Genomic DNA, 110555 nt, shown 5'->3' on the forward strand with positions numbered 1-110555 from the left:
GAGCCCGGTCCAATACCGAGCCCATGCCCTCGCGGCATAACCTGAATTCACAGTCCAACAAACAGGGACCAGTTCACTGGCACCGGGCCTCCCGTCCGTCGTGTGGTCGCGCCTACAGGCTCGCGAGCGCCGCGTTCAGCGTCGCCGACGGACGCATGACCGCACTGGTCTTGGCGTCGTCGGGCCGGTAGTACCCGCCGATGTCCGCCGGCTGGCCCTGCACCGCGACGAGCTCGTCGACGATCGTCTCTTCCTGGTCGGCGAGGGTCGTCGCGAGCCCCTGGAACGCCGCGGCGAGCTCGGTGTCCTCCGTCTGCGCGGCGAGCTCCTCGGCCCAGTACTTCGCCAGGTAGAAGTGGCTGCCACGGTTGTCGATCGAGCCGAGCTTGCGGCCGGGCGACTTGTCCTCGTCGAGGAAGGTCCCGGTGGCGCGGTCGAGCGTGTCCGCCAGCACCTTCGCGCGGGCGTTGCCGGTCACACCGGCCAGGTGCTCGAGGCTGACCGCGAGGGCCAGGAACTCGCCCAGGCTGTCCCAGCGCAGGTAGTTCTGCTGCACGAGCTGCTGCACGTGCTTCGGCGCGGAACCGCCGGCACCGGTCTCGAACAGACCACCGCCGCCGAGGAGCGGGACGACGGAGAGCATCTTCGCCGAGGTGCCGAGCTCCATGATCGGGAACAGGTCGGTCAGGTAGTCGCGCAGGACGTTGCCGGTGACCGAGATGGTGTCCTCACCACGCCGGATGCGGTCGAGCGAGAAGCGCATGGCTTCTTCCGGCGACAGGATCTCGATCTGCAGCCCGTCGGTGTCGTGCTCCTGCAGGTAGGTGCGGACCAGGCCGATCAGGACGGCGTCGTGCGACCGGGTCTCGTCCAGCCAGAAGACCGCGGGCGTCGCGCTGGCACGGGCGCGGGTGACGGCGAGCTTCACCCAGTCGCGGATCGCGATGTCCTTCGTCTGGCAGGCGCGCCAGATGTCGCCCTGCTCGACGTCGTGCTCGAGGACCGTGTCCCCGGCGGCGTTCGTGACGCGGACGACGCCGTCGCCCGGCAGCTCGAAGGTCTTGTCGTGGGAGCCGTACTCCTCGGCCTTCAGCGCCATGAGCCCGACGTTCGGCACCGAACCCATGGTCGCCGGGTCGAAGGCGCCGTGGGCGCGGCAGTCCTCGATGACGGCCTGGTAGATGCCGGCGTAGCTGGAGTCCGGGATGACCGCGACGGTGTCGTGTTCGTCACCGTCTGGGCCCCACATGTGCCCGGAGGTGCGGATCATCGCGGGCATCGAGGCGTCCACGATGACGTCGCTCGGGACGTGCAGGTTCGTGATGCCCTTGTCCGAGTCGACCATGGCCAGGTCCGGGCCGGCGTCGATGCCGTCCTGGAACGCCTGCTTGATCTCGGCACCGTTCGGCAGCGCGTCGAGCCCGGCGAGGACCGAGCCGAGGCCGTCGTTCGGCGTGAGCCCGGCGGCGGCGAGGTCGGCTCCGTAGCGCGCGAACACGTCGGGGAAGAACGCCCGGATGACGTGCCCGAAGATGATCGGGTCGGAGACCTTCATCATCGTGGCCTTGAGGTGGACGGAGAACAGGATGCCCTCGTCCGCCGCGCGCTGGATCTGCTTGCGGAGGAACTGCTCGAGCGCGGCGACGTGCAGCACGGTGCCGTCCACGACCTCACCGGCGACGACGGGGATCGACTGCTTGAGCACCTGCTCGCTGCCGTCCTGCCCGACGAAGGTGATCGTCAGGATGTCGTCGGCCGGGGCGACCCAGGTCTTCTCGTTGGAGCGGAAGTCGTCGACGCCCATGGTCACGACGTTCGTCTTGGAGTCCGAGCTCCACTTGCCCATGCGGTGCGGGTGCTTGCGGGCGTAGTTCTTCACGGACAGCGGCGCGCGGCGGTCCGAGTTGCCTTCGCGCAGGACCGGGTTGACGGCGCTGCCCTTGACGCGGTCGTAGCGGGCCCGGACGTCGCGCTCGTCGTCCGTGCTCGGCTCGTCGGGGTAGTCCGGCAGGTCGTAGCCCTGCGACTGCAGCTCGGCGATGGCGACCTTGAGCTGTGGGATCGAGGCCGAGATGTTCGGCAGCTTGATGATGTTCGCCTCGGGCGTCCCGGCGAGCTCGCCGAGCTCCGCCAGGGCGTCGTCCAGGCGCTGCTCAGCACTGAGCCGCTCCGGGAACAGGGCGATGATCCGGCCCGAGAGCGAGATGTCTCGGGTCTCCACGTCGACGCCCGCGGTCTTCGCGAAGGACGCGATGACGGGCAGGAAGGAGTGGGTGGCGAGGAACGGGGCCTCGTCGGTGAGCGTGTAGATGATCTTGGCCATGCTGGCGGGTACTCCCTTGTTCGCGCGGTCCGTGCCCCCCACGCTACTCGCGGCGTGAGATGTCTCGACATCAAGATACCCGTCCTGTGGACGGGCACCACTGCCGGCCGCACCTGTGGAGGAAGGGCACAGCACCGCAGGGCTCCGGGGCTCAGACCGTCAGGCGGAACACCCGGAGGCCGGCGGCCCGCAGCCCTGCCGTCCCGAGCCGTGTGCGCAGGTTCCGGAAGGGTCGGCGGAACCCCGACTCCGCCGTGGCCACACCGAGCTGGTGCAGGACCTCTGCCGTCAGGGCGTGTTCGAGCTTCGGCGCGAGCCTGGTGACCCGCGAGACGGTGATGACGATGCGGACCGCGCCCGGGCGGAGCAGGGGCTCGAGCATCTCGGCGGCTTCCTGCGCACGGTGGAACGCGGGGTCCTCGCCGGGCCGGCGGATCGCGATGACGGCGAGTTCGGCGCTGCCGCTCCCGTCCACCTCGGGCACGTCGTCGACACCGACGACGTGCATCCGTGTCGCGTCGACCCCGGCACGGACGGCAGCCGCCCGCAGGACGGGGAGCAGGTCCTGGGTACCGGCGAGCACGACCTCCGCCGACCGCAGGTCGATGGGTTCGTGCCGCTCCCGCGGCGATCGGGCCATGAGGGGTCCTCTCCGTCGCTTGCCTCGACCCTACTGATCCACAGCCGGGAGGCCCGGATCCGGTCGCTCTCCGCACTCCCCACCGCAGATGGCCGCGGAACGAGGGGCTGTACAACCGGACAGCTTCGTGCAGAATGGGCTCCGGCCATGACTCCCCCAGATGCAGACCACCCCAGCAGCACGCCCGTCGTGCACCTGACGCGTCGCGCTGCCCTGGCGGCGGAGCGGGCCGAGCAGGCCGCCGCGACGAAGCCGCGCCTGCGAGCTGCGCGACCGGCAGCCGTCCCGGACGTCGCGACCCGGGACGTCACCACCCCGGTCGTCGCGACCCCGGACGTCACCGCCCCGGTCGTCGCGGCCCCGGTCGTCACGCAAGCCGACACCCGCATCCGCCGGGTCCCGCGGCGGGCTGTCGCGATCGCCAGCACGACGACGGTCGGCACCGGCACCGCGAGCACCACGACTCCCGTCAGCCGCCGACGCGGAGCCCGGGCCAGCCAGCTCACCCTCACGAGCGCCGCCGCCGCCCTCGCCATGTTCGGTGCCACCGCGATGCCCGCTCACGCCGGCACCGGGGGGTCCTCGGCGATCGCGACCCTCGCCCCCGCGGTGAGCACCCAGGACTTCGCCGTCACCCAGGTGGCGCTCCCGAGCACCTCGCGCGACGGCTTCACGGTCGGCGGCGGTGTCGCGTCGACGGACGCCGGCGCCGTGGTGGCCGGTGAGACGGTGACCTACGGCGGCGCGATCCGCTCCCCGTTCCCGGGCCCGGTCCGGATGAGTTCGGGCTTCGGGTACCGCTCCGCTCCTTGCGGCGCGTGCTCGTCCCTGCACCAGGGGCTCGACTTCAACCCGGGCATGGGCGCTCCGATCGGCGCCGTCGCCGCGGGCACCGTCCGGGTGTCGGGGATCTACTTCTCGTACGGCGAGACCGTCATCATCGACCACCAGGTGGACGGCCGGAAGGTCTCGACCCTGTACGGCCACATGATCCCCGGGTCGTCGCCCCTGCAGGTCGGCGACCGCGTGGAGCCCGGACAGTTCATCGGCAGCGTCGGGTCCTCCGGTGTCTCGACCGGAGCCCACCTGCACCTCGAGGTCCTGATGGACGGCACCCTGCCGGTCGACCCGGCCGCCTGGCTCGCCGCCCACACCGGCCGCGCACTCTAACGAGCCGGTCTCCGAACCGGTACCGGGCCTCCCGTCCGGTGCCGGAGGGACGCACACGTAGCCTTGGCGCATGGGTATCGACGTCCGCAACGAGATCCGCGACTTCCTGTCCAGCCGTCGAGCCCGGCTCACCCCGGACCAGGCCGGCATGCCGGCCTTCGGCGGAGGCACCCGGCGCGTCCCGGGACTCCGACGACACGAGGTCGCGATGCTCGCCGGCGTCAGCGTCGACTACTACACACGGCTCGAACGAGGCACCCTGAAAGGCGTCTCCGAGGGCGTGCTCGACGGCCTCGCCACGGCGCTCCAGCTGGACGAGGCAGAGCGGGCGCACCTGGCGGACCTCGCCCACCTGGCGAACGCCGGTGTGAAGACCACCCACCGTCCGGTGCCGACGTCGGTGCGCCCGGCGGTGCAGCGACTACTCGACGCGATCACCGGCGCCCCCGCGTGGGTGCGCAACGAGCGGCTCGACATCGTCGCCGCGAACACCCTCGGCCACGCGCTCTACGCCCCCGTCTTCGCCGGCGCCGGACGTCCGGTGAACACGGCGCGCTTCGCGTTCCTCGACCCCGCGGCCCGCGACTTCTTCCCCCGCTGGGAGCAGACCGCCCGCGACGCCGTGGCCGTCCTCCGCACCACGGCGGCATCGAACCCGTGCGAGCCCGGGCTGATGACACTGGTCAGCGAGCTCTCGGCGAAGAGCGAGGAGTTCCGCACCTGGTGGGCCGAGCACGACGTCCACGTGCACCGCTCGGGCCGGAAGCACCTACACCACCCGATCGTCGGTGACCTCGAGCTGACGTTCGAGGCGCTCGACCTGGTGGCCGACCCCGGGCTGACGGTGTTCACGTACGGCGCCGACGCCGGGTCGGAGTCCGAACGGTCCCTGTCGCTCCTCGGCACCTGGGCCGCCACCGAGCTGGCCGAGCAGCGCGCGGCGGCCCGGACCTCGGAGCCGGTCGACCAGGTCGACTGAGACCGGCTTCGACAGACCGGGACCGGGTGCCGACGACGTCACCGCCGTAGGCTGACGGCGTGACGAGGACTGCGGACGGACCCGCCGGCGAGGCCGAGCACGGCAGGGCCGACCGCACCGCCGACAGCGCGTCCCGTCACCGCCGGCCGGAGCCGGTCTTCGAACGGGCGATCCGGGTGGCGCTCGGGCAGGCCCGCACGGTCCTCCACGTCCGAGCCGGTGCGGATGCGGGCGCTGGTGCCGGCGCGTACGAGCCGCGCGACCGGGACCTGACCGCCGTCGAGCCTCCCGACGAGGCCCTGCCCTTCGCCGACGACTCGTTCGACGCCGCCTCGTCGGCCTTCGCACTGCCCGTGTGGCCCGACCTGGAACGGGGTCTCGCCGAGGTCCGTCGGGTCACCCGTGGGCCGGTCGTCCTGCTCACCCGCGACCCGGCCCGCATCGAGGACCACTGGCTCGGCGACTACGCCCCGGACGTCCTGGCGAACGAGGCCCGGCGCTGGCCGACACTCGACCGGATCGGCGACGCCCTCGGCGGGGTGGTCACGACGACGCCCGTGCCGATCCCCTTCACGTGCGTCGACGGGTTCTCCGAGGCGTACTACGCCCGGCCGGAACGACTGCTCGACGCCAGCGCGCGCCGGGCCGACCCGGCGTGGGCCTCGGTCGACGAGATGACCGCAGCCCGCTCGGTCGCCGCCCTCCGCACCGCGATCGAGGACGGCTCGTGGGACGCCCGGTACGGCCGGCTCCGCGTGCAGCCGTCGTACGAGGGCTCGCTGGTGCTCGTCGTCGCCCAGCCGTAAGGTGAGGCCGTGAGCAACCGTTCCGAGGAGGTCGTCGGCGCCTGCGCCGACATCAGGGCCTGACGCCCCTGCCGTGTCATCGACACGGCTTCGTCGTCGACCCCTCCAGAACGAACGCACCTGAGACGCACACTGCTGCGCCGGTGCCAGAACGACAGGTTCACCATGCTCCCGATCACCATCGAGGCCCTCCGCGCCTCCTTCGTCAACGCCTCCCGCCGCGAGGTCACCGACATGACCCTCCCCGACCTCGACGCCGTCGACTGGGAGGACCTGACCTTCCTCGGGTGGCGTGACCCGAAGACCTCGCGTCGGGCCTACGCGGTCATCCCGACCCTCGACGGCGCCCTGATCGGCATCGTGTTCCGGCAGGCCGAAGCGTCGCCACGCTCCCGTGCCCAGTGCTCGTGGTGTCAGGACGTGAAGCTGCCGAACGACGTGGTCTTCTACTCGGCCAAGCGCTCCGGTCCGGCGGGTCGGAAGGGCGACACCGTCGGCACCCTGGTCTGCCAGGACTTCCAGTGTTCGCGGAACGTCCGGAAGACCCCGCCGCCGGCGTACGAGGGCTACGACGTCGAGGCCGCACGGCTCCGGCGCATCGAGGACCTGCAGCTCCGCGTCGCGGGCTTCGCCGCCGAGGTCTGACCCGGGACCTGGACCGCTCAGGGACGGACGGGAGGCGCGGTGCCGGCCCGCACCGCGCCTCCCGTCCGGTCAGTGCGGCAGCGGTGGGTTGTCGAACGCGATGCGGAGCGTTGCGATCCGCCACACCTCGTCGGCCACGCTGAGCGTGAAGGTGGCCGTGCCCGTCGCGACGATGACCGGCGTGGTGCCGTCGACGGCGATCAGCGTCAGGAGGGCGGTCGCCCGGCTGGTCCCGTCCGCGGCACCCGTGATGACGGTGTTCGTGAGCAGGTGCCGCTGCTGGACGGGCGGCCCGTCCGGTGGTGCGGAAGCGAAACCGATGATGGCGTCCCGCCCGCGGATCGGGCCCATGACGACCTGGTCCCTGACGGCGAAGGACCATTCGGCGTCGTCCCGGTGCACGGCGGCGAGGGCGTCGAGGTCGTGCGTATCGAGCGCCGAGCCGTACTGCGCGATGACCTGCTGGATCTCGTGGGTGGCGGCGCTCATGCGACGGTGAGCACGATCTTGCCTTCGAGGTGGCCTGCGGCGGCCCGCTCGTGCGCGAGCTGCGCGTCGGCCAGGGTGAAGGTGCTGTCGATCGCGACGCGCACGACCCCCGTCTCGAGGAGTTCGGCGAGCTGGGCGAGCTGGGCACCGCTCGCGCGCACCTGGGTGCTCGAGACCGACACCTCCGCGGCCGCGGCCTGCTCGGGGTCGACGGGACCGGAGAAGACCGGGAAGAGCGCACCACCGCGCGTGACGTTCGCGAGGAACCGACCGGTGGCCGGCCCGCCGACACTGTCGAGGACGAGGTCGAACTCCGCACCGGATTCCTCGGGGGGCGTCACCGTGTAGTCGAGGAACTCGTCCGCTCCGAGTTCCTCGAGGAACTGTCGGTGCGCTCCCGAAGCGACCGCGACGACGTACGCGCCCTTCCACTTCGCGAGCTGGACGGCGATGTGGCCCACACCGCCGGCGGCTCCGTTGACCAGGACCCGGGTTCCCTCGTGCAGCGGCACCGGGCGGTGCAGCTCCGCTTGGAACGGCGGCACGGTGTCGTGCCCGAGCTCGATGAGGAACTGCCAGGCCGTCAGCCCCGCCATCGGCGCCGCGGCCGCGTGGACGTGGTCGATGCTCGCCGGCTTGTGCGCCAGGTCGGTCGCCGGTGCCGCGACGTACTCCGCGTACGCGTTCGCCGGGGCGTCCGGGAAGCGGATCAGGCCGAAGACCTCGTCGCCGGGCACGAAGTCCGTGACGTCGGGGGCGACCGCTTCGACCACGCCGGAGATGTCCGAGCCGAGGATCAGGGGGTAGGCGAGGACGGGTCGCCACTCCGGCGGCAGGATCGTCATCCCGTCCCGCATGTACCAGTCCGGTGGGTTGAGCCCGATGGCGTGGACCCGGACGAGCACCTCGCCCGCCTGCGGCTCCGGCCGGGTCACCTGCTCGTACCGCAGGACCTCCGGTCCGCCCGGGGTGTGGACCTGGACTGCGTGCATCATCAACTCGGTCATCGTGTCTGCCTGTCGGTCATCTAGACTGGACCGAAGTGGACCAGTGATCCGAATATATGGACCACTGATCCAGATAGCAAACGAGGTGCCCGGATGCGAGCAGACGCACGCAAGAACCACGATGCCCTGGTGGACGCGGCTGCCGCCGTCTTCGCTGAGGACGGGGCCGACGCGTCCCTCCGCGTCATCGCCCGTCGTGCCGACGTCGGCCTGGCGACGCTCCTCCGGAACTTCCCGACCCGGGACGCCCTGCTCGAGGTGCTGCTCCGCACCGGCTTCACGGAACTGGCTGAGCACGGACGAGCCCTGATGACGGCGGACGACCCCCGCGCTGCGCTGCTCACCTGGGTCCGGGAGTTCGTCAGGAGCGCCGACGTCTACCGTGGTGTCATCGACGTCATGGCCTCGGCGATCCACGACCCGGACTCCGCCCTGCATGCCGCGTGCGTCGAGATGCGGACGTCGGGCGCGGAGCTGCTCGCACGCGCGCAGCAGGCCGGGGTCGCTCGGTCCGACCTGGACGGCGACGACCTGTTCATCCTCGCCGCCGGCTTCGCGTGGACGCGCAGCCAGGCTTCCGCACCCGCTCGCCGCGAGCACGTCCTCGACGTGCAGCTCGCGTCGCTCGGGACCTGATCGCGGCCCCCCGGGCCGATGACGAGTGGCCGTCCGCGCGACGCCCCACGCGGAGACGGACGGGAGGCCCGGTGCCAGCTGGCACCGGGCCTCCCGTCCGACCGGTGGTCGCGTCAGCGACCGATGCTGGACATGTCCGGGTAGCGGTCGCCGGTCGGCAGCGGCAGCGACGTCAGGCGCTCGACCTGCTCGGCCGTGAGGGTGAGGTCGGCGCCGCCGACGTTCTCCTCGAGGCGCGTGACGCGCTTCGTGCCGGGGATCGGGACGATGTCGTCGCCCTGGGCGAGCAGCCAGGCGAGCGCGACCTGCGCCGGGGTGCCGCCGACCTCGTCCGCGATGCCCTTCACGACGTCGACGATCTTCATGTTCGCCGCGAATGCCTCCTGCTGGAAGCGCGGGTTCGCGGAGCGGAAGTCGTCGTCACCCAGGTCGGACGGCTTCGTGATGGCTCCGGTGAGGAACCCACGGCCGAGCGGCGAGTACGGCACCAGACCGATGCCGAGCTCACGGAGGGTGTCGAGCACGTCACCCTCGGGGTCCCGCGTCCAGAGCGAGTACTCGCTCTGGAGGGCCGTGATCGGGTGGACGGCGTGGGCCTTCCGGATCGTGGCGGCACTGGCCTCGGAGAGACCGATGTGGCGGATCTTGCCCTCCTGCACGAAGCCGGCGAGCTGTCCGATGACGTCCTCGATCGGCACGGCCGGGTCGACGCGGTGCTGGTAGTAGAGGTCGATGTGGTCGGTGCCGAGCCGGCGGAGCGAGCCCTCGAGGGCGACGCGGACGGACTCCGGCGCACTGGAGATCGCGCGGGTCTGGGTCGGCGTCTGCTCGTCGGCCTCGTGGTGGTACAGGCCGAACTTGGTGGCGATGACGACCTCGTCGCGGCGGCCGTGCAGGGCCTCGGCGAGGAGCTCCTCGTTCGTGTACGGGCCGTACGCCTCGGCGGTGTCGAAGAGCGTGACGCCGAGGTCGATGGCGCGGTGGATGGTGCGGATGGACTCGGCGTCGTCCGAGCCGGCACCCGAGTAGAAGGCACTCATGCCCATGGTGCCGAGGCCGATCGCACCGACCTGGAGGTCGGCGAGTGTGCGTGTCTGCATGCGTGGTCCTTTCGTTCGCAGTCCCCGGTGTACTCGCCTCCGCCGGAGCCGAGGGAGGCACTGACCGTGCCCGCCTGACGGGAATGCACGGCAGCGGCGTCTGCGCACGAGACCACGAACGCCGACGGACCCGGTCCGCGCGATGTGCGCGGTACCGGGTCCGTCGGGTGGTGCGAGCTGGTCGTCAGTGCTTGCGGAAGTACGCGTTCGACGCCGGCAGGAACATCAGTACGGTGGCGACGATGACCAGGATCAACGTGATCGTCCCGAAGACCGAGAAGGCGGCGAAGATGCCGAGCAGCTGCAGGATCGCCAGGACGAGCAGCACGATGCGGGCCCAGTTCCGGCCGTCACGCATCTTGAAGACGATGAAGAGCTCGACGAGTGCGATGACGATCGCGATGACCGCGCCGACCGTCAGCCCCGCGCGCATGGTCGTGTCGTCCGTCTGCGATCCGACACCGATGACGTTGATGATGCCGCCGATGATGCCGACGACGACGACGATCAGCCAGAGGATGAACGAGACGGTGACCGTGGTCGGACGACCGGTCGCGGAGGTGGTGCTCATGCTGAGGATCCCTTCGTGGCTCGGCGAGCCTGTTGAAGCTGAACGTAGTCTTCGAAACAGCTGATGTCCGTTCTCCGCGTGGTCGGATCGGGGCGTGAACCTGACCTTCCGGCTCCTGTTGCTGACGCTGCGCGTGCGCCTCTCCCCGCGTCGCCGGCTGTCGCTGTGGGACGAGTCGCGGACCCCGTTCCGCGTGACGCTCACGGACCTGGACCCGCTCCGGCACGTGAACAACGGCAAGTACCTGTCGCTGCTCGACCTCGGCCGCTTCGAGCTGATGCTCCGGTCGGGTGCCTGGCGCACCTTCGGTGAGCACGGGTGGTACCCGGTCGTCGCCGCGCAGACGATCACCTACAAGCGGTCGCTGACGCTCGGGCAGCGCTTCGAGTTGCGGTCGCGGGTGCTCGGTGTGGACGAGCGCGCCGTGTACATGGAGCAGACCTTCGTCCGCCACGAGGACGTCATAGCCCGGGCCGTCGTGCAGGCCCGGTTCCTCCGTCGGACGGGAGGCACGGTGCAGCCCGACGAGCTGCTCCCGGCCGTCGGTGGGTCACCCCGCGACCTGACCCTGCCGGGCTGGGTGACGGCCTGGGCCGACGCCGTGCGGGTCAGCGGCGCCGGGAGGGCCTGAGTCCTACCATCGGGCCATGGAGATCGAGCCGTTCGTCGTCGCCGACGCCGCTGCCTGGCGCGCCTGGTTGGACGGCCACGAGGACCTGTCCGACGGGGTGTGGCTGGTGCTCGCGAAGAAGGGCACCACGAGTCCGACGAGCCTGACGTACGCGCAGGCCCTCGACGAGGCGCTCTGCTCGGGGTGGATCGACGGGTCCAAGCGCGGGCTCGACGCGGCCACGTTCCTCCAGCGGTTCACCCCGCGGCGGAAGGCGTCGCTGTGGTCGCAGCGGAACGTCGGGTTGGTCGCGGGGCTGATCGCGGCCGGACGGATGCGGTCCCGTGGGCAGGCGGAGATCGACCGGGCGCAGGCCGACGGCCGGTGGGACCGGGCGTACGCGGGTGCGGCGACCGCCGAGGTGCCCACCGACCTCCGTGTGGCGCTCGACGTGGTGCCGACGGCGGCTGCGCTGTTCGCGGACCTCGACGCGACGAACCGGTACGCCGTCGTGCACCGGGTGGTGACTGCTCCGAGTCCGACGGCGCGAGCGAACCGGGTGGCGAAGCTGGTCGGGATGCTCGAGCGCGGTGAGACGCCGTACCCCCGTGCCCGGGCGGACCCTCAGGAACGTGGTGCCGGGCAGGCGTAGACCGGGTGGATGACCACTGGCACTGACACCACGAACCGTCCGGCCGCATCTTCCGGCACCTTCCGCATCGGCGGGGACCTCGAGGTCAACCGCCTCGGCTACGGCACCATGCAGCTCACGGGCCCCGGCGTGTGGGGACCGCCGAAGGACCACGACGAGGCGATCCGCGTCCTCAAGCGCGCCGTCGAACTCGGGGTGAACTTCTTCGACACCGCGGACTCCTACGGCCCCTACGTCGCCGAGGAGCTCCTCAAGGAGGCCCTCCACCCCTACGGCGACGACGTCGTCATCGCGACCAAGGCCGGCCTGACCCGCACCGGCCCGAACGAGTGGCCGCCGGTCGGCCGCCCGGAGTACCTGCGCCAGGAGGCCGAGATGAGCCTCCGCCGCCTGGGTCTCGAGCGCATCGACCTGTTCCAGCTGCACCGCATCGACCCGAAGGTCCCGCTCGAGGACCAGATCGGTGAACTCAAGAAGCTGCAGGACGAAGGCAAGATCCGCCACATCGGGCTGTCCGAGGTCTCCGTCGACGACGTGAAGGCCGCGCAGGAGATCGCCACGATCGTCTCCGTGCAGAACCTCTACAACCTCACCGACCGGTCGGCCGAGGAGCTCCTCGACTGGTCCGAGCAGCAGGGCATCGGGTTCATCCCGTGGTTCCCGCTCGCGACCGGTGGGCTGACCGGCGATGACTCGCCGCTGACCGAGCTGGCGAAGCAGAAGGACGCCACCCCGGCGCAGGTCGCACTGGCCTGGCTGCTCAAGCGTTCGCCCGTCATGCTGCCGATCCCGGGCACGTCGAGCGTCGACCACCTCGAGGACAACCTGCAGGGCGCGACGATCGAGCTCTCCGACGACGAGTTCCAGGAGCTGTCGAAGCTGCACAGCTGACGCACCGAACCGCATGACAGGAGGCTCCCCACCGGTCCGGTGGGGAGCCTCCTGTCCGTCGTCCGGATGATCTCCGTCCCGACCGCTTGCCGAACCATACCGGGTATGTGCATACTCGGTATGCCCGAGGGGAAGTGCTCCGACGGTCGAGGGGGAACGATGAGCGTTCGCATGGGCGTACTCGCACTGCTGGTGGCCGAGCCGGGCTACGGCTACCAGCTCCGGGGGGAGTTCGAGCACCGCACGGGGGGCAGCTGGCCGCTGAACATCGGCCAGGTCTACACGACGCTCGACCGGTTGGAACGCGACGGTCTCGTGGCCCGCGGCGACGCCGACGACGACGGACACGTCGTCTACACGGCGACCGACGCCGGGCGTGAGGCCGTCGACCGCTGGTTCAACGAGCCGGTCCCCACCAAGCGCGGTCGCGACGAGCTGGCGATCAAGTTCGCGATCGCGGTCACCGTGCCCGACGTGGACGTCCGACACCTGGTGCAGGTGCAGCGGACTGCGGCGCTCCGGGCGCTGCAGGACCTGACCCGACTGAAGCGCACGACGGACCCGGCGACGGAACTGGCGTGGTCACTCGTGCTCGAGTCGATGGTGTTCCAGGCGGAGTCCGAGGTCCGGTGGCTCGACCACGTCGAGTCGAGCGTCGCGCGGTACCAGCCGGCGCCCCGAGCCACGATCGACACCCCCGACGACGAGGACGCCTACGGCAGCGAGCCAACCGGCCGCCGTGGCACGGGAGCCGTCCGATGAGCACCGCACCGCTGCTGGAACTCGACGCCGTCGCCGTGCAGTACGGCAGCGGCGCGCAGGCTGTGACCGCCCTGGCCGGTGTCGACCTGACGATCCGACCGGGCGAGATGGTCGCCGTGATGGGCACCTCAGGCTCGGGCAAGTCGACACTGCTGTCCGTCGCCGGCACCCTGATGCCCCCGACGAGCGGCGAGGTCCGCATCGACGGCGAATGGGTGTCCGACCGGCCCGCCCGTGAACTCGCAGCGCTGCGGCGACGGGTGCTCGGGTTCGTGTTCCAGGACTTCAACCTCATCCCCTCCCTGACCGCGGTCGAGAACGTGGCGCTGCCGCTGGAGCTCGACGGCTGGCGGACCGGGCGTGCACGGAAGGCCGCGGAGCTCGCGCTCGAGAGCGTCGAACTCGGACACCGTCTGGACGCCTGGCCGGACGACCTCTCCGGTGGTCAGCGACAGCGCGTCGCCATCGCCCGCGGGGTCGTCGGGGACCGCAAGCTCGTCCTCGCCGACGAGCCGACCGGTGCCCTCGACTCGCAGACCGGCGAGGTCGTCCTCCGCATGCTCCGTCGGCACGTCGACTCCGGCGCCGGGGCACTGCTCGTCACGCACGACGCCCGGCACGCCGCGTGGGCGGACCGCATCGTGTTCCTCCGCGACGGCCGGATCGTCGACGAGTCGTCGTACGCCGGCGTCGAGCTGGCCCTGACCGACGTGCAGGAGCGACCGTGAGCGAGCGGCCCCGGCGGGACACACACCGTCCGACGATCCGCAGCCGCTCCCCGTTCGCCGTCCGCCCGGCACTGCTGCTGGCCCGACGTCTGGCGTTCGCCCGGCCCGGGCGTGCGGTGCTCGTCGCGGCGCTCATCGGCTTGCCCATCGCCGGCCTGGCCGCGGGCGGGGTGCTCATCGCGTCGAGCACGCAGAGCACCGAGGACCGGTTGACCGTCGAGCTCGGGCAGTCCGCGGCGATGCTCGAGGCGAACGGCCCGGACCTCGCCGGCATGCGGCAGGACCCGGTGGACCGGTACACGTCGACCATCGCGAAGAAGAGCCCGCTGCAGCGATACTACGACCGTCCGGACACCTCCGACGCCGACGCCAGCGCCTTCCCGACGCCCGACCTGCTGGGCTCGGTACCCGACGGCGCGGCGTCGATCCCGGTCCGGCAGGGCACCGCGGTCGTCAGCGGCCCCCGCGTCCCGGTCACGGTCAACGCCGTCGAGGGCCAGACCTGGGCCGGCGCACTCCAGGGGCACTGGGAGCGCATCGACGGCGGTGTCCCGCGGTCCGGGGACGAGGTCCTCGTCACCCCGGCGACCCTCGATCGTCTGGACATCGCCGTCGGCCAGACGCTCCAGCTCAACGACCCCGTCCAACGGCAGGTCACCGTCGTCGGGACGCTCCGCGACCTGGGTGTGCCGAGTTCGACCCTCGCGGTCTTCGGCGAGTGGGGGTCGCTCGGGCTCGAGGACGACGGCACCGCACAGGTGTTCCTGCCCGACCGCAGCGTCACCTGGCCCGAGATCCAGCGGTACAACGACCACGGCATCGTCGTCGAGTCGCGTGCCGTCGTGCTCCACCCGCCGTTCCCGAGCACGAGCACGCGCGGCGCGGGGTCCCTCATCAGCTACGGGTACGTCGGCCTGGCCGGGGTGTTCGCCCTCTTCGAGGTCGGGCTGCTCGCGGCGGCCGCGTTCCTGGTCAGCTCGCGAGCCGACACCCGGACCCACGCGGTGCTCGCCAGCGTCGGCGGGGACCGGCGCTTCCTGTTCACCGTGGTGTCCTCGTCCGGGCTCGTGCTCGGTGCCGTGGGGGCCATCGTCGGCAGCGCGCTCGGCATCGTCGGCGGTGTCGTCGCGTTCCACCTGCTCGACTCCGGCGACCGCGCGCAGTACCCCGGCGTCCACCTGCCCTGGCTGGTGCTGCTCGTCGTCCTGGTCCTCGGGCTCCTGGCCGGCTGGGCGGCGTCGCTCGTCGCCGCCCGGAGCGCCAGCCGGGTCGACGTGGACAGCGCCCTCCGTGGTGCGACCCGCCCCGCCCCGGTGTCGCGTCGACGACGGGCCGCGGCGGCCGGACCGGTGCTCGCCGTCGTCGGCATCGTGATGACCCTGGCCTGCGGCATCGGGGTCCTCGCCCTGAACGCCCGCCCCGTCCAGGAGGACCACCTGGCCCTCGTCGTCGGCGCCGGGGTCGCGCTCGGGCCGTGCCTGGCGCAGCTCGGCATCGTCATGGCCGCCCGTCGACTGCTCGGCGCGGTCGCCCGCGTCGGCGAACGGTTCGGCCTGCCCGCCCGGATCGCCGTGCGGGACGCCGTCCGCAACCCGGTCCGGACCGTCCCGGTGCTCGCGAGCGTGATGAGCGTCGTGTTCGTCGCGACCGTCGTCCTGACGTTCACCGCGTCGCAGTCGACCCAGAGCAACGAGCAGTACGAGTTCAGGACCGCGACGGGCGTCGGGACGACCGCGGTCACCGACGTCGACGGGGTGCCGGACGCCGACCTCACCGCGCGGGCGGTCCGCGTCGTGCGACAGGTCGTCCCGGAAGCCCACCTCCGCGTGCTCGGCGCGGGCATCGAGAACCGCTCGGACGACGCCCCGGTGACGTTGCCGGTCGACGTGCACCGCCCCGACTGCACGAGCGCCGGCAGCGGACCCTGCGCCGGGTGGTTGGTGGGGCCGGACAGCACCAGCCCGCACGTCCTGACCGGCAGCGCCGACGACCTCGGCGTGCTGATCGGACACCGGCCCTCCCGGGCCGCCCGGGCAGCGCTCGAGCGCGGTGACGCCGTCGCCGTCCGCCCCGAGTTCGTCCAGGACGGTGTCGTCCGGTTCGACACCCGCAAGGCATCGCAGTTCGCGATGTACGGGGAACGACCGACCGGTCGCCCGCTGCACACCATGACCGTCCCGGCCGTGGTCGAGCACACCGAGGAGCCGCTGCAGATCGCCGTCTTCCTCACTCCGCAGGGTGCCGCACGACACGGCCTGGAGACCGAGCCGAACTACCTGGTCGGGAGCTTCCCCGACGGCATGTCGACGGAACGCTCCGACGCCCTCGCCGCCACCTGGCAGGCCTCCGCCGGACAACAGGCGGACTCCTGGTACCCGTCGTTCAACGTCGAGGCCGGACCGCAGGACCCGTTCCGTCCGATCGCCCTGGTCGTCGTCCTGCTCGCCGGCATCGTCACCCTCGGGGCCACGACCGTCGCGATCGGACTGGCCCGCGCCGACGGCCGCCGCGACGACGAGGTCCTCGACGCTATCGGCGCCTCCCCCGGGGTCCGTCGTCGGGTCTCCACCTGGCAGGCCGCGGTGCTGACCCTGGTCGGTTCGCTGGTGGGCGTCGCGCTGGGGGTCCTGCCGCTCCGGGCACTCACGCTGCGGTTCGCCCCCACCCCGCTCGGCGTCTCGCACCTGCCGTTCGCGCCGGACCCGACCTCGCTCGTCGTGCTCGCGCTCGGCCTGCCGCTGCTGGTCACCGCCGGGGTGTGGGCCGTCGCGGGGCGTCGGCGGAAGGTGGCGGTGCGCCGGACGGCCTGACGGCGGACGGCCTGCACGCCGGACGGGAGGCGCGGTGCCAGCTGAAACCGGGCCTCCCGTCCGGTGTGCGGTCGCCGCCGCTACTCGGTGAGCTTGATGAGCAGGGGCAGGAAGAGCCCGGCGAGCCAGGAGAGCACGAGCACGGAGGCGCCGATCGCAAGGAGCCGACGGCGACGACGCTGCCTGGGGCTCTCGGCGACGCCCCAGACGCCGGCACGGACCAGCAGGCGGTTCGCCTCGCCGACCAGGCGGCGGACCTCCGGGTCCTCCATGTCGAGGTGCCCGTTCTCGGCGTGCTCCGCGATCGCGGTGGCCTCGTCGACCGTCAGCGCGGTGTCACCCGTCGCGCGGTCCCTGCGTCGCATGCGCCCACGGTAGCCCGCGGGTGCCCGGAGGGCCACCGGTGGCGCCGGGCGGCACCCGCGGCGCGCTCCCGCGGCGCGCTCCCGCGGCGGGCTCCCGCGGCGCACAACAGGAACCGGCTCGAACCGCGGACTCCCGTGGCTCGAGCCGGTTCCTGTTGTGCGGCGGCAGTGCGCCTCGGTGGCGGGGCGCGCCAGTGGCGGGCTGCCACCGGCGGCGCCGAGGTGGGCGGCGACGGACGGGAGGCGCGGCGCGGTCCGGCACCGCGCCTCCCGTCGACGGTCACTCGGGCAGCGGCTCGGCGTAGGTGCGGAACTCGCCGCGCTCCGTGTGGATCGCCCACAGTCGCTCGGCGATCGACTCACCCGAGTGGTCGTCCTGGCCGTCGTCGATGCCGAACGGGATGATGAGCTGGCCGACGTGCACGTCCTCGTCGCGGACGGCGTCGTGGAGCAGCTGCGCGTAGGCGCTCTCGCCGGCGAACGCGACCGAGGTACCGGTCACGCGCGCTCCCGGGCGGACGGCACTGCCGCCGTTGACGAACAGGATCGTGCCGTGCCCGAGCGACCGCATGCCCGGCAGGACCTGGCGGACGGCGTTCACCGAGCCGTAGACGGAGAACTCGATCGGGCCGACGAGGTCTTCCGCGGTCGTCTCGAGGACCGGCCGCATGTACTCCTTCGCCGGCAGCGGGCTGTACTGCAGGACCTCGATCGGGCCGAGCTGCTCGGTGGCCTGCTCGAGCGCGTGCCGGAGCGAGTCGCCGTCCCGGACGTTCGCGGCGAACCCGGCGGCCTGGTGGCCCTGCTCACGGAGCGACGCGGCGAGTTCGTCGAGCCGCGCCTGGTTGCGGGAGATCAGGGCGACGGCGAAGCCCTCGCGGGCGAAGCGTTCCGCGACGGCGAGCCCGAGGCCCTTGCCGGCGCCGACGATGGCGATGGTGGTCATGTGTCCTCCAAGGACAGTGAGGTGGTCCTCCCACTGAACCAGGCCACCTGGTCCGGTCACTCGGGCAGGTCGAGGCCCGCGGGCGCGCCGGTGGCAGCCGGATGGTCACGGCAGCGGCCGGGAGATCGGGTCGAGTCGGCATCCCTCCCCCTCGACCGCGAGGCGGCACCTCGGCGGCAGCGCCGAGATGAACTCGATCTCGAAGACCCCGGCACCCTCGATGGTCGCGGTCTCGATGTCCAGGAGGAACTCGACCTCGGCCCAGCCCGGGTTCCCCGGACCCGCCGGTGCTGGCAGCACACGCGCCGAGAAACCCGCGACCCAGGCCCGGTGCAGGACGCCCGGGAGGCTCCGCGATCGGACACGACGCGGCAGGACGACACGCATCCACATCCGGAGCACCTCCACCTGCACGGTCCGCCGCGAGCCACGACGTCCCTGGATCGAACCTCGGTCGTCCTCCGGGCGTCGATCAGCGTCGCGCATCCCGGATGGGGACCGTGAACTCCACCGGCGAGCGCGGCTCCTGCGTGCACGCCGAGGTCTCCACCCGCAGCGTGGCAGGCATGTCCCGTCCCACCTCTCCCCACCGGATCACCCGGGAGAGCGCTCGTGCGGCGCTCTGGTTCTGGCCGTCCGTCTGGGCAGGCGTCGCCGTGGTCGTGACCCTGCTGCTGCTCGTGGTGCGTCCGGGCCCGTCCGGGTGGCGCTGGCCGGGCGGGCAGGAATCCGCCGGTGTCCTGCTCCAGGTGGTCGCATCGAGCGTGATGGCCGCGACGACGGTCACGTTCTCGCTGACGGTCGTCGCGCTGCAGTTGTCGTCACAGCAGTTCTCCCCGCGGCTGCTCCGCGAGTTCGCTCGTGACCGGGTCACGCAGGCCGTGCTCGGGATCCTGCTCGCCACCTTCGTGTCCGCCCTCACCTGCGTGCTCGGGATCGGCGGCACCCGGCTCCCGGTGTTCGCCCTCGCGCTGGTCTTCGTCCTGGGGATCGCGTCCGCCGGCGCGCTCATCGCGTTCGTCGGGCACATCGTCCGGTCGCTCCGGATCGACTCGCTCATGCGGGCGGTCCACGGTGAGACGGCGGCGATGATCTCGGCGACGTACCCGCCGAGGACCGACGGGAGGCCCGGGGCCGGCTCCGACGGACTCCCGGACGACCGGCGGGACCCGAGCCGATCCCTGCCGGACCGCGTGCCGGAACTCGACCTGAGGGCGCGTCGCACCGGGTTCGTCCGACGCATCGACACGGAAGCGCTGACACGCGCCGCCCGGCGGGACGACGTCGTGGTGCAACTCCGGGTCATGCCCGGGGACCACGTCACCCTCGGCGCACCGATCGCACGGATGTGGTTCCGGAGCCGCCCAGCCGACCCGTGGGACGTCGTCGAGCGGGCCCTCGAGATCGGGTACGAGCGGACGATGGAGCAGGACATCGCGTACGGGTTCCGCCAGCTCACGGACATCGGGGTGAAGGCGGTGTCCCCGGCGATCAACGACCCGGTCACCGCCGTGCACGCGATCGGCTACTGCGCCGACCTGCTCGTGCGGCTGGAAGGTGTCGTCATCCGCGACCGCCGGGTGCAGGACGGAACCGGTGTGCTGCGGCTCGTCGTCCCGGACCGGGACCGGCGGTACTGGCTCGACCTGGTCTGCGGTCCGCTCCGCCGCTACGGTTCTGACGAGCCGATCGTCCTGGGTGCACTGCTGCGGATGCTCCGGGACTGTGCGGCCTCCACCCAGGACCCGCTCGACGGCGAGGAGTTGCTCCGGCAGGCCGACCTGGTGCTCGAACAGGCGTCGACCACGCTCGCGGCGGTCGACCTCGAGGAGCTCGCCGATCGGCACCGGCGGGTCGGTGCTGCGGTCCGGGGCGACCTCGACGCAGCGTACGACGACCGGGCCGGCGAGACCAGGTCGGTCTGATCCCGTGGCTGCTCGGAGCCGTCAGCACCCAGCGGTTCCGCACCTCCGCGAGGTGCAATCGAGGGACATCGCCCGGGAGGCTCACCATGGGAAGAACCCGTCGCACCGTCTCGGCCGCGAGCGTCGCGCTCGTCGCCCTGGCGCTGACCGCCTGCACGAGCGAGGACGGGACCGACCCCTCGGACGCACCCCGGGCCTCCGCCCCGGCCGACCTGGCCGCCGGGCAGGTCGCACCGGACGGTGCCACGACCGACGTGGCGGCCGGACTGGAGGCCCCTTGGTCCGTCGTGCGCACCGGTGACGGTGCCGACGCCCTCGTCAGCCTGCGGGACTCGGCGGAGGTCCTCGAACTGTCGGAGGACGGCGAGCGACGCACCGTCGGGACCGTCCCCGGCGTCCGACACGGCGGGGAGGGCGGCCTGCTCGGACTCGCACTGCAGGATGACGGGCTGTTCGTGTACTCGACCGGGGAGGACGGCAACCGCATCGAGCGCTACGACCTGCAGGGGTCGACGGGTTCGTACGAGCTCGGTGACGCCACGACGGTCATCGACGGGTTGCCCGCCAACACGTTCCACGACGGAGGGCGGATAGCGTTCGGCCCGGACGGCATGCTCTACGCCAGCGTCGGCGACGCGGGGGCGAGCGACGACGCCCAGGACCGGGACTCCCTCGCCGGCAAGATCCTCCGGCTCACCCCGGACGGCGACGTGCCCGCTGACCACCCGTTCCCGGACTCCCCCGTGTGGAGCCTCGGACACCGGAACGTGCAGGGTCTGGGGTGGAGCGCGGACGGGACGATGTTCGCCTCCGAGTTCGGGCAGGACGCCCGCGACGAGCTCAACGTCATCGAACCCGGCAGCGACTACGGCTGGCCCGAGGTCGAGGGCACCGGCGGCGAGGACCAGGGGTTCGTCGACCCCGTGCAGCAGTGGGCCACCGACGACGCGAGCCCGAGCGGCCTGACCGTCGTCGGCGACACCGTCTTCATCGCCAACCTGCAGGGCCGGATGCTCCGCGGGGTACCCGTCGACGACCCGAGCAGTGCGCAGGAGTACTTCGTCGGTGAGTACGGCCGCATCCGGACGGTCCTGGCAGGGCCCGACGACACGTTGTGGTTCGTCACGAACAACACCGACGGACGCGGCGACCCCGGCGAGGACGACGACCGGATCGTGCAGGTCCCGCTGACCACGGGCTCGTGAGCCCCACCGGGGTGCGCTCCGTCAGGGGACGAGCCGCTCCGCGCGGTAGCGGTCGAACAGCCGGGTGAACGAGTCGAGCGTCCGGTGGTGCTCGGTGAAGCCGGCGAGTCGGCTCTTCGACATGTCGGTCATCACCTCGATGTCCCGCCCGAGGTCGGCGTCGGTGTGCCACCAGGACGCCAGCCGCTCCAGGTCCGGCTCGACCAGGCCGTGCTCGGCGACGATCTCGGCCCAGACCGGGGCGGCGTCGACCATCTGCTCTTCGAAGGGGCGGGGCGCGGTGTCGAAGCCCTCGGCCTCGACGCCGAGGTGCGCGGCGATCCGCGGCCACATCCAGCGCCAGCGGAAGACGTCGCCGTTCGCGGTGTTGAACGCCTCGTCCGACCCGGCCGGGTCCGTCGCCGCCCACACCATCTGCGCGGCGAGCAGGTCGGCGTCGGTGACGTCGGTCAGGCCGTTCCACTGCGTCTCGCTGCCGGGGAAGACCATCGGTCGGCCGGTGTGGCGGCTGATCGCAGCGGCGACGGCGATGGTGAGCCCCATGTTCATCGCGTTCCCGACCGCGTACCCGAGCACGGTGTGCGAGCGGTGCACCGACCAGGTGAAGCCCTGGCGCGCGGCGGCGGCGAAGAGCTCGTCCTCCTGCGCGTAGTAGAAGTTGTCGACCTCCAGGCGTGGCTCGTCCTCGTGGAACGGGGTGTCCGGCATCGCGCCCTGCCCGTACGCCTCGAACGGACCGAGGTAGTGCTTCAGGCCGGTCATCAGCGCCACGTGCTGCACTGGTGCGTCGGCGAGCGCCGCGAGCAGGTCGCGGACCATGCCCCCGTTGACGGCGATGTTCTCGACTTCGGTCGCCTGCCGTGACCACGCCGTGAAGAACACGTGGGTGGCCGGGACGTCCGCCAGGGTCGAGTTCAGCGACTCCGCGGAACGCAGGTCGGCGGAGCGCCAGGTGACGCCCGGCCGTTCGGCTCCCGGGCGGCGGGACAGTGCCGTGACGGTCCAGCCGTCGGCGACGAGGTGGCCGACGATCGCCGATCCGGCGATGCCGGTGGCACCGACGACGAGGGCGTGCGGGGTCGCGGTCATGCGGGTCCTTCCGGTGGAGGGCGGTGAACCGGAGACAACACCTGTCGGCTGTGTGCATTCCGTCCCGCGGGTGGTCCTCGGACGGGAGGCGCGGCGGACAGGGGTACGGACGTCACCTCCCTCGTGTGGTCGCCTCCGCGCTCGGGTCACCGTGGGTCGATCGGCCCGAACCGCAGGACGGTCGCCGCCCAGTCCTCGACTGCCGGCGCATGGGTCGCCACGATCACCGCGGCCCCGGCTGATGCGAAGTCGGCGAGCACCTCCAGCACCATCCGCGCGTTGTCGTCGTCGAGTGCGCTCGTCGGTTCGTCGGCCAGGATGACGTCGGGCTGCTTCACGAGGAGTCGAGCGAGGGCGACGCGCTGCTGCTCGCCGCCGCTGAGGTCGTGTGCCCGGTCGCTCCCACGCCCCGCGAGTCCCACCCGCTCCAGCGCCTCGGCTACGGACGTCCGGAGTCCGGTCCGTGCACGACCCGGACGGCCGATCCGGATGTTGGCGTCGACCGTCATGTCGGGGACGAGGCCGAAGTCCTGGAAGAGGTAGCCGAGGTGGTCGCGCCGGAGTCGTCTGGCTCGACCGGGGCTCCTGCCCGCGTTGGTCCCGTCGATGCGGACCGTTCCGGAGTCCAGCGAGTCGATGAGCCCGATGCAGTCGAGGAGGGTCGACTTGCCGGAGCCGCTCGGCCCGGTGAGCGCGAGCACCTCCCCGCACGCCACACCGAACGACAGGTCCCGCCAGAGCAGCCGTCCGCCACGGTGCTTCGCGGCGCGGTGGACCTCGAGCATCACGAACCACTCCCCCGGGACCGGACGACCGCCCTCGTCGAGACGGCGACCACGGCGACGGCGACCGCCGTGAGCACGACGAGCGCTGCGACTGCGGAGACTCCGCTCACGCCAGCGGCACGCGCAGCGGGATCGAGCGCCGAGACGGCTCCTGACCCGTCAGGTCGCGTCTGCCACCAGCGATGCACGACGGCGATCCCGCCGGCTGACAGCAGGAGACCCTCGACCAGCAGGAGGTCGCCGTTCACGCGAGCCGGTGGTCGACCGGCGGCGATGCCGGCGAAGAGCCGACGGCCGTGACGTCGGTGATGTGCCGCGGTACTGATCACGGCGAGGACGACGGCGACGGTGAGACCGCTGATCACCGCGAGGACCCCGATGCCGACGGCGGTCGCGGCCTGCCGTTGGCGTTCAGCCACCGCCTGCCCCACGGAGACGACCGCGCTGAACTCGTCGCCGAGACCAGCGGCCTCGATCGCATGGTCGGCGACGGCCTCGGAGGTGAAGACGACGTCGCCGGTGGACAACCAGGCACCGAGTTGGTCCGGCGTGAAGACACCGGAGGCATCGGGGACGACGACCACCACGGCGTCGGTCGACCAGGAGGCCGCCGAGGAGTCACCTGCGTACGTGTACGCCCCGGTCGATCGGAGGGCCCCGCCGCCGATGTGCCGTCGTTGCTCGTCGGGCGCCCCGCGGAGTTCCCAACCCACCAGCGCACGGATCACCGCCCTTCGGTCGAGGTCCGACCCCGGCGGGGTCCAGACGGTGATGCGGTCGTCCGTCACGGTGATGCGGTCACCGTTCTCGGCGCGGAGGTCCTGATGACGCAGGTACTCGGCGTCGACGAACAGTCCCGGCACCGAACCCGGACCGGTTCCCGTGCCCACCTCGACCGCAGCGGTGAGCAGGGCATCGTGCCGGTCCAGGGCGCCGCCGACGAAGTCGCCGATCCGGTCCCAGTAGCCCTGCGTCTCGGATCCGGGCCGCGGGTCCGGGGTCACCCAGAGCTGGACGGCGTCCCCGGCTGCCTGCAGCTCGCGGTCGCCGGAGTCCGACCTGGCCGCGGCGACGGCAGCCGTCACGTCGAACACCGCGGCGACCAGCAGCAAGACCGCTGGCAGTCGAGCGGCATGTGCCACCAGGACGAGCGCGCCCGGAAGCCGAGCTCCCCGCAGGGTGGCCGCGATGGGCCGGCGAACGGCGATGAGCGTGCCGACGACGTGGGCTGCCACGACCGGGACGAGCAGCGCTGTGGTGAACACCGCGGCCGACATCGCGAACGTCTCCCACGACGCGAGCCCGTTGTGGAACCAGAGGAGGAGTCCCACGACTGGTACGCCGACCAGCACGACGGTCAGGGTCGCTCGGACCTCGGACAGCTCGGCGCACACGATCGCGCCTGCGCTGCGGCCGTGCAGTCGGCGCACCGCGGTCCGTCGCGGTGCGCCGATCGTGCCGACGAAGCAGAGCGCCACGCAGCCGAGCACGAGGGTGCCGGTGAGCTGGGACGTGCCCTGGACGCCGCCGGTCACGCCGATGCGATCCAGGACCGGCACCGTCTCGGAGCTGGTCGTGAAACCAGCACCCCGGAGTGCTGCGGCGGTCGCACGCTCGGCTCCGTGGTCGCCGATGACCTCGTACGAGCCGGTGGGGTCGTAGCGGTCGAGTGTAGGATGCGAAGCGGCTCACACGACGAGCGGCCCCGCCACCTCGACCTCGCCGCGCTCCACGAGCCACCGCACGGCGTCCAGCACGGTCTCCTCCGCCGTGTACCGGGGCGCGTAACCGAGCAGCCGCCGGGCCTTGTCAGGACGCGGCGAGCGCGGCGTACCCGCGGGCGGTGAGCGCGGTGGGGGCGACGACGGAGAAGTCCTCGCCTGACGCCGCATCGCGGTGTTCGACGGCGAGCGCGAAGGCCTGGGCGACGTCGTCGGCGTGCACGTGGTGCATGGTCTCGGCGCCGAGGCCGGGCACGAGCAGGGGTTCCCCGGCGGAGAGCGTGCGCCAGACCGACGGGTCGAGGTTGCCGACCGGGCCGATCGGCGCCCAGCCGGGGCCGCTGATGTGGCCGGGGTGCAGCGACGTCGTCGCAAGACCCCCACGGGCGGTTTCCTCCTTGAGCATCCGGGCGATCGCGTCCTTCTCGATGCCGTACTCGCCCTGCGGCGGGGTCGCGTTCTCCTCGGTGACGGGCAGCACTGCGCTGGGTCCGGCGCGCCAGATCGAGCCGCAGTGGATCAGGTGCGCGTCGGTTCCGCGGAGCGCCGTGACGAGTGCGGTGGCGGACTCGAGGGTGAAGCAGACGAGGTCGATGACGACGTCGGGTCGCAGCGCGACGATGCGGTCGCCGAGGACGCCGTCGCGGTCCTCCTGCTCGCGGTCGGCGGTGACCTGCTCGACCTGCTGCCACTCCGGGGCGTCGACGTAGGCCGAGCGGGTGCCGCGGCTGATGGTGACGACGTCGTGGCCGGCACGCACCAGACGCGGGACGAGGAAGGTGCCGATGTGGCCGGTGGCCCCGATCACGACGACGCGCTGTCTGCTCATGCCGTCACCGTACGCGCGGCCGACCCGCAGCCACGCGCAGCGGACGATGCCGTCGTCCGCCCGGTGGTGAGGGGCTACCGTCGATCCCATGCAGCGACGCACACCGGGCCGTACCGGCCGTGAGACCTCCGTGATCGGACTGGGCACCTGGCAGTTCGGCGGTGACTGGGGTCCGGTCGCCGCGGAGGACGCCTTCGCCGTGATGGACGCCTCCGCCGAGGCCGGCATCACCCTGTTCGACACCGCCGACGTGTACGGCGACGGCCGGAGCGAGCAGCTCATCGGCCGCTGGACCGCCGCGCACCACGATGCCGGGGTCACGGTCGCCACGAAGATGGGTCGCCGCGTCGACCAGGTCCCGTCGAACTACGTCGCCGCGAACTTCCGGCAGTGGGTCGACCGGTCGCGCGAGAACCTCGGCCAGGACACGCTCGACCTCGTCCAGCTGCACTGCCCGCCGACTCCGGTGTTCGAGGACGACGCCGTGTACGACGCCCTGGACGCGCTGGTGTCCGACGGCTCGATCGCCGCGTACGGCGTCTCGGTCGAGACCGCCGACCAGGCCCTCACCGCGATCGCCCGTCCCGGGGTCGCGAGCGTCCAGGTCATCCTCAACGCGTTCCGGCTGAAGCCGCTCGACCGCGTGCTGCCCGCCGCCCGGGAGGCCGGGGTCGCGATCCTGGCACGGGTCCCGCTGGCCTCGGGGCTGCTGACCGGCAAGTACACGACCGAGACGACGTTCGCACCGGAGGACCACCGCACGTACAACCGTGACGGTCAGGCCTTCGACCAGGGCGAGACCTTCAGCGGTGTCCCGTTCGAGGACGGCGTCCGTGCCGCGCAGGAGTTCGCCGCGGCTCTGCCCGAGGGCGTCTCGGTCCCGCAGGCCGCACTGGCCTGGGTCGTCGCGCAGGAGGGGGTCACCGCCGCGATCCCGGGTGCGCGCAACGCCGAGCAGGCACGGTCGAACGCCGCGGCCGGGTCCCTCGACCTGCCCGGGGACCTCGACGCGACCGTCCACGACCTGTACGACCGGTGGTTCCGTGCCACGGTCCACGAGCGCTGGTGATCGCGACCGCGACCACCGACGGACGGGAGGCCCGGCTCACCAGGTGAGTCGGGCCTCCCGTCCGTCGGGTGGTCGGCTCAGCCGGCCTTGACCACGGCGCGTGATCCGGCGATGACGGCGACGTCCTCGGCGACGGCGACCACCTTGTCGGGCAGCACGGTGCCGACGGCCTTGCGGGCGCCCCAGGCGACGTAGGAGCCGACGAGGGCCCCGATCGCGCCGAGGATCGCGCCCTCGATGCGCAGGTCCGACTTGCCGGACTTCATCGTGGTGCCGAGCGCGAGCCCGGCGAACGCGCCCGCACCGATGCGGCCGAGGAGCGCCGGGAAGGCGATCCGGTTCGGGGTCTTCGGCAACTTGTCACCGATGATCTCGCCCGCCGCACCGGCGACGAGACCGGCGCGACCGATCGACGAGTCGAAGGTCTTCCAGTCCTGCCAGTCACCGCGCAGGTTCTTGTCGCCCTGGTGCAGGCCGAGGACGGCGAGCGGTGTGGCGGAACGGCCTCCGCTGAGGATCCCGAGCAGCAGTGCACGCGTCAGGGTGCTGGTGGTCCGGCTCTTCTTCGACATGTGTTTCGTCTCCTTCGTGTCGCCGTCGACGCTACTCAGCCCGGCTGTCCCCGAGGCTCAGCCCTTGACCGCACCGGCGGACATGCCGGAGACCAGGTTGCGCTGGATGATCATGAAGAACACCACGACCGGCAGCGAGAACAGCACGGAGGCAGCCATCTGTCCGGTGAAGTCGGTGCCGGCGGTCTGCGTCGTGAAGGACGCCAACCAGACCGGCAGCGTGTAGTGCGCCTGGTCCTGCATGAACGTGTACGCGACGATGTAGTCGTTCCACGCGGCGATGAACGCGAAGACGCTCGTCGCGATCATGCCGGGCATCACGAGCGGGAACAGCACCTTCGTCAGCACCTGCCAGGTGCTCGCGCCGTCGATGCGGGCAGCTTCCTCGATCTCCATCGGGATGGCCAGGAAGAACCCGCGCATCACCCAGATCGAGAACGGCAGCACCGCGGCGACGTAGGCCAGGATCAGCCCGGCGTAGCTGCCGGTGAGTCCGGTCTGGTTGAAGATGAGGAACTGCGGGATGAGCAGCGCGGTGCCGGGCAGCATCTGGACGAGCAGGATCACCACGAGGATGGTCCGACGTCCGCGGAACCGGAACCGGGACAGTGCCGCCGACGCCAGGATCCCGAGCACCAGCGACAGGACGACCGCCCCGACCACGACGATGCTCGAGTTCTTCAGGTAGACGAGGAAGTCGGCGCGGGTGAACGCGGTGACGAAGTTCTCGACCGTCGGGTGTGCGGGGGCGAACAGCGGGGTGCTCGTCAGCGCTTCCGACCGCGGCTTGAAGGCGGTGTTCACCATCCAGTAGACGGGGAAGATCCACACCATGCAGAAGACCACGGCGATGGTGCTGCTGACCCACTTGACCGGACGACGTCGACGACGGATGCGTTCGGTGGCGGCGACGCCCTTCGGGGTCGGGACGGCTGCGGGGACGTCGGCCTCGACGGGGATGCCCGTCGGCAGTGCGGTTGTCACAGCTCTTCTCCCGATCGGACGAGGTTCCGGATGTAGAGGGCGCTGAGGACCATGAGGATCAGCGCAGCGATCACGGCGACCGCGGAGCCGGTGCCGATGTCGTGCCCGACGAAGGCGGTGATGTAGGTGAAGACGCCGAGGGTCGAGGTGGCACCGTCGGGGCCGCCCTGCGAGACGAGCCAGATCTGGTTGAAGACGTTGAAGTCCCAGATGATCGAGAGCATCGTCACCAGCAGCAGCGTCGGCCGCAGGTACTCGATGGTGACGACGCGGTAGACCGTCCACTCGGAGCCGCCGTCGAGTCGGACGGCTTCCTTCACCTCGAGCGGGATCTGGGTCTCGGCCGCGTACAGGGTCAGTGCGATGAAGGGCACCGCCTGCCACACGACGAGCATCCAGATCGACGTGTACGCCAGACCGGCGCTGTTGCCCCAGTCGGTGTTCGTCATGTCGCCGAAGACGTGCAGCTGCGTGAGCATCCAGTTGACGACGCCGTAGCCCGGCTGGAACAACCAGTTCCACACGAGCGAGGACGCCACGTTCGGCATGCCCCACGCGCAGATGAGGACGATCGTCACGGCGTAGCGGAGGACCACCCCGAGCCGGGTCATCAGGTGGGAGACACCGGCGCCGATGAGGATGCTGCCGAGCACCATCGCCGCGGTGAACAGGATCGTGCGCACCAGGGAAGCCCAGAACGCCGGGTCGGTGAGGATCTGCACGTACTGCGCCAGGCCGACCGCGTCGTAGGCACCGGTGTAGAGCGAGCGCTGGTCGTAGTCGGTGAACGACGTGAAGACCAGGAAGACGATGGGGGCGATCGTCACGAAGACGAGCACCAGGCCCGCCGGCGTGAGGAGCCACAGCGGGGCGAACGAGCGGGTGGCGCGACGGCGGGGTGACCCACCGGGCCGGTCGTCGCGCGAGCGGGTCGGACGGTCGGTGCGCTCCTGGCTCGGGCGGGTGGCGGAGACGGTCACGTCTGGCCTTTCCGTGAGGGGCGGACGGTGCGGGTGCCGCGGCGTGTGCCGGGGTGCCCGCACCGTCCTGCGTCGGTCGAGGAGTGCGGCCTACTCCTTGTTGAGCGTGGAGTCGGCTGCCTTGTCGAAGGTCGCGGCGGCTTCCTCCGGGGTCTTCGAGCCGGAGACGATGCTCGAGAACAGGTTGTTGATGCTCTGGTCACCCTCGAGGTCGGCCCACCGCGAGTTCGCCGGCGTGGCCTTCGAGTTCAGCGCTGCCGTGAAGAAGCCCTTGTTGATGTCACTGAGCGTCGAGTCGGCGGCCTTGATGCCGTCGGTGCTGTTCGGGATCCAGCCGTTGTCGCCGTACACGTACTTGCTCTGCATCTCCGGGCCGGACGCGATCTTCACCCACTGCAGGGCCAGGTCGGTGTTCTTCGACTTGGCGGCGACACCCCAGTCGGAGCCACCGAGCATGACCGGCTGGGTCTTGCCGGACTTGCCCGGGAACGGGAAGGTGCCGAGCTTGTCCGCCGTCATCTCGGGGTTCGCCTGCTCGACGAGCCCGAGCGTGCCGCTGGTGCTGAGGATCGCCGAGGCCTTCTCGTCGGCGAAGACCTGGTTCATGTCGGGGCTGTCGGTGTTGAGCGTCGCGGAGGCCTTCGAGGAGTAGTCGTTCGCGAACTCCTTGAAGTCCGCCAGACCCTGCTGCGCCTTCGCGTCGCCGAAGCCGGCCTTCCAGGTGCCGTCCTGCTCGGTCGCGATCTCGCCGCCCGCGTCCCAGACGAACTGCATGCCGGCGTACCAGTACTGACCGGGCATGTAGAACGCGGAGAAGTCGCTGGCGGTGTTCTTCGCCTTGACCTTGTCGAGGTCAGCGGTGAGCTCCTCGTACGTGGTCGGGGCCGTGGTGATGCCGGCGTCGGCCCACATCTGCTTGTTGTAGATGACCGATCGGGCACCGGCGAACCCGGGGACGCCGTACAGCGAGCCGTCGACGGTCGCCGGGTCCGAGAGCCCACCGAGCCAGGTCTGCCCCTGCGCGAGGTCCTTCTTGTACGGCGTCAGGTCCAGGAGCGCCCCGTTGGCGGCGTAGCTCGCGACCTGGGTGTTGCCGAGGTCCAGGACGTCCGGCGGGGTGTTCGTCGCCAGGGCGGTGGAGATCTTCGTCGTGATGCCGTCCCACTGCTGGATCTGGACCTTGACCTTCGCGCCGGTCTTCGCCTCGAACTCCTTGTTGATCGCGGCGATCGTCTTGTCCGAGTAGTCGCCGGTCATGGCCCACACGGTCAGCGTCTTGCCGTCGCCCTTGACGTCGGCGACGTCCTTGGTCCCGCCGCCGCCCCCGCTGCCGGCGTTGCCGGCGCTGGAGCAGGCCGTCAGGCCCATGGCGAGGGTCAGGGCCACGGCAGTTGCTGCCGCGAACTTCTTCGTACGCATTGCTTCTCCTTGGTGGTCGTTCTGCTGTGTCGGTGTCGGGTCAGCTCACGCCGAGCTCCGCGGCGAGCAGGAAGGCTGCTCCGCCCCGGAGGATCAGGTCGCTGTTGGTGGAGGTGGCGGTCACGGAGAGGTCGTTGCCGACGCTCGCGAGGGTCCGTGCCGTGGCCGTCACGCGGACGGCCTGGATGAAGGGGCCCTGGACGAGGTCGGCGGGGCCGGTGACGACGATCTCGGTGATGTTCACCGCGCTGATGATGGGCGCGAGGACACCGCCGAGGGTGCTGCCGGCGGAGCGCAGGACCTCGTCGCGGTCGTCGGGCGACGCAGCGATCCGGCGGGTCAGGTGTTCGGCGCCGATGAGGACCTCGAGGCAACCGCGACGACCGCACAGGCAGGGTTCGCCGTCCTCGTCGATCGTCAGGTGTCCGATCTCACCGGCGGCGAACCGCTCGCCCAGGACCAGACGGCCGCCGAGCACCATGCCCGTGCCGACACCGTGCTCGAGTGCGACGACGAGCAGGTCGTCGCCGGGCTCGACCTCGAACGCGTGCACGCCGAGGGCCGCGGTGTTGGCGTCGTTGAGCACGTGCACGGGCAGCCGGAAGTGCTCGGTGAGCTGTTCCTGCAGCGGCAGGCCGGCGCCGAGGGCCACGGAGTGCAGCACGGTGCCCGCGGCGTCGATGACCCCGGGGCAGCCGACCGCGATGCCGAGCAACCGCCGGGTGGTCATCGTGGTGAGGCGTTCCACCAGCCGGATGATCCGGACGACGGCCTGTTCCCCGGTGGCGCCGTCCACCTCGATCTTCGCGCTGTCCACGACGTCGCCACGGAGGTTCGTGACCGCGCCGACGAAGTGGTCGGGGAGCGACAGGTCGACGACGACGATGTGGAAGGCGTCGACGTTGAGGTTGATGAGGGTCGCGGGTTTGCCGACCCGCAGGTCCTCCCGCGGGCCGAGCTCGGTGACGAGCGCGTCGGCCTCGAGCTCCGCCACGAGTCCGCTGACCGTCGGGCGGGTGAGGCCCGACTGCCGGGACAGGTCGGCGCGGCTCATGGCCCCGTCGGTGAAGAGCGTCTGCAGGATCAGCGAGCGGTTGTGGGCCCGGCTGTGCTGTGGGAGCGCCTTGCTGCGCGGGCGTCGGAGCTGCGCGCCGAAGGCGGTCTGTGCGTCCGTCTCGTTCGGCATCAGATCTCCTCCCTCCGAGCGGTTGCCTTAGTAAAGGACCGTTCCTAATCGCCTGTCAAGACCCGATCTGCAGCCGTAACAAGCGCGTGATCTGGCGGAAACAGGCGGAAGTCACTGCTTGCCACGGATGCGTAAGGCGTGTTTACTAACCCGCATGCGCAGCCCAGACGCCGCGTCCTCGACGCCGAGGCCGGACACCCCGACGACCGGTCCCCGATGAGGATCGGCCTGGACATCGGCGGGACGAAGATCGACGCCGTCGCGGTCGCTCCGACCGGGGAGACCGTCGACCGGGTCCGCGTGCCGACCGGCTTCGGTGCCGAGACGGTGGTCGCGAACACGCTGCAGGTGATCGACTCGCTGCGGGCACGGACCGGCACGACACCGACCGCGGTCGGCATCGGGATCCCCGGGCTCATCGACCACGAGACCGGCTGGGTCCGCCACGCGGTGAACCTCGGGCTGTCCGAGGTCGCGCTCGGCCCGCTCGTCGCCGACCACGTCGGGCTGCCCGTGCAGGTGGAGAACGACGTCAACGTCGCGGCACTCGGCGCGGCGCAGGCGATGCACCTCGACGGCCCGCACGCCTACCTCAACATCGGCACGGGGTTGGCCGCCGGCATCGTGGTGGACCGCCGGCTCTGGCGTGGAGCCCGCGGGAACGCCGGCGAGGTCGGCCACATCCCGGTGCTCGCCGACGGCCCCGTGTGTGTGTGCGGGCAGCGCGGCTGCCTGGAGACCGTCGCGTCCGGCTCGGCACTCGCCACCGCCTGGCCCGGGCACCCGGGCAGCACCGCCACGAGCGTGTTCGACAGTGCGGACGACGGCGACCCGGCGGCGACCGCCGTACGGGACCGCTTCGTCGGCGGCGTCGCCTCGGCCGTCCGGATCCTCGTGGTCACCGCCGACGTCGAGTCCGTCGTCATCGGCGGTGGGCTCGCCGCCCTCGGCCAGCGCCTCCTCCTGCCCCTGCGTGCGGACTTCGACGAGGCCGCACGCTCCTCCCCCTTCGTCGCGTCGCTCGGCCTGTCGTCACGCGTGCTCCTCGCGCCCCTCGACCAGCCGCTCGCCGCACTCGGCGCCGCTTTCCTGGCTCCCGAGTCAGCCGTGACGGCCGCCTGACGCGAGGGGCGGGACCCGGCCGAGCCGGGCCTCCCGTCGCGTCGAGTCGGGGACAGTGGCGGGCGGGGCGCGTGTACTTGCCCGCGAAAGCGACAGATCAGCGCGGACCGCACGCGCACATCTGTCGCTTTCGCGGGGTGGACCGAGCAGCGTCAGCCGGCGCCGGGGTCAGTGGTGTGCGGGCAGCACCACGGCCCCGGCGCTGCGGGCGTCGTCGGGCACGACGTCGCCGGTCGCTGCGTCCTCCATGGCAGCGGTCATCTCCTCGAAGAACGCGCCCATCTCCGTGAGGGTCGTGGCTGACAGCCGGTCCACCGCTGCGATCATCCGGGCGTGGACCCCGGTCAGGTGCGACCGGACGGTGTCGTCGCCGTTGTCGGTGGCGACGAGCACGAACCCGCGACCGTCGCTCGGGTCGGCGCGGCGTTCGACGTGGCCAGCGGCGACGAGTCGCTTCACCAGGGCCGTGGTCGACGCGGTCGTGATCCCGAGGTGCGCCGCCAGGCCGGTCGGCTTCACCACGGTGCCGCGCTGCCGGGCCTGGAGCAGGTGGCGGACGGCGGCCATGTCGGTCGGGCCGAGCTGCATGGTGTCGCGGGTGCGCTGCCGCATGGCGACCTCGGCGGACCGGTAGCGGCGCATCGCGTTGAGGAGTTCCACGCCGGTCTTCGTCGAGCGGTCGGGGTACCAGTACCCGGAGTCGTCGTAGGTCCTCGCGTCGGCCATGGGGTCCCACCTCGTCCTCGGCCACGGGGCGCAGCCGATCCCCCAGGACTACCAGCACGGCGGGGTGGCGGGTCCAGCGCCTCCGCGGGCTTGTCCCCCGATCGCCCGGCCGGTCGTGCCACGGCGAGACGCCCCCGTCTGTGTGGAACGCCCCGGGGACGGCCGAGACGCCGCAGGGATCGGCGGCGTCCCGGCCCGATCGCGGCGTCTCGCCGGGACACCGGCCTCCCCGCTGGACGTACCCCGTGAACCGCATCGGAGCGGGAATGCGCGCAGGGCCCCGCGTGTACAGATCATCACCTCGACGAAAGGAGTCCGCCGTGATCGACGACGACCGCACCCCAGGCCAGCGCACCGACGTGGCCCAGCACCCGCAGTTCCGACTGCAGGACGACGAACCGACTGGCTTCGGCCGCTGGCTCGGACTCATCAACGCCGGAGACTGACCGCTCCGGGCGCGACCACGACACAGACGCGCGAGCACGACACAGACGGGAGGCCCGTCACCGGTCCACGAGACCGGTGACGGGCCTCCTGTGCGTTGCCCCGGCGACCGGCGGCACGTCCGTCCACGCGGGTACGGTCGGAGCGTGCACGGCATCGGTGAGGTCGACGAAGCCGGGCGGCTCCGGCTGCTCGGCAGCGCGGCGGCTGGTGCGGGCTTCGCGCTCGTGTTCACCATGCTCGTCCTGTCGTCGTTCCAGACCGCGACCCCGCAGGTGCTCGTGACCGTCGGACTGCCCGCAGCCCTGGTCGGTGCCGCGGTCGCCGGCTGGTTGCAGCTGCGGTCGTGGCGGGTCGACGGCGGCTACGAGAACGTCGTGATGGTCGAGCGCTGGGTGACCGAACGGCACGTGCCGAGCGGGGTGCCCGCCGAGATCTGGGTCCCGCGACTGCAGGCACAGGCCGACCAGCAGACCGCAGGATGGGGCAAGATCGTGCTCGCTGTGTTCTGGAGTGCGATGACCTGGTCGATGCGCGACCAGCACGGCACCGTGATCACACTGCTGCTGCTCGGGCTGTGGGCCGGCCTCGCGCTGTGGAGTGCGCTGTGGGTGATCCCGCGCTCTCGTGTGGCACGCGACATGCTGCGGCAGGGCGTCGTCGCCCGCGACTGAGTCGTGGCTGCGATCAGCCGAGGGCCGCCGTCGCGGCCCGGAGCTCCTGCAGGACCTCGAGCGCGTGGCGTGCCAGCCCGTCGTCGTCGCTCCGCTCGCCCTCTGACCAGCGGGCGTAGCCCTGCTTGAACGCCAGTACCCCCATCTCACTGGCCAGGTGGGCCGTCGTCTCGGGCACCCCGCGTTCGAGCAGCGCCGTGGTCATCGCGGCCGCCATGCCGACGCTCTTCAACGCGTCGCGCTCCTGCAGTTCGGTGCTCGCCGCGACGGCGGCCTTCAGTCGTGGCCCGAGTTCGCGGTTCCGGGGACCCATCTCGCCGGAGGCCCGCTCGAGTCCGGCGGCGACGGCCTCCAGGGGGCTCGCGTCGGCCGGGGCCCCGGTGATCCCTTCGGCGAGCAGGCGGCTCAGGGTCTCCTGCCCGGCGACGAGCAGCTCGCGCTTGTCGGGGAAGTGCCGGAAGAAGGTGCTCTTCGTGACACCGGCACGCTCGGCGATCTCCGTCACGGTCGTCGCGTCGTAGCCCTGCTCAGTGAACAGGTCGACGGCGGCGATGACGAGTCGATCCCGTGCCCCTGGTTCCCATCGCGCCATGGTCCGATCCTAGCCGATGGGACAATTGTCCCATCGCGGGTCTGCAGTGACGGTACACATGTCCCATCACTCGACTCGAGGAGTCCCCATGCACGTCTTCGTCACGGGTGGCACCGGCACGATCGGCACCGCCGTCGTCGCCGAGCTGCTCGCCCACGGCCACACCGTCCTCGGGCTCGCCCGCTCGGATGCCTCCGCCACCGCCCTCGAGACCGCCGGTGCCGAGGCCCTGCGCGGCTCCCTCACCGATCTCGACGTCTTGCGTGACGGCGCCACCCGCACCGACGGGGTCATCAGCCTCGCGTTCAGCCGCGACTACGGCAGCGCCGACGCACTCGAGCAGGGACTGACCGAGGAACGTGAGGCGATGGCGACCCTCGGTGCCGCACTGATCGGGACGGACAAGCCGCTCGTCACCGTCTCGGGCACCCCGTGGGTGAACGGGCGTGCCTCGACCGAGGCGGACCCGCTGCCGATCGAGGGGCCGGTCGCGAGCCGCTCCTTCGCCGTCAACGACCTGCTCGCACTGTCGTCGCAGGGCGTCCGCACCTCCGCCGTCCGGATGCCCCGCACGGTCCACGAGGACGGGCAGGGCGGGTTCGCCGGGCTGCTCACGCAGGCCGCGCGGAGGACCGGGGTCGCCGGGTACCCGGGTGACGGCCAGCAGCGCTGGCCCGCCGTGCACGCCCGCGACGCCGCTGCGCTCTTCCGGCTCGCGCTCGAGTCCGCACCCGGCGGCACCGCATGGCACGCCGTCGCCGACGAGGGTGACCGGGTCGTCGACATCGCGACCGTGGTCGGTCGTCGCCTCGGCCTGCCGGTCGAGTCCGTGCCGGACGACACGTTCGGGCCGTTCGGGCCGATCTTCGCCATGGACCAGCCGTCGTCCAGCGTGCACACCCGGCAGGCGCTCGGGTGGGAGCCGACGCACCCGTCCCTACTCGAGGACCTCGAGGCGCTGCAGCCCTGACGGACCGCGCACGACGACGGACGGGAGGCGCTCCATCAGCTGGTGGGGAGCCTCCCGTCCGTCCACCCGCCACTGCGCTGCACCCGGACGTGCCCGGCGCGGCGCGATCCGTACAAGCTCCTCGTCCACTCGCCCCACCCCGTCTACCGTGACCGCCGGTCCGGCGCGTGCCGGACGCGGCGAGGTGGAGGGCGCAGATGACGAACACGACGAGCACCGAGGACCAGGTCGCCGGTGTCCCTCCGACGGTCCCGGACGACGACGGCGGTGCGGAGCAGGCCCGCACCACGCGGCACCACGTCACGCGCGTCGCGTTCATCGCCGCACTCGGCGGGTTGCTCTACGGGTACGACACCGGCGTGATCTCGGGCACCCTCATCGAGATCGGCAAGGAGTTCTCGATCGGCTCGGCCGTCAAGGAGTTCATCACCGCGTCCATCCTCGTCGGCGCGATCCTGGGCGCCTTCCTGACCGGTCCGGTCTCGGCACGGATCGGCCGACGCCGCACGATCCTGCTCATCGCCGCGGTCTTCATCCTCGGCGTCCTGTTCGCCGCGGTGTCGCCGAGCCCGGTGTTCCTCGTGCTCAGCCGGCTCTTCCTCGGCCTGGCGGTGGGCGGGTCGACGCAGACGATCCCGACGTACATCGCCGAGATCGCGCCGGGGTCGCGGCGCGGGAGCCTGGTGACGGTGTTCAACTGCGCGATCGGCGTCGGGATCCTGGCCGCGGCGCTCGTCGGGGTGACGCTCAACGGTGTCGTGTCATGGCGGTTCATGATCGGCGTCGCCGCGGCCCCCGCGATCGTGCTGCTGCTCGGGATGCTGCGGTTGCCGGAGAGCCCGCGGTGGTTCGTCTCCCAGGACCGCGTCGGGCCGGCACGCCAGGTCCTGCGATGGCTGCGGCCGACCCACCGCGCAGCCGAGGACGAACTCGACGAGATCCGGCGACTCGACGACGCCGCACCGGACTCGCGCTCGGGGCAGTGGGCGCAGCTCCGGAAGCCCTGGGTCCGTCCCGCGCTCGTGGCGGGCCTGATCGTGGCCGCGTTCACACAGCTGACCGGCCTCGAGATGATGATCTACTACACGCCGACGATCCTGACGGACGCGGGCTTCCCGCACGTCTACTCGCTCTGGGCCAACGTCGGCGTCGGGGTCGTCTACCTGCTGATGACCTTCGTCGGGTCGCGGATCGTCGACCGGGTCGGCCGCCGACGGCTGACGCTCGTCATGCTGCCGGGAGCCGCACTGAGCATCGGTGCCTTCGGCGTGCTGTTCTTCGTGCAGGGCGGCAAGCCCTCCCCCGTGCTGACGATCGTGCTGATCCTGCTGTTCATGTTCTTCCAAGCCGGCGGCATCCAGGTCGTCGGATGGCTGATCGGCTCCGAGATGTACCCGCTGCGGGTGCGTGCCGCGGCGACGAGCCTGCACGCGATGGTGCTGTGGGGTGCCGACCTGCTCGTGACCTCGACGGCACTGACGCTGACCGGGTGGATCGGGCTCGGCGGCACGATGCTCGTCTACGCAGCCCTCAACGTGCTCGGGTGGGTACTCGTGTTCCTGCGGGTGCCGGAGACGAAGGGGCGCTCGCTCGAGCAGATCGAACAGTCGCTGCGTGACGGGACGTTCCTGCCGCGGTCGTCGAAGCGGTCCTGACCGACGCACCACGAGACGGACGGGAGGCCCGGTGTCAGCTGCACCGGGCCTCCCGTCCGTCAGGTGGTCGCGTCGCGACCGCGGGTCAGTTGTAGCTGGCCACCCGGTTCGGCGCGGTGTTGCCCGCCGGGGTCGGGACGGCACCGCCGACGCCGTTGATGACGCTCGAGATGGTGCCGACGTCACCGAGGGACACCGTGACCAGGCCGTGCGCCTTCACGCCGGCCGTCTGCGGGACCTCGAAGGCGCGGTCGGCGTGCACCGACTTGTTGGTGTTGAAGAAGCAGTAGACGCCACCGCCCCAGATCTCGTGGTTGGTGACGGTCGACGCCACCTTGTAGGCCGCGTACCCGGCTCCGGTCGGGCTCTGCCACGAGGCGTTGTCCGGCACGTCGTACGGCATCTCGTTCTGGAAGAAGATCGTCCGGCCGTTGTTGCCGTTCCACTGCACTTCGTACTTCTGGTAGTGCTCGACGAAGAGGCCGGTGGCCAGGACGTCGTTGCCGTTCACCTCGACACCGGTCGCGCCGGTGTTGACCGTCCAGCCCGTGGCGGCTCCGCCGTGGTCGGCGCGCCAGGCCCAGATGTGGTCGACGAGGGTGTCGTCGGCGTTCACCTGCAGCGTTGTCGTCGCCCGGCCCTGGATGCTCGAGCCGACGCGGAAGAACACGTCCTGGATGCTCTGCGGGTCGGCCGCGTGGTCGACGTGCGACCCGCTGGTGCCGAGACGGAGCAGCTGCGCGCTGTTCTGCGTTCCGGCGTCGACGACGAGGTTCGAGACGTTCACGCCGGCGACGTCGGACGAGGTCAGCACGGCGTTGCCCCGCGTCGAGACGAGCGTCGGGAAGCCGATGCCGGTGACGACCGTGTCGGCCCGGGTGACGTTCAGCGCGGAGTCGAGCTGGTAGGTGCCGGGCGTGAAGAACAGGTTGAGCCCCTGCGCCAGCGCACTGTTGATCGTCGCCGCCGAGTCGCCCGGGTGCGCGACGTAGAAATTCCGCATCGGGATGTCGGTGCCGCCGGTGTTCGGCCAGGTGACGCCGCTCGAGTTCTGCTTGAGCGACGGCACGAAGACGTGGTACTTGTCCGACGAGTCGATGTACAGGTACGGCTTCTCGCGGGTCGTCGGCGTGGTGGCGAGCGTGGTGTAGCTCTTCGAGAAGTCGTTCGCCGGCGCACCCTGCACGCCCGAGAACGTCATGTTCCAGTTGCCGCCCTGCCACGAGCCGAGCGTGGAGTTGCGGGTGTACCACTGCTGCTGCGAGCCCGAGGTGACGGTGCCGTCGACCTTGCTGTCCGCGATGTAGCCGCCGGACGAGTAGCCCTGGCCGCCGTCCTGGTTCGACGGACCCATGGTCAGGTTGCCCTTGATGTGCACCCGGCGCATCGGCGCCGCCTGCGACACCGCCCAGCGGTCGGTGCCGCCCTCGGGCACGATCGCCAGGTTCTCGACCGAGCGCCAGAAGTTCTGCGTGGCGTTCGACTCGTCGCCGGCGTTCCACCCCGAGTCCACGTTGACCGCGCCGTTGATCGTGACGTCGTCGGGGTTCTTCCCCAAGCCCGCAACCGAGGTGTAGAACCCCAGGTTCGCCCACACCCGGCCGTAGTTGCCGGGCTTGAACATGAAGGCGTACCGCTGCGATCCGAACTGTGCGGTGGTGCTGCGCAGCTGCGAGTTGAACGCCGCGTCGACGTCCGCCTGGATCGTCGACGTCGGCGTCGAAGGGCTGTAGACCTTGACGCTGCTGCCGAAGTCCGGGGTGTCGCTCGTCGTGACCGCCTGGGCCGAGATCGCCGGGACCAGCGCCCCCACGACGCCGGCACTCACGGCGAGGGCGACGAGGCTTCTCATCCGTCGTTGCATGATGCTCGATTCATGACCGGTGCGGCCCCGTTGCCGCACGGTCGCGACGCTAGACCCGATCCGACATGCTCCGCAGTCGGACGAACGGCGGACAAGTGCCGGTCCCCGGACGAACGCGTTCGGCCGCCTGATCACCACCCGAAGGCGACCAGACGGCCGGCTCACCACCCTGGGTGAGAGAGCAGAGCGCAGATACCCGGTCCGCGCCCTGGAGCCATCATGGCGGAACCGGGAGCGCTCCACCGCCCCCACTCCACGGCTAGACCGTTCCGTCGGCCTGCTGGTCGGCGCTCAGCGGGTGGGGGCGACCGGGATGTCCCAGTACGTCGGCTGCTCGTACTGCTCGGACCAGCCGCGGCGCATCCGGGCGGCCGCACGGTCGAACGCGTCGACCGGGTCCGTGTCCGGCGTCAGCAGTGCCTGCAGCCGGAGCCCGTCGTAGAGCGCCAGGAGCTGCTGCGCACCCCGCTCCGGGTCCATCGTCGCAGGCTCCCGGCCGTCGCGGACGTCCGCGGCGAGCGCCGTCCGGATCGTCTGCCGGAACTGCAGGTACGCCGACCGGTAGTAGTCGGCACCGTCGACGGTCGGGTCCGTGGCAGCGCCGAGGATCGAGGCGAGCAGACGCATCAGGCCCGGCTCCTCGACGTGCGCGGCGAGCAGCGCGTGCATGTACGCGACCGTGCCGCGCTCGGTGATCATCGGCAGGAGCGGCGCCGAGACCGCCAGGCTCCAGCGCTCGACGGTCGCGGCGAGCAGGGCGTGCCGGTTCGGGAAGAGCCCTTCGACCTCGGCGACGCGCATGCCGCACCGCTCGGCGACCGCCTCGGTGGAGAAGGCGACCGTGCCGGCGTCGTGCAGCACCGCGATCGCGCCGTTCAGGACCCGCGTGCGCGGGGCTTCGGCGTCCGCCGAGTCCTGGCTCGTCAGCGGAGCGAGCGGGTGCTTGCGGAACCACTCCAGCAGCGCGCGGGCCCGGGACGCGCCGAACTCCGCGTCCGTCGGCCGCTGCGTGTCGAACAGGTCGCTGAAGCCCGGGACCTCGCGCATCAGCGGGTCGAGGGGCTGGAACGCCATCGACCAGTCCGGGAACGAGCGCTGCTGCACCGGGTCGTCGCAGAGCACCCGGACGTTGGTGTGGCGCGGATCGAGGCGGATCTGCTCGAGGCGCTCGTGGACGACGTCGTCCTCGCCCTCGATGATGCCGATGCAGTTGGCGTCGCGGTGCGCGAGCATGCCGGTGATGCCGAGCCGGGTGTTCTTCTCGCGTCCCACTGCCAGGATCTGCGCGAGTTCGGAGTCCGAGATCGGTCGGGTCTGCGTGCTGGTGTAGACGAGTGTGCGCACGGTCGGCCTTCCTGGTCGTGGCAGGGCGGGGTGCCCTGGAACGAGTCAAGTGCGCGACCAGTGGCGGCGCCAGTCCCGTGTTCGGGTCGCGTGGGCGCGGTGGCGGCGGGACCGCCGGACGGGAGGCGCGGGCCGGCGCCGGTCCGCGCCTTCCGTCCGGAACCGGGTCACCCGGGTGACGCACCCCGGCTCGCTGCGTCCGGTTGGGTCACGGCGTCGGAGACGACGTGCTCCGTCGTTTCCGCTCTTCGACCGCGCTGCCCTCGGCGCACTCCGAGACACCGACGACGCTGAAGCGGCGGCCGTCTGCGAGGAAGTCCATCGAGGTCACAGGGCCGCCACGGCCGCGGACACCGAGGATCGGGTCCGCGGCTCCCGTCTGGTACCGCTGAGTCGTGATGCCCTTGTCCTTCCACAGCTGCTCGACCGCGGCGACAGCCTCCGCCGGATCAGTCGGCGGCGCGTCCTGCACGAGGATGTACGTGTAGGTCAGGCCGTCGTCGGCTGCTTCGGCGCACGATTCAGCGGTCGGTTCGCTGTACACCGTCCAGTGGCCGCCGACGCTCCTCGTCGTCTCGTCGACGATGCTGACGATCGACTTCTCCGCGTCTGCCGGCTCCACATCCGCACCGCCGGTACAGGCGGTGAGGACCAGCGTCAGCGCGACGATCGATTCCGCAACGACACTGCGGCTGCGCACTCGAACCGCGTCGGACGTTCGTCCCGTCATGCCGCTCGTCGTCGTGTGCTGCATCCCCGTGCCTCCCCTCGGTGCGCCCCGATGCACCACCACGACAGTAGCCGTCGCGCCGCACCGGCGAGCCCGGCCGTGGGCATCGAGCGGCGGGATGGGTACAGTCGGAAGAACGGGCCCGGGGCGGGCGCGCAGAGGGGGAAGACTTCGTGGGGGACATCCAGTACGACGAAGCGTCAGCCGATGCGCTCGTGCGTGCGGCGAGCGCTGCCGCTGAGCAGCTCCGCGGTCAGGGGGCGGGTCGACGGGCAGCCGTCGAGCTCGGCACCGACGACTTCGACGGCGCGTACGCCAAGCGCTTCGAGGAATCCGCGCGGATCGAGGCAGCCGACCGCCCGAAGTTGGCATCGGTACTCGACGACCTGGGCGACCAGGTGAACGACGCGACGGCGGCAGCGAAACGCGAACGAGAGCGGCGAGAGGACCTCGCGGCCTGGCAGGTACGGCAGGACGAACGCGACCGGAAGGCTGCCGAAGCACCGGTGAGCCTCTTCCCGACGCCACAGCCGCCGAGCTTCGACTTCAAGCCGTCTGAGACGCCGATCGCGCCGCCGAGCATCTCGGCCGCGTTCTCGGCACGGGCTCGGACGCGGACCGGAGGTGGCACGCCCAGCGGGAAGAGCTCCGCCGATCCCGACAACCTGCGGTCCTTCGCCAGGGACTACCGCGCTCTCGACCGGAGCACCGCGGAGAAGCAGACGACCTTGCTCAACGCTTGGCACGGCTTCACCGGCTCCTGTGGATGGGTCCGCATCTCGTCCGCGACCTTCTTCATCGGGTTCAACCGGTTGCTCGAGGAGAACGGTGAGGACTCCGCGTGGGCCGACCGGATCGCCGACGCGTTCGAACGGGCGGGAGGCCACGGGTCGCTCTCGAACGCGACGCTCGACGTGTCCGCCGCTGCCGACCTGCCCCCCGCGATGCAGCAGATGTTCGCCCCCGGCCTGACTCCGGCCGAGGTCGCCGCACTCTGGGCGAAGCTCGGCTACACGTCGGCGGACGCAGCGGACCTGAAGTCCCTCCCGCTCCCGGTACTGGGCAAGCTCGGCAACCTGGAGGGTGTCGACTACTGGGCCCGCTCGACGGCGAACCGGGTCGTGCTGAAGGCTCGGATCACCGAGGCAGCGGACGAGGTCGAAGCGCTGAAGTCGACGATCGCCTACGACAACGGCGCTGCGTGGAGTCGGGCGTCGACGAACCTCGACGCGCTGCGCAACATCGACGACTCCCTGGACAAGCACAAGCACAACGGCGACCGGTACCTGATCACCCTGACCGAGGACGTCCCTCCACTCGCTGCGGTGTCCATCGGCAACCTCGACACGGCGAAGGACGTCACCTGGGCGGTTCCCGGCATGGGCTCCTCGACGACGGGCATGGATTCGTGGACGAACTCCGCGCAGAACATCTACGACCAGCAACGCAAGGGGGGCCCGGCCGACCGAGCGGTGATCGCCTGGATGGGGTACGAGGCTCCTCCCGTTCCAGTGATGTCGGGCAGCGCAGACCCAGGCGTGCTCTTCAACGGCTACGCGAAGCCGGGCGGCGACAACCCCGCTGCGTCGGTGCGCGGCCTCGATGCGGTCCGGTCCGGAGACATGCCCGTCACCAACGTCGTTGCGCACTCCTACGGGTCAACCACGTCTGCGTTCGGTCTCACGCAACCCGGCGTCCAGGTCGACACGTTCACCACGATCGGATCCGCTGGGATCCCGAACTCGATCCCGACGGCGGACGACATCCACGCCGACCACGTGTACGCGGGCCAGGCGCGCAACGTCTGGGCGATCCCCGGGGACGAGAAGGGCGACCAGTGGGCCGCGTCGGGTCGGCTGAGCCCGGTGCACAACATCGACCCCACCTCGAGCGACTTCGGTGCGACGGCGTTCGGCGCGGACGGGATCGAGGGCGATGACACGATGCGCGGGGTGAAGGACCACGGTGTCAGCACACCCGACGGCGAAGGCTACCTCGACCTCAACACCGAGTCGCTCGCGAACGTCGGGTACGCCACCACCGGACAGCCTGAACGCATGACCGCGTACGAGCCGAAGGAGTTGACCGACTTCGAGAAGTCACTCCTCGACGAGATGATGAGAGCGCCCTGACGATGAACCGAAGCACCCACCGGGCGGGGCGACTGGGCTTCATCGCCGTCGTCGCCGTGACCGCCGCACTCACCCTGACCAGCTGCGGAAGCAGCACGCCCGGAGGCATCACCGTGAAGCCGTCAACCGTCAAGAAGTCGATCGTCGACCTCGTCGAACGCTCCACCGCTGCGATCGGCGGCAAGTGGGAGGTGTACAGCGGTCCGTCGGTGGAAGCCTGCGGGGAGGGCGCTGAGGACAAGGCTCGCTACGTCTACATCATGGACAGGGTCGACCAACCGACCGGTGACCCGACCGCGGACCTCGGCAAGATCAAGGCACTCTGGAAGAGCGATGGGATCGAGGTCACCGACTACAAGAGCGGCGGCGCGGACCCACTGCTCGGAGTCCGCGGTTCCGGCGGCCCGACGACGTCCATCGGCTTCGACGCCTTCCCGAAGGGCTACAGCGTCACCGGGGTGTCCCAGTGCGCCGACGGGAACGTGAGCGAACTGCGCAAGTCGGAGTGACCGTCACAGCAGCCGGTGCACTTCCTGCGCCCGCTCGCTTCGTCTACATCCTCGAGCGGGCCGGGGCGGACGGTTCGGCTCCTGAGACCGACATCGCCACCGTCGAAGAGCTCTGGAAGAGCAAGGGGATCACGACCGAGCGTTTCGTCAGCGGCGGAGCCTCCGGGAACGTGAAGGACCTCCGGCAGCCAGAGTGATGCACACACGAACGTGTGCCGGCCTTGCGCTCCTCGTGACGACGGCACTGACCGTGAGCGGCTGCAGCGGCAACACCACCGATCCGTCGGATGCGAAGGAGACGATCGTCGACCTCGTGGAGGAGTCGACCCGTGCGGTGGGCGGTGCGTGGACGCTGTACCGAGGTCCCGCTGCTGAGGTCTGCGAGCAGCCCGGCGGCGGAGAGGGCGCACACTTCGTGTACATCCTCGAGCGGGAAGGCGCCGATGGTCCTGCGCCGGCTGCGGACATCCGCACCGTGGAGAGGCTCTGGAGGAGCAAGGGGATCACGACCGAGCGCTTCCAGAGCGGGAGCGCGGACCCCTTGACCGGCGTGAACGGAAGGGGCGGTCCCGTCACCACGGTGGGCTTCGACGCGTACCCACAGGGCTACACCATGACCGGCATTTCGAAGTGCTCGGACGGCGACGTCAAGGAACTGCGTCGCGAAGAGTGACCCGGCCTCGATCGCAGAGCAGGAGGACCACCACCGTCGCTCTGGTCCTCGTGGGTGCGTCACTCGCACTCACCGCTTGTGGGAACGACCCGCCCGGACGCGTCGTGCCTCCCGATCAAGCGAGGAGCACCGTCGTCGACGTCGTCGAGGAGACGACCGAGGCAGTCGGTGGCGACTGGGCGCTCTACCGCGGCCCTGATGCCGAGGTGTGCGAGCAGCCGGACGGGAGGGACGGCGCTCGCTTCGTCTACATACTCGAGCGGAAGGGCGCCGACGGCTCCACGCCGGCAACGGACATCCGCATGGTCGAGGAGCTTTGGGAGGGCAAGGGGATCACGACGGAGCGCTTCGCCAGCGGCGGTGCCGACCCACTCACGGGTGTCCGAGGCGCCGACGGCCCCGTGACCTCGGTGGGCTTCAACGCCTACCCGCAGCGCTACAGCGTCACCGGCGTCTCGACGTGCTCCGACGGCGACGTGGCCGAACTGCGACAGACGGAGTGACGCCCCGGTCCGGCACGCCGCACGGCACTCCACGCTGACCGCAGCGAGCAGGGCCGCACCCCCCCGGGTACGGCCCTGCTCCGGATCAGCTCACCGACCTCATTCGGTCCGTCGACGACGACGTGCCACGGTGATCCCGACTCCGGCCGTCAGCAGCAGGAGCGCCGCGAGGGCCGCCGACCCGATCTCGGCCCCGGTCCAGGCGAGGGAGCCCGGCCGCTCGGTGACCGCACCGCCCGCGGGCCCGGAGCCGGAGCCCGGGTCGCCGACGGTGCCGGTCGGCGTCCCTGCGGTGCCGCCCGGTGCAGGCGTGCTCGGCGTCCCACCACCTGGTGTTCCCGCTCCCGGCGTTCCGGCTCCCGGTGAGGGAGCCGGGGTCGGCATCGGGGTCGGCGTCGGCGTCGGCACCACCGGTGCTGCCGCCACGGTGACGACCACCGGGTCGGACGTGGACGCCTCCGCCGTGGCGGTCGCGCCGAACGCGGCCACCAGCGTGTGGTCACCGGCGCTCAACCCGTCGGTCAGGGTCAGCGTCGCGACCCCGTCCGTCACCTCCGCCGTTCCGAGTGTCGCCGCGGCGGCACGGGCACGAGCGGAGGGCTCGCCGTCGCGGAACGTGACGGTGCCGTCGGTGTCCCGGCCGGTGACCGTGGCGGTCAGGACGACCTCGTCGCCTGCGACCGGCTCGGCCGGGGTGACGGACAGGACCGTCTCGGTGGGTGCGAGGACCGCGAGGGTGGCCTGGGCCTCCCGGCCGGAACCGGCGCCCTCGGCGGACACGGCGAGTGCACCGAGGTCGGCGTCCTCCGCGATCCGCAGGGTCGAGCTGGCCGTGCCGGCGCTGTCGGCGACCACCGTGTCGGTGACCGTCGTGCCGGAGCGGAAGGTCACGGTCTCACCGCCGCGGAAGCCGGTACCGGTGAGCTCGACCGATCCGCCGGGTGCGACGGTGTCGGCGGACGTACCGAGGGTCACCGGGGTGACCGCGGCGGCGCGTTCGGCGCAGACGTCGCCCTGCGCGCCGACGGGCGGCAGCTCGGTCGCCGGTGCCGTGACACCGTCGTCCTCGCGGACCGTCAGGTTCGTGAACGCCGTGGCGCCCATGACCGCGTTCCGGGTGTTCGTGACGCTCACCTTGAACGCCGAGCTCGGCGTCGCGGAGACCGCGGTGTTGCCCGCGGTCGGGACGGTGACGGCCTGGCAGGTCTCGCCGGGCGCGAAGGTCACGCGCTCCATGCCGACACCGACCGACCCGGTGGCGGAGCCGAGCACGCTGACGTAGCCGGTGACCGGCCGGTCGGAGGCGCGGGACAGGTAGACGGCGACGTCGGCGGTGCCCGGGCCGTCACCCTCCTCGACCGTGGTCGGGGCGACGTTGACGGTGGTGCGGGTCGCCGCGACGGCGGTGCCGACGCTCGGGGTGTCGAAGGCGAGGTCGGACAGGTACACGCCACCGGTCCCGGTGCCGTCCGCGCCGACACCCGCGGTGAAGCGCACCTCGCGGACGTCCGTCAGGTCGACGCCCGTCATCGAAGCCGTGGGGATCGTGAGCTGCTGCAGCACGATCTTGTTGAGCGTGGTGTTCGTGCCGCCCGGCATCCGGTTGACGGCGAGCGGGTTGATCGCCGATGCGGCGGTCGACCAGCTGCCTCCGGAGCCGTCCAGGACCGTGACCCGGAAGTCGGTGCCGGTGGGCACGGCCTCGTCGGGTGCGGTCTTCAGCGTCATCTGTGTGCTGCCGGTGACGTTGCGCGCGGAGGCGGGGACGGACACACGGAGTTCACCGGTGCTCGGCACCGCGGGGTCCGTCGTCGAGGCACCCGTCCAGAGGAAGCGGGTGGTGGGGAACGTCGGGACGTTCGGCGCGAACGAGCCCGGCGTCCAGTGCGGGACCTGTGCGGAGGCCTTCGTCGTGGCGCAGAACGGGTTCGACTGCGGCAGCGTGCGACCGGTCAGGTTGGTGCAGACCGCGGCCGTCGCGCCACCGACCGTGCGGACGAGCGAGCTGGACGTCGTGAAGTCGGTGACGAGCTGGGTCTTCCCGGTGGGCTGCGTCGCCATGGTCCGGACGTCCGCGAACGGCGTCGCGGTGGTGGCGGGCTTGACCGATCCGTCGAACATCGACTGGAACTGCGTCTCGCCGCCCATGGTCAGGCGGAAGAAGCCGGTCATGTAGCTGACGCCGACCTGGTACTGCTGCGCCGCGGTGAGGCGGGTCGGGTTGGTCGTCGAGCAGGTGGACGTGGTGTCGCTCGTCCGCCAGTCGTCGCCCGTGGCCGCCGGGTACAGGCCCGGGGTCCACACGGTGTTGAAGAAGTTGTGGTTCGCGCCCATCACCCACACGGCGGACCGGAGGACCTGGTCGCCGAAGGCGTGGCGGGAGTCGTCGATGAAGTGCTGCCCCTGCTGGTTCGACACGTCGCCGTCGCAGTAGGGCAGGAAGACGGCGGTCGGGACGTCGGGCAGCGTCATGCGGCCGAAGTCGACGGGTGCGAGCGGCAGGACCGCCTCGATCCCGTACGGCTTCGGGAGCGCCTGGTTGAGGGTGGCGGCCGAGACCACGCCCTCACCGCCGCGGGAGTGGCCCATGATGCCGACGTGGCTCAGGTCGAACCGGCCCTTCAGGGACGCTGCGGTGAGACCGGAAGCGGCGGCCGGCTGGTCGGCGCGGATGGTCGCGCGGACGAGGGCGTCGTCGAGGGTGCGGGTGGTCGTGGTGCTCGGGGTGGCGTCGGTCGCCGTCGTGACGTCGTCGTAGGAGACGGCCGTTCCGGCATCGGCCTTGCCGAGCATCCCCAGCGTGTCGAGGATGAGCTGGCCGCGGGCCTCGGCGCCGTAGTCGAGCGCGAGTTGGTTGTCGTTCGAGTTCACGGCGTTCGCCGCGATGGAGACGACGTTGTAGCCGCGGGTCGCGAGCGCCCGGGCCGTGCCCTCGTACCCGAGGTACGAGCGGACGTTCGACTGCGTCGGGCCACAGGGCCAGCGCAGCGGGTTCGCACCGGTGCCGGCGCACGAGGTGTGGCGGCCGTGCAGCAGCACGACGGTCGGGCGCGCACCGGCGGCGCTCGTCAGGTACATCTTCCCGGTGAGCTCACCCCGGATGCCGCCGATCGCCGCGAGCGGGATCGCCTGGTCGCCGAAGTCGTACTCCGCCTCCGTCACGGAGTAGGCGCCCGCGGTCGACGGGTCCTCGACGGCAGCGGCCGTCGCGAGCGACTTCATCTGCCGCTTGAGTGTCCGGTTCTCGGGGACGGGCGGCGTGACCGGGGCCGTCGTCGTCTCCGCGGCCTTGTCCTCGTCACCGCTCGACCAGGCCTTGCTGACGTCGGTCGCGTCGGCAACGGACCGGTCGGCCGTGAGGACCTGGAGGGTGCGGCCGTCGGCGGACTCGGTCGCGAGACCCACCGGCTCACCGTCGACGACGAGCGTGGGGGCGTCGTCGACCATCGGCAGGGGCTCGTCGAGGTCGAGGGACACCAGGTACCCGCCGGGGGTGGTGGTGACGTCCCAGTCGCTGCCGGATGCAACGACGGGATCAGGGGTCGGTGCCGCGAACGCAGGGACTGCGGTCAGGGCGAGGGCGGGAGTCAGCGTGGCGGTGATCGCCAGTGCAGCGAGCCGACTCCGGGAACGGGTTCTGGGCAAGGGGCTCCTCGTGTGAAGGGTTTCTCATGAGGAAGCTTCGAGGGAACTCAGCGTCTGCCGAGCATCGGAAACGGGGTCGTAACCAACACTTGACGGGCAGGAAACACCGGCGGCATGCCTGGTCCGCAGAGCGCAGCGAGCGGTCCGGACGGGTGGTCCGCGATCAGCGCGTGAACAGCACCTGGACGGTCGCGATGACGACGACGATCCCGATCGGCACGCCGGCGATCAGCAATGCGGCCGGGATCTGCGGGCGTCGGATCGTCCGGGGTCCGCCGGCGCCGCGGGCGAACTCCGTGGCCGCGACGAGTTCCGGCGCCGCAGCGGGCGGTATCGGCGGAGGAGCCGGTCGGTCGTCCTCGAACGCCGGGACCTCGACCACGAAGGCGGCCGGGTCCACGGTCGGGGGCAGCTGGGTGTACCGGCTGCGCTCGGTCCGCTCATCCATGGTGTCCCTCCCTGCGTGCACACTATGCCGCCCGCCGGGAGTCCGGAAGTGCAACCAGTCGCTCGCACCACCGCGCACCGTTCACCCCGCAGCGAGCAGCGCGTCCGTCTCCTCCGCCGTCGGCGCGGTCGCCGGTCCGGTGCGGGTCACCGCGAGTGCCGCCGCCGCGTTGGCCCGTCGGACGGCGTCCTGGAGGCCCGCCCCACGTCCCAGCGCCGCCGCCAGTACGCCGTCGTGTGCGTCTCCCGCCCCGTTGGTGTCGACCGCGACGACGGGGAACCCGGGGACCAGGACCGGTTCGCCGCCGGACTCGACGACCCAGCAGCCGTCGGCGCCGTCCCGGACGAGGGCGGTGCCCCGCGCGGCCGCGGCGATGGCCGCGGTCGCCTCCGCGAGGGTGGCCGACGTCGGGGACAGCAGACGGGCCTCCCGGCTGTTGGCGCTGACCACGTCGGAGCGTGCGGACACGGCGGCCAGGACGGCGGCCGGCAGGGTGTCGACGAGGGGTGACGGGTCGAACACGACGCGGACGGACGAGGGCACCGTGCCGAGCCAGCCCGTGATGGCCGCGCCGTTGACCGCGTGCGCCAGGCCGTAGCCGGAGACGAAGACGACGTCGTCGGCGCGGAGGGCGACGCGGTCGAGGTCGGCGCGCGTGAGCTGCCCTTCCGCGCCGACGCTCGTGACGAAGGTGCGCTCAGTGGTGGCGTCGACGAGGGCCACGCAGTAGCCGCTGTCGACGTCGGGGAGACCGGGCTGCACGACGGTGACACCGGAGTCGGTCAGGGCGCGGCGGACGACGTCGCCGAAGGGTCCGGTGCCGTACTGCCCGGCGAAGACGACGTCCATGCCGTCGCGGCGGGCGGCGACCATGGTGTTGAGGCCACCGCCGGCCGTGATCTCGGAGCCGTCGGCGATCACGTCGCCACCGGGCTCGGGCAGTTCGCCGATGCGCATGACGATGTCGACGATGACGTTGCCGACCGAGACGAGGCGGCTCATCGGACGGTGTGCTCGGTGCGCGGGAGCGGCGCGGACTGGTCGGGCTGCTCGTGCAGGGTCCCGCGCGGGCCGCCGGTGAGCAGGTAGACCGCCGCGGCGACGATGAAGGTGACGACCCAGCCGAGGCCGTTCGCACCGATCCACGTGTCCGAGAACGCGCCGACGAAGACCGGGTCGGCGTCGCCCACCTGGACGTTGGTGAACAGGAAGCCGACGACGATCGCGACGACCCAGGCGGTCACGGCACGCCAGGCGATGCCGCCCGCGTACCAGTAGCGGCCACCGCGGCGCAGGTCGAGCAGCGCGGCCGGGTCGTACCAGGTCCGGCGGACCATGTCGGCGATGAAGACACCGAGCCAGGCGGTGATCGGGACGGCGAGCACCGAGATGAACGTGATGAAGGGGGCGTAGAAGCCGTCGGCGACCAGCATGAAGTACATGGCACCGAGCGTGGTGATGACGACGTCGACCGCGACGGCCCACACCCGCGGGACCTTCACGCCGAGGGTCAGCGTGGTGAGGCTCGCCGAGTACACCGACAGGTGGTTCGACAGCAGCAGCCCACCGAACGCGGCGATCAGGTAGGGCACCGCCATCCAGCTGGGCAGCATGTCGCGGATCGCGGCGACCGGGTCACCGGCCTGGGCGAGTGTCGGGTCACCGGCGGACACCAGGGAGCCGAGCCCGACCAGGACGACGAGGGGGATGCCGGCACCCGCGGCGCTGGCGGCGACGAGCTTGCCGGCGCGGACGCTGGTACGCGTGTAGCGGGCGATGTCGGCGCCGGCGGTCGCCCAGCCGATGCCCGTGCCGGCGGCGATGGTGCCGACGCCGATCACCATGGCGGCGATGGGTCCGGCCGGCTGCGCACCGACGACGTCCCAGTCGATGCGTGCGACCAGGAACACCGCGACGAAGACGTTGAGGGCGCCGAAGACCCACGTCGCCCACTTCTGCACGGCGACGATGAACGCGTGGCCGAGGCCGGAGATGAGCACCGTCGCGGCGACGAACAGCAGGATCGCGACGACGGTGACGACCGGGTGGGCCTTCGAGCCGCCGTCGGTCCCGAACAGGATCGTGAACAACGAGAGCAGGACGAACGCGGCCGTGGTGGTGTTCACGGTCTCCCATCCCAGGCGACTGAGGAGCGAGACCGCGGTCGGTCCGATGTTGCCACGGACGCCGAAGACGGCGCGGCTCAGGGTCAGGCCGGGAGCCCCACCACGACGACCGGCGATCGAGATGACCCCGACGACCGCGAACGACCCGGCGGCTCCGATGACGGCGACGAGCAGCGCCTGCCAGACGGTCAGGCCCTGGAACGCGACGAGGGTGGCGCCGAGGGGCAGCCCGAGGATCGAGATGTTCGCGGCGAACCAGACCCAGAACAGCGCACCGGGTGTGCCGGTCCGTTCCGCGACGGGGACGGGCTCGATGCCGCGCTGCTCGATCGTGGTCAGCGTGCCGGACTTGGTGCCGGAGTCCGTGGGGGTCGTGGTCATCAGGTCCTCTTACGTCGTCGGAAGGGTGCGAGGGGTGGGGCCGGGCGGCGGTGAAGGGGGGAACACCACCGCCCGGCGGTCTGGAGGGCGCTACCGGGGGGCGGCGGCGCGGAGGGCGAGGAGCTGCTCGGTGAGCTCGTCGAGGTGCAGGTCGTTGACGGTCTCGACACGGTGCACGGCGTCGTCGGACCACGACGCTGCTCCGTGCACGGCGCCGAGGACGGCTCCGGCCATGGCGGCGATGGTGTCCGTGTCGCCGCCGATGCTCGCCGCCGTGCAGACGGTCTGCCAGGGGTCGAGGTCGAGGGCGACGAGGGCGAGCGCTGCGACGACGGACTCCTGGGACGACACACTCGTGCCGATGAGCCCGGAGACGACGTCGATCCGCTGGTCTGCCGGCACGGTGGCGAGGTGCCTGCGGGCCCACTCGGTGCGCTCGGCGATCGAGGCACCGGCGACCCAGTGTCCCCGCGTCGCACCGATCCGGGCCGCGGCGATCGCCACGTCGAGTGCCTCGTACCGTGTGGCACCGTCGATGCCGGCGGAGACCGCCGCGGCGATCGCGCTGGCACCGGCGATGCCGAGTCCGGTGTCGTGGGTGACGCGCGAGGCGTCCTGGACAGCGTCGACGAGAGCCGTGACACCTTCCGTGCCGGTTTCCCCACGCCCGGAGAGCGGTGTGGCGATGCCGACCGGGGTGATCCGCATGGCCGCCCCGTTCGTGGTGCCGGTCGAGCCGGCTTCGGAAGCGGGGACCCCGTCGAGGATCCGCTGCACGGCCGTCTTGGTGCTCGGTCCGAGGAGGTCGAGCGAGCCCTTCGCCGCCATCGTCCGTTCCCAGGCGATGAGGGCCTCGGCGAAGTCGACCGGGTCGAGTCGTCCGCCGCCCTGCACGAGCAGCTGCGCCACGAGGACGGCCTGCTCGGTGTCGTCGGTGATGCTCGCCGCGGGCATGCCGTGTGCGATCCGCTGGTGGGGACCGGCGTCGACGAACCCGTCGATCACCCCGTGGTCGGCGCGGATCTGGTCGAGGGACATCGACTGCGTGGGCATGCCGAGGGCGTCCCCGATCGCCAGCCCACGGAAGGCCGCGAGCGCGTGCTCGTACTCGGCGGTGGTGGTGGTCGTCATGACGCGCTCCCGAACTTCATGTGCAGGCGGAACCGGCTCGGGTCGAGCAGGCTGTCGACAGCCTCCACGAACCTGCCGTCGGCCGTGCGGGAGACCCGTCGGCTGTGGAGGAACGGCTCCCCGACCGCCCTGTGGAGGGAAGCCGCTTCCTCCGCGGTGAGCGGCTGCACGTCGACCCACTGCTCGGCGAGCGCGGGCACCAGCCCGGCGCTCGCGATGGTGGCGGTGAGCGAGTCGTCGACGAGACCGTCGTCGACGGCGCTGGCGAGCCTCCCGAACGGCGGGACCAGGCTGCGCTCGAGCGAGACGTCCGGTCCACCGACCACGTGGCGGACGCGGTCGACCGCGATGAAGTCGGGGTCGTCGAGCCCGAGCTCGGCGGCCTGCCCGGGGCGGCTGACGCGCTCGATGCGCAGGACTCGGACGGCGATCTCGGTGCCGGTGGCAGCGAGCGAACGGGCCCAGCCGCTGCGGGGGTCGAGCGCGGCGCCGTCGAAGGTGACGATCGAGCCGATGCCGCCGTGGATGGCGATGTACTCCTCGTCGGCCAGGTCGGCGAGCGCGGCCCGCACGGTCCCACGGCTGACGGCGAAGCGTTCGGCCAGGTCGTGTTCGCCGGGCAGGCGTTGACCCGGCGCGTACCGGCCCGTCGCGATCGCGTCGCGGAGGGCGTCGGCGACGAGGCGTCGCTTCGGTGAGACGGGCATGAACAGCAGACTACATGTACAAGACCTGTTCAGTTCGACTCGGGGTTCCACGCTGCGTTCAACCGGAGCGTGAACAGCAGCGGATCGTCGTTCGGCCGGAACGACGTGCTGGGGCCGAAGTCCAGCCCGCCCGTCTTCGGCACGTCGGCTTCGACGCCGACCCGCTGCGACGCATCCACCGGGTCGACCGAGCCGGCCGATGCGATCTCCTCCTCGAGCTCGCCGACGGACGTGTCCGGCAGGTCGAGCTGCCGGAGGACGTCACGGTACCCGTCGACACCGGCCTTCGCGCCCGCCACCGGCACGGTGTTGACACGGAGGTGGAACAGCCGTCCCTTCGGCAGGATCACCTCGCCCGACGCGTCCTGCATCTCCTGCGCGTTGTCGAGGGCGTCGAAGACCACCTGGGTCGCCTGTACCCGGACCTGCTTGCCGCCGGGGAGCAGGAACCGGACCGGACGTCCCCCGGCTGCCTCCGAGCCGTACGCACCGACGCGGGTCCGCGCGCCCTCCGGGACGTCCGTGTCGATCCCGAACGCCTCGACCGAGGGCGGCACCGTCAGGTCCCAGGTCTCGACGCCGTCCTCGTACGACCGGGCAGTGGGTGCGGGGCCTCGGTGGCTCACGCCGTGCTCGCTTCCCCCGGAGGAGGGCGAGCCGTCGGCACATCCGGTGAGCAGCACGACCACGGCGGCGGCCAGCGCAGTTCCGAGAACGTGACGGCGACGCGGTCCGCCGCGGCTGACCCGGACTGCGCCGGCGATCCCGCGGTCGGCCGCGATCACAGCACGACCACCGTCGTACCCGCCGACGTCGCCGGCCGGTCCATCGCGGCGAGCGCCGCCGGCGCCTCGTCGAGGGAGATGGTCCGGCCGACCAACCCTGACGGGTCGAGCCGCCCGTCGGCGATCTCGGCGAGCATCGCCGGGTACTCGTGGGCGGACATGCCGTGACTGCCGAGCAGTTCGAGCTCGAGCGCGATGACCCGGCCCAGGTCGACGTGCGGGGTGGCGTCCTCGCCCGCGAGCAGTCCGACCTGCACGTGCCGACCACCCGGGCGGAGCGCGGCGATGCCCTGGCGGACGAGGGACGCACGGCCGAGGGCCTCGACGACGACGTGCGCACCGCCGTCCGTCGCGGCCCGGATCTGTTCGTCGACGTCGTCGGTCCGCGCGTCGACCGTGGTGGTGGCACCGAGGGAACGAGCGAGGGCGAGCGCCTCGGCGGAGACGTCGACCGCGACGACCCGGGCACCGCGCGAGACCGCCACGACGATCGCCGAGAGCCCGACTCCCCCGCAGCCGAACACGACCACGTGTTCCCCGGGTGCCGTGCGGCCGCGACTCACCACGGCTCGGTAGGCGGTGGCGAACCGGCAGCCGAGTCCCGCGGCCGTGGGGTCGTCGATGGCGTCCGGCACGGCGACCAGGTTCGTGTCGGCGTGGTGCACGACGACCTGTTCCGCGAACGAGCCGGGGCGGTCGAAGCCGGGCTGGGTCTGGTTCGGGCAGATGCTCTGACGGCCGGCGACGCACGTGGGGCAGGTGCCGCACGCGTTGACGAACGGTGCGGTCACACGTGTGCCGGGCTGCCACTGCCGGACCTGGTCGCCGACCCGCTCGACGACGCCGACGAACTCGTGCCCGGGGACGTGCGGCAGCGCGACGGTGTCGTCGTGGCCGTGCCAGGCGTGCCAGTCGCTGCGGCAGACGCCGGTGGCGGCGACGCGGACGACGGCCGCGTGCGGTGGGCACGCGGGTTTCGGGACGTCGGTGACGACGGGCGTCGCGGAGAAGGAGTCGAAGGTGACGGCGCGCATGAGCCCGATCCTGCCACCCGGGCAGTCAGCGCCGGGCAGTCAGCGCCGGCCGGCGAGGGGCAGTGAGGCGAGGACCTCGTCGATCACGGCGGACATCGGTCGGGCAGCGGCAGCGTCGTCCTCGGCCCAGGTCTCGAGCGCGACCTGGAACACGAGCACGCCGACCTCGGCCAGGACTGTGGCCCGCAGCGGGGTCTCCCCCCGTTCGACGAATGCGCCCCGGGCAGCGCGGACCAGGTCGGATCGCTTGCGGGCGTCCCGGTCGCGGAGTTCGTCGTTCCCCTCGACGATCCGGCGCCAGGCGGCGGTCTGCTCGTGGTTGCCGTCGAACCGTGCGGCGGCGACCTGGTGCAGCACACTGCGGATGACCTGCATGGGCTCGAGGTCGGTGGGGGCGTCGGCGATGAGTCGTGCGGCGTTCGTGGGGATCTCGTCGCCGGCGAAGACGACCTCGCGCTTGTCGGCGAAGTGCCGGAAGAAGGTCCGGGTGGTCAGGCCGGCGCGTGCGGTGATCTGCGGCACGGTCGTCGCGGCGAAGCCCTGCTCGGCGAAGAGCTCGAAGGCCGCGCGCTCGAGTCGACCTCGTGCATCCGGAGCCCATCGCATCGGTCGATCGTACCCGATGACACGTCGTGCCATGAGGGGATACGATGACATCACGTGTCATCATCGCTGACGCCCGAGAGCGAGGAGCTCGCATGTCCACCCCCGATCCCACCGACACCCCGACGAACGAAGCCCTCTGGCTCCTCGGCCCGCGCGGACCCTTCGAGGTGCGCCCGACCCCGATGCCCACCCCCGGTGCCGGTGAGGTCGTCATCCAGGTCCGTGCGATCGCGGTGAACCCCGTCGACGCCATCACCGGGCCGCTCCGCCGACTCGTCTCGCCGTGGGTCCGGTTCCCGACCGTCCTGGGCAGCGACGTCGCCGGCGAGGTCGTCGCGGTCGGCCCGGACGTCACGGACGTCCAGCCCGGCGACCGGGTGACCGCGTTCGCCGCCGGGCAGGAGCGAGCGCGGAACCGCGCCTCGGAAGGCGGGTTCCAGCGGTACGTGACGGTCCTCGAGCGCGTCACCACGCGCCTCCCGGCCGACGTGGCCTTCGAACGTGCCGCGGTCCTGCCGCTGGCGCTCGCGACGGCCGCCGCCGGCCTGTACGAGACGGACCAGCTCGGCCTGCCGCTCCCCACGGTCGGGGCGTCCCGTGTCGACGAGGTCGTCCTGGTCTGGGGCGCGTCGACCAGTGTCGGGATGAACGCCGTCCAACTCGCCCGGGCGAGCGGCTACACGGTGGTCGCGACGGCCGGACGGGCGAACCACGACCTGGTCCGCTCCCTGGGTGCCGAGACCGTCGTCGACTACCGCGACGCCGACGTCGACCGCCAGGTCGTCGCAGCCCTCGGCGGACGGCGACTGGCCGGCACCGTCGCGATCGGGAAGGGCTCGCTCGGGCACGCCCTGCGCATCGCCCGCCCCGTTCCCGGCACGAAGCGGATCGCGTCCGCCTACCCCGACCCGGCGACCGCGGTGCGCTCGCGCATCGAGCGGATCCGCGGCATGCACGTCACCGCGATCTGGGGTGGCACCCCCGTCGTCTCGCCGGTCGGGCCGGCGGTGTTCCGCGACTTCCTGCCTGTGGCTCTCGCCGACGGACGGTTCCGTCCGGCGCCCGAGCCGACGGTCGTCGGCCACGGACTGGAGGCCCTCCCCACCGCTCTGCAGACCCTCCGGGACGGCGTCTCGGCGACCAAGATCGTCGTCGGGATGGACGCCTGATGGAGTCGCAGCGCACGATCCTGGTGTTCGGCGGGACCGGACAGACCGGCCGCCACCTCACCGACCTCGCCCTCGCGGCCGGACACCGCGTCCGCGTCCTCGCCCGGACGCCCGCCAAGGCCGGTCCCCCGCGTGCCGGACTCGACGTGCGGCAGGGGTCGGTGACCGACGACCTGGACTTCGACGGACTGCTCGACGGTGTCGACTCGGTGGTCTCGCTGCTCGGTGACGTGCAGGCGCAGCGGACGGCGATGGTGAACACGGCGTTCGTCCGACGCCTGGTGCCCGCGATGCGCCGGACCGGGGTCCGCCGGTTCCTGTACCAGGCGGGTGCGCTCAGTGCGCCGCCGCACGGTCGGTTGACGCCCGTGCTCTGGGTGATCCGGAACACGATCGCCCGCAGCTACGACGGCCAGCACCGGGACAACGAGGCGGTGATGCGGTACCTGGCCGACGAGGCGATGGACCTCGAGTGGATGGTGCACCGCGCCGGCATCGGGTCGGACGGCCCCTCGAAGGGCGTGCTCGAGCCGACCGAGGGGACGCCGGGCATCGGGACGTTCGGGGACTGCGCCACCTACGACCTGCGGTTGCTCGCCGACCCGTCGGCGGTGCACACGACGAGCCTCAGCGCGTACCGGAAGACGGCGGGTCGGAAGACGGCGGGTCGGAAGCGCGCAGACCGGTGGACCGCCGGCCGGTAGGACGCCGTCGCAGCAGGGCGATCCCCACCCAGCCGATGACCGCCGCGAGGACGACCGCCGCCAGTCCGCGTCCGAGCACATCGCCGAAGAGGCCCGACCCGAACGCGACGAGCTCGAGGGGGTACGGGGCCAACACCCGCATCCCCGCCGCACCGTCGACGGCGGTGAGCAGTGCCGGCCCGACGAGCAGCACGACGAGCGCGACGAGCACCCCGACCACCCGGCCGGCGGAACGGACACCGGTCACCGCGATGCCGAGCCCGACCACGACCGGCGCGACCCACCACGCCCACCCGGCGATCGTGCTCTGCAGTCCGGTCGAGAGGGTCGCCGGCGGCAGCACGAATCCCCGCAGCCACTCGGCGAGCGCCACCGCCACGAGGGCGAGCGCGACCACCGCGACGCCGTCCGGTGCGAGCGCGAGGAGCAGCACGAGCCCGGCCCCGAGCAGGACGGTGAGGGCGGAGCCGACCACGAGGGCGACGACGGAGATCTCGGAGGCGCTGATCGCGCCTCCCGTCCCGACGGTGCTGTCCATGCCGAGCCCGGCCGTCGTGACGACCGTGGTCTGCACCAACGCGACCACGTGCACGAGCAGCAGCGCGCCGAAGGCCGCGAACACCCCGGGGCGTCCCAGTCGGGGTCGGAGTCGACGGGCCGTGACGCCGACCACGCCGGCGCCGGTCAGCAGCAGGGCGGCCAGGAAGGTGACGAAGTACTGGTTGAACGGCAGGAACGCGATCGGCATGTCCCGCGCGTCGGCGATCGACGCCTCCCACAGGTTCTGCAGCGGGAGGTGCATGCCGGTGACGATCCACGGCAGCAGGCCGAGGACCGCCCCGACGATGCCGACGGCGGCACCGAGGCCGAGCGTGGCTCCGGCCCCCGAGCCCTTGTCTCGCGTGGACCCGGCTCGCGTGGACGCGGACGTGTGGTCGTGCTGTTCCCCCGTGGACATGCGGACCACGGTACCGGCCGCGGTTCCCAGGACCGGCTCAGTGCCACCGGCGTCCCCGGTGCTGACGAGGTGCTGACGAGGTGCTGATCCTGCCCTGAGCGCTCCCGCAGCGTGTCGTGAAGACTTCTCCAGTGCTCCCTGGGAACGTCGTCGCACCACACCGGAAGAGGGGTCCGATGACGACACTGTCGCGACGCACGCTGCTCATCGGCGGCGGATCGGTTGTCCTCGCGGCCGCCGCCGGCGCCGTCCTGCTCGAGCAGGGCGTGCTGCCCGGGCGGGCCGCGATCGAACGGAGGCTCGGGATGACCGGACCTGCCGGCGTCGTCCCGACCAGCCGGACCGGGTCCCGCATCGAGGGCTCGTTCACCTCGGCTGCCCGCGGTGGTGCCGAGACCGGGTGGACGATCAGCTACCCACCCGGATCCGCCGCGGGTGACCCGTTGCCCGTCGTCGTGTCCCTGCACGGGTACGGCGGCGACCACCGCAGCAGCTTCGACCACGGCATGCACCTCGACCGGTTCCAGGCCGCGGCCCGGGCAGCGGGCGAGCCGGCCGTCGCGATCGCGTCGATCGACGGCGGCAACGACTACTGGCACCCCCGCGCCTCGGGGCGGGACCCGCACCGGATGCTCGTCGACGAGTTCCTCCCCCTGCTGCACGACCACGGGTTGGACGTCGAGCGGCTCGGGCTGTTCGGCTGGTCGATGGGGGCGTACGGCGCACTCCTGGTCGGCAGCACCCTCGGGCCGGAGCGGGTGCGGGCCGTCGCAGCGAGCTCGGTGGCGCTCTGGCCGACTCCGCAGCGGGCGGCCTCGGGTGCGTTCGACGGCGCAGAGGACTTCGCGCAGCACGACCTGACGGCCCGGACCGCGGCGCTCGGCACCCTGCACACACGGATCACCTGCGGCACCGCCGACGCCTTCTGCCCGGGCGACGAGCAACTCGTGCACCGCATCACGCCGGCGCCGCAGTCGAGCTTCACGCTCGGGGCGCACGACTGGTCGTACTGGCGGCGTGTGGCTCCGGAGCAGTTGCGGTTCCTCGCCGCTGCTCTCTGAGGGTCTCCTCGCGCGGGAACCGGCGGCACCGCTAGGGTCGCGCCATGGACGCAGCGTCGCCTTCCGTGGCCGCCTTCTGGGCCGCCCGTCGCCAGGAATCCCCGGACCTGCCCGAGGAAGTGCCCCTGGCGTGGGCGTTCGGCGCGACGCCCGAGCACGCCGACGACCTGCTCGCGCTGGTCCTCGCCGGCGTGAAGGACGGCACGGCGTCATCACTCTGGGACTACGAAGCGACCACGGACCCACTGCCCGAGGTCGGCGAACACAGCGTCATCCTCGACGGCGCCGACCAGCCGAGCGCGGTCATCGTGACGACGGACATCCGGACCGTCCCGTTCGACCAGGTCGACGCCGAGCACGCCCGAGCCGAGGGTGAGGGCGACCGGACCCTGGCGTACTGGCGGGCGTCGCACGAACGGTACTGGCGCCAGCACTCCGCGGACCCGCGGGGCTGGGCACCGGACATGCCCGTCGTGTGCGAGCGCTTCCGGCTGCTCTGGCCGACCCGGGTCGAGCCGTGACGCGGGTCCGGCTCGGCACCCTCGTCGCGGCGGCGCTGCTCGCCGCCGGCGTGGTGACCGTCACCGGCTGCTCGTCCGCGTCCAGCGGCTCCCGAGCGCGGATGTACGACTCCGTCAGCAGCATGGCCGACCACAGCTCCCTCGTCGTGACCGGCACCGTCCGACAGCAACGCGTCGCGAACGACGTCGCGGATGCCGACCCCACCACACTGTCCACGGTCCGGATCGTGGCGACCGCCAAGACCGACCCGGACCATCCGGTCGGGTCCACGGTCGTCGTCCGCCAGCACGGCACCACCCGCTCGTCGGGTCCGGGGATGCTCCTCGAAGACGGCGGCACGTACCTGCTCTACCTCATGCCGTCGGCGCTCGACGGCGACCTGGCCGACCAGTACTTCGTCACGGGCGGTGCAGCCGGTGTGTACGTCGGCGAGGACGGTCGCACCGACTTCCGCCGGGGCACGGACGAGGGCGACGAACTCCCCACTCACCTCACCCTCGCTGACGCCCTGCGGGGCTGACTCGGCCGGTACCGTCGAGCCATGCCGTACCCGAGGACCGAACCCAGTGCCTCCGGCCTGCTCGACGTCGGTGACGGAACGTCCCTCTACTGGGAGGAGTCCGGCTCTCCCGACGGCGTCCCCGCCCTCTGGCTGCACGGCGGCCCCGGCGGCTCGCTCGGCAGCGGCTGGTACCGGACGCACTTCGACCCCGCCCGCTACCGCCTGATCGGCATCGACCAGCGTGGCAGCGGCCGGAGCCGCCCCCTCGTCACGGAGTCCCGCGACCGGCTCACCGACCACACCACCCAGCGGTTGATCGCCGACATCGAGGCGGTCCGGCAGCACCTGGGCGTCGAGGACTGGGTCGTCGCCGGGATCTCGTGGGGCACCACCCTCGCCCTCGCGTACGCACAACAGCACCCAGCACGTGTCCGTGCGCTGGCGCTGATGGCCGTCACGACGACCAGCCGCGACGAGGTCGACTGGATCACCGAGGGTGTGGGACGCGTGTTCCCGACGGAGTGGGAGGCGTTCGAGCGAGCCAGCCAGCGCCTCCCGGGTGAGCGCGTCGTCGACGCCTACGCACGTCGCCTGGCCGGTGCCGACCGGGAGGCCCGTGCGGGCGCCGCGCAGGCCTGGGACCGGTGGGAGAACGTCCACGTCTCCCTCGACGACCCCGGGCTCCGTGAGCGCGGCCACCTGGGTCCGGAGCTGCGCGAGGGCTTCGCCACCCTCGTCACGCACTACTGGGCGAACGACGGGTTCCTGCCCGGCGACCAGGCCGTGCTGGCGCGTCTGGACCGGATCGCGCACGTCCCGACGGCGCTCGTCCACGGGCGGCGGGACATCAGCGGACCGGCCGTCACGGCCTGGCGTGTGCACCGGGGACTCCCGCAGAGCACGCTCACCATCGTCGAGGACGAGGGGCACGGCGGACCGGGTGGGAGCGCGGCGCTGACGGCGGCGCTCGACGGGTTCTGCTGAGCAGCCGGCACGCGCGGGGGTCCCGCGCCACCGATCGGGACGTCCGCCCGGCAGATCACACTGCAGCATCTGGCCAGCCGCGTTGCGCACGCCACCCGCCCGCTCGGCGCCGGTCGAGCCGTATCCTGACTCCCTGGTCGCCGCCGCCGCTGAGGACCCCGAGTCCGGGCAACCGCCACCGCAGCAGGGCCGGCCGGCCACGGAGGGAACTGTCATGAGCATGGAAGGCGTGGCCTGGAGCTCGCTCTACAAGATCTCGACCGCCCGGGACGGCAAGCACGGCATTTCCCGCGAGTCCGTGCGGCGGATCATGACGTTCGCCGTGCCGTACCGGTCCAAGCTGGTGGTCTTCATCGTCCTCTCCGTCGTGGGGGCGTTCCTGGCGGTCGCGACGCCGGTGCTCGCCGGCCAGGTGGTCGACGTCATCGCGGCCCGGGGCGCGGTCGGCACCATCGTCTGGCTCGCCGTCGTCATCGCCCTGGTGGCCGTCGCCGACGCCGCCGCGTCCCTGGTGACCCGCTGGTACTCGGCGCGGATCGGCGAGGGCGTGATCCTGGACCTCCGCACCGCCGTGTTCAACCACGTGCAGAAGATGCCGATCGCCTTCTTCACCCGCACCCGGACGGGCGCGCTCGTGAGCCGCCTGAACAACGACGTGATCGGCGCGCAGCAGGCCTTCAGCGGCACGCTGTCCGGCGTGGTCACGAACGTCGTGGCGCTGGTCCTCACCCTGGCCGTCATGCTCAGCACGTCCTGGCTCGTGACGGTGCTCGCGGTGGTCATGCTCCCGGTCTTCCTCATCCCCGCACGCCGGATGGGCAGCCGCCTCGCTGCACTGCGCCGCGAGGCCGCCGACCACAACTCCGCGATGAGCACGCAGATGACCGAGCGGTTCTCGGCGCCCGGCGCCACCCTCGTCAAGCTGTTCGGCCGTCCCGACGAGGAAGCCGAGGAGTTCCGCGTCCGCGCCGCCCGCGTCCGCGACATCGGGGTCCGGAGTGCGCTGCTGCAGTTCGTCTTCGTCACCGCGCTCACCCTGGTCTCCGCCCTCGCACTCGCGCTCGTCTACGGGGTCGGTGGTTCCCTCGCACTCGGCGGGCAGCTGAACACCGGCGACGTGGTGACCCTGGCCCTCCTGCTCACCCGCCTCTACGCGCCGCTGACCAGCCTGGCGAACGCCCGGGTCGAGATCATGAGCGCCGTGGTCAGCTTCGAGCGCGTCTTCGAGGTCCTCGACCTGAAGCCGCTCATCCAGGAGAAGCCCGACGCCGTCACGATCCCCGACGGCCCGGTCGCGGTCGAGTTCGACGACGTCCGCTTCGCCTACCCGTCTGCGGACAAGGTGTCCCTGGCCTCGCTCGAGGAGGTCTCCACGCTGGACACCCGCGGCGGGGACGAGGTCCTGCACGGGGTCTCGTTCCGGATCGAGCCGGGGCAGACCGTCGCCCTCGTCGGCACGTCCGGCGCGGGCAAGTCGACGGTCGCGCAGCTGCTCTCGCGCCTGTACGACGTGGACAGCGGTGCCGTCCGCCTCGGCGGGACCGACGTCCGCGACGTCACGTTCAGCTCCATGCGGCACACGATGGGCATGGTGACGCAGGACGGCCACCTGTTCCACGAGACCATCCGCTCGAACCTGCGGCTGGCCCGGCCCGAGGCCACCGATGACGAGGTGTGGGACGCGGTCCGCCGCGCCCGCCTCGAGCCGCTCATCCGGTCCCTGCCGGACCAGCTCGACACCATGGTCGGCGAGCGTGGCTACCGGCTGTCCGGTGGTGAGCGTCAGCGGATGACCATCGCGCGCCTCCTGCTCGCGCAGCCGCGCGTCGTCATCCTCGACGAGGCGACGGCCGCTCTGGACTCGACGTCCGAGGCCGCCGTGCAGGCTGCGCTGAGCGAGGCACTCGAGGGCCGGACGGCGATGGTGATCGCCCACCGCCTCTCCACCATCCGCAGCGCGGACCTGATCCTCGTCGTCGAGGACGGCTCGATCGTGGAGCGCGGGACGCACGAGGAACTGCTGGCCGCAGGTGGGCGGTACGAGGAGCTGCACCGGACCCAGTTCGCGGTGCAGAAGGAGGTCGCGGCGGACGAAGCAGCGGTCAGCGCGGTCTAGTCCTGGGCCACTGCCGGCATGCGGGCCGGAGGTAGACGAACTCGTAACTGTGCGGGACACTGGGAGAGTCGTGTCGGAGCGGTGCGACCTGGAGGAGGGTACGGGAAATGACCCAGATCGAGCCACTGAGCGCCCGAACGGGCCGTGGCGCCGCGACGCGAGCGCGCATCCTGGAGGTGGCGAGCGAGCTGTTCACGGCCCACGGGATCCACGAGGTCAGCGCCGACCGCATCATCGAGGTCGTCGGGATAACGAAGGTCACGTTCTACCGGCATTTCCGCACCAAGGAGGACCTCATCGTTGCGTTCCTCGAAGAGCGCGCGACGCTCGAGACGGCAGCGTTCGAGGGGGTGTGGGAGGAGACCGGCGGTGACGCGACCAAGGCCCTCGAGATGCTCGCCGTCGGCATCGGCGCCGAGAGCTGCCGCCCGGGCTTCCGTGGCTGCCCGTTCATCAACGCGGCCGCCGAGTACGCCGACCGTGAGAGCCCGGTCCGCAAGGTCGTGGACGTGCACCGGGCGTGGATGGTCGCCTACTTCAGCAGGGTCCTCGCCGCGGCCGGGGTCGACCGGCTCGAGGAGGCCACCGACGCTGCCGTGGTCCTGCGCGACGGAGCGATGGTGAGCGGGTACCTGACCGACGCGGAGGCCGTCGCCGGCACCCTCCGGACCATGTTCCACGCGCTCGTCACCGAGTACCGGGCGGAGTCCACGCGCCGCTGACGGTCCACGAACGACGGAGGTCGGAGCGTCGGCGGCGCCCCGACCTCGGTCGTGGTGTGACTGATGAGTGTCAGCGTGCAGTCGTGGCGGCCTGTTCGATGACGCGCGTCACGGTGCCCGGGTACTTGAGCATCGACAGGTGGCCAGCGTCCACCTTGGTGATGTGCGCGTGCGCACGGGTCGCCATCTTCTCCTGCAGCGCGGGAGAGACACTCTTGTCCTGGGTGCCTTCGACGTACCACGACGGCAGCGTCTTCCACGCGGGCGCAACGGTGGCCTTCTCGGTCAGGGCGCCGGCGGCGAGCGGCTCCTGGCGGGCGAAGAGCTCGTCCTGCTCCTTCTGCGAGAAGCCGTTCGCGAACGTCGCGTCGAAGGCGTCCTGCTTGAGGTAGAGGTCGACGTCTCCCGCCGCTGCGCCGGCGTAGGGCACGGCGTCGAACGCAGTCGTCGGGACGCTGGCACCGACGGAGGCACTCAGGCTGGCGATGCTCTCACCCTGGTCGGGGGCGAAGGCGTCGATGTAGACGAGCCCCTTGACGTCCGGGTCGGAGGTGGCGGCCTGGGTCACGACCTCGCCGCCGTACGAGTGACCGACGAGGATGACGGGCCCGATGGTCTTGACCTTGAGGAACGAGTCGAGGTCAGCGGTGTCCCCGGCGAGCGAGCGGAGTGGCGTCGCGAAGTCGAGCACGGTGTAGCCGTCGTGGCGCAGACGCGAGCCGACCGACCCGAACGAGGCGCCGTCCGCCCATGCGCCGTGGACGAGGACGACGGTCGGCTTGACCTGCGCCGCGGGCGTGGCGACCTGTGCGTTGGCCGCTCCGGATGCCCCGATCGCAGTGAGGGAGCCAGCGACGAGAACGGCGGCGGCAGCGGTGATCCGGAGGGAACGGGTGGACTTCTTGGACATCAGTGAGCCTTTCGTTAGAAAGTAGGCGTACTAGTTCGTCTACAAAAAGGAGGCTAAGGCGACGCCTGCAGGAGCGCAATCGCGGGGACCGATCCTGTGCGGAGGCTCATCCTCAGGGCTCTGACGGCAAGATCCCGGTCGGCGCTCAGGCCACCCCGCCGGTACCGTGCCATCACGGATTCCCTGAGCTCGATGCGCTCGGAGACAGTGGATGCCATGACCACCGGGGACTGCATGAGCATCGAGGACTGCACGAGCAGGCACGACGTCGACGTCTGCGTGGTGGGTGCCGGGCCCGCCGGCCTGGCGACTGCCGCAGCCCTCCGACGCACCGGCCGGCGAGTCGTGCTCTTGGAACGAGCAGCCACCCTGACCCCGCGGTGGCGGACGCACCGGCCGGGCCTCCGCTTGCACACCACGCGATCGCGATCGTGCCTGCCCGGCATGCCGATCGACCCCACGGGAGGCCGGTACGTGTCCAGCGCGGACATGGTCGCGTACTGGCAGCACAGCGCTCGTGGACTCGGCGTCACTGTCCGGACCGGAGTCCTGGTCACGCGCATCGAGCCGGTGCCGGTCCTCGGCGACTCGCCGCGACCGCTGATCGGCGGGTCGGACGGGCGGCCACGGTGGATCGCACACGTCAGGGGCGGAGCATGTCTGCGCGCACGGAGCGTCGTGGTCGCGACTGGGTACAACGCCGTCCCGGTGGTGCCGGACTGGCCGGGCGTCGACACCTTCCCCGGTCCGGTGGCCCACGCCGCCGACCTCGGCTCCCTCGACCAGTTGGTCGGCCGTCGGGTGCTCGTGGTCGGTGGCGGGAACGCGGGTGCGGAAGCCGCCGTCGAACTGCTCTGCGTCGGTGCCGAGCAGGTCTGGTTGTCGATCCGGACTCCCCCGCACATCGTTCGACAGCGCGTCGGGCCGTGGTCGGCGCAGGGCGTCGCGATCGCCCTCGACCACCTCCCGACGCCCGTCGCCGACGCGTTGGCGGGTCTCCAGCGTCGACTGACGGTCCCGGATCTGGCGGCTTGGGGTCTACCGGCACCACAGCAGGGGCTGTACTCACGGGTGCGAGAGACCCACAGCGTCCCGGTGCAGGACACGGGCCTCGTCGCCGGGATCCAGGCCGGGCGAATCCGCCCCGTGCCTGCGGTGGTGCGGTTCGACGACCACCGGGTGGTCCTGGATGACGGCTCGGCCCTGCGGCCCGACGCCGTCGTCGCGGCGACTGGTTACCGCCGCGGGCTCGATGACCTCCTGACGCCTGCGGTACGGAGCACCGTGGACGGCGTGCCCCGCACCGGCCGCGGCGGGTACCTCGCTCCCGGGCTGTCGCTGGTCGGCTTCCGCGTCTCGGCCGGCGGGACGTTGCGTGGCATCGCCCAGGAGGCGCGGGCCGTCGCCCGACGAGAGGCGGCGGACGCAGCGTGACGCGAATGACGCGAATGACGCGATCACGGTGATCACACGGATGCGTGGCGGACTGCAGGCAGCGCACTCTGGTGCGGACAGAGCGATGATCGGAGCCTCTTGGACCTGAACGACGATGACGCGTCCCGTGACGACGGACGGGAGCGCCGCCCGTGAAGTACGTGCACTCCGACGTGCCGTCCACGCTCGACGTCCGCGAGGAGCTCTACGTCCACGGGCGGCTCCGCTCGGGAGCGCGCGTGCATGCGGGACAGCACCTGTTCGTGTACGGCGCGGTGGAGGGATCGCTCGAGGTCGAGCGGGACGGGCTGCTCGTCGTGGGCGGCCTCCTGGCGGCCTTCGTGGACGCCAATGAGGGCACGATCGCCGTGGCGGGCACGGTGTCCACTCCGCTCGAGACCGTCCCCGGGCGATTGTTGCTGAGTGAGGGTTCCGTGGCGTCCGTCGACGGCGGGTCTCGCGTCGTCACCTCGCGCGGGTTCCGCCCCGTGCCCGACCACAGGCTGGTCACGGACGAGCTCGAGGACCTCCCGGTCCTCCGCCGGGACGACGACGGTGCCCGTCTCCACCCGGAGGTCTCCGACGTGTTCCGACGGCTGTCGGACGCGATGAGGCGATGAGGACGGGCAGCAGCGCGAGCCCGACCTGACCGGTCGCCGTCCCGTGGCCAGGAGCGGTCACCGATGAGTCAGGCCATCTGCTCCCGAACACGGAGCGCGAGTTGCGTCCTGGTCCGGGCGCCCGTCTTGCGGTAGACGCTGGCGAGTTGCGCCTCCACCGTGCGGACACTGAGGAAGAACTCGGCCGCGATCTCGCGGTTGCTCTTCCCGTCGGCCACCGCGGCCGCGACGCGGAACTCGGCGGCAGTGAGGCGTGCCCGCAGGTCGTCGCCCGCGACGGCTGACGACAGGGCGGCGAGGTCGCGGACGACCCTCGGGTCACCGACCTTCTCTGCCTCGAGAACTGCCTCGGTGTGCAGTACCCGGGCGTCACGCTGCCGTCCGAGCGTGATGAGTGCGCCGATCCGCTCGGTCTCCGCGCGCAGTCGCTCGAGCACGAAGCCACCCGCCCGCAGGTCCACGAGCGCGCGGTCGAACGAGGCCACGGCGGCCGGCGTGTCACCCTCGCGCAACGCGATGAGTCCGGCGAGCCGCCGGGCCTGACCGCGTGCGTGCACCCGGTCCGGACGGCCACCGAGGACGGCCAACGCGGACATGATCCGGCGCGCGCGATCCACCTGCCCGGTGTGCACGAATGCGCGCCCGAGTTCGACGTCGACCCACAACCGTCGGCCGGGCTCGCGGATGCCCCGAGCCCCGCTGCTCCGGTACATCCGCTCCAAGGGCACGACCGCCGCCTCCCAGTCGTTCGAGTAGGCCGCATCAAGCCCGACCAGACCGCTCTTCAGCAGGTCCCCACGGGCCTCCATGGCGGGTGGCAGCGCGCTCTCGAGCACTGCGGACAACCCGGGGCGGTCATCGAGCGTGAGTGCCAGCAATCCCCGCGCCCGGTGCACCGCGGACGGCGCGTCCACCAACACCTCGGCGGCCTCCTCCGCCTGACGGAGGAGCTCCGACGCGGCGGGGAGCGCACCGGTGAGCACGGCGATCGTGACGGAATGCCCGAGCCCTGCGGCGACGCGATTGACTTCCCCGACGTCCCGGGACTGCCGGAGCACCGCGGGGAGGCGCCATCGGGACCGCACGAGATCGTCACACTGGTACGCGAGCATCGCCTCGAGGTCGTCCGCGTGCTCACGGACCACCCCGATCGGCACCGTACGCTCGAAGTCGCGCTGCCGCTGCAGGAGGTCCGCGTCGAGCCCGTCCCCCCGGTCCACCCGGTGGACGATGCACGCTTCGACCGCGGCGTGCACCGCATGCGGAGTGATCTCCGGGTCGAGGCGGTCGAGGAGCACGGTGAGCTGCTCCACGACGTCACGCTCCTCGAGACCGACGAACGTGAGACGAACCACCTCGACGACGTCCCACTTCGGGCCGCGCGGGGGCAGCTGATCCTGCAACTCGTGGACGCGCTGGAGCACACGCGTCCGCCCGTGCACGCGCTGCATGGCGTCGGCCATCAGGACAACCCCGGAGTCGAACTGGTCGATCGGCAGCGTGGTGGGGTCGATCTGGTCCAGGAGCACGACGACCTCGGCGAGGCGACCGGACACGAAAGCCGCAGCTGCGGTGGCCATCACCCGGTCCGACCACGCCGGCGAGGAACGTGCCGTACGCGTCAAAGCACGCTTGGCCAGGCGGTGGGCGGTGTCACTCGCGCCGCTCATCGCGGCTCGTCGTGACGCCACTGTGAGCTCCTCGGCCAGGTCCTCGTCAGGGCCGGGACGACTGGCGCGGTCCCGGTGGGCGGCCTGCTGCACCGGATCGATGGGGAGGGCCGCGGCTCGCCGGTGGACGGCGCGCTGTTCCTCGTCATCGAGGAGCCCGACCGCGGCCGCCCCGAGCAGCGGGTGTGCGATCGTGATGTCGTCGTCGATGATCCGCAGCACGCGCTGCCGGACTGCGAGGGCGAGGGTGCACGGCTCCGTCACACCGGCGCCCACCAGGCAGCTCTCGCTCGCGCGCCCGAGCACGGTGACGAGTTCGAGCACCGCCCGGAGCGGAGCCGGCATCGCCGTGATGCGGCCACGCATCGCGTCCGTGACCGTCATGGGCGCGTTGCGCGGGTCACCCTCGAGTCGAGCCGCGGCCATCTCCAGGGCCCAGAGCGGGTTCCCGCTGCTGCGGCGCACCACGGCCTCCCGTTCTGCGTCGCGCAGTCGGCGCCCGAACGTGTCGAGCAGCAGGGCACGGAGCGCGGGGGCCCGGAGTGGGGGCACCGCGACCACGTCGGTCGGTGCGAAGACGGACCGGATCCCGAAGTCCTCGGCAGACCCGTCTGTGCGTCTCGTCGCGAGGACAGACAGCGCGCGACGCACCAGTGGTCGCTCGAACGCCTGCCGGAGCACCCGCGCTGTGTCCTCATCGAGCCACTGCCAGTCGTCGATCACGACGACGGCACCGTCGCGAGCCAGGTCGGCGAGCACGTGCGTGACACTCGCCTGGACCAGAGCAGATTCCACCGCATCGCCCTGACGCGTCCGCTCGAGAACCCGGAGGAGTGCGTCTCGCTGCCCGACCGGCAGGGTCGTCATGCGGTCGTCCGGCACGTCCTGCAGGAGATCGCGGAGTCCGCGGAACCGGCCCTGGTCGTACTCCGTTGCCCGCGTGAAGAGGACGGTGCGGTCCTCGGGCAGCACCCGCAGCACTCGGTCGATGAGGTGCGACTTCCCGATGCCGGGTTCCCCGACGACCAACACACGGCCACCCGGGCGGTCGAGCGTCGTCAGGATGCGATCGCAGGCAGCACGACGTTCGCCGCCGCCCACCCCGACGGAGTCGAGCGGGACGCCGAGCCCGGCGGTGGCGGGGCGACGTGTGGATCCCATGTGGTGAGACTAAGAACTGTGTTCGTGGGACAGCCGCGAGGCGGGCCTCGACGGCTGTGCGTGACAGCAGGAACGAGCGTCCCCGGCCGAGTCGGCCCCCGATGATCAGCGCTCCGGCGGTGCGTCAGCGTGCCCGTACCCGTTCGGCGAGCACGACGATGGCACGACGTCGCTTCAGCGCCGCGCCACCAGGGAGCGGACCAGCACGAGGGCGAGTGGGGCCATGGAGGCCACGGCGAGGGAGAGGAGGATCGCGCGGGTCCGTCGTGACCGGTCCGGCCTGACGGGAGGCGCGGTGCTCGCCGCCAACCAGAGGTCGAGGTCGGGCATCCGCCCGGTGGGTGCCCGGAAGTCCGTTGTCGGGTCGTCCAGTGGTCCGCGGTCGGCGAACGGGACCCATGGTTGCCAGCGCGGATCTGCGCCGGATGCTGCTGCTTGTTCGGTCATGTTCGTGCTCCCTCCGGCTCGGTCCGCGCTCCGGCGTGGACAGCTGCGCGCAGACGAGGTCTCCAGCGTCCTGCAGACCTCGCTCCCGGTCGTCGTGATCTGGCGATGTCATCACGACGACCAGTAGGAGCACCTACGTGCCTGGCGGTCACGGGACCCGTCGGCCGCGCGTCAGAGCCCCTGGCTCCGAAGCCAGGCGAGGCTGCGTTCGGCGACTTCGCGCCAACCCGCATCGAACACGAGCGAGTGGGCGCGATCCGGGAACCGGACGAGGTCCGTCACCGTCGATGCCCCGGCGTACAGGTCGAATGCGGCCTGGACGACGGCCTCGGGGACGGTGTGGTCCTTCCCGCCGGCGATCATCAGCAGGGGGCCGCGGGCGGCGGTGAAGTCGATCGTCGCGGGAGAGTCCGGCGTCTTGTTCGCAGCGGCACCCTCGAACAGCACGCGACCAGGGCCGGGCACCGCGAAGCGTGCGTGCAACACGTCGGACTCGTGCCGGGTGAGGCGGTTGCCGAAGCCGAAGGCGAACTGCTTCGGGGTGAGGGACACCGCGCGGTTCTTGTTGGACGGCTTGGACAGCACCGGGAGCGCGGAGCGGAGCTGCACGAGGGGGAGCTTCTTGACGCCCTTCATCCCGGCAGGGTCGATCGCCACGGCGGCTCGTGCGTGGCCGGAGGCGAGGAGTCGCTGCGCGATCAGGCCGCCGAACGAGTGCCCGACCACGATGGGCTTCGACGACAGAGTGCTGATGTGCCGCTCGTATGCCGCGGTGACATCGGCGATGCCGGTGCCCTTGATCGCGTCGCCGTTCCGACGGGTGGCCTCGACGGTGGCGGCTTCACCGGGCCATCCCGGAGCCGCGGGCGCGTAGCCCGCTTCGGTGAAGAGGTCCATCCAGGGTTGCCAGGAGGTCGAGTGGATCCAGAGGCCGTGGACGAAGACGACGGGCGTGGCGGGGTTGTCCATGATGATTCTCCTATGTAGACGAACTAGTAAGTATGGTCACCATAGGGCGAACGGATCGGATGGTCAACCCCACCCGCGACCGATTCAGTTGCGGACCCAGTGCGGCCCGTCTGGAGTGGCGAGGCGCCGGATGTTCTCGACGAAGAGCCGCGCAGAGGCGATGCCGACATCGAGGGCCGCTCCAGCCACATGAGGGGTGACGATGACGCTCGGATGCGCCACGAGCGGATGGCCGCGACGCGGCGGTTCCTCGTCCATGACGTCGAGGGCGGCACCGGCGATGATGCCCTCCTCCAGGGCATCCAGGAGGGCTGGCTCGTCGATGAGGGACCCTCGCCCGACGTTGACCACGTATCCACCCGGCTTCATCGCTCGGAGGGCGGTACGGCCCAGGACGGGCTCGTCCGACGGTGGAGCGCAGAGGATCACGACATCCGTGGTCCCCATGGCGTCGATGAGGGCATCCGGCCCGAAGACCATGTCGACTCCTGCGGGAGATCCCTTCGTCGGGTCGGAGCGGATGGCAGTGACGTGCACACGGAACGCCGCAAGTCGGGAAGCCAACGCGGACCCCACATCCCCCAGGCCGACGAGCAAGATCCGTCGACCCATCAGCGAGGGTGCGAACGAGGGTGTGAGACGGCCCTCCCGGGCGTCCGAGCGAGACGCGTCGACGCGACGGACGAGAGTGATGGTGAAGGCGATGGCGAGCTCGGCGACGGCATCGGCGTTGCCGCTCTCCCTGCTCGGGATGTTCGCAACGGGGATCCCGAGTGCGCGGAGACCTTGCAGGTCGATCCCGTCAGTTCCCACGCCGAGTAGCTGAACGAATCGGACCGAGGTCCCCTCGAGCATCGCCTGGTCGACCGGTTCGTGGACGGGGCAGACGACATCAGCGGTGGACGCCAAGACGGCCAGAGGGGCGCTGGAAGTGTCGGTGAGGAGCCAGTCAGGCTCCATCTGACGGATCAACTGCCCCACCGGCGAGGATGCCGTACCCGGACGTCCGAACGCGACTGTCAACTGTTCTCGTGAAGCCGAGGGATTGCTCATGCCGCAAGCGTGCCTCCCACGTCGACCGCAGCGCAGCCGTGGAAACGCGGTGCTCGTACTCGACGGCGCGACAGCGGACTACCGCGGAATCACGGAAGCGTTCGGACGGGTCTGCGCTCAGACTCGATCGATGACCACCACCCCCACTCCAGCCACCACACCCGACTACATCGTGATCGGAGCGGGATCCGCCGGATCGGTCCTCGCACGACGCCTCACTGACAGCCGCGCGAGCACGGTCCTGCTCATCGAAGCCGGCGCCGACGAACGCCCCGACAAGATCCGGGACCCCGCGAGCTGGGCATCCCTCATCGGCTCCGAGTACGACTGGGGCTTCCACACCGAGGCGCAGCACGGGCTCGACGATCGCGTCCTCGTCTATCCGCGGGGCCGGGTCGTCGGAGGGTCGAGCAGCGTCAACGGCGTCGTTCACATCCGCGGACGACGTTCCGACTTCGACGACTGGGCCGAGCACGGAGCCCGGAACTGGTCGTACGACGACATCGAGCCCTTCATGGACAGGAGCGAGCACCTCGACGAGGACGCTCTGGACACGGGTGGTGTCCACGTGTCGAGACCGTTCCCTCTGTCGCCGATCGCCGGCGCCGTCCTCGACGCGATGTCGGAGGACGACCGCGTCGAGGAGGTCGGGATGCACACGATGTCCGTGCTCGGGATGGAACGTTCGAGCGCCGCGGACGGATACCTCACCCCAGCCGTCCGGGAACGCCCAGCGCTGACACTCCTGCCGGATGCGACGGTCACCCGGCTCGTCATCGAGGACGGGACCTGTGTAGGCGTGGAGGTCACGGTCGACAGCGAGCGCCGCGTGCTGCGCGCTGGTCGGGAGGTCCTGCTCGCGGCAGGTGCCATCGGTTCGCCGCACCTGCTCATGGTGTCCGGCATCGGTCCGGCTGCGCAGCTCGAGTCATTCGGGATCCCGGTGCTGGTGGACGCGCCGGACGTGGGAGAGAACCTCCAGGACCACCCGCGCGGCGGCGTCACGGTCGCTGTCGAAACGCCCACGGACTACGTCGGCGAAGGCGTCTCCGGCCTGCTGTCGGTCGGTGCGACCGACGTGCAACTGCTGTTCACGGGTGTGCCCCAGTACCCGGACACGATGGCTGGGCCTGAGCGGGGCTTCACGCTCACGGTCAGCCCGATGCATCCGACCAGCCGCGGAACCGTCCGGTTGACCGGCCCGGAGATCGCAGACGAGCCTGCGATCGACCCCGCGCTCCTCGCCACTCCCGAGGACCTCGCGGTCATGGTCGAGGGCATCCGGATCGCCCGGCAGCTCATCGCGAAGGCAGACCTCGACGAGTGGGAGATCCGCGAGTCGCTCCCCGGCCCCTCCGTCGTGGATGACGCTGACCTCGCCACGTACGCTCGACAGGTCACGCAGTCCTATTACCATGCCGTCGGGACCTGCCGGCTCGGCTCCGACGAGCGGTCCGTCGTCGACGAGGACCTTCGCGTCCGAGGTGTCGACGGCCTCCGCGTGGTCGATGCCTCGGTCATGCCGTCGCTCGTGTCGGCCAATCCGAACCCGACCGTCTACACGATCGCGGAGCGTGCGGCGAGCATGATCCTCGCTGCCGCACACGACTCCGCGCTCCGCGCCTGACATCGGGCACGACCTGCCGCCGCGCTCCGTCAGTGCTACCTCGTAAGTCTGACGGCACCACCGTCCCTGGGCTGCCCGGAAGCGGCGAACCGCAACAGGATGACCTCATGACGACGACACCGTACGGCTCCTGGATCTCCCCCATCACCGCAACCGACCTCGCAGCGACCGGCCATCCCGTCTGGGGCGCGACCTGGGTCGGCGACGATGTGTGGTGGCTCGAACTCCGCGTCGACGACGGCGGGCGGTTCGCCGTCCGCCGTCGAGGTGCAGACGGTCAGCCGGTCGACGTGCTGCCGCACCCGTGGGATGCCCGCACTCGTGTGCACGAGTACGGCGGAGGTGCGTGGGCGGTCACTGAGCAGCGGACCCTCGTCTTCGCCGAACTGACCGACCAGCGCCTGTGGGCACTGCCGGAAGGCGCCACCGAGCCGTCACCGCTCACTCCGGCTCCGGCCAGTTCAGAGGGTGGGGTCGCCTTCCGGTTCGGCGAACTCAGCGTGCGTGGCACGGAGGTCATCGCCATCCGCGAGACCCACCGCCGGCTCGCGCCCGAGGAGCGCACCGGGACCTCCGCGGACACCGCGGCGGCGATCACCCGCGACGTCGTCGCCGTGCCGCTCGACGGTTCCGCCGCCGATGACGCAAGTCGGATCCGATCGGTGGTCGGCGGATCACACTTCCTTGCCGCACCGCGGTTCTCGCCCGACGGCTCGCGCATCGCGTGGATCGCGTGGGAGCACCCGCAGATGCCGTGGGACGGCACGGAACTCCGCGTCGCTGACATCGACCAGGAGGGCCGGGCTGGCACTGTCCAGACGCTCGCGGGATCAACGACGGAGTCGGTCCTCCAGCCCGAATGGGTGGATGACGCCACGCTCACCGTGCTCACCGACGCGTCCGGATGGTGGAACCTCGAGCGGATCGCGCTCGACGGCACCCGCACCCGCATCCACACCGAGGAGGCCGAGTACGGCGGACCGCTGTGGATGCTCGGCAGCACCTGGTACACCCCGCTCGATGATGGTCGGATCCTCGCGCTCCGGACCCTCGGCGAAGACTCGCTCGTCGTCCTCGACCCCACGACCGACGCACTCGCACCGGCAGAGGTCGTGCCGCAACCGTTCACGGCTGTCACGCTCCTCGGCCGCAACGGGAACCGCGTTCTCGTCACATCGGGATCCTCGACGACCGCGTCCGGCCTGCGCGTCCTCGACCTCGCCACTGGTGACATCGAGGACGTGCGTCTCAACCAGGACGCGCTGCCCGACGCGCGGTACCTGCCGATCGCCGAGTCGCGGACGTTCGCGAGCGCCAGTGGGCGCCCGGTCCACACCATCGTGTACCCGCCCCGGAACCCGGACCACGCTGGGCCAGAGGGGGAGCTCCCACCGTTCATCGCGTTCGTCCACGGAGGCCCGACCTCCAGGTCGCGTGCCGAATCGAACACCACGATCGCGTACTTCACGAGCCGTGGGATCGGGGTCGTCGACGTGAACTACGGCGGCTCGACAGGGTACGGCCGCGCCTACCGGGACGCCCTTCGTGGCCAGTGGGGTGTCGTCGACGTCGAGGACACGGTCGCAGCGGTGCTCGGTCTCGCGGAGGCGGGGCTGGCCGACCGTACGCGCCTCGCCATCCGTGGCGGTTCCGCGGGCGGCTGGACCGTGCTCGCGTCGCTGACGTTCTCCGACGTCTTCGCGGCGGGCGCTTCGTACTTCGGGGTGTCGGAGCTGGCCGCGTTGGCGCGGGACACCCACGACTTCGAGTCCCGGTACACAGACGGACTCGTCGGACCGCTGCCGGAGGCCGAGCACCTGTACCGCGAACGGGCACCGCTGCACAACGTCTCTCGACTGCGCACACCGGTGCTGCTCCTCCAGGGGCTCGACGATCCCATCGTCCCGCCGTCCCAGGCCGAGATGTTCCGGGACGCGCTGGCCGCGGCCGGGATCCCACACGCCTACCGGGCGTACCCGGGCGAATCGCACGGGTTCCGCCGGACCGCGACCATCATCGATGCGACCGAGTCCGAGCTGTCCTTTTACGGCCAGATCATGGGCTTCACGACACCCGACGTACCCACGCTGGTGATCGACTGAAGCGGCGCCTTCCGTTCCCGTCGTCCGGAGTAGGCGCGCCGGTCGGCGGTGACGGGCAGGTGCACGGTGAACCAGCGGGGCACGGCCTCCGTGACGGGAACGCTCTCCAGATGCAAGGCAACGGCGAGTGACGGCGGGCTCCGTCGACGTCAGGACGCCACCGGCGTCATCGGCGCGGTGAAGTCCTTCGCCGTGATCTGCGTGCCGTCGTTCGACGCGGCGGCGTTGCGCTGGTACTCCAGGTCGAGCACGTCGGACGGGTCGGTCACCGAGTAGGCGCACCAGCCCTCCCCGGACTGCCCCTGGTCCACCTTCGTCAGCGCCGGGTAGCCGGCGGCCTTCATCGCGTCCTCGACGACCGACGTCGTGCCCTGGGACGTGTACGACTCCGTGCTGCCGTGGGCTTGCACGCGGATCGCCAGGCAGTCCACCGTCGAGTAGTACTTCTCCCCCGCGGTCACCGCGACGTGCACCAGGACCTGCTCGTTGTCGTCACGGTCCGCGAGCCCCGACTGCGCCGACGTCCACGGGAAGTTCCGCACGACCTTGTCGGCCTGCACGGTGTGGCCCATCTGGTCGTCGGTGATCTTGTCCGACGTGACGTCGACCTCACCGGACGCAGCGGGCTTGCTGCTCGGCGTCGGGCTCGGCGTCTGCTGTTCCGCGGCCTGGCTCTGCGACGGCTCCGCCGATGCCGTGATCGGAGCGGACTTCCCCGACTGCGACGAGCATCCGGCGAGCGCGACGGTCACGACCGTGATCCCGACGACGGTGGTGATGACGTGCTTGAACGACATGGTGTCCCCTCAGGTACTGCGCCGAGAGAACAGCTCCGCTCCCCCAGCGGTCGCCCCGGCTTCTGGTGCAGGCAGCCGGGACCACTCCTGACCGCACGCCCCACCGTGCACCCCGGTCGCCTTCGCAGGTCGGTCACGGAACCGGGGTGGATCGAACCTAGCTGACCGCCGTCAGGCTCGACCCGGCCCCCTTGCGCGCGAGCCACCCGCCGCCGTCGCCTCACCAGGCGACCGGCCCGTTGACGTCGGTGAAGGTCCCGGTCGGTCCGTCGGAGGCGATGGTCGCCATGGTCACGGCGGACCGGGCTCCTTCCGCCGTCGTGAGCAGACCGCGATGACCGTTCAGGTCCGTCGCCACGAAGCCCGGGCAGACGGCGTTGACGAGGATGTTCTCCGACGCCAGGTCGCGGGCGTACATCATCGTCACGGCCGTGAGCGCGGTCTTCGACGGCACGTACCCGAGGGCGATCGGATCGGTGTTGGAGAAGTCCGAGATGGCGGCGAGCGACCCCGCGCTGCTCGAGACGTTGACGATCCGAGGTGACGCCGAGCGACGCAGCAGCGGCAGGAACGCGCTCGTGACGGTGATGACGCCGAAGACGTTCGTCTCGAACACGGCCCGGACGTGATCGACGTCGGCCGACCGCGGCAGCTGCCCGGCGGGGTCGGCGCCGGGCTGGTGGCTGATCCCCGCGTTGTTGACCAGCGCGTCGAGCCGGCCGTAGGCGTCTGCGACGTGCTCCGCGGCCGCGGCGACCGAGGCAGCGTCGGTCACGTCGAGCGCGACGGCGGTGACGGTGCCACCGTCTGCCCGGAGTTCCGCCGCAGCCTCCTCCCCGCGCTCCAGGCTCCGTGCGCCGATGACGACGGTGTGGCCGAGGCGTGCGAGCTGTGCGGCGATCTCGCGGCCGATGCCCTTGTTGCCTCCGGTGACCAGGGCGATCAGGGGTGCAGTCATGGTGTGGTCCTTCCGTGCCGCCCAGAGGCGGTGTGACGACGTGACCAGGGGAACCTGGTCCGGAGACCAGCTTGTGGCCTTGCGGTCGCATCCAGAATCATGCTCCGTCGCCTTTTCATGTCCTAGAGTCCAGGTATGCCCGTCGATCGTTTGTCCGAGGTGCTCGACCTCATCGAGGTCCGCGGGGTCGTGTCCGGCGGCTCGGCCCTCCGTGGCCGGTGGCACACCCGGAGCGTCATGGACGACGACCTCAAGTTCATCGCCGTCGTCCGCGGGTGGGCGACGCTGGAGACCGAGGGGGCCGCGGCGCCGGTCCGCCTCGACGCCGGCGACGTCGCCGTCCTGAACGGGAGGTCGTGGCTGACACTCGACGGCGGTGACGGCCCGGAAGACCCCGTGGTCGTCGAGCCGCCCACGGCTGGATCGCGGATCTCGGACGCCGATGCTGCGGCGAGCGACGTGGACATCGTCATCGGTGGCCGCATCGACCTGAACGCCACCGGCCGAGAGCTGCTGCTCCGCGTCCTGCCACCCCTGATGCACGTCGGCGCGGACAGCACGGTCGGGGCGCAGGCACGGGGTCACGTGCAACGGCTGTTCAGCGAGATCACCGGAGGCCGGATGGGATCGGACTTCGCGATGCGGCAGTACGCGCAGCTGCTGGTCCTCGACGTCGTCCGCGGGTTCGCGGACGACGCCGAACTGCCGGCCGGGTGGCTCAAGGTCCTGGCCGACGAGCAGCTCCGGCCCGCACTGGACCTGATCCACGACGGACCGGCGAGGAGGTGGAGCCTGGAGGACCTGGCCCGCGCCTCGTCGATGTCGCGCAGCACGTTCGCGGCGCGCTTCCGCGAGGCTGCCGGGGCTCCCCCGTTGGCCTACCTGATCGCCTGGCGGATGCTGCTGGCGCAGCGTGCACTGCGCTCGAGCGACACCCGCGTCGGGGCGTTGGCGTTCACGCTCGGGTACGGCTCGGAGAGTGCGTTCAGTACGGCGTTCAAGCGGCACGTCGGGGAGTCGCCGGCGGCGTTCCGAGGGCGGGTCGCAGGCACTTCGTGATCGCCCCCCACCCACGATGACGAGCGAGCAGTCGCGCGGTCAGCGCAGTTCCCACACGCCAGCGGTGAGACCGATCGGCACCTGAGCTGCGCCGAGCGTCGTCGGAACAGGTGCTGGGAATGGCACCCTCCCCTGGGTGGGGATCGTCCGAACCACACCCTGGGGCGGTGTCGGCAGGTTTGCCCGACCACGATTCTCGGAGCATGACAACCACCCTCTGGATCATCGACATCACCCTCATCGCGCTCGTACTGCTGCAGGTCCGCCGGAGGCGCCTCACCCTGGTGCAGATCCTTCTTCCGATCGCGCTCGTGCTCTGGGCTGGCATCGCGTTCGTGCACTCCGTCCCGCTCGGCGGTCACAACGCATCGGTGATCGGTGTTCTCATTCTGGCTGGCGCGCTCCTCGGGACAGCGATCGGTTTCACGACGCAGATGTCGACAACGGACGGGAGGGTCACAACTCGGGCCGGAGTCGTTGCAGCAGCGCTCTGGATCGCCGGCATGGGAGCGCGGCTGGTGTTCCAGCTGTGGGCCACCGGAGATGGCCGCCTGGACCTCGGGCGCTTCGACTTCGAGCATGCGATCAACAACGACGTCTGGCCGGCGGCCCTGGTGCTGATGGCTGGGGCGACGGTGTTGCTCCGTGTCAGCGTCATCTTGGCGCGGGCGCGTCGACTTCGTGCAGACCGTCAGCCGTCGGTTGTGACGGATGACGTCAGAGCGTGAGGGGAAGCTTCGTGCGACGTCGTACCGAGCACGAGCGCGATGGTCTGCGCACGATCCCTGGCTGCCAGCTTCGCGAACAACGAATTGACGTATCCCTTCACCGTCGCGACCGTGATGGACAAGGTGACCGCGATTTCGTCGTTCGATCGGCCTCTGCAGATCAGAGCGAGCACTTCCGCTTCCCGCGGGGTGAGCCCCAGGAACCGCGTGCGCAGCGCCGTCGGCAGCAACAACCGATCGACGGACACCTGCATGCGCGCCAAGTCCGCGGCGTACTGACGGTCGAGGCCAGCGAACCTGCTCTCGACTTCGAGTGCGTTCCTGCGTCTGGCGCGACCAGCAAGCGTCGCGATCGCGATGGTCAATGCAGTGATCCCCACAGACACCGGCTCGTGGGCACCCACGACGAAACCGATGACGGCGGACGAAGCAGCCAGGACGGGCCACGCCCAGGCCCGCCAGCGCCCGTGTGCGGTCTTGCCGAGGACGATGACGAGGCCACCCGCCACCGGGTACAAGCTGATGCCGTACGTGGGTCCGGCAGCAAGTGCCGAACCGATGACCATCACCATCAGAAGACCGACATCGCCTACCGAACGATCCCTCGCGCGGACCAACACGCGAACCATCCAGGCCACGGCTGCCGAACCCGCGCAGACCACTGCCCAAAGGGGAGCACCCAGTGTGTACCCACCGACCGTCATGGAGACAGCGAGGCTGGCAACCGCAAGCGCGAGTTGCATCGACACCCCGGGTTGCTTCACGGGTACCAGTGTGCCGCGTTGACGACGATCCGCCCGCTCGGGCGGAGACAACCACCTCGTCGAGCGTGTCCCGCCGCGCTCTTCGAGGTCAGTCACCGGAATTGCTCGACGACGGCCTCGCCCTGGATGATCGCTGCGACGGGACCGGTGGCTGGTCATGGTCCTCTGGACGAGAATCCGCACGTCGTGGTTGCGACTCCGCGCCGCTTCAGGTCACGAGAGGGAAGACGAGATGTTCGGAGCGGTACCGGTGCTGCCGGTGGTCATCCCGCTGAGCGCCGCGCTCTTCGTGGTGCTGATCGCGGTCCTGCGGGCACGACGTTGGTTGACGCTGCCGCGCGCGGCGGTCGCGGCAGCGCTGTCGGTCTACGCCGGCGGCATCTTGGCCAACACCGTGTTCCCGATCTATCTCGACCGGCCCCCGAGTGAAGGGCCGTGGATCCCACCGGTCAACTTCATACCGGTCGTCGGTTACGAGTGGCAGGACGCGGTGGTGAACATGCTGGTGTTCCTGCCGCTCGGGATACTGGTGCCGTTGCTGGTCTCCCGGCCGACGTGGAGGCGGGTCGTGGCGGTGATCGCGGGCATCAGCGTCGCGGTCGAGCTGGCCCAGTTCATCACCGCAGGTCTCGCCGCGGGCGGCCACATCGCAGACGTCAATGACTGGTTGTGCAACACCGCGGGCGGCGCGGTCGGATTCGGACTGCTCACCGTGCTCACCAGGCTCACCGTCGCCGCGTCGCTCATCGACCGTTTCCGCTGGCACGAGCCGTACCGCTCAGAACCGCACCCCGACGACTGAGGCAGCACATCGTCGCCGCCTCAGCATCTCCCGCGCCAGCTCCAGCCGGAACGCCTCGGGCGCGTCAGTGGGGCCAAGGAGCCGTTCCTCCGTCGACGCCGAGCGTCATCCCGCTGACGTAGCTGGACCGATCGCTCAAGAGCCACGCAGCAGCCTCCGCGATCTCTGTGGGTTGCCCGACACGACCGAGTGCGGCGAGTGAACCGAGATGTTCGATGATTCCCGGGACACGCTGTTCCCAGGTCGTCATCATGTCGGTCATCGTCGCGCCGGGTGCGATGGCGTTCACGCGGACGCCCTCGCGCCCGTACTCAGCGGCAGCCGCCCGGCTCATTGCGATGACCGCTGCTTTCGTGGCGCCGTACACACTCTGTTCCGGGGCACCGAATGTGCCGCCGATGCTGCTGACGTTCACGATCGATCCCCCATTCGCGCCCGGAGCGGTCATCGCTCGGAGTTCCGCGCGCATCGCGGCCCAGACTCCCTTGAAGTTCACGTCGACGACGGCATCGAACACGTCGTCGTGAACCTCCGCCAGCCGGGCGCCGCCCTGGCTCCGGCCCGCGTTGTTGAGAGCACCGTCGATCCCGCCCCATCGGGAGACTGCGGCATCGATCGCGCGCTGCACATCGTCAGGAACAGTGGTGTCAGCCTGCGCGACGATCACGTCGCCGCCGTCCTCCCTGATGGTGTTCGCGACCCGTTCCAGTTCGGGGAGACGTCGAGCGGTGAGGAGCAGGCGGGCTCCTTCCCGTGCGAAGAGCCGCGCGGAGTGTTCCCCGATGCCAGCAGAAGCACCTGTGATGAGGATCGTCTTGTCGACGAGGAGATCAGTCATGAGTCGTGCCTTCCTTCGGGCCGTTGTCGATGAGTCGAGCGATCACGGCGTCGCGGACCGTCGCGGACACCTTCTGGTTGTCGGGGTCTTCTGGCACAGCCGCGACCATGTGCGCCACGCCGCGGAGAGCCGCCCGCAGGGCCGCGTCGGCGAGGCGGGCTGAGATGCCATCCGCGAGTACCCCGTCGCGTTGGAGCCGGTCGAAGCTGCCACGGAGCAGCGCTGCGCTCCGTTCGAGGTTCGGGGACTGCGGTCCCACGACGGGGTACATCGCCGGATACAACCCCGGATGACTCCGTGCGAACTCGACGTGTGCGTCCCACCCCGCAGCGATCGCCGCGGCCGGCTCCGACTCGTCCAGAGCGCCCGCGTCCTTCTGCGCGAAGTACTCGTCGAACGCACGGTCGACGACTGCGCTGATGAGCCCGGCACGGTCGCCGTAGTGGTGGTACAGGGTCGGAGCCTGCACGCCGACGGCAGCGCACACGGCCCTCGTCGACACCGCCTCGACCCCGTCGGCGACCGCGATCGCGAGTGCTGCCTGGAGCAGTTGTTCGCGGATGGTTCCCTTGCTCTGTAGCATCGTTACATAGTGTAGCACTGGTACACGCCGATCGTTCTTCGGCTTTGCTGTCTCCTACGAGGTCATCCGGTCGTCCGAGACGGTGGACCGCTGGCGGGCGGTGGCCGTCAGCATCGGAACGGCGATGGCGATGCTGACGATGACCGGGACGAGCGAGGCTTCGAGGCCGAAGGTGCCGCCGGTGAGAACTCCACTGCCGTGGACGGTGGTGATGAAGAGTCCAGGGTTGCGATGCCCGGAGACGGGGATGCCGAGCAGCCCCTCGATGACGTTCCAGGCGAAGTGGATGCCGATGACGAACCAGAGGCTCCGTCGCCAGAGGAACGCGGCACCGAGGAGCACGCCAGCTTCGACTGCGATGGCGAATGAGGTCCACAGCGTCGCACCGGGGTTCATGATGTGCAACGCACCGAAGAGCGCCGCCGTCACGGTGAGGGCGATCCATCGACCATGCTTCGGACCGCCGAGTCGTTCAATCCCCTGGAACAGCAGCCCGCGGAAGGTGAGTTCTTCGATGACGGCAGCGCTGGCGTTCACGGCGATGGCGAGCATGAGGGTCTTGCCGACGTCGCGGGGGGCCCAGTCGATGCTGTACCCGCCGGCGACGAGGACGATGCCGTAGGAGGCCATGACGAAGGCGGCGCCTATCCCGAGGCCGGCGAGCGCCTCGCGGGGAGCCGTCCGGCGGGCGAGCTCGGGGATGCGTCGCCGGGCGATCACGCGCATCGTCAGCACGTAGAACGCGGAACCGGCTGCCATGCCGGTCAGCGCCATGAGCGCCATGCCACTCGGGCCCGACTCAGCACCGATTGCCGTGAAGACGGCGGAGGTGAGGAACACGAGGACGGTCCCGACGACCATCCACGTGACCGGGAACGTCCGGAGTCGGTTGATCACTCCCCGACGATGCGGAGCAGCCGGCGCGGAGGTGTTCGTCATGGTCGTCCTCTTTCTCGGGGTGCAGCGAAAACTGCCTGGACACGACGCTAGGAACCGGCGAGGTGTCCCCGAGTCCCCCGAAGGTCGACAGTGTTCCCTGCACGAGACCGGGCGACGCTAGCGTCGCTCTCATGCGCTTCGGCAGCACGACCTCGCGATGGAGTGAACAACCAGTCATGGTGCGCGACGCCATCGGCGCGATCGCACTCCTCGCGGCTGCGCTGCTGCCACTCGGCATCCCCGGAGTGGAGCTCGGGGAATTGCACCGCAGCCCGCCAGAGTGGGCCGGACCGGTGCTCGCCGTGGCGCAGACGCTGCCCTTGACCTTCCGACGTGTCCGTCCGGCGTTCGTACTGCTCGTGGTCGGCGCCGCGTTCACGACCGCGCAACTGTCCGGTGTCGACTCCGGTCCAGCCGGGCTCGGCGTGCTCGGCGCCCTGTACTCGACGGGCGCGTACCAGGAGCTCCGTCGTGCGATCGTCGCCGTGGCCACCGTCGCTGCGTACGTCCTCCTCGCGCTCGCTCTCGAGGGATCGGGTTCGCCAGAACGCCTGGTGGACTGGGTCACCTTCAGCCTGGTCCTCACGGTGCCGTGGACCGCTGGGCTGCTCGTCCGGCACCGGCTCACCGAGCAGGACGCCCGTGAGGCCGCGGCTTCTCGGGAAGCTGTTCGTCGGGCGAAGGACGCTCTCGCCCGTGACCTCCACGACGTCGTCACGCACCACATCACCGCCATGGTCGTGCAGTCCGAGTCGGCCGCCTACCTCGGACGGGACGACCTCGCTGGCCGTGACGGGACCCTCGAGGTCGTGGGCCGGACGGGCCGGCAGGCGCTGCAGGAACTCCGTTCACTCCTCGGTGCCCTCGAACAGACCACGACGACCACACCCGGAACCTTGCCGGTCACTCCGGTGGGCGGCGACGTGCGCACCGTCGTCGAGCAGCTGGCTGCCACGGGGTACCCCGTGCGGTTCACAGAGCTCGGCGAACCCTCCGAGCCGTCGGCCCCCGTTGCCACCACGTTGCACCGTGTCAGCCAAGAGGCCCTCACGAACGCGATGAAACACGCGCCCGGCGAGCAGGTCACGGTCGCCATGACGCACACCGCGGACGCGATCGAACTGCTCGTCGAGAACAGGATCCGCGGCGGAACGGCCGACATCCCGGGTCGGGGCCTGAGCGGGATGGCGGAACGGGTGGCGCTCGTCGGCGGCACCCTCCGGACAGGGCCGGTCGATGGACTCTTCCGAGTGGCCGCCGTGTTCCCCCGCGGAGCATCACGGTGACCTCGGCGGGCATCGTACGGGTCGCACTCGTCGACGACCAGCTCCTGGTGCGGGACGGCTTCGCCCGGATCATCCGAGCGCAGGCAGACATGGAGGTCGTCGGGCTGGGAGTGAACGGCCGTGACGCAGTGGACCTCGTGCGCTCGATCCACCCGGACGTCCTGGTGATCGACATCCGGATGCCAGTGCTGGACGGGATCTCCGCCATCCGGGAGATCATCTCCTTCGTCGAGGCCGACGCTCTCCAGCCGAGAATCCTCGTCGTCACGACCTTCAACCTCGACGAGTACGTCTTCGAGGCACTCCGTGCAGGAGCGAGCGGGTTCCTCCTCAAGGACTCGACGCCCCGCCGGTTGCTCGACGCGATCCGGACGCTCGCATCCGGCGAAGCCATCGTCGACCCGACCGTCACGCGAGACCTCATCGGAGCATTTGCGGGTCGGATCAGACCAGTACCGACCGAGCCACCCGGCCGGGAACTCCTCACTCCCCGCGAACAGGAAGTGCTGCGGTTGCTGGCGCAGGGCATGTCGAACGCCGAGATAGCGGCAGCGATGTTCGTCACACGGGAGACGGCGAAGACCTACGTGTCCCGCATGCTGCTGAAGCTCGGAGTCCGCGACCGTGTACAGGCGGTCGTGTACGCCTACCGGCACGGGCTCGCCCAGTGAGCACTTCGTGCGTGGCGTGGGGCGGCGGAACTCGTCAGATCGTTCGGACGTTCAACACGGCGTTGCCGCTGCGGCTGATCGTGAGCGCAGCCTGCCAATCCTCAAGAGGGAACGCTGCGGCGACCGGCACTCGGAAGCGTCCCTCGGCCGCGAGTGTGGCGAACTCCGGCAACGCCTTCGCGGTGCCCTGCGACGGGGTTTCTCGTCTGGCTACTTCACCTACGGTCGTTGACCGCGCACCGCTCGAGCAGCGGGTCTGCTGATGTCGCGCTCAGCAGGGCGGTTCGGGATCCTGACCGTTCAGCTCTGGTGCGGAGCCTTTCTCGACGAACGCACGATCTGCTTCCACTGCGAGGTAGGCGGTGATGTCGATGGGCTGAGTCGGGGGGAGGTGGATGTCTTCGGGGCGGACCGGTGCTGCATCAGCTGGTCACTTTCGTTCGACGAGCGGAGGACGAAGGGCCCCGGTGTGTTCACCGGGGCCCTTCGAGTTGTCAGCCGACGAGGACTCGTGGCTGGTCCTGCGCGGCAGGTGCCGCGGCGTCGTGCTCGTCGAGGGCGTGGCCTTCGACGTCGACGTCGGGGAGGACCTTGTCGAGCCACTTGGGGATCCACCAGGCGGAGCGTCCGAGGAGGGACAGCGCGGCTGGCATGAGGACCATGCGGACGATGAACGCGTCCGCGGCGACGCCGACGAGGAGCCCGAACGCGATGGAGGCGCCGATCGCGAACTCCCCGGTGGCGAACCCGCCGAAGACGACGATCATGATGCTCGCCGCAGCGACCAGGACCGGTCCGGATCGGGAGAAGCCCTCGCGGATGGCCTGCTTGGGATCGAGGCCCTTGCGGTACATCTCCTGGATGCGGGAGACGAGGAACACCTGGTAGTCCATCGCGAGTCCGAAGAGCACTCCGACGAGCAGCAGCGGCAGGATGCTCAGCATCGGGTCGCCCTGCGGTGCGGGCAGGAAGTCCAGCCAGCCCCACTGGAACACCGCGACGCTCGCGCCGAAGGATGCGCCGACCGAGAGCAGGTAGCCGAGCGTGGCGATCACGGGGATGAGGAGCGATCGGAACAGGACGATGAGCAGGATGATCGAGATGACGACGATGACGACGACGTACTTCACCAGCGCCTGAGCGAGCTGGTCGTCGGAGTCGATGCCGATCGCGGTCTCACCGGTGACCTCGAGGTGCGCTCCGCTGATGCTGTCAGCGTCGTCACGGATCTGGTGCACCAGGTCCTTGGTGGAGTCGTCGATCGGCCCTTCGGTGGGGATGACCGTGATCCGTGCGTAGTCGCCGTCGGAGCTGACCTGAGCCGGGACGACCTGCTGCACGCCGTCGAGAGCGGTGAGTTCCTTCTCGATCACGGCGGTCTTCGAGGTGATGTCGTCGCCCTCGGCCAGGACGATCAGGGGGCTCTGGATGCCGCCGAACTCGTCGACGATGAGGTTGTAGGCGGTGCGTTCGGTGGACTCCGGGTCGGACCCGCCAGGGACGTTCGAGGCGGTCTTCATGCTGAGCATGGGGAGCGCGACGACGACGAGGACGAGCACCCCGCCCAGGAGAGAAACGATCGGGCGCTTCACGACGAAGCTGCCCCACGAGCGGAGGACGCCGCGCTTCTGCGGGCCGTCTTCAGTGAAGAGTTCCCCGCGCTGCAGCGCCGCACGGTGCTTCTTCGACAGGGCCTTGACGCCCATGAACCGCATCAGTGCCGGCAGCAGGGTGAGCGAGAGCAGGACGGCGACGGCGACGGCGAAGGCGGCGGCGACACCCATCTCGGTGATGTAGCTGAGGTTCGCGACCAGGAGCGCGACGAGGGCGACGACGACGGTCATGCCGGCGAAGACCACGGCGGTGCCGGCGGTACCGGTGGCCCGGGCGATCGCGTCGTCGACCCTCCGTCCGGAGCGGAGTTCGGTCTTGAAGCGGGACAGGATGAACAGGCTGTAGTCGATGCCGACGGCGAGGCCGAGCATGGTGGCGAGGATGATCGCGTTGTCACCGATCGGGGTGAGCGCGCCGTAGGCGAGGACACCGATCAGGCCGACGCCGACGCCGTAGACGGCGACGAGGAGGTTGATGCCCGCAGCCAGCAGCGAGCCGAACGTGATCGCGAGGATGATGAACGCGATGATGACGCCGGCGCCTTCACCCGGGCCGGTGGCCGGGGCGCCGAGGGGAACCAGGTTCCCGCCGAGCTCGACGCCGAGCGCCGGAGGAGCGTTCTCCTGCAGGTCGAGGGCCGCGTCGTAGAACTTCGTCTGCTGGGCCTTCGTCAGGTCGCCGTAGGTCAACGTGGCGACGGCGACCGTGCGGTCCTTGGAGATGTAGGGCTGTTCCGCATTCAGCGGGTCGCTGACGGACTTGACTCCGTCGACCTTGTCGGCCTTCGCGAGGAACGACTCGATCTGCTTCGCAGTCGTCGCGTCCGTGACGTCGCCGGACTTCGGTTGGAACACCAGCTGCAGGGACGCGGTGTCCGCGCCGGTCGTGGAGGGGAACTCCTTGTTCATCCGCTCCAACGCCTGCGATGCCTTGGTGTCGGGGATGCTCGTGGTCGCGGCGTCCTTCTCGATGCCGCTGCCGACGACGAAGATGCCGATCAGCACGGCCATGATCAGGAGCCACGCTCCGATCACCAGCCATCGGAACCGGGCACTGAAGCGCCCGAGGTGGGACAGGAACGTGGACATGCGGTTTCCTTCGTCGTCGTGGTCCGCGAGGTGCGAACAACGTCAACGATCCCGTCCGGGACGCTTCGGCACGGCCTCCTTTTGCAGCGTTCGAACTACTCCATCTGCAGTAGATCCCGCCCCTCCGTGCGTACCGTCAAGACAGGCGACAACGCTCGGGCACCCACCGCTGGCTGAGCGGTGGGTGCCCGAGAAGACCAGGTGGTCGAGTCAGGCGATGAGCCCGGCTTGGTAGGCGTACGCGACCAGTTGGGCCCGGTCGCGGGCGCCGACCTTGGCCATCGCACGGCTCGCGTGGGTCTTCACGGTGAACGGTGAGACGAACAACTCCGCTGCGATGGTGTCGTTGTCATGGCCCTCAGCGATGCTGAGGACGACGTCCCGTTCGCGGGCTGTGAGGGCAGTGAACCGGTCGGCGAGGTCGGCGTCGACGACGCGGACCGGGCTGTCGGTGACGTGCCCGATGAGCGCGGCAGAGGCAGCTGCGGACAGGGCACCTCCCCCGGCGATGACTTCCTGCAGGCTCGCGATCAGCTCAGCTGGTCCGACGCCCTTGCCGAGGAACCCGTTCGCACCAGCCCGGAGTGCCGCGAGGACGGTGTCGTCGTGCTCGAAGGTGGTCAGCACGACGATGCGGGTCTGTTCGGACGGGATACCCTCCCGGATGCGTCGCGTCGTCTCGACGCCGTCGATCCCGGGCATACGGACGTCCATGAGGATGAGGTCGACATCGTGGTCCCGGAGGAAGGCGAGCGCGGCGAACCCGTCCCCTGCTTCACCGACCACGGCGAAGTCGGGGTGCACGTCGATGATGGTCCGCAGTCCGAGCCGGATCATCTCTTGGTCATCGACCAGCAGCACGCGTGTCACGGGGTTGCTCCTTCGCTCCATGGGATCCGCGCCGTGACGGTGAAGACGTCGTCGTCGGTGCCGAGCTGCAGGGTGCCGCCGGCGGACTCGACGCGTTCGCGCATGCCGACGAGTCCGTACCCGCTGCCGTGGGCGGTCGTCGGCGTGGACGCGATCGGGTTCGTGACGCTGATGATCAGGTCAGCCTCGTCCGTCAGCACCGTCAGCGCGGCCTCACCGGTGCCGTACCGGTGCGCGTTGGTCAGCGCTTCTTGCGCCACGCGGAACACCGTCACCCCGCCGGCGTCGTGCACTCGGCGAGCTTGGTCGGTGATCTGCGCGTCGATCGACAGGCCAGCGTCCTGGAACGAGGCGACCAGCTCGTCGATCGTCGACAGGCCGGGTGTCGGGCGGCCCGCGTGATCGTCGTCGGCGGCGTCGCTGCGGAGCATGGCCAGCGTCCGTTGCGTGTCGCTGAGGATCGACTGTACTGCGGTGCGCGCCGCGACCAACGACCGCTGCGTCGCGGCGTCGTCATGGCCGGCGGTGACCTCGACCGCGCCGAGGTGCATGCTCACGACGGCGACCTGGTGGCCGACGATGTCGTGCAGGTCACGGGCGATGCGGACCCGCTCCTCCGCCACTCGCCGCTCAGCTTCTGCCTCCCGCGTGGCGATCGCGTCGCGGGTGCGCTGCTCGAGCGACTCCCAGTACTGGCGCTGCAGCCGCAGCGCTGCGCCCACGGCACCACCGGCGACGACGGCGACGATGACCGCGACGGCGTCGAGACCGACCGCGCGGCCGGCAGACAGGAAACTCGCGAGGCCGAAGACGACGGCCATCGCGAGGGTCGTGACACCGATGCTGCGGGTCGGCGGCAAGCCGCGCAAGGTGAGTGCGAACAGGACGAACACCACGACGGTGCATTCGCCGATCGGCTCCCGCCCTCCGACGATCACCACGACGACGCCAGCCATCGTCGACGTGAGACCGACCTGCGGTAGACGGGCGGCGACGAGCGCGCCGGTGAGGGTCACGAGTGCGCCGATGCCGGCGAGCAGACCGTCGCCGTTGGTGGCGATGACGACCAGTTCCACGATCATCGCGGTGACGCTCACCCACAGCGGGAGGCGCTCGAGCACGGGTTGCGCGCGCAGCCACAGCGGGCGCGGCGTCGCGGGCCCGCCGGGCGTCGGAACGGTCATCCCTCGATTGTGGAGGACGCCGCTGCTCTGCGCGTACTCCATCTGCATCAGGTTCGTCGGTCCCGGAGCACGACGGGCTCGGGTGCTCCCTCGGCGATGCTGGTGATCACAGTCGCACCGATCAAGGGACACGTCATGACCACGCTCATCGCCACCTCACCTTCCATCCCGCCGATGTTCGTCTCGACGCCGGCGGAGCTCGACGACGGGTACGGCCAGCAGGTGCGCCGAACTCGTGCCGGGACGATCGCGCGCGTGCCGTTGCTGCCGCTCTGGGCAGCGGTCGCCACCACGAGCGCGGTGTTGCGGTTCGCCGGCTTCATGGTGCTGGCCACGTCGATGCTCCTCGAGAGCGCAGCGCGGGGCATCATCTCCCGCTGACGAACCCGCCCGCGCTGCAACGCCCTGGAGCGCGTGGGTCAGCGGAGGTGTTCGAGGAGGTGCGCGGTGAACGTGGCCATCAGCGTGTCGAGCGTCACCTTCGGGGTGGAGCCTGCGTAGTAGAAGTCGTGGTCGACCCCGTCGAACCGTCGGGTCTCGACCGGCGCACCGACCTCCACAGCACGCGCGGTGAACTCCTCGATCGAGGGACGCAGCGTGTCGTACTCCGCCGTGACGACCAGGGTCGGTGGCAGTGCGCGGAGCTCGGGCTCGGAGAGGAAAGCGGGCGAGACGAGCGGGTTCTTGCGGTCTGTGCTCTGCAACGGGTAGGCCGCGTCGACCATCTCGAGCATCCCGGCGTTGACGAACGGCTTCTCGATCAGCAAGGTCGCTCCGGCGGGCGGGATCGACAGGTCCACAGCGGGCACGATGAGGGCGGCAGCGCGAACAGCAGGACCGTGCTCGCGTGTCGACTGCGTGAGCGTGCCGAGGGCGAGGTTCCCACCTGCGCTGCTGCCGGTCACCGCGATCCGGGTACCGTCCCATCCCATGGTCTCCCCGGAGCGGGCGACCCACGTGAGCACGTCGAAGCACTCCTCCAACGCCTGCGGGAACCGGGCTCTCGGTGATGTGCTGTAGTCCACGTTCACGACGACGCTGCCGACTTCGCCCGCGATCCCTCGAGCGAGGTGGTTGTCCTGCAGCGGGTTCCCGATCACGAACCCACCACCGTGGGTGTTGATGACCACCGGCGGCGTGACACCGTTCCCGGCGAGCGGGGCGTCAGCGGGAGGCCGCGTGATGTAGCAGCGGATCGAACCGTGACGCGTGGGGACGTGCACGATCTCGTTGTCGGGAACGGTACGGGAAGTGAGTTCCACCTTCGGTGCCCGGATGATGCGCGTGACGAGGGTCGACATCGCCCAGGTCCGGACGCGCATGCCGAGGGGTGCGGCCATGATGTGCTCTCTCATTCGGTCGGGGCTGCTGATGGGATCTGCGGGTCGAGCGTCCTCGCTGGTGCGTGCGACGGACGCAGTGAGGGGGCGCCTCGCAGCGCCCTCCTCACTACGTCCCGGCTACTCGTCGCGCGGCGCGCCGGATCGGACGGAGTCCGGAACGGAGGGGGCTGCCGTTGCGGCTGGGTGGCCACCGGCGGCGGCGTCCTGTCGCGCCTTCTCGAGTTCGTCGGCTTCTGCGCCGCCGATGGCTTCGCCCCGAGCGACCATGCCGGCCGTGTCGGAGAGCTTGATCTGCGGCAGGAACAGGGCGAGCAGGAACGCCACGGCGATGAAGGGCAGCAGGTACCAGAACACCGGCGCGAGGGAGTCAGCGTACGCGTTGACGATGCCGTCCTGTACCGCCTCCGGCAACTTCGCCACGGTCGCCGGGTCGATGCTGCCCGCCGAGGACGCGGCATCGGTCGCGGAACCGCCGGCGCCGCGGAACACGTCGGTCAGCGACGTGGTCAACCGTGCGGTGAACAGTGCACCGAACACGGCGGTGCCGAGAGATGCACCGACCTCACGGAAGTAGTTGTTCGTCGAGGTGGCGGTCCCGACCTGCGATGCGGGCACGGCGTTCTGCGCGACGAGGACCACGACCTGCATGATCAGGCCGAGGCCAGCGCCGAAGACGAACAGGTACACGCAGATCAGCCAGATCGGGGTGTCCGCAGCGAGCTGCGTGAGGCAGAGCATCGCGGCCGCGACGAGGATCGTGCCGACGATCGGGAACACGCGGTAGCGGCCGGTCTTCGAGATCAGGTTGCCGGACGCGATGGAGGTCCCGATGAGGCCGACCATCATCGGCAACATCAGCAGGCCCGAGACCGCGGCCGAGGTGCCGGATGCCATCTGCAGGAACGTCGGGACGAAGCCGATCGCGGCGAACATGCCGATGCCGAGCACGAGACCGATGCCGGTCGCGAGCAGGAAGGTGCGGTTGCGGAAGAAGGACATCGGGAGCACCGGGTCCTCGACGCGGGTCTCGACGAGCACGAGCAACGAAGCGGCGACGACGAGGCCCGCGAACCAGGCCCACGTCTCGAGCGCGTCCCAGCCGTGGTCCTTGTTGCCGCCGAACTCGGAGAAGAACACCAGGCACGTCGTGGCAGCGGACATCAGGAGCACGCCGAGGACGTCGATCCTCTTCTCGGCCTTCTTGGTCGGCAGGGTGAGTGCGAACCAGGCGATGCAGAACGCGGCGATCCCGACGGGGATGTTGATGTAGAACGCCCAGTTCCAGGTGAGGTGGTCGACGAAGAAGCCACCGAGGAGCGGGCCACCGATGGCGGAGAGGCCGAAGATCGCACCGAGCGGGCCGAGGTACTTGCCGCGCTGCGAGGCGGGGACGATGTCCGCGATGATCGCCTGCGACAGGATCATCAGACCACCTCCACCGAGGCCCTGCACCGCACGCCACACGATCAGCTGTGTGAAGTCGCCGGCGAACGCGCAGCCGGCTGATGCGATGGTGAACAGCGCGATGGCGATGAGGAACAGGTTCCGCCGCCCGAGCACGTCACCGAACTTGCCGTAGATCGGCATCACGATGGTGGAGGCGAGCAGGTACCCGGTGGTCAGCCACGCCTGGTGCGCGACACCGCCGAGCTCGCCGACGATGGTCGGCATCGCGGTGGAGACGATCGTCTGGTCGAGGCTGGAGAGCAGCATGCCCGCGATGAGCGCCGAGAAGATGGTCCAGATGCGGCGCTGGGTGAGCAGGAGTGGCCCGTCGGACCGTCCTGCCCGTTTCGCGCTCTTGGTCGAGCTCATGGGGTGTTCTCCAGTTCGTTGATCGAGTGTGCCGCTGTGAGCGGCGTACTGCTGGCCGGGACAGCCGGGCTGTCCGAGTTCGCCATCGCTGTGACGAGGCGGAAGTTGGTGCGGAGGATGTCCTCGAAGGGCGGCCCGTCGTCCTCGGCGAAGAACCGCCACGCGGTCGCTTTGAGCAGTGCGCCGATGATCTCGGCAACGAGCCGCGCGCGGTCGTCGGCCGGGTCTGTCCATCCGAATCGGGAGCGCATGGCGTCGCCGACGAGGTTCATCTGCTGGTCAGTCGCGGTGACGAATCGCGCCACGAGGGAGGGCTCGCGTTCCAGGACGTCCCGCATGAGGGCTTCTTCGCCGCGGTCGAGACCGACGACGTGGAGGTGTTCGATCGCCAGGGCGACCGCCGCTTCGAAGGGAGCGAGGTCGGGATCGACCGCTGCTCCCGCAGCGAAGGTGGCAAGCAGGTCGTCTTCGACGCCGAGCTCGATCCCGAGCACGACGTCTTCCTTCGAGGCGAAGTGGTTGAAGAAGGTCCGACGGGACACCCCGACTTCTTCGCAGAGCTGCTCGATGGTGAACCCGTTCAGGCCGTCCGCGATCGTGCGGCGACGGGCCGTGGCGATCATGCGACGGCGAAGCAGTCGCGTCCGCTCAGTTGTGTTCACACTCTGCAGTTTTGCACTTTGCCGCAAGAAGTGCAACTACCCGAAGTCGGAGGTGCCGACTTCGTTGGCCGTGTGGCATGGATGCAACAACGCTCCGTGGTGCGGACGAAAGTGTCCGGCACCACGGAGCGTCGTGGATCCGCGGGTGGATCAGGCCGTGTGGAAGCGGCGGAAGGCTTCCTCGAGCGTCTCGGTCGGGTGACCGGTCAGCGTGGAGAGGACCGTCGAGGGTCCGTCGAGCGCGCCGTCGGCGACGGCGGCGTCGAGGCCGACGAGGAACCCGATCGTGCCTTCGTCGAGACCTGCAGCGACGAGTGCTTCCTGGTGCTCCTCCGACGAGACGCCGGCGTACGCGACGTCGCGTCCGAGGACACGGCTGGCGGTGGCGGCGAACTCGGCGCCGTCCCAGGCGGTGTCGCCGGCGAGCTCGAGTGTCTCGCCCCGGTGTGCGTCCGCCGCGGCGACGACGGCTGCGGCTTCGGCGTAGTCGGAGCGGGAGGCCGAGGCGATCCGGCCGGTGCCGCTGCTGGCGAGCCACTGGCCGGTTGCCGCGATCTGGGCGAACGCCTGCTCGTAGTTCTCGTTGTACCAGTTGTTCCGGAGCACGGTCGCCGTGACGGGCGAGGCCGCGAGGAGGTCCTCGGTGGCCTTGTGCTCAGGAGCGACGAACAGCGTCGACGTATCAGCGCGGGGAGCGCTGGTGTAGACGATGTGCTGTACGCCGGCCTGCTCCGCAGCACGGATGGCGTTGGTGTGCTGCGGCACACGCTGACCGACCTCGCTACCGGAGACGAGCACCAGGGTCTCGACGCCGTCGAACGCGGACGCGAGGGCCGCCGGATCGGTGTAATCGGCAACGGCGGTGCGGACACCGGAGTCAGCGAACAGCGCGGAGAGGCGCTCGGCGTTCCGGCCGATGGCGACGACGTCGCTGGATGGGACGCCACGAGCGAGGAGGTGTTCGACGATCAGGCGACCGAGGTTGCCGGTCGCACCGGTGACGGCGATCGTCACTTGATGACCCCGAGACCGTCGGTCCATCCGATCTGCTCGGAGACGGCCAGGCCCATCTGGAGGAAGCCGATGCCCTCGAGCTCGTGGGCACGGGCGAGGGGGCCGGCGTCGTAGGCGTCGAGGCCACCGGCGGTGATCGCGTCGCGGAGAGCGGCCTTCGCGTCGGCGTCGTCGCCGGCGATGAGCACGGCGGTCTTCTTGCCGCCGACGCTCTTCGTGGCCAGCGCGCCGGCGAAGTTGGTGTTGAACGCCTTGACGACGTGCGACTCGGGCAGGCGGGCGGCGAGGTCCGCGGCACCGCTGCCGGCGTCGAAGACGACCGGCTGGAAGGTGGCGAAGTCGACGGTGTTCGTGATGTCCACGACGGTCTTGCCGGCGAGGGCGCTCTTGTACTTGTCGGCGATCTCGGGGAGGGCGGCGTACGGCACTGCGAGGACGACGATGTCGCCGGCGAAGGAGGTGGGCTCGTCGCTGTGCTTGATCGACTCGACGGTGGCTCCTCCATCGGAGAAGACGGAGGCGATCGCGGTGCCCATGTTGCCGGTGCCGAGGATGCTGATGCTGGTCATGATGCGTGCTCCTGTTTCAGAGGTGGTGCGGTTGGAGAGGGTGATCAGAGGGCGGCGAAGCCGAGGATCGCGCTGACGATCGAGAGGATCGCCAGGACGATCGGAGCCGCCGGGGACTCCTTGCGGCGCACGTGGACGACCACGGCGCCGAGCATGAGGACAGCGAGGAGGATCGCGGCGATCGGGGTGAGGACCGGAGCGACGCCGAGCAGCAGGGGCAGGATCAAGCCGATCGCACCGAGGACCTCCGCGAGGCCGATGAGCTTGACGTGACTGCTGGCGAAGTCGGCTGCCCAGCCCATGCCGCTACTGGCGAGGGCCTCCGCGGGACGGGCCAGCTTCATCAGGCCGGCTCCGAGGAACGCGAGTGCCAGGAGGCCGTTGATGATCCAGAGTGCGATGAGCATGATCTTCCTTGTGCTTGAAAGTTGAAGTAACGAGGTCGACAATACACAGAGTTTTGTTGAACGGTCAAGTTTTTTCTGCGACGATGTGCGCATGGACGAACCGCGCTGGCTCAACAAGACCGAGGCGGCAGCCTGGATGGATCTCCTCGCGATCATCGAGCTGCTGCCCTCGGCGCTCGACGCGCAGCTCAAGCGTGACTTCGCGATGACCCGCTTCGAGTACAACGTCCTCGCGATGCTCAGCGAGTCACCCGACGACAGCGCTCCGATGAGCAGCCTGGCCTTCCTCACCAACGGCTCACTCTCCCGTCTGTCACACGCGGTGACGAAGCTCGAGAAGCGTGGGTGGGTGCGTCGCGTGCCGTCCGAGACGGACAAGCGCTCGCTCGTGGCCACCCTGACAGCGGACGGACGAGCACTCATCGAGCGGGCGGCTCCGCATCACGTCGAGGAGGCTCGACGCGCGTTCTTCGACGCGATCCCGCCCGAGCGGGTCGGCGATCTCGCCGAGATCCTGCGGCCGATCGCCGCGAACCTCCTGACACCGGACCCCGCCTGCGGGCCGGCGGTCCGCGCCGCCGCTGCGCCGGTGGCTCACGACTGACCGACGACTCCACAGGCCACCCACTCCACAGACCCCCGACCGCTCGGACTGGCACCCGTCAGTCCGTTGCTCCGCCGTGCCCGCTCATCCGATGCGGCCGCCCCTCTCAGAACGGAAGTCCCATGAGCACGATCGACACGACAACCCGCCGCCCGAGCCGCCTCCGCGGGGTCCTCGTCGCGACTGTCCTCGCCGCCGTCATCGGCAGCATCGCCAACGCGATCATCGCCGTCAGTGCCCTCGCGGCCGGTGCTGACCCCGCAGTGCAAGGCCTGACGCCGCCGGCCTACATCACCTTCACCGTCGTCGGGGTCCTGATCGGCGCGATCGGGTGGGCGCTCATCAGCCGCACGCGTTCGGCTGGGCGCGCGCTCGCGATCCTCGTCCCGGTCGTACTGGTGCTCTCCCTCATCCCCGACGTGCTCCTCGCCGTCAGTGGTGACTCCGCTGCGATGACAGCAGGAGTGGCGCTGGGCATCATGCACCTCGTGACGACGGCGGTTGCGGTGCCGATCTACCGCACGTTCCTCCCGATCGCACGCTGACTCCTCCTCCCGCCCGCCAGCTGACGACACCTTCGTCGCCCAGCTGGCGGGCGTCCTGCATCCAGGCCCGCTCCTGCCGCGACGAGCCATCAGGAACCGGTTCCAGGAGGTTGTTGACAGTTCAACAAAACCGCGTACAGTGATGGGCATTACTTGATCGTTCAAGTATCCGGTTCCGGCAGCAGCAGCTCGCGCGGCCCGGGACCCAACGACGTCGAACTCTGCAGGAGCAGCAATGAACCCCCTCGACACTTCTTCGGACCCGCACCCCGCCCCGAACGCGGCCGCGCCTGGCACCCCGGACCGTGAGGTCGCGGAGTTCGGCGCCGTGCACCTCGAGGTCACCGACCTCGGCCGTTCCACCGCGTTCTGGACCGATGTCATCGGTCTCGTCCTGCGGTCCGAGTCCCAGGACGAGGTCGAGCTCGGTACGAAGGCGCGGACGCTCGTCACCCTGCACCCGGGCGCTCGGACCGGATTCCTGCAGGGCCACAGTGGGCTGTACCACCTCGCCGTGCACCCGCCGACAGAAGCGGACTTCGCACGGATCCTGCTCCGCCTCATCCGGGTCGGCTGGCAGATCTCGCCGACCGACCACGTCATGTCGAAGGCGATCTACCTCCTCGACCCGGACGGCATCACCGTCGAGATCACCCTCGAGACGCCGGAACGTCTCCGCGGGTTCCACTTCGACGACAACGGCCCGTACGTGCTCCGCCAGGACGGCAGCCGTTCCAACGGTCGCGAGCCGCTCGACGTTCGCACCGTCCTGAACGCACTGCCGGACGACGACACCGCCCTCCCCGTCCCGGAGGGCACGAAGATCGGCCACGTTCACCTGTACGTCGGTGACCTCGAAGCCGCATACGGCTTCTACCGCACGTTCGGGTTCAACCAGGCCGTGTGGGCACCCCGATTCCACATGGGCGACCTCGGTGGTGGCGGCGCGTTCAACCACCGCATCGCAGTGAACACCTGGCAAGGCGTCGGCGCACCGCAATCACCCGCAGGGACCGCCCGCATGCGCGCCTTCACCCTCCGCCTCGACACCCACGAGCGCCTCGACCACGTCCTCGGAACCGTCGACGGACCCATCGAGGAATCCGACGCAGGCTTCCTCGTCCGTGACCCCAGCCTGAACACGCTGCTGCTCTCCGCCAACTGACCACCGCTCCCAGCCGAAGGACAAGACCATGAGCACCACCGACGACAACAAGACCATCGCCCGCACCTTCTACGACGCCTACAACGGCAGCGACCTGCAGGCCGCGTTCGACACCTACATCTCGCAGGACCTCGTCAACCACACCAACGGCGGCGCGATGAACAGGGACATGTGGATGGGTTCCGACCTCGCCGCGAAGACCGCGGTCCCCGACCAGACCATGACGATCCTCGGCCAGGCTGCCGACGGCAACACCGTCTACACCCATTGGGTCCTCGAGGGCACCTTCAGCAACGGTGACCTGTTCGGCATCCCCGCGAACGGCAACGCGACCCGTCTCGAAGCCGTCGCCGTCGACGTCATCCGCGACGGCCAGATCGTCGAGCACAACGCCATCGGCGACTTCACCGCCTTCATGAGCCAGCTCACCGCTCAGTGAGCACCGTCCACGAGCCGATGCAATAGCGGACGCACTCGACAACGGGCGGAACGATCGCTGGCGGGACCGCACCGGATGAGCCGGGGTCGAGCACAGCTCCCCCGGCTCAGCCGGCCACCTTCGACTCCGCCAGCTGTTTCAGTCGCCGATCGTCTACCGAACGAGGCTTCCTTGCAACGAACGCGAGCCTCGTACCACGACCGAGGTCGCAGAATCGCTGACGCCTTGCGCGAGCGGAGTGGCCCTCGCGTCGCGTCGTGGACCGGAACGTCCCAACCGGAACCGTTCGGCGACAAGTTGAACGCGGAGGAGACACGTTGCGTGCGCGGCGGCGACAACTCCCTGTCGATGGACTCACTACTTGTCGCCAACTCCGCTCACGAGTCTCGGCGACGGCGCGCGTGTCACTCGATCTGACCAAACATGTTGTCGCCGTTTCGGCGGCGCTACGACGGTCTCGGTAGCCGATCGTCTACTGAGGCAGTTGCGTGCGTGGAGCCGTTCTGCGCCCGATCGCTAGCCATGCCACTGGCCCGAGGACGGGTGCCGTAAGGATCAGGGCCGCCCAGGCCAGAGCGAGCAACGGCGACAGCTGTGAGGCTCTCCTGCCGAGCGAGGCGATGGTGATCACGATGAGCACGACGGATGCCGCTGCAACGACGGACCACGCAATGTCGTAGACCGGTGGAATCAGTGGGTTGTGCTCTTCCATCCGACGAGCGCTGGTCTCGCGGCTGAGTTAGTCCTCGTCCTGCTGTGGCGACCGTGTGGCTCGGACGATCTGCCAGATGGAGAAGGCGAGCACGCCAGCACCGGCGAAGCCAGCAATCCAGGAACCCGCGACTCCAAGCATCGGCTCGGTCGTGCAGAAGCTCGTACCTTCACCCTGGGCGGCATCGGCGCAGCTGCTCACCTGTATCAGGGTCAGGAACAGCACCGTAACGGTCACGACGACGGCAACGGTGCTCCAGCCGATCACTCGATCCACGATGCGCTCCGTCCATGACGCGACCAGGTGTTGCCCACCGTGGCATATGCCGGGGTCGCGCACCAGTCTCGATCCCGCGACGGAATCTGGACGTGACGACGTCGTGGGCAGGTCGACCGGTAGCCCATCGGCTATCGAACGCTCGGCGCACACGCGACGCGGCCGTTCCGTGGGTGGTCATTGTGATGATCAGCAAACGCGACTCGCAGGGTTGCGGGGCCATCTAGGTAGTGGCACTATCCATGCATGAGTAGCGAGGGCTTGCGTCCGGAGATCGTGCGAGCCGGGCTGCCGCTGGTCGCTCTGGCGCTGCTCGTGGACGCCCCAGGCCACGGCTATGCCCTCATCGAGCGGTTGCGCGAGGAGGGATTCGAGCGAATCCAAGGCGGCACGCTCTACCCGCTGCTGCGCCGACTCGAAGAGCGGGGCTTCGTGACGCATGAGTGGCGACACGACGAGGCAGGCCCCGGACGCAAGGACTTCTCCATCACGGCCGCCGGCCGCGAGGAGCTGGCGCGGGCGCGGGCGGAGTGGACTCGCGTCGGAGAGGCGATCGAACGAGCATGAGGAACCGCCATGGGGTATGAGCAAGATCTGACTTTCCAGCTACGACTGCGGGGACGTGATGAGGAAGAGATAGCTGACACGCTTCGCGAGTTGCGTGCTCACGGCATCGACTCCGCGTCTCTACTTGAGGAGTTCGGCACGCCTGAGGAGTACGCGGAACGCTTCGAGAAGACGAAGCGGCGCACTCTTGGAGCACGCATCACGATCGGAGGAGCGACCGCCGCGATCGGATGGGTGCTGGCATGGATAGCAGTCAGCTTCGTCCGCAAGCTCGTCCTCGATATCGATCCGCCCCTCGACGGCATCGTCGAGCCCTGGAGCATCAGCGTGGGCGCCCTCGCAATCATCATGATCGGGGTGGTGGCAGGCTTCCTCGTGGACCGTCTACGGCCAGCGCAGCGCGCCAAATGACTCCTCGGCGCCGATGCGCCCCCGCTGGGTGTGCCGGTAGACGATCGGCCACCGGACGCCGAGTGCTGGAACGATGAGCGCGTGACGTTCCACACCGTGACCGAGCATGACGTCGAACCCCTCCGTGCTTTCCTACGCGACGCCGACCTCACCCTTGCCGGTCTCGACGAGCCGACCGTTCACCTCTGGATCGAACAGGACGAAGCCGGGACAGTGATCGGCAGCACCGGCTTCGAGCTGAGCCGGGACGGCACCCACGCGCTGATCCGGAGCGTCGCCGTCGCGCCCGACCGTCGTGCGGCCGGTGCCGGCTCGCGCCTCGCAATGTTCGGTCTCGAACAAGCGGCACAGGCGGGGGCATCGTGTGCGTGGCTGTTCTCTCGACGGTCGGGGCCGTTCTGGCAGAAGCTCGGCTTCACCAACGCCGACCGAGAACGCCTGGCGGCCGTGCTACCCGAGACGCAACAGGTACGCCTGTTCGTCGGAACCGGTCAGCTTGGCACCGAAGTCGCATGGTCACGCACCCTCACCGACCTGTGCCGATAGACGATCCTTCACCGGGCGTCTGGTCGACTCAGGGCCCCGGTCGCGGCGATTGGCGGGGGTTGAGGAGATCGCCGTCCCAGCTCAGGTCGTCACCCACGTGTACCTCGAAGGCCTCGTAGCGGTCGTCCGCGAGGACCTTGTCAACGAGCGTGCGCGAGCCAGCGACGATCGTTGAGTCCCAGTCTTCCTCCGAGGCGACGACCCAGGCGTGATCCTCCGGCCAGATCAGCGACGTATAGGGCCCTTCCTGCCCGGGGCGGCTGCAATCCCACCCCGGGACGGTGCGCTGCGCCCACGTCGGGTCCGCAAGCTCGCTCAAGCTTGAGCTGAACAACCACATGTCCCGACCGGGCCAGTGCAGCTGCATACGAGCTCGCGCACGGGCCTGCTGCCCGCGCTCGGCCCAGGGCGGGTTGCCGGTGCCTTCCCACGCTGCGATGACCAAATCGTCCGGAGTCCGGGTCGCGTCCCGCAGGTGCGTCGTCAGGACCGCGAGATCCTCGGGGTCGAACCATCCCTCGTCGGTCTGGTCGACCCGCCATCCGTCAGGCCAGTCCCTCGTCTGTTCGTCGTCGGTGAGGCGGCGCCACTGCACCAGGGGATGCATCACCTTGTCGTTGCGCCTTGCGACCTCAGCCCACCGCCAACGCGTGTGCTCGATGTCGCGATCGTTGCCCCACACGTCGGTCCTGTTCGGGTCGGCACGGTGCGCGCCGACCGGGTGCAGCAGCCGCGCGTACGCCTCGAAGCCCGTGCCAGCGACACCGCCGACAGTCGCCCATCGGCCGGCTCGCTCGACGAGCCACGCCCCGCGCACGGCTTCGGTCAGCAGAATCACCCGGCCAGCCTGGCACGGCAGACGCCGTCGTCCGCGCGAAGCAGACTCAGTCGACGATCGGCTACCGGACTGCATCCCACCCTGCTGGCAGCTGCGGGGCGACCCAGTTCGGTTGCGGCGTCCACCGGGACCAATCCGCATCAAACGGGAACGAGCCGGCGTGCACGGCAGCAGCGGCCTTCTCGCCCGTGCGTTCGATCATCGAGCGATCTGCTTCCGAGACCAGGCCCTCGTCCGCGTAGAAGGCGAGTTCGTCTTCGTCCTTGTACCGAACCGACCAACGCCCCTCAACGTGCCGACGTGCGACGACGTCGAGAGTCCAGTCCTGACTGTCGAAGCCCATTGAGGTTCGGACCCACGGCAGCTCGAGGTTGATGTACCAGTCCGGGAGCCACTGCTTCCCGTCGTGCCAGCGCCACACCGACCACGCTGCCCCCTTCGGGTGCACGCGAACCACGGGCGCTCCGAACCAGCTGTCCTCGACGTAGGAACCATCCCAGTCCGCGGGCAGGACGAGCCTTGCGTTCGGCCCGCTCCCGACACCAGCTCGACGCCGGACCGCGGCACCGAGCGGGCTTGCGACCACGGCGACGTCGTCGTCGTCGACGAGCACTCGGCCCGCGACCGCGAACGAAACTGCCCGGCCGCGGGAGCCGAAGGCGTGCAGACTACGGAGGGCTACGGATTCACCAGCACGGAACGGTTCGCTCCGCACGTCTTTTGCAACGTCGTCGTGCATCCTTTGATGCTCGCACAGCAACATTGGCGCCTCACCCGTCCCGGTAGCCGATCGGCTGTCGAGAATCGAGACTCGCGGGCGGTGTTCGAGCGGAGCGCGGCCTAGGTGAAGAAGATCAAGGTCCCGACGCCAATCCAGGCGAGGCCGATGCTGACCAGCGTTGAGAGGCTGGCAACGCTAGTTGCGATGATCGCTGACACTTGTTCCCGCCAGACGCGAAGAGAGCTTGCCGCGATGCAGAGGGCGAGGACAGCGACAGGCAAGGTTGCGATCAACGCTGCAGCCTGCACGGTCGCGACAGCGCGATCACTGGCCGTGGGCGGCAAGCTCCCACCGTCGTAGTCGAACTGCGATGGCGGAGTCTGACCGGCGGGGCCGAACACCCCTGTCGCGACGAGCACAGCACCCCACAGGACGATCAGTGCAATCGCAACGAGCGCCCGAACATTGACCTGCCGCCACTGTGTCCGCCCCCGAGGCCCCATGCGCCGACCATAGCGCGCCGGCGGCGACGATATTCTCCGACCAGCCCCCAGCCGCCCGGTAGCCGATCGGCCACCGAACGGGGCTGATGCGGTTGATGCGTAAGGGTCACTCTTGCGGCCGATGTGACTCAGGTACGAGGTTGGGAGGCTGTCCGGGTGGAGGCAGAAAGCAAGAACCTGTCGGTAGCGGGCGGGTGGCTGCGGTTGATCGGCTTCGGCGCGGCCGGTGGGGTGACGATCTTCCTGATGGTCCTGGCGTTCCACTTCTGGTGGGTGAACGTCGTGGAACACGACCGAACGTGGGGCCGATGTGGGCTTGTCGCTGGATGGTGCGAGGACGTACCAGTGGCAACCATCAGCCGGTTTTCCCACCTTGACCTCCCCGAGGGCACTGCGGTTCTTGATTCCTCCGCTCAACCGCACGCTGGTGCAAGTTCCGCGAACTCGCTCACTGCCACTGTTCGGCTTCCCGATTCGACGTACGTCCGCCTCCATCCGGACCACACGTATGACGGGGTAACGGCCTCGACCTACAGGGGGAGCCAGGGCCGCCAGATCATCACGGTGAGAGTGAGCTGGACCGGGACGGAGCCACCCGGGTGAGCCGAGTTGGGAGAAGTCCGTTAGCCGATCGGCGACCGGGCAGGCTGCGCTCATCCCGGCGCCTAGGCTCTGTCCGTGGAGCCATCGGAGACACCGGTCCTGCGCGACCGCGTGGCGTTGGCGTGGATCCTGCCGACCCTCGCTCTTGTCCTCCTGGCCGCACAGATGCTCGCGTGCGTCCCTGTCTACGTCCACGCCGCCGCGATTGATGCTGCGTACGACGTCGGCGCTGAGCGTGGCCGGGGTCTCCTCCACGCTCGTCCCGCCGACGTCGCAGCAGCCGGGTTGAGTCTCGGCCTCACGTGGATCGCCACGATCCCTGTGGCGCTGGCAGCGACACTGCTGGCAGCATCGGCCGTCGACCGGCTCCGTGCGGAGGGGAAAGTTCGCGTGTACGCGCAGACGGTGACCCTTGTCGGGATCCTCGGGTGCATCGCCGGCGTCGTTCTCGCCGTACTTGGCGTCCTCGAGCTCCTGCGGGTCTGATGGTTGACATCTCCGTCACGAGCCGCCGTCGTTCGTTCCGAGACTCAGCGTTGCCCGTTTGAGGATCCCTCCCCGGACGGCATCACGAGACGCACTCGCAGCGGAACAGGACCGGTCGTCGGCGCCTGCCTGTAGCGTCCGAACATGGACGAGAGCATGGACGAGCACGGCAGGATCGAGCCGGACGTCGCCGGCGACGAGTGGGCCACGTTGAACGGGTTCCTCGACTACCAGCGGGCGACGTTCGCCTGGAAGATCGCAGGACTCGACGCTGCCCAGCTGGCCCGGCCGCTCCCGCCGTCGACCATGACCCTCGCCGGACTGATGAAGCACCTCGCGTACGTCGAGCACGGCTGGTTCGACGGCTGCCTGCTCGGTGAGTCCCGTCGGGAACCGTGGGCCTCGGTGGACTGGGCCGCCACTCCGGATTGGGACTGGGACTCCGCGATCGGTCAGGATCCGGCCGAGCTGCTCGCCCTCTGGGAGGGCACCGTGATGCACGCTCGGTCCGTTGCGCTCAGGGCCTACGAGACGGGCGGCCTGGGCCAGAAGGCGGTCAGTGTCTGGCGGGATGGTCGCTCACCGAGCCTGCGGTGGATCCTCATGCACATGATCGAGAGGAGTACGCCCGCCACAACGGCCACGCCGATTTCCTCCGTGAGGCCGTCGACGGGCAGGTCGGCGAATAAGCCGCGACCACGAGCGCTCACTTGCCGAATCGCGTCCGGCAGGGGATGGGTCAACGTACTGTCACAGGCATGCAGGTGGCAGACGTGCTTGAAATCGTCGAAGGACTCGAACTGGCAGGCGCACCCGTCTAGGACCGGTGTCTTCATCGGTGCCTTCGGGCTCATCCTCTCCGCCATACCGATGCTCACCCCCGCATTCCTCCGACTCCGAAACGTCTCCGACGAGTGAACCTGGGTCCGTCTCAGTAGCCGATGGGGCTACGGCGCAGTTGCAGCGCTTGGTGCGTCGATCGCGAGCTTGATACCGATCGCACCGAGGATCGTGCCCGTGACCCACTTCTGCCAGCGCATCCAGGTTGGCTTGCGTTGAAGGAAGGCGGCCACTGAGCCCGCCGCCAAGATGATCGCGCCGTTCACTATGACGCCGACGAGAATCTGAATGCCGCCGAGCTGGAATCCCTGCGCGACAACGTTGCCAGCGGCGGGGTTGATGAACTGCGGGATGAGCGCGAGGTACAGGATCGCGACCTTGGGGTTGAGCAGGTTCGTGAGGAGCCCCATGCGGAAGAGCTTGCCGAACGAGTCGCGGGGCAACTCGCTCGTCTCGAACAGTGACTTACCGCCTGGGCGGAGGGTCTTGTACGCGAGCCAGAGCAGGTAAGCAGCACCGGCGACCTTGAGGGCGATGTAGAGCCAGGGGACGACGAGGAAGACGGCGGACAGGCCGAGATTGGCCATCACCATGTAGACGACAAAGCCAACTGCCGTCCCGGACAGCGAACTGATTCCGGCCCGCCACCCCTGGCTGATGCTCCGCGACACGAGGTACATCATGTTGGGTCCTGGGGTGAGCGCTAGGCCCAACTCGATCAGAGCGATGCCCAGCGCGGCAGTGAGTGAGATCAAACGACGTTCCTCTGTGATCGGCGGCGGCTGACGATGCAGCTATCACCGCGTCCAGCAAGCTCAGATTAGACGGAAGGTCAACTCGCCCAGTGTCTCAGTAGCCGATCCTCTACCGGGCGGATGGGTCCTTCTCCTCGGAGGGGTCCTCCCAGTGCACCAGTCACCCCCTCTTGGCGGCTTCCTCGCCGAGAGCCGCCTCACCGGTCGGAGTAAATCGGTGGTTCTGCTGCCAGGAGGGCCTTTTTGAGCCTCGATACACTCGCATCGTTCGGTGCGCAAACAGTACATGTCTCTGAATGTTCAGTTGCGCGAACCGTTCGGTTCGTGAAGGATTCTGGTGTCCGGGCATCGAGGACCGGGCATCGAGCAGCAGAAGGTGGCGAGGAACATGCACAGCACGTACCAGGGAATGCCCCGGACGACGCACGCGGCCGGCGCGCACCGGCACTTTGGCCTGACCGACCCGACGGTCATCGAGACGTACGCGTCCCGCCGGGCGGAGGACCCGTCGCTGCTGAGTGGGAGCACCGGGCCGTCGTACGCCGACTTCTTCGCCGCACCCACCGTCTGACATGGTCGGAACCGCACCCCGTTCCTTGGAGGCTGTGTCGTGCCGTTGACCGTCGTCCGCCGTGAGCACATGCACCTCTACGCGCGGGAGCCGCGATCTCGGGCCGCGAAGAACGCGGTCGAAGCGCTGCTGCGGCTGCAGCACGCGGAGGAGCAGCAGCTCGAGCAGGCCCGGAAGGAATCCGGCCTGACGAAGAACGAGTTCCACGCGGTCCGGTACATGCTCCAGGCGCACCGCGACGGGCGAATCATGGGGCCGAAGGACCTCGCCGTGATGCTCAACGTGTCGAACGCGTCGGTGACGAAGATCGTCGACGGACTCGTGGCGAAGGGGGACTTCGTCCGCGCGCAGCACCCCACGGATCGGCGGGCGCAGGTGCTGGAGCCGACGGTGCAGGCGGCGGAGAAGATCGACGACGCCTACGCCCGGTACCACCGGGTCGTGGTCGAGGTCATCGACCATCTCCCCAAGGAGGACAACGACGTCCTTGCCCGGGCGCTGGAACAGGTCACCCAGGCCCTCAACGCAGCGGATCAGTCTCCCGCGTTCGAGGACGAGTACGTCGTCGAGAACGAGGACACCATCGAGGAAGCGCCAGAGCTCCACATCCTCACCTGAGCCGACCGAGTGCCTCCTCGGGGGACTGCTCGTCGGTTTCGACGATCGGTCAGGGATGGGCTGTTCCCAAGGCAACGGTCCCTGATCCGGTCGGTTCGGGGATCATCTGGAGTCCGCCGTTGCTGTTGACTGATTGCTTCAAGACGTTGAGCCACGCCTCGTTGACTGCCGGGGCCCTGCTGCCTTCGAACTTGAAGCGGAGGCTGACGGTGGGGAAGATCCAGATGGTGCTTCGACCGTCGCCTTTCGACACGGGCTCCTTCCAGGAGAACGCGAAGCTCTCCTGGCGGCGCAGCTTGCTGATGATGACGATCTGGAGATGCGCGAGCGTGCGATCATCCATCTGGATCTCGGCGCTTTGACCGTCGTAGATCAGGTACCCCATGTGGTTCTTCTTTCCGGTAGTGGTACGCGGTTGCAGTGACGCCTCGGAGGCGTCAGCGGGGTCGCCCGGTGGGTGCAGCTTCCAACAGCGGAGCTGTCTGGAGCGAAGCCGGTGGAGTGAACTGGCTCACTCGTCGGCGTCAACCCACTGAGGGCCTTCGTCGAGGTCGGATTCACTGGCGGCAGGACCGGTCAAAGTACGTGCGTCGCCTGCCGGGTTGAGTGATCCCGTCGGCCGGGCGGCGTCTAGGAGCCGGACGGCGTCAGCTGAACTGATGACCCAGGTCATCGTGGCGGTGACCGTCGCGGTCGTGTCATCGCTGAGGTCGTCGGCGATGAAGTTCACCGCGACCTGGCTGATCTGCTCCGCGTGGACGGTGACGTCCTTGATGCCGTCCACGATCGCTCGGTCGTCGTAGGGAAGGTTGGAAAGAGCCATGCGGATCCGATCCGTTGCAGGTGAGGTCGCGAACGGCCGCGACCGAAAGATGGGGTGCGTGGCTGTGCGCGTGGAACAGGCGAAGGGGCGCACCCTCGAGTAGCTGCTCAGGCGCTTCAGGCACGTCCTGAGTTTGAGCGAGACCGGCATCTCAGTGGGGCGATCCCGCTCAGGGATGCAAGTGGCGACCAGAAGGTTCTCACCTGCTTCTGGGAGCCGACACATGTAAATGTGTGGTGTCCGAGAAGGGGCCGTGAGCAGCCAGGCAGCCCGCGTGGAGCGTTCTGATTCTGCTGGCACCGACGCGCCGCCCTCCAGATCAGCTTGCGGACGCAGCACTGGCCAGCGTCGGCTGTTGTCAGCCGGTTTGGTGCTGGTCGTCTTCGTCGTGGTGCAGGTTGACGCGGCGGTCGAGGATCGCTTCGGCAAGGGTGTGGAGCGGTTGACTGTTCGCGAACGCACGTGCATGGATGATGAGGAGCGCGTTCTCGACCGACACGTCGAGTTGCGCTGCCACCATCCCGGTTGCTTGTTGGATGTGTCGCCCGGACGGGTGCGTGACGGACGCGGCGGTAGGGGTGGCACCGGTGTCCATGTCGCGGACGGCGCCGGCGAGGATCCGTTGCGCGGTGAGGCCGGCCAGATGTGTCGCGTTGGTGATCTCTGCCGATGAGAGCGGTTTCGTGTCAGCCAGGTACAGGGTGACAGCGCCGATGTCGAGTGAGCTGGTGAAGAGGGGAAAGGACAACACGCCGGACCAGCCAGCTTGTTGCAACATCACGAGGGCCGTCGGCCAGTCTTCGGCGCTGGCGGTGGCGAAGTCGTACACGGTGACTGGGCTCCGGTCTCGGAGCGCTGACCAACCCGGGCCTTCCCCGAGTGCGACTTGCTGTTCGTCGGCGGTTGCAGCGCTCGGGCCGGATGCGGCGACGAGCGCCGTTCCGAAGATCCCCCCGAAGGTGGAGATCGCCGCTGCCGCAACCGGGAGGGAGCTGACGAACGGGCCGGTGAGGTCACCATCGTCCAGTGAGTGCTGGGTTGCGTCATTGAACCTGAGCATGGGCGCTCCCATCGGGGTGGGGCTGCAGCGCGGGGTCCAGGTACTGAAGCGATTG

The 110555-nt window shown here is 70.2% G+C and carries 115 protein-coding genes and 1 pseudogene (1 of these 116 running past the window's edge); 54 read left to right on the forward strand and 62 right to left on the reverse strand.

All coding sequences use genetic code 11. From position 1 onward, the window contains the following. Positions 1-112 precede the first annotated feature (112 nt). Together DEI89_RS04105 and DEI89_RS04110 are read right to left on the reverse strand one after the other, a co-directional pair. On the reverse strand, positions 113-2323 hold the full coding sequence (locus DEI89_RS04105) for an NADP-dependent isocitrate dehydrogenase (RefSeq protein ID WP_110902782.1): 2211 nt from the start codon (positions 2321-2323) through the stop codon (positions 113-115). Positions 2324-2474: 151 nt separating this feature from the next. After that, the gene (locus tag DEI89_RS04110) at positions 2475-2963 is read right to left on the reverse strand and encodes a hypothetical protein (RefSeq protein WP_110902783.1); all 489 of its coding nucleotides are present in this window, start codon (positions 2961-2963) and stop codon (positions 2475-2477) included. A gap of 147 nt (positions 2964-3110) precedes the next feature. Between DEI89_RS04110 and DEI89_RS04115 the strand changes: the two genes are divergently transcribed. From DEI89_RS04115 to DEI89_RS04130, 4 genes are all read left to right on the forward strand, one after another. Continuing rightward, positions 3111-4133, forward strand: coding sequence for a M23 family metallopeptidase (locus DEI89_RS04115; protein ID WP_110902784.1), 1023 nt, complete (start codon positions 3111-3113; stop codon positions 4131-4133). A 70-nt stretch (positions 4134-4203) separates the two neighbouring features. Then, entirely contained in the window at positions 4204-5112 is a 909-nt protein-coding gene (locus DEI89_RS04120) for a helix-turn-helix transcriptional regulator (RefSeq protein WP_181421486.1), read from the forward strand. Between the two features lie 59 nt (positions 5113-5171). After that, entirely contained in the window at positions 5172-5918 is a 747-nt protein-coding gene (locus DEI89_RS04125; protein ID WP_110902785.1) for a class I SAM-dependent methyltransferase, read from the forward strand. Between the two features lie 165 nt (positions 5919-6083). Continuing rightward, a complete protein-coding gene (locus tag DEI89_RS04130) occupies positions 6084-6563 on the forward strand; it encodes an FBP domain-containing protein (RefSeq protein ID WP_110902786.1) in 480 nt (159 codons plus the stop codon). Positions 6564-6632: 69 nt separating this feature from the next. Here the strand turns inward: DEI89_RS04130 and DEI89_RS04135 are convergent, their stop codons facing one another. Together DEI89_RS04135 and DEI89_RS04140 are read right to left on the reverse strand one after the other, a co-directional pair. Further along, a complete protein-coding gene (locus DEI89_RS04135) occupies positions 6633-7052 on the reverse strand; it encodes a nuclear transport factor 2 family protein (protein ID WP_110902787.1) in 420 nt (139 codons plus the stop codon). Beyond that, positions 7049-8059 (reverse strand): NADP-dependent oxidoreductase, encoded by a 1011-nt coding sequence (locus DEI89_RS04140; protein ID WP_181421487.1) that lies wholly within the window; start codon positions 8057-8059, stop codon positions 7049-7051. Before DEI89_RS04140 ends, DEI89_RS04135 begins: the two co-directional genes overlap by 4 nt. 93 nt (positions 8060-8152) lie before the next feature. On the opposite strand from DEI89_RS04140, the gene DEI89_RS04145 reads away from it, so the two are divergent. Continuing rightward, positions 8153-8695 carry a TetR/AcrR family transcriptional regulator gene (locus DEI89_RS04145; RefSeq protein ID WP_110902788.1) on the forward strand — a complete coding sequence of 181 codons (543 nt, stop codon included), beginning with the start codon at positions 8153-8155 and terminating at the stop codon, positions 8693-8695. A 113-nt stretch (positions 8696-8808) separates the two neighbouring features. Here the strand turns inward: DEI89_RS04145 and DEI89_RS04150 are convergent, their stop codons facing one another. Together DEI89_RS04150 and DEI89_RS04155 are read right to left on the reverse strand one after the other, a co-directional pair. Beyond that, complete coding sequence (locus tag DEI89_RS04150; protein WP_110902789.1) at positions 8809-9795, reverse strand: aldo/keto reductase; 987 nt, start codon at positions 9793-9795, stop codon at positions 8809-8811. A 184-nt stretch (positions 9796-9979) separates the two neighbouring features. Beyond that, positions 9980-10366: a hypothetical protein gene (locus DEI89_RS04155; RefSeq protein WP_111043566.1), complete on the reverse strand. Its 387-nt coding sequence runs from the start codon at positions 10364-10366 to the stop codon at positions 9980-9982. A 94-nt stretch (positions 10367-10460) separates the two neighbouring features. Here DEI89_RS04155 and DEI89_RS04160 point away from each other — a divergent pair, with 94 nt between their 5' ends. The 6 genes from DEI89_RS04160 (at position 10461) to DEI89_RS04185 (ending at position 16819) form a co-directional block, all read left to right on the forward strand. Then, the gene (locus DEI89_RS04160) at positions 10461-10997 is read left to right on the forward strand and encodes a thioesterase family protein (RefSeq protein WP_110902791.1); all 537 of its coding nucleotides are present in this window, start codon (positions 10461-10463) and stop codon (positions 10995-10997) included. A gap of 16 nt (positions 10998-11013) precedes the next feature. Then, a complete protein-coding gene (locus DEI89_RS04165) occupies positions 11014-11628 on the forward strand; it encodes a YdeI family protein (protein WP_110902792.1) in 615 nt (204 codons plus the stop codon). A gap of 9 nt (positions 11629-11637) precedes the next feature. After that, entirely contained in the window at positions 11638-12519 is an 882-nt protein-coding gene (locus DEI89_RS04170; RefSeq protein WP_110902793.1) for an aldo/keto reductase, read from the forward strand. Positions 12520-12690: 171 nt separating this feature from the next. After that, complete coding sequence (locus DEI89_RS04175) at positions 12691-13281, forward strand: PadR family transcriptional regulator (RefSeq protein WP_220033155.1); 591 nt, start codon at positions 12691-12693, stop codon at positions 13279-13281. Continuing rightward, positions 13278-14009: an ABC transporter ATP-binding protein gene (locus DEI89_RS04180; protein ID WP_110902795.1), complete on the forward strand. Its 732-nt coding sequence runs from the start codon at positions 13278-13280 to the stop codon at positions 14007-14009. The genes DEI89_RS04175 and DEI89_RS04180 overlap by 4 nt, the downstream gene beginning before the upstream one ends. Then, positions 14006-16819 (forward strand): FtsX-like permease family protein, encoded by a 2814-nt coding sequence (locus DEI89_RS04185; protein ID WP_110902796.1) that lies wholly within the window; start codon positions 14006-14008, stop codon positions 16817-16819. The genes DEI89_RS04180 and DEI89_RS04185 overlap by 4 nt, the downstream gene beginning before the upstream one ends. Before the next feature lie 80 nt (positions 16820-16899). Here DEI89_RS04185 and DEI89_RS04190 read toward each other — a convergent pair whose 3' ends face one another. The 3 genes from DEI89_RS04190 to DEI89_RS04200 form a co-directional block, all read right to left on the reverse strand. Next, positions 16900-17184, reverse strand: coding sequence for a hypothetical protein (locus tag DEI89_RS04190; protein WP_110902797.1), 285 nt, complete (start codon positions 17182-17184; stop codon positions 16900-16902). 280 nt (positions 17185-17464) lie between these two features. Then, positions 17465-18130 (reverse strand): SDR family oxidoreductase, encoded by a 666-nt coding sequence (locus tag DEI89_RS04195; RefSeq protein ID WP_110902798.1) that lies wholly within the window; start codon positions 18128-18130, stop codon positions 17465-17467. Between the two features lie 105 nt (positions 18131-18235). After that, complete coding sequence (locus tag DEI89_RS04200; RefSeq protein WP_110902799.1) at positions 18236-18616, reverse strand: hypothetical protein; 381 nt, start codon at positions 18614-18616, stop codon at positions 18236-18238. A gap of 80 nt (positions 18617-18696) precedes the next feature. Between DEI89_RS04200 and DEI89_RS04205 the strand changes: the two genes are divergently transcribed. Together DEI89_RS04205 and DEI89_RS04210 are read left to right on the forward strand one after the other, a co-directional pair. Continuing rightward, positions 18697-20055 (forward strand): DUF2254 domain-containing protein, encoded by a 1359-nt coding sequence (locus DEI89_RS04205; RefSeq protein ID WP_181421488.1) that lies wholly within the window; start codon positions 18697-18699, stop codon positions 20053-20055. Between the two features lie 86 nt (positions 20056-20141). Next, positions 20142-21260, forward strand: a complete 1119-nt coding sequence (locus tag DEI89_RS04210; RefSeq protein WP_110902801.1) for a sorbosone dehydrogenase family protein — start codon at positions 20142-20144, stop codon at positions 21258-21260. 21 nt (positions 21261-21281) lie between these two features. On the opposite strand, the gene DEI89_RS04215 is transcribed toward DEI89_RS04210, so the two are convergent. The 4 genes from DEI89_RS04215 to DEI89_RS04230 all read right to left on the reverse strand — a co-directional run bounded on the left by DEI89_RS04215 (position 21282) and on the right by DEI89_RS04230 (position 25684). Then, the gene (locus DEI89_RS04215) at positions 21282-22349 is read right to left on the reverse strand and encodes an SDR family oxidoreductase (protein ID WP_110902802.1); all 1068 of its coding nucleotides are present in this window, start codon (positions 22347-22349) and stop codon (positions 21282-21284) included. A gap of 146 nt (positions 22350-22495) precedes the next feature. After that, positions 22496-23134 carry an ABC transporter ATP-binding protein gene (locus DEI89_RS04220; protein ID WP_110902997.1) on the reverse strand — a complete coding sequence of 213 codons (639 nt, stop codon included), beginning with the start codon at positions 23132-23134 and terminating at the stop codon, positions 22496-22498. Next, positions 23134-24669, reverse strand: coding sequence for a hypothetical protein (locus DEI89_RS04225; RefSeq protein WP_146236672.1), 1536 nt, complete (start codon positions 24667-24669; stop codon positions 23134-23136). Before DEI89_RS04225 ends, DEI89_RS04220 begins: the two co-directional genes overlap by 1 nt. A gap of 274 nt (positions 24670-24943) precedes the next feature. Next, positions 24944-25684: an NAD-dependent epimerase/dehydratase family protein gene (locus DEI89_RS04230; protein ID WP_309146505.1), complete on the reverse strand. Its 741-nt coding sequence runs from the start codon at positions 25682-25684 to the stop codon at positions 24944-24946. A gap of 88 nt (positions 25685-25772) precedes the next feature. On the opposite strand from DEI89_RS04230, the gene DEI89_RS04235 reads away from it, so the two are divergent. Continuing rightward, the gene (locus DEI89_RS04235; RefSeq protein WP_110902804.1) at positions 25773-26753 is read left to right on the forward strand and encodes an aldo/keto reductase; all 981 of its coding nucleotides are present in this window, start codon (positions 25773-25775) and stop codon (positions 26751-26753) included. 77 nt (positions 26754-26830) lie between these two features. Here DEI89_RS04235 and DEI89_RS04240 read toward each other — a convergent pair whose 3' ends face one another. The 5 genes from DEI89_RS04240 to DEI89_RS04260 form a co-directional block, all read right to left on the reverse strand. After that, a complete protein-coding gene (locus DEI89_RS04240; protein WP_110902805.1) occupies positions 26831-27325 on the reverse strand; it encodes a DUF4126 family protein in 495 nt (164 codons plus the stop codon). Between the two features lie 57 nt (positions 27326-27382). After that, on the reverse strand, positions 27383-28309 hold the full coding sequence (locus DEI89_RS04245) for a carbohydrate ABC transporter permease (protein WP_220034512.1): 927 nt from the start codon (positions 28307-28309) through the stop codon (positions 27383-27385). Beyond that, positions 28306-29289, reverse strand: coding sequence for a carbohydrate ABC transporter permease (locus DEI89_RS04250; protein ID WP_110902806.1), 984 nt, complete (start codon positions 29287-29289; stop codon positions 28306-28308). The genes DEI89_RS04245 and DEI89_RS04250 overlap by 4 nt, the downstream gene beginning before the upstream one ends. A 90-nt stretch (positions 29290-29379) precedes the next feature. Beyond that, positions 29380-30708 carry a sugar ABC transporter substrate-binding protein gene (locus DEI89_RS04255; protein ID WP_110902807.1) on the reverse strand — a complete coding sequence of 443 codons (1329 nt, stop codon included), beginning with the start codon at positions 30706-30708 and terminating at the stop codon, positions 29380-29382. Between the two features lie 40 nt (positions 30709-30748). Continuing rightward, positions 30749-31894, reverse strand: a complete 1146-nt coding sequence (locus DEI89_RS04260; RefSeq protein WP_110902808.1) for an ROK family transcriptional regulator — start codon at positions 31892-31894, stop codon at positions 30749-30751. A gap of 216 nt (positions 31895-32110) precedes the next feature. On the opposite strand from DEI89_RS04260, the gene DEI89_RS04265 reads away from it, so the two are divergent. Further along, on the forward strand, positions 32111-33016 hold the full coding sequence (locus DEI89_RS04265) for an ROK family protein (RefSeq protein ID WP_110902809.1): 906 nt from the start codon (positions 32111-32113) through the stop codon (positions 33014-33016). Between the two features lie 168 nt (positions 33017-33184). On the opposite strand, the gene DEI89_RS04270 is transcribed toward DEI89_RS04265, so the two are convergent. Then, complete coding sequence (locus DEI89_RS04270; RefSeq protein ID WP_110902810.1) at positions 33185-33742, reverse strand: MarR family winged helix-turn-helix transcriptional regulator; 558 nt, start codon at positions 33740-33742, stop codon at positions 33185-33187. A 320-nt stretch (positions 33743-34062) separates the two neighbouring features. On the opposite strand from DEI89_RS04270, the gene DEI89_RS18025 reads away from it, so the two are divergent. Both DEI89_RS18025 and DEI89_RS04275 read left to right on the forward strand, forming a co-directional pair. Next, a complete protein-coding gene (locus DEI89_RS18025) occupies positions 34063-34188 on the forward strand; it encodes a hypothetical protein (protein WP_258366233.1) in 126 nt (41 codons plus the stop codon). A gap of 144 nt (positions 34189-34332) precedes the next feature. After that, positions 34333-34860 (forward strand): hypothetical protein, encoded by a 528-nt coding sequence (locus DEI89_RS04275; protein WP_110902811.1) that lies wholly within the window; start codon positions 34333-34335, stop codon positions 34858-34860. Between the two features lie 13 nt (positions 34861-34873). Here DEI89_RS04275 and DEI89_RS04280 read toward each other — a convergent pair whose 3' ends face one another. Further along, a complete protein-coding gene (locus tag DEI89_RS04280; protein ID WP_110902812.1) occupies positions 34874-35452 on the reverse strand; it encodes a TetR/AcrR family transcriptional regulator in 579 nt (192 codons plus the stop codon). A gap of 88 nt (positions 35453-35540) precedes the next feature. Here DEI89_RS04280 and DEI89_RS04285 point away from each other — a divergent pair, with 88 nt between their 5' ends. Together DEI89_RS04285 and DEI89_RS04290 are read left to right on the forward strand one after the other, a co-directional pair. Continuing rightward, on the forward strand, positions 35541-36422 hold the full coding sequence (locus tag DEI89_RS04285) for an SDR family oxidoreductase (protein ID WP_110902813.1): 882 nt from the start codon (positions 35541-35543) through the stop codon (positions 36420-36422). 197 nt (positions 36423-36619) lie between these two features. Next, positions 36620-38077 carry a sugar porter family MFS transporter gene (locus tag DEI89_RS04290; RefSeq protein ID WP_110902814.1) on the forward strand — a complete coding sequence of 486 codons (1458 nt, stop codon included), beginning with the start codon at positions 36620-36622 and terminating at the stop codon, positions 38075-38077. 85 nt (positions 38078-38162) lie between these two features. Here the strand turns inward: DEI89_RS04290 and DEI89_RS04295 are convergent, their stop codons facing one another. The 3 genes from DEI89_RS04295 to DEI89_RS04305 all read right to left on the reverse strand — a co-directional run bounded on the left by DEI89_RS04295 (position 38163) and on the right by DEI89_RS04305 (position 42015). After that, positions 38163-39929: a hypothetical protein gene (locus DEI89_RS04295; RefSeq protein WP_110902815.1), complete on the reverse strand. Its 1767-nt coding sequence runs from the start codon at positions 39927-39929 to the stop codon at positions 38163-38165. A gap of 303 nt (positions 39930-40232) precedes the next feature. Further along, the gene (locus DEI89_RS04300; protein WP_110902816.1) at positions 40233-41285 is read right to left on the reverse strand and encodes a BLUF domain-containing protein; all 1053 of its coding nucleotides are present in this window, start codon (positions 41283-41285) and stop codon (positions 40233-40235) included. Positions 41286-41493: 208 nt separating this feature from the next. After that, a complete protein-coding gene (locus DEI89_RS04305) occupies positions 41494-42015 on the reverse strand; it encodes a hypothetical protein (protein WP_181421489.1) in 522 nt (173 codons plus the stop codon). Between the two features lie 173 nt (positions 42016-42188). Between DEI89_RS04305 and DEI89_RS04310 the strand changes: the two genes are divergently transcribed. From DEI89_RS04310 to DEI89_RS04330, 5 genes are all read left to right on the forward strand, one after another. Then, entirely contained in the window at positions 42189-44147 is a 1959-nt protein-coding gene (locus tag DEI89_RS04310; protein WP_110902818.1) for an alpha/beta hydrolase, read from the forward strand. Between the two features lie 2 nt (positions 44148-44149). Beyond that, on the forward strand, positions 44150-44656 hold the full coding sequence (locus tag DEI89_RS04315) for a hypothetical protein (RefSeq protein WP_110902819.1): 507 nt from the start codon (positions 44150-44152) through the stop codon (positions 44654-44656). Further along, positions 44653-44853, forward strand: a complete 201-nt coding sequence (locus tag DEI89_RS04320) for a hypothetical protein (RefSeq protein ID WP_110902820.1) — start codon at positions 44653-44655, stop codon at positions 44851-44853. Before DEI89_RS04315 ends, DEI89_RS04320 begins: the two co-directional genes overlap by 4 nt. A 116-nt stretch (positions 44854-44969) precedes the next feature. Next, a complete protein-coding gene (locus DEI89_RS04325; protein WP_146236673.1) occupies positions 44970-45329 on the forward strand; it encodes a hypothetical protein in 360 nt (119 codons plus the stop codon). Positions 45330-45433: 104 nt separating this feature from the next. After that, positions 45434-45832: a hypothetical protein gene (locus DEI89_RS04330; RefSeq protein WP_110902822.1), complete on the forward strand. Its 399-nt coding sequence runs from the start codon at positions 45434-45436 to the stop codon at positions 45830-45832. Between the two features lie 99 nt (positions 45833-45931). On the opposite strand, the gene DEI89_RS04335 is transcribed toward DEI89_RS04330, so the two are convergent. The 9 genes from DEI89_RS04335 to DEI89_RS04375 all read right to left on the reverse strand — a co-directional run bounded on the left by DEI89_RS04335 (position 45932) and on the right by DEI89_RS04375 (position 56695). Then, the gene (locus DEI89_RS04335; protein WP_110902823.1) at positions 45932-49477 is read right to left on the reverse strand and encodes an Ig-like domain-containing protein; all 3546 of its coding nucleotides are present in this window, start codon (positions 49475-49477) and stop codon (positions 45932-45934) included. A 163-nt stretch (positions 49478-49640) separates the two neighbouring features. Next, a complete protein-coding gene (locus DEI89_RS04340; protein WP_110902824.1) occupies positions 49641-49925 on the reverse strand; it encodes a hypothetical protein in 285 nt (94 codons plus the stop codon). A gap of 81 nt (positions 49926-50006) precedes the next feature. Continuing rightward, entirely contained in the window at positions 50007-50927 is a 921-nt protein-coding gene (locus DEI89_RS04345; protein ID WP_110902825.1) for a PfkB family carbohydrate kinase, read from the reverse strand. Next, on the reverse strand, positions 50924-52432 hold the full coding sequence (locus DEI89_RS04350; protein WP_110902826.1) for a cytosine permease: 1509 nt from the start codon (positions 52430-52432) through the stop codon (positions 50924-50926). The genes DEI89_RS04345 and DEI89_RS04350 overlap by 4 nt, the downstream gene beginning before the upstream one ends. 90 nt (positions 52433-52522) lie before the next feature. Beyond that, positions 52523-53563, reverse strand: a complete 1041-nt coding sequence (locus tag DEI89_RS04355) for an ADP-ribosylglycohydrolase family protein (protein ID WP_110902827.1) — start codon at positions 53561-53563, stop codon at positions 52523-52525. After that, complete coding sequence (locus tag DEI89_RS04360; protein WP_110902828.1) at positions 53560-54270, reverse strand: GntR family transcriptional regulator; 711 nt, start codon at positions 54268-54270, stop codon at positions 53560-53562. Before DEI89_RS04360 ends, DEI89_RS04355 begins: the two co-directional genes overlap by 4 nt. A 29-nt stretch (positions 54271-54299) precedes the next feature. After that, entirely contained in the window at positions 54300-54896 is a 597-nt protein-coding gene (locus DEI89_RS04365; RefSeq protein WP_146236674.1) for a hypothetical protein, read from the reverse strand. A 155-nt stretch (positions 54897-55051) separates the two neighbouring features. Then, positions 55052-56089, reverse strand: coding sequence for a zinc-binding dehydrogenase (locus DEI89_RS04370; RefSeq protein WP_110902830.1), 1038 nt, complete (start codon positions 56087-56089; stop codon positions 55052-55054). Between the two features lie 39 nt (positions 56090-56128). Then, positions 56129-56695 carry a TetR/AcrR family transcriptional regulator gene (locus DEI89_RS04375; RefSeq protein WP_181421490.1) on the reverse strand — a complete coding sequence of 189 codons (567 nt, stop codon included), beginning with the start codon at positions 56693-56695 and terminating at the stop codon, positions 56129-56131. A 92-nt stretch (positions 56696-56787) separates the two neighbouring features. On the opposite strand from DEI89_RS04375, the gene DEI89_RS04380 reads away from it, so the two are divergent. After that, a complete protein-coding gene (locus tag DEI89_RS04380; protein WP_110902832.1) occupies positions 56788-57864 on the forward strand; it encodes a zinc-binding alcohol dehydrogenase family protein in 1077 nt (358 codons plus the stop codon). Then, complete coding sequence (locus DEI89_RS04385) at positions 57864-58568, forward strand: NAD(P)-dependent oxidoreductase (RefSeq protein ID WP_110902833.1); 705 nt, start codon at positions 57864-57866, stop codon at positions 58566-58568. The genes DEI89_RS04380 and DEI89_RS04385 overlap by 1 nt, the downstream gene beginning before the upstream one ends. Here the strand turns inward: DEI89_RS04385 and DEI89_RS04390 are convergent. Further along, complete coding sequence (locus tag DEI89_RS04390; RefSeq protein WP_110902834.1) at positions 58492-59526, reverse strand: hypothetical protein; 1035 nt, start codon at positions 59524-59526, stop codon at positions 58492-58494. The two genes, DEI89_RS04385 and DEI89_RS04390, sit on opposite strands and share 77 nt — an antisense overlap. A gap of 176 nt (positions 59527-59702) precedes the next feature. Between DEI89_RS04390 and DEI89_RS04395 the strand changes: the two genes are divergently transcribed. The 6 genes from DEI89_RS04395 to DEI89_RS04420 all read left to right on the forward strand — a co-directional run bounded on the left by DEI89_RS04395 (position 59703) and on the right by DEI89_RS04420 (position 65433). Next, complete coding sequence (locus tag DEI89_RS04395) at positions 59703-60587, forward strand: alpha/beta hydrolase family protein (RefSeq protein WP_110902835.1); 885 nt, start codon at positions 59703-59705, stop codon at positions 60585-60587. 44 nt (positions 60588-60631) lie between these two features. Beyond that, positions 60632-61108, forward strand: coding sequence for an ASCH domain-containing protein (locus tag DEI89_RS04400; protein ID WP_110902836.1), 477 nt, complete (start codon positions 60632-60634; stop codon positions 61106-61108). Continuing rightward, positions 61105-61629 carry a hypothetical protein gene (locus DEI89_RS04405; protein WP_110902837.1) on the forward strand — a complete coding sequence of 175 codons (525 nt, stop codon included), beginning with the start codon at positions 61105-61107 and terminating at the stop codon, positions 61627-61629. Before DEI89_RS04400 ends, DEI89_RS04405 begins: the two co-directional genes overlap by 4 nt. A gap of 21 nt (positions 61630-61650) precedes the next feature. Continuing rightward, complete coding sequence (pip, locus tag DEI89_RS04410) at positions 61651-62595, forward strand: prolyl aminopeptidase (RefSeq protein ID WP_110902838.1); 945 nt, start codon at positions 61651-61653, stop codon at positions 62593-62595. A gap of 214 nt (positions 62596-62809) precedes the next feature. Beyond that, a complete protein-coding gene (locus DEI89_RS04415) occupies positions 62810-64711 on the forward strand; it encodes an ABC transporter ATP-binding protein (RefSeq protein ID WP_110902839.1) in 1902 nt (633 codons plus the stop codon). Positions 64712-64818: 107 nt separating this feature from the next. Beyond that, on the forward strand, positions 64819-65433 hold the full coding sequence (locus DEI89_RS04420; protein ID WP_110902840.1) for a TetR/AcrR family transcriptional regulator: 615 nt from the start codon (positions 64819-64821) through the stop codon (positions 65431-65433). A 70-nt stretch (positions 65434-65503) separates the two neighbouring features. Here the strand turns inward: DEI89_RS04420 and DEI89_RS04425 are convergent, their stop codons facing one another. Further along, the gene (locus DEI89_RS04425; RefSeq protein WP_110902841.1) at positions 65504-66343 is read right to left on the reverse strand and encodes an alpha/beta fold hydrolase; all 840 of its coding nucleotides are present in this window, start codon (positions 66341-66343) and stop codon (positions 65504-65506) included. A 216-nt stretch (positions 66344-66559) separates the two neighbouring features. Here DEI89_RS04425 and DEI89_RS04430 point away from each other — a divergent pair, with 216 nt between their 5' ends. Both DEI89_RS04430 and DEI89_RS04435 read left to right on the forward strand, forming a co-directional pair. Further along, entirely contained in the window at positions 66560-67777 is a 1218-nt protein-coding gene (locus DEI89_RS04430) for an NAD(P)/FAD-dependent oxidoreductase (protein ID WP_181421491.1), read from the forward strand. Positions 67778-67929: 152 nt separating this feature from the next. Then, positions 67930-68397 carry a hypothetical protein gene (locus DEI89_RS04435; RefSeq protein WP_110902843.1) on the forward strand — a complete coding sequence of 156 codons (468 nt, stop codon included), beginning with the start codon at positions 67930-67932 and terminating at the stop codon, positions 68395-68397. Positions 68398-68465: 68 nt separating this feature from the next. Here the strand turns inward: DEI89_RS04435 and DEI89_RS04440 are convergent, their stop codons facing one another. The 4 genes from DEI89_RS04440 to DEI89_RS04450 form a co-directional block, all read right to left on the reverse strand. Continuing rightward, positions 68466-71228 carry an AAA family ATPase gene (locus tag DEI89_RS04440; protein WP_110902844.1) on the reverse strand — a complete coding sequence of 921 codons (2763 nt, stop codon included), beginning with the start codon at positions 71226-71228 and terminating at the stop codon, positions 68466-68468. Positions 71229-71402: 174 nt separating this feature from the next. Next, positions 71403-71675: a hypothetical protein gene (locus DEI89_RS17295; protein ID WP_146236675.1), complete on the reverse strand. Its 273-nt coding sequence runs from the start codon at positions 71673-71675 to the stop codon at positions 71403-71405. Positions 71676-71846: 171 nt separating this feature from the next. Continuing rightward, a complete protein-coding gene (locus DEI89_RS04445) occupies positions 71847-72644 on the reverse strand; it encodes an alpha/beta hydrolase (RefSeq protein WP_110902845.1) in 798 nt (265 codons plus the stop codon). Between the two features lie 84 nt (positions 72645-72728). Beyond that, positions 72729-73697: a D-isomer specific 2-hydroxyacid dehydrogenase family protein gene (locus tag DEI89_RS04450; protein WP_110902846.1), complete on the reverse strand. Its 969-nt coding sequence runs from the start codon at positions 73695-73697 to the stop codon at positions 72729-72731. Between the two features lie 130 nt (positions 73698-73827). Between DEI89_RS04450 and DEI89_RS04455 the strand changes: the two genes are divergently transcribed. Further along, positions 73828-75324 (forward strand): GMC family oxidoreductase, encoded by a 1497-nt coding sequence (locus tag DEI89_RS04455; protein WP_181421493.1) that lies wholly within the window; start codon positions 73828-73830, stop codon positions 75322-75324. A gap of 107 nt (positions 75325-75431) precedes the next feature. After that, the gene (locus tag DEI89_RS04460; protein WP_110902848.1) at positions 75432-77426 is read left to right on the forward strand and encodes a prolyl oligopeptidase family serine peptidase; all 1995 of its coding nucleotides are present in this window, start codon (positions 75432-75434) and stop codon (positions 77424-77426) included. Between the two features lie 149 nt (positions 77427-77575). Here DEI89_RS04460 and DEI89_RS04465 read toward each other — a convergent pair whose 3' ends face one another. Together DEI89_RS04465 and DEI89_RS04470 are read right to left on the reverse strand one after the other, a co-directional pair. Continuing rightward, the gene (locus tag DEI89_RS04465; RefSeq protein ID WP_110902849.1) at positions 77576-78223 is read right to left on the reverse strand and encodes a hypothetical protein; all 648 of its coding nucleotides are present in this window, start codon (positions 78221-78223) and stop codon (positions 77576-77578) included. A 220-nt stretch (positions 78224-78443) separates the two neighbouring features. After that, complete coding sequence (locus DEI89_RS04470; RefSeq protein WP_110902850.1) at positions 78444-79181, reverse strand: SDR family NAD(P)-dependent oxidoreductase; 738 nt, start codon at positions 79179-79181, stop codon at positions 78444-78446. A 135-nt stretch (positions 79182-79316) separates the two neighbouring features. Here DEI89_RS04470 and DEI89_RS04475 point away from each other — a divergent pair, with 135 nt between their 5' ends. Both DEI89_RS04475 and DEI89_RS04480 read left to right on the forward strand, forming a co-directional pair. Then, complete coding sequence (locus DEI89_RS04475; protein ID WP_110902851.1) at positions 79317-80240, forward strand: AraC family transcriptional regulator; 924 nt, start codon at positions 79317-79319, stop codon at positions 80238-80240. Between the two features lie 203 nt (positions 80241-80443). Next, complete coding sequence (locus DEI89_RS04480; protein ID WP_110902852.1) at positions 80444-80968, forward strand: hypothetical protein; 525 nt, start codon at positions 80444-80446, stop codon at positions 80966-80968. Here the strand turns inward: DEI89_RS04480 and DEI89_RS04485 are convergent. Beyond that, positions 80932-81732 carry a LuxR C-terminal-related transcriptional regulator gene (locus DEI89_RS04485; RefSeq protein ID WP_258366232.1) on the reverse strand — a complete coding sequence of 267 codons (801 nt, stop codon included), beginning with the start codon at positions 81730-81732 and terminating at the stop codon, positions 80932-80934. The genes DEI89_RS04480 and DEI89_RS04485 overlap by 37 nt on opposite strands. Before the next feature lie 157 nt (positions 81733-81889). On the opposite strand from DEI89_RS04485, the gene DEI89_RS04490 reads away from it, so the two are divergent. After that, positions 81890-82534, forward strand: coding sequence for a VanZ family protein (locus tag DEI89_RS04490; RefSeq protein ID WP_258368733.1), 645 nt, complete (start codon positions 81890-81892; stop codon positions 82532-82534). A 64-nt stretch (positions 82535-82598) separates the two neighbouring features. Here DEI89_RS04490 and DEI89_RS04495 read toward each other — a convergent pair whose 3' ends face one another. Genes DEI89_RS04495 through DEI89_RS04505 form a run of 3 tightly spaced genes read right to left on the reverse strand, consistent with a single transcriptional unit; the run spans position 82599 to position 84894 of the window. Next, positions 82599-83372, reverse strand: coding sequence for an SDR family NAD(P)-dependent oxidoreductase (locus DEI89_RS04495; RefSeq protein ID WP_110902854.1), 774 nt, complete (start codon positions 83370-83372; stop codon positions 82599-82601). Next, the gene (locus DEI89_RS04500; RefSeq protein ID WP_110902855.1) at positions 83365-83955 is read right to left on the reverse strand and encodes a TetR/AcrR family transcriptional regulator; all 591 of its coding nucleotides are present in this window, start codon (positions 83953-83955) and stop codon (positions 83365-83367) included. Before DEI89_RS04500 ends, DEI89_RS04495 begins: the two co-directional genes overlap by 8 nt. 54 nt (positions 83956-84009) lie before the next feature. Next, positions 84010-84894 (reverse strand): CPBP family intramembrane glutamic endopeptidase, encoded by an 885-nt coding sequence (locus DEI89_RS04505; RefSeq protein ID WP_110902856.1) that lies wholly within the window; start codon positions 84892-84894, stop codon positions 84010-84012. 176 nt (positions 84895-85070) lie between these two features. On the opposite strand from DEI89_RS04505, the gene DEI89_RS04510 reads away from it, so the two are divergent. Continuing rightward, a complete protein-coding gene (locus DEI89_RS04510) occupies positions 85071-86180 on the forward strand; it encodes a sensor histidine kinase (protein ID WP_181421494.1) in 1110 nt (369 codons plus the stop codon). Further along, a complete protein-coding gene (locus tag DEI89_RS04515) occupies positions 86177-86851 on the forward strand; it encodes a response regulator transcription factor (protein WP_258366230.1) in 675 nt (224 codons plus the stop codon). Before DEI89_RS04510 ends, DEI89_RS04515 begins: the two co-directional genes overlap by 4 nt. Positions 86852-87345: 494 nt before the next feature. Here the strand turns inward: DEI89_RS04515 and DEI89_RS04520 are convergent, their stop codons facing one another. From DEI89_RS04520 to DEI89_RS04530, 3 genes are all read right to left on the reverse strand, one after another. After that, positions 87346-89553: an MMPL family transporter gene (locus DEI89_RS04520; RefSeq protein ID WP_110902858.1), complete on the reverse strand. Its 2208-nt coding sequence runs from the start codon at positions 89551-89553 to the stop codon at positions 87346-87348. Positions 89554-89763: 210 nt separating this feature from the next. Beyond that, the gene (locus tag DEI89_RS04525) at positions 89764-90423 is read right to left on the reverse strand and encodes a response regulator transcription factor (protein WP_110902859.1); all 660 of its coding nucleotides are present in this window, start codon (positions 90421-90423) and stop codon (positions 89764-89766) included. After that, on the reverse strand, positions 90420-91607 hold the full coding sequence (locus DEI89_RS04530; protein ID WP_181421495.1) for a sensor histidine kinase: 1188 nt from the start codon (positions 91605-91607) through the stop codon (positions 90420-90422). Before DEI89_RS04530 ends, DEI89_RS04525 begins: the two co-directional genes overlap by 4 nt. Before the next feature lie 135 nt (positions 91608-91742). Between DEI89_RS04530 and DEI89_RS04535 the strand changes: the two genes are divergently transcribed. Next, entirely contained in the window at positions 91743-91988 is a 246-nt protein-coding gene (locus DEI89_RS04535; RefSeq protein WP_146236676.1) for a hypothetical protein, read from the forward strand. 38 nt (positions 91989-92026) lie between these two features. Here the strand turns inward: DEI89_RS04535 and DEI89_RS04540 are convergent, their stop codons facing one another. The 6 genes from DEI89_RS04540 to DEI89_RS04565 form a co-directional block, all read right to left on the reverse strand. Next, on the reverse strand, positions 92027-92947 hold the full coding sequence (locus tag DEI89_RS04540; RefSeq protein ID WP_181421496.1) for an alpha/beta hydrolase: 921 nt from the start codon (positions 92945-92947) through the stop codon (positions 92027-92029). A gap of 120 nt (positions 92948-93067) precedes the next feature. Next, the gene (locus tag DEI89_RS04545) at positions 93068-94765 is read right to left on the reverse strand and encodes an MDR family MFS transporter (protein WP_110902863.1); all 1698 of its coding nucleotides are present in this window, start codon (positions 94763-94765) and stop codon (positions 93068-93070) included. Then, entirely contained in the window at positions 94762-95388 is a 627-nt protein-coding gene (locus DEI89_RS04550) for a TetR/AcrR family transcriptional regulator (RefSeq protein WP_110902864.1), read from the reverse strand. The genes DEI89_RS04545 and DEI89_RS04550 overlap by 4 nt, the downstream gene beginning before the upstream one ends. Positions 95389-95577: 189 nt before the next feature. Next, positions 95578-96441, reverse strand: a complete 864-nt coding sequence (locus tag DEI89_RS04555; RefSeq protein WP_110902865.1) for an SDR family oxidoreductase — start codon at positions 96439-96441, stop codon at positions 95578-95580. Then, complete coding sequence (locus DEI89_RS04560) at positions 96438-97010, reverse strand: NADPH-dependent F420 reductase (protein WP_110902866.1); 573 nt, start codon at positions 97008-97010, stop codon at positions 96438-96440. The genes DEI89_RS04555 and DEI89_RS04560 overlap by 4 nt, the downstream gene beginning before the upstream one ends. Before the next feature lie 44 nt (positions 97011-97054). Continuing rightward, positions 97055-97417, reverse strand: coding sequence for a DoxX family protein (locus DEI89_RS04565; RefSeq protein ID WP_110902867.1), 363 nt, complete (start codon positions 97415-97417; stop codon positions 97055-97057). Between the two features lie 91 nt (positions 97418-97508). Between DEI89_RS04565 and DEI89_RS04570 the strand changes: the two genes are divergently transcribed. The 4 genes from DEI89_RS04570 (at position 97509) to DEI89_RS04585 (ending at position 100170) form a co-directional block, all read left to right on the forward strand. Then, the gene (locus DEI89_RS04570; RefSeq protein ID WP_110902868.1) at positions 97509-98021 is read left to right on the forward strand and encodes a MarR family winged helix-turn-helix transcriptional regulator; all 513 of its coding nucleotides are present in this window, start codon (positions 97509-97511) and stop codon (positions 98019-98021) included. Between the two features lie 122 nt (positions 98022-98143). Further along, positions 98144-98566 carry a DUF6069 family protein gene (locus DEI89_RS04575; RefSeq protein ID WP_220033149.1) on the forward strand — a complete coding sequence of 141 codons (423 nt, stop codon included), beginning with the start codon at positions 98144-98146 and terminating at the stop codon, positions 98564-98566. A 235-nt stretch (positions 98567-98801) separates the two neighbouring features. Continuing rightward, positions 98802-99731 (forward strand): VOC family protein, encoded by a 930-nt coding sequence (locus DEI89_RS04580; RefSeq protein ID WP_110902869.1) that lies wholly within the window; start codon positions 98802-98804, stop codon positions 99729-99731. A gap of 28 nt (positions 99732-99759) precedes the next feature. Further along, a complete protein-coding gene (locus tag DEI89_RS04585) occupies positions 99760-100170 on the forward strand; it encodes an ester cyclase (RefSeq protein WP_110902870.1) in 411 nt (136 codons plus the stop codon). A 472-nt stretch (positions 100171-100642) separates the two neighbouring features. Here DEI89_RS04585 and DEI89_RS04590 read toward each other — a convergent pair whose 3' ends face one another. Next, a complete protein-coding gene (locus DEI89_RS04590) occupies positions 100643-100882 on the reverse strand; it encodes a PLDc N-terminal domain-containing protein (protein WP_110902871.1) in 240 nt (79 codons plus the stop codon). 27 nt (positions 100883-100909) lie between these two features. Then, positions 100910-101158 carry a hypothetical protein gene (locus DEI89_RS04595; protein WP_181421497.1) on the reverse strand — a complete coding sequence of 83 codons (249 nt, stop codon included), beginning with the start codon at positions 101156-101158 and terminating at the stop codon, positions 100910-100912. A gap of 246 nt (positions 101159-101404) precedes the next feature. On the opposite strand from DEI89_RS04595, the gene DEI89_RS04600 reads away from it, so the two are divergent. The 3 genes from DEI89_RS04600 (at position 101405) to DEI89_RS04610 (ending at position 102682) form a co-directional block, all read left to right on the forward strand. Further along, positions 101405-101725 carry a PadR family transcriptional regulator gene (locus DEI89_RS04600; RefSeq protein WP_110902873.1) on the forward strand — a complete coding sequence of 107 codons (321 nt, stop codon included), beginning with the start codon at positions 101405-101407 and terminating at the stop codon, positions 101723-101725. A gap of 9 nt (positions 101726-101734) precedes the next feature. Then, on the forward strand, positions 101735-102136 hold the full coding sequence (locus tag DEI89_RS04605; RefSeq protein ID WP_110902874.1) for a hypothetical protein: 402 nt from the start codon (positions 101735-101737) through the stop codon (positions 102134-102136). 81 nt (positions 102137-102217) lie between these two features. Continuing rightward, positions 102218-102682: a GNAT family N-acetyltransferase gene (locus DEI89_RS04610; protein WP_220034513.1), complete on the forward strand. Its 465-nt coding sequence runs from the start codon at positions 102218-102220 to the stop codon at positions 102680-102682. Between the two features lie 28 nt (positions 102683-102710). Here the strand turns inward: DEI89_RS04610 and DEI89_RS04615 are convergent, their stop codons facing one another. The 3 genes from DEI89_RS04615 to DEI89_RS17575 form a co-directional block, all read right to left on the reverse strand. Next, positions 102711-103520, reverse strand: a complete 810-nt coding sequence (locus DEI89_RS04615) for a hypothetical protein (RefSeq protein ID WP_110902875.1) — start codon at positions 103518-103520, stop codon at positions 102711-102713. Between the two features lie 61 nt (positions 103521-103581). Continuing rightward, positions 103582-104259: a DUF402 domain-containing protein gene (locus DEI89_RS04620; protein ID WP_181421498.1), complete on the reverse strand. Its 678-nt coding sequence runs from the start codon at positions 104257-104259 to the stop codon at positions 103582-103584. A gap of 101 nt (positions 104260-104360) precedes the next feature. Then, positions 104361-104744, reverse strand: a complete 384-nt coding sequence (locus tag DEI89_RS17575; protein ID WP_110902877.1) for a hypothetical protein — start codon at positions 104742-104744, stop codon at positions 104361-104363. Positions 104745-105422: 678 nt separating this feature from the next. Between DEI89_RS17575 and DEI89_RS04635 the strand changes: the two genes are divergently transcribed. From DEI89_RS04635 to DEI89_RS18220, 3 genes and pseudogenes are all read left to right on the forward strand, one after another. Continuing rightward, positions 105423-105833, forward strand: a complete 411-nt coding sequence (locus tag DEI89_RS04635; RefSeq protein WP_146236679.1) for a hypothetical protein — start codon at positions 105423-105425, stop codon at positions 105831-105833. Positions 105834-105989: 156 nt separating this feature from the next. Beyond that, a pseudogene (locus DEI89_RS04640) lies at positions 105990-106385 on the forward strand (DUF664 domain-containing protein); the annotation flags it as partial. 41 nt (positions 106386-106426) lie between these two features. Then, positions 106427-106522: a DUF664 domain-containing protein gene (locus DEI89_RS18220; protein WP_309146507.1), complete on the forward strand. Its 96-nt coding sequence runs from the start codon at positions 106427-106429 to the stop codon at positions 106520-106522. A 258-nt stretch (positions 106523-106780) separates the two neighbouring features. Here the strand turns inward: DEI89_RS18220 and DEI89_RS04645 are convergent, their stop codons facing one another. Further along, positions 106781-107428, reverse strand: a complete 648-nt coding sequence (locus tag DEI89_RS04645; protein ID WP_110902880.1) for a LysE family translocator — start codon at positions 107426-107428, stop codon at positions 106781-106783. Positions 107429-107765: 337 nt separating this feature from the next. Between DEI89_RS04645 and DEI89_RS04650 the strand changes: the two genes are divergently transcribed. Together DEI89_RS04650 and DEI89_RS04655 are read left to right on the forward strand one after the other, a co-directional pair. After that, positions 107766-107999 carry a hypothetical protein gene (locus DEI89_RS04650; protein WP_110902881.1) on the forward strand — a complete coding sequence of 78 codons (234 nt, stop codon included), beginning with the start codon at positions 107766-107768 and terminating at the stop codon, positions 107997-107999. A gap of 39 nt (positions 108000-108038) precedes the next feature. Continuing rightward, positions 108039-108617: a MarR family winged helix-turn-helix transcriptional regulator gene (locus tag DEI89_RS04655; protein WP_110902882.1), complete on the forward strand. Its 579-nt coding sequence runs from the start codon at positions 108039-108041 to the stop codon at positions 108615-108617. Between the two features lie 49 nt (positions 108618-108666). Here the strand turns inward: DEI89_RS04655 and DEI89_RS04660 are convergent, their stop codons facing one another. The 3 genes from DEI89_RS04660 to DEI89_RS04670 form a co-directional block, all read right to left on the reverse strand. Continuing rightward, complete coding sequence (locus tag DEI89_RS04660; RefSeq protein ID WP_110902883.1) at positions 108667-109002, reverse strand: ATP-dependent DNA ligase; 336 nt, start codon at positions 109000-109002, stop codon at positions 108667-108669. 126 nt (positions 109003-109128) lie between these two features. After that, positions 109129-109440: a hypothetical protein gene (locus tag DEI89_RS04665; RefSeq protein WP_110902884.1), complete on the reverse strand. Its 312-nt coding sequence runs from the start codon at positions 109438-109440 to the stop codon at positions 109129-109131. A gap of 358 nt (positions 109441-109798) precedes the next feature. Continuing rightward, positions 109799-110555, reverse strand: the 3' portion of a protein-coding gene (locus DEI89_RS04670; RefSeq protein WP_309146506.1) for a GAF and ANTAR domain-containing protein. Its footprint extends 128 nt past the window's final position; 757 of the gene's 885 nt are visible here — the last part of the coding sequence; the start codon falls outside the window, past its right edge; it ends in the stop codon at positions 109799-109801.

The organism is Curtobacterium sp. MCBD17_030 (assembly GCF_003224255.1).
Classification (GTDB): Bacteria; Actinomycetota; Actinomycetes; order Actinomycetales; family Microbacteriaceae; genus Curtobacterium.

What these genes read in the sequence shown, in the direction of transcription:
- DEI89_RS04105 (WP_110902782.1), bottom strand. Translation starts at nt 2,323, where the DNA reads ATGGCCAAGATCATCTACACGCTCACCGACGAGGCCCCGTTCCTCGCC.
- DEI89_RS04110 (WP_110902783.1), bottom strand. Translation starts at nt 2,963, where the DNA reads ATGGCCCGATCGCCGCGGGAGCGGCACGAACCCATCGACCTGCGGTCG.
- DEI89_RS04115 (WP_110902784.1), top strand. Translation starts at nt 3,111, where the DNA reads ATGACTCCCCCAGATGCAGACCACCCCAGCAGCACGCCCGTCGTGCAC.
- DEI89_RS04120 (WP_181421486.1), top strand. Translation starts at nt 4,204, where the DNA reads ATGGGTATCGACGTCCGCAACGAGATCCGCGACTTCCTGTCCAGCCGT.
- DEI89_RS04130 (WP_110902786.1), top strand. Translation starts at nt 6,084, where the DNA reads ATGCTCCCGATCACCATCGAGGCCCTCCGCGCCTCCTTCGTCAACGCC.
- DEI89_RS04135 (WP_110902787.1), bottom strand. Translation starts at nt 7,052, where the DNA reads ATGAGCGCCGCCACCCACGAGATCCAGCAGGTCATCGCGCAGTACGGC.
- DEI89_RS04140 (WP_181421487.1), bottom strand. Translation starts at nt 8,059, where the DNA reads ATGACCGAGTTGATGATGCACGCAGTCCAGGTCCACACCCCGGGCGGA.
- DEI89_RS04145 (WP_110902788.1), top strand. Translation starts at nt 8,153, where the DNA reads ATGCGAGCAGACGCACGCAAGAACCACGATGCCCTGGTGGACGCGGCT.
- DEI89_RS04150 (WP_110902789.1), bottom strand. Translation starts at nt 9,795, where the DNA reads ATGCAGACACGCACACTCGCCGACCTCCAGGTCGGTGCGATCGGCCTC.
- DEI89_RS04155 (WP_111043566.1), bottom strand. Translation starts at nt 10,366, where the DNA reads ATGAGCACCACCTCCGCGACCGGTCGTCCGACCACGGTCACCGTCTCG.
- DEI89_RS04165 (WP_110902792.1), top strand. Translation starts at nt 11,014, where the DNA reads ATGGAGATCGAGCCGTTCGTCGTCGCCGACGCCGCTGCCTGGCGCGCC.
- DEI89_RS04170 (WP_110902793.1), top strand. Translation starts at nt 11,638, where the DNA reads ATGACCACTGGCACTGACACCACGAACCGTCCGGCCGCATCTTCCGGC.
- DEI89_RS04175 (WP_220033155.1), top strand. Translation starts at nt 12,691, where the DNA reads ATGGGCGTACTCGCACTGCTGGTGGCCGAGCCGGGCTACGGCTACCAG.
- DEI89_RS04180 (WP_110902795.1), top strand. Translation starts at nt 13,278, where the DNA reads ATGAGCACCGCACCGCTGCTGGAACTCGACGCCGTCGCCGTGCAGTAC.
- DEI89_RS04190 (WP_110902797.1), bottom strand. Translation starts at nt 17,184, where the DNA reads ATGCGACGCAGGGACCGCGCGACGGGTGACACCGCGCTGACGGTCGAC.
- DEI89_RS04195 (WP_110902798.1), bottom strand. Translation starts at nt 18,130, where the DNA reads ATGACCACCATCGCCATCGTCGGCGCCGGCAAGGGCCTCGGGCTCGCC.
- DEI89_RS04200 (WP_110902799.1), bottom strand. Translation starts at nt 18,616, where the DNA reads ATGCGCGACGCTGATCGACGCCCGGAGGACGACCGAGGTTCGATCCAG.
- DEI89_RS04205 (WP_181421488.1), top strand. Translation starts at nt 18,697, where the DNA reads ATGTCCCGTCCCACCTCTCCCCACCGGATCACCCGGGAGAGCGCTCGT.
- DEI89_RS04210 (WP_110902801.1), top strand. Translation starts at nt 20,142, where the DNA reads ATGGGAAGAACCCGTCGCACCGTCTCGGCCGCGAGCGTCGCGCTCGTC.
- DEI89_RS04215 (WP_110902802.1), bottom strand. Translation starts at nt 22,349, where the DNA reads ATGACCGCGACCCCGCACGCCCTCGTCGTCGGTGCCACCGGCATCGCC.
- DEI89_RS04220 (WP_110902997.1), bottom strand. Translation starts at nt 23,134, where the DNA reads ATGCTCGAGGTCCACCGCGCCGCGAAGCACCGTGGCGGACGGCTGCTC.
- DEI89_RS04230 (WP_309146505.1), bottom strand. Translation starts at nt 25,684, where the DNA reads ATGAGCAGACAGCGCGTCGTCGTGATCGGGGCCACCGGCCACATCGGC.
- DEI89_RS04235 (WP_110902804.1), top strand. Translation starts at nt 25,773, where the DNA reads ATGCAGCGACGCACACCGGGCCGTACCGGCCGTGAGACCTCCGTGATC.
- DEI89_RS04240 (WP_110902805.1), bottom strand. Translation starts at nt 27,325, where the DNA reads ATGTCGAAGAAGAGCCGGACCACCAGCACCCTGACGCGTGCACTGCTG.
- DEI89_RS04255 (WP_110902807.1), bottom strand. Translation starts at nt 30,708, where the DNA reads ATGCGTACGAAGAAGTTCGCGGCAGCAACTGCCGTGGCCCTGACCCTC.
- DEI89_RS04260 (WP_110902808.1), bottom strand. Translation starts at nt 31,894, where the DNA reads ATGCCGAACGAGACGGACGCACAGACCGCCTTCGGCGCGCAGCTCCGA.
- DEI89_RS04265 (WP_110902809.1), top strand. Translation starts at nt 32,111, where the DNA reads ATGAGGATCGGCCTGGACATCGGCGGGACGAAGATCGACGCCGTCGCG.
- DEI89_RS04270 (WP_110902810.1), bottom strand. Translation starts at nt 33,742, where the DNA reads ATGGCCGACGCGAGGACCTACGACGACTCCGGGTACTGGTACCCCGAC.
- DEI89_RS04280 (WP_110902812.1), bottom strand. Translation starts at nt 35,452, where the DNA reads ATGGCGCGATGGGAACCAGGGGCACGGGATCGACTCGTCATCGCCGCC.
- DEI89_RS04285 (WP_110902813.1), top strand. Translation starts at nt 35,541, where the DNA reads ATGCACGTCTTCGTCACGGGTGGCACCGGCACGATCGGCACCGCCGTC.
- DEI89_RS04290 (WP_110902814.1), top strand. Translation starts at nt 36,620, where the DNA reads ATGACGAACACGACGAGCACCGAGGACCAGGTCGCCGGTGTCCCTCCG.
- DEI89_RS04295 (WP_110902815.1), bottom strand. Translation starts at nt 39,929, where the DNA reads ATGAGAAGCCTCGTCGCCCTCGCCGTGAGTGCCGGCGTCGTGGGGGCG.
- DEI89_RS04305 (WP_181421489.1), bottom strand. Translation starts at nt 42,015, where the DNA reads ATGACGGGACGAACGTCCGACGCGGTTCGAGTGCGCAGCCGCAGTGTC.
- DEI89_RS04315 (WP_110902819.1), top strand. Translation starts at nt 44,150, where the DNA reads ATGAACCGAAGCACCCACCGGGCGGGGCGACTGGGCTTCATCGCCGTC.
- DEI89_RS04340 (WP_110902824.1), bottom strand. Translation starts at nt 49,925, where the DNA reads ATGGATGAGCGGACCGAGCGCAGCCGGTACACCCAGCTGCCCCCGACC.
- DEI89_RS04345 (WP_110902825.1), bottom strand. Translation starts at nt 50,927, where the DNA reads ATGAGCCGCCTCGTCTCGGTCGGCAACGTCATCGTCGACATCGTCATG.
- DEI89_RS04350 (WP_110902826.1), bottom strand. Translation starts at nt 52,432, where the DNA reads ATGACCACGACCCCCACGGACTCCGGCACCAAGTCCGGCACGCTGACC.
- DEI89_RS04355 (WP_110902827.1), bottom strand. Translation starts at nt 53,563, where the DNA reads ATGACGACCACCACCACCGCCGAGTACGAGCACGCGCTCGCGGCCTTC.
- DEI89_RS04360 (WP_110902828.1), bottom strand. Translation starts at nt 54,270, where the DNA reads ATGCCCGTCTCACCGAAGCGACGCCTCGTCGCCGACGCCCTCCGCGAC.
- DEI89_RS04370 (WP_110902830.1), bottom strand. Translation starts at nt 56,089, where the DNA reads ATGCGCGCCGTCACCTTCGACTCCTTCTCCGCGACGCCCGTCGTCACC.
- DEI89_RS04375 (WP_181421490.1), bottom strand. Translation starts at nt 56,695, where the DNA reads ATGCGATGGGCTCCGGATGCACGAGGTCGACTCGAGCGCGCGGCCTTC.
- DEI89_RS04380 (WP_110902832.1), top strand. Translation starts at nt 56,788, where the DNA reads ATGTCCACCCCCGATCCCACCGACACCCCGACGAACGAAGCCCTCTGG.
- DEI89_RS04385 (WP_110902833.1), top strand. Translation starts at nt 57,864, where the DNA reads ATGGAGTCGCAGCGCACGATCCTGGTGTTCGGCGGGACCGGACAGACC.
- DEI89_RS04390 (WP_110902834.1), bottom strand. Translation starts at nt 59,526, where the DNA reads ATGTCCACGGGGGAACAGCACGACCACACGTCCGCGTCCACGCGAGCC.
- DEI89_RS04395 (WP_110902835.1), top strand. Translation starts at nt 59,703, where the DNA reads ATGACGACACTGTCGCGACGCACGCTGCTCATCGGCGGCGGATCGGTT.
- DEI89_RS04400 (WP_110902836.1), top strand. Translation starts at nt 60,632, where the DNA reads ATGGACGCAGCGTCGCCTTCCGTGGCCGCCTTCTGGGCCGCCCGTCGC.
- pip (WP_110902838.1), top strand. Translation starts at nt 61,651, where the DNA reads ATGCCGTACCCGAGGACCGAACCCAGTGCCTCCGGCCTGCTCGACGTC.
- DEI89_RS04415 (WP_110902839.1), top strand. Translation starts at nt 62,810, where the DNA reads ATGAGCATGGAAGGCGTGGCCTGGAGCTCGCTCTACAAGATCTCGACC.
- DEI89_RS04420 (WP_110902840.1), top strand. Translation starts at nt 64,819, where the DNA reads ATGACCCAGATCGAGCCACTGAGCGCCCGAACGGGCCGTGGCGCCGCG.
- DEI89_RS04425 (WP_110902841.1), bottom strand. Translation starts at nt 66,343, where the DNA reads ATGTCCAAGAAGTCCACCCGTTCCCTCCGGATCACCGCTGCCGCCGCC.
- DEI89_RS04430 (WP_181421491.1), top strand. Translation starts at nt 66,560, where the DNA reads ATGACCACCGGGGACTGCATGAGCATCGAGGACTGCACGAGCAGGCAC.
- DEI89_RS04440 (WP_110902844.1), bottom strand. Translation starts at nt 71,228, where the DNA reads ATGGGATCCACACGTCGCCCCGCCACCGCCGGGCTCGGCGTCCCGCTC.
- DEI89_RS17295 (WP_146236675.1), bottom strand. Translation starts at nt 71,675, where the DNA reads ATGACCGAACAAGCAGCAGCATCCGGCGCAGATCCGCGCTGGCAACCA.
- DEI89_RS04445 (WP_110902845.1), bottom strand. Translation starts at nt 72,644, where the DNA reads ATGGACAACCCCGCCACGCCCGTCGTCTTCGTCCACGGCCTCTGGATC.
- DEI89_RS04450 (WP_110902846.1), bottom strand. Translation starts at nt 73,697, where the DNA reads ATGAGCAATCCCTCGGCTTCACGAGAACAGTTGACAGTCGCGTTCGGA.
- DEI89_RS04455 (WP_181421493.1), top strand. Translation starts at nt 73,828, where the DNA reads ATGACCACCACCCCCACTCCAGCCACCACACCCGACTACATCGTGATC.
- DEI89_RS04460 (WP_110902848.1), top strand. Translation starts at nt 75,432, where the DNA reads ATGACGACGACACCGTACGGCTCCTGGATCTCCCCCATCACCGCAACC.
- DEI89_RS04465 (WP_110902849.1), bottom strand. Translation starts at nt 78,223, where the DNA reads ATGTCGTTCAAGCACGTCATCACCACCGTCGTCGGGATCACGGTCGTG.
- DEI89_RS04470 (WP_110902850.1), bottom strand. Translation starts at nt 79,181, where the DNA reads ATGACTGCACCCCTGATCGCCCTGGTCACCGGAGGCAACAAGGGCATC.
- DEI89_RS04475 (WP_110902851.1), top strand. Translation starts at nt 79,317, where the DNA reads ATGCCCGTCGATCGTTTGTCCGAGGTGCTCGACCTCATCGAGGTCCGC.
- DEI89_RS04480 (WP_110902852.1), top strand. Translation starts at nt 80,444, where the DNA reads ATGACAACCACCCTCTGGATCATCGACATCACCCTCATCGCGCTCGTA.
- DEI89_RS04490 (WP_258368733.1), top strand. Translation starts at nt 81,890, where the DNA reads ATGGTCCTCTGGACGAGAATCCGCACGTCGTGGTTGCGACTCCGCGCC.
- DEI89_RS04495 (WP_110902854.1), bottom strand. Translation starts at nt 83,372, where the DNA reads ATGACTGATCTCCTCGTCGACAAGACGATCCTCATCACAGGTGCTTCT.
- DEI89_RS04500 (WP_110902855.1), bottom strand. Translation starts at nt 83,955, where the DNA reads ATGCTACAGAGCAAGGGAACCATCCGCGAACAACTGCTCCAGGCAGCA.
- DEI89_RS04505 (WP_110902856.1), bottom strand. Translation starts at nt 84,894, where the DNA reads ATGACGAACACCTCCGCGCCGGCTGCTCCGCATCGTCGGGGAGTGATC.
- DEI89_RS04510 (WP_181421494.1), top strand. Translation starts at nt 85,071, where the DNA reads ATGGTGCGCGACGCCATCGGCGCGATCGCACTCCTCGCGGCTGCGCTG.
- DEI89_RS04520 (WP_110902858.1), bottom strand. Translation starts at nt 89,553, where the DNA reads ATGTCCACGTTCCTGTCCCACCTCGGGCGCTTCAGTGCCCGGTTCCGA.
- DEI89_RS04530 (WP_181421495.1), bottom strand. Translation starts at nt 91,607, where the DNA reads ATGACCGTTCCGACGCCCGGCGGGCCCGCGACGCCGCGCCCGCTGTGG.
- DEI89_RS04535 (WP_146236676.1), top strand. Translation starts at nt 91,743, where the DNA reads ATGACCACGCTCATCGCCACCTCACCTTCCATCCCGCCGATGTTCGTC.
- DEI89_RS04540 (WP_181421496.1), bottom strand. Translation starts at nt 92,947, where the DNA reads ATGGCCGCACCCCTCGGCATGCGCGTCCGGACCTGGGCGATGTCGACC.
- DEI89_RS04545 (WP_110902863.1), bottom strand. Translation starts at nt 94,765, where the DNA reads ATGAGCTCGACCAAGAGCGCGAAACGGGCAGGACGGTCCGACGGGCCA.
- DEI89_RS04550 (WP_110902864.1), bottom strand. Translation starts at nt 95,388, where the DNA reads ATGATCGCCACGGCCCGTCGCCGCACGATCGCGGACGGCCTGAACGGG.
- DEI89_RS04560 (WP_110902866.1), bottom strand. Translation starts at nt 97,010, where the DNA reads ATGACCAGCATCAGCATCCTCGGCACCGGCAACATGGGCACCGCGATC.
- DEI89_RS04565 (WP_110902867.1), bottom strand. Translation starts at nt 97,417, where the DNA reads ATGCTCATCGCACTCTGGATCATCAACGGCCTCCTGGCACTCGCGTTC.
- DEI89_RS04570 (WP_110902868.1), top strand. Translation starts at nt 97,509, where the DNA reads ATGGACGAACCGCGCTGGCTCAACAAGACCGAGGCGGCAGCCTGGATG.
- DEI89_RS04575 (WP_220033149.1), top strand. Translation starts at nt 98,144, where the DNA reads ATGAGCACGATCGACACGACAACCCGCCGCCCGAGCCGCCTCCGCGGG.
- DEI89_RS04580 (WP_110902869.1), top strand. Translation starts at nt 98,802, where the DNA reads ATGAACCCCCTCGACACTTCTTCGGACCCGCACCCCGCCCCGAACGCG.
- DEI89_RS04585 (WP_110902870.1), top strand. Translation starts at nt 99,760, where the DNA reads ATGAGCACCACCGACGACAACAAGACCATCGCCCGCACCTTCTACGAC.
- DEI89_RS04590 (WP_110902871.1), bottom strand. Translation starts at nt 100,882, where the DNA reads ATGGAAGAGCACAACCCACTGATTCCACCGGTCTACGACATTGCGTGG.
- DEI89_RS04600 (WP_110902873.1), top strand. Translation starts at nt 101,405, where the DNA reads ATGAGTAGCGAGGGCTTGCGTCCGGAGATCGTGCGAGCCGGGCTGCCG.
- DEI89_RS04605 (WP_110902874.1), top strand. Translation starts at nt 101,735, where the DNA reads ATGGGGTATGAGCAAGATCTGACTTTCCAGCTACGACTGCGGGGACGT.
- DEI89_RS04620 (WP_181421498.1), bottom strand. Translation starts at nt 104,259, where the DNA reads ATGCACGACGACGTTGCAAAAGACGTGCGGAGCGAACCGTTCCGTGCT.
- DEI89_RS17575 (WP_110902877.1), bottom strand. Translation starts at nt 104,744, where the DNA reads ATGGGGCCTCGGGGGCGGACACAGTGGCGGCAGGTCAATGTTCGGGCG.
- DEI89_RS04660 (WP_110902883.1), bottom strand. Translation starts at nt 109,002, where the DNA reads ATGGGGTACCTGATCTACGACGGTCAAAGCGCCGAGATCCAGATGGAT.
- DEI89_RS04665 (WP_110902884.1), bottom strand. Translation starts at nt 109,440, where the DNA reads ATGGCTCTTTCCAACCTTCCCTACGACGACCGAGCGATCGTGGACGGC.